This window comes from Stenotrophomonas sp. EMP41 (assembly GCF_047495535.1).
GTDB classification, from domain to species: Bacteria; Pseudomonadota; Gammaproteobacteria; order Xanthomonadales; family Xanthomonadaceae; genus Stenotrophomonas; species Stenotrophomonas sepilia.
Genome location: NZ_CP179923.1, coordinates 568968 through 680279, shown reverse-complemented (window position 1 = coordinate 680279; position 111312 = coordinate 568968). Strand labels below are relative to the sequence as shown.

Here is a 111312-nt window from a genome sequence, read left to right as displayed (position 1 = left end):
GCATCGACACCCAGATCGCCGTGGGCGACAAGCTGGCCAGCGTGCAGGCGCTGTGCGCACAGCATGGCATCGGCCTGGAGCAGGTGGCCTTCATGGGCGACGACCTGCCGGACCTGGCACCGCTGGGCGCGGTCGGCCTGGCGGTGGCGCCAGCCAACGCCCACCCGTGGATCGCCGAGCGCGTGCACTGGCAGACCCGCGCCGATGGCGGGCGTGGCGCCGCCCGTGAACTGTGCGACATCCTGCTGGCCGCCCAGGGCCATGTGGACGCGGTCCTGGCGAGGTTCGGCGCATGAACCTGCCCACCCTGAACTGGCGCACCGTGCTCGGCATCGGCCTGCTGCTGGCGGCCCTGCTCAGCAGCTGGGCGGCCCTGCGCAACCGCGACAAGGGCACGGCCACTGCCGGCCAGGACGCCGGCGTGGACTACATCCTGCACGACTTCCAGATCGTCGCGCTGGATGAGCAGGGCAAGGAATCGACCACCCTGCGCGCACCGCGGCTGGAACGCCAGCGCGGCGACCAGACCATCAACATCGCCACCCCGCTGTTCGAGATGCCGGACAAGGATGGCAAGCACTGGACCCTGCGCGCCGAGACCGGCTGGCTCAGTGCCAAGGGCGACGAGATGAAGCTGCGCGGCAATGTCGCCGGCGACAGTCCGGCCGATCCGGGCGTGGTGCCGACCACTTTCCGCACCGACCACCTGGACGTGTTCCCGAAGGAGAACCGCGCCCGCACCGATGCGCGGGTCACCATGACCCGCCCCGGCATGGAACAGTCCGGCGTCGGCTTCGAGGTGGATTCGAAGAACAACACGTATCATTTCCTCAGCCAGTCCAAGGGCCGTTACACGCCCCGACGCTGATTCCGCCACCCTCCTGCGACGTCCCCGGACCGGCGCAAGGAAGGCGGCCCACCCACCCGCCGCCGGTTTCCCGGACGGCCCCACCGGTAGAACGGACCCCGATGAAGATCCCCTTTGCAGCCGTACTCGCGCTCGGTCTCCTGGTTCCCAGCGCCGCCTTTGCCAAGTCCACCGATCGCAACGAGAACATGAACATCGAGTCCGGCGCCCAGTCGGGCGTGCTTACCGGCGATGGCAAGACCGTGCTCTCGCAGGGTGTGACCGTCACCCAGGGCACGCTGGACATCCGCGCGTCCGAAGCGGAGATCTACCTGAAGGACGGCGAGGCCGTGCGTGCGGTGTTCTCCGGCAAGCAGGCCACGATGAAGCAGCAGCTTGACGACGGCACCTGGATGGACGCGGTGGCTGATCGCATCGACTACGACATCAAGACCGAGATCATCACCCTGACCGGCAACTACAAGGTCACCAGCGCGCGCGGCACCAATGCCGGCCAGCGCATGGTCTACAACACCCGCAGTGGCGAGATGAATTCCGGTGGCGATGGCAGCCGCGTGCGCACCGTCATTCCGCCGAAGAACAAGAATGCGGCGGCGCAGCCGGCCGCCGCACCCAAGGCAGCGGCTCCGGCCAGCACGCCGGCCAAGCCGGCGGGGAGCAAGAAGTAATGCTCGTCGCCAAGGGCCTGCGCAAGCGCTACAAGCAGCGCGAAGTCGTCAAGGACTTCGGGCTGACCCTCGACGCCGGTGAAGTGGTCGGCCTGCTCGGCCCCAACGGTGCCGGCAAGACCACCTGCTTCTACATGATCGTCGGCCTGGTCGCCGCCGATGCAGGCAGCATCGTGCTCGACGGCAAGGACATCACCAGCGACCCGATGTACACCCGTGCCAAGCAGGGCGTGGGCTACCTGCCGCAGGAACCGTCGGTGTTCCGCAAGCTGACCGTGGCCGACAACCTCCGCCTGGTGCTTGAACTGCGCGAAGACCTGGATTCGGCCGGCCGCGAGCGCGAATTGAACAGCCTGCTCGACGAGCTGCAGCTGGGCCATGTCGCCGACCAGCTCGGTGCCAGCCTGTCCGGTGGCGAACGTCGTCGCTGCGAGATCGCCCGCGCACTGGCCGCGCAGCCGCGCCTGATCCTGCTCGACGAACCGTTTGCCGGTGTCGACCCGATCTCGGTGGGCGAAATCCAGCGCATCGTCACCCATCTCAAGCAGCGTGGCATCGGCGTGCTGATCACCGACCACAACGTGCGCGAGACCTTGGGAATCTGCGACCGCGCGTATATCCTCGCCGAGGGCACCGTGCTGGCCCAGGGCTCGCCGGAGGCGATCCTGGACAACGCTGACGTACGTCGCGTCTACCTTGGGGATTCCTTCAAGCTGTGACCGCAGGTGCTGGGTCCCTTTCCTTCCGTTCGGCACAGGCATGAAGACTCGGCTGCAGACATCGTTGGGACAGCAGCTGGTGCTCACCCCCCAGCTGCAGCAGGCGATCAAGCTGCTGCAGATGTCCACGACCGAGCTGGAGCTTGAAATCGCCCAGGCCGTGGAAAGCAATCCGCTGCTGGACTGGGCCGACGGCAACGACAGCAGTGTCGCCAATGAAGGCGGCGACAACACGGACGCCGAGACGCCGGCCGAACGCACCGACAATGGCGACGACTGGGCACCGGCCGAGCTCGACTGGAGCGCCGCCGGCAGTGGCGGCAGCTTCGACGATGATGATGACGCCGGCAGCGCCGCCGAGCGCGTGGCCGAAACCGAGACGCTGGCCGACCACCTGCTGTGGCAGCTGCACCTGTCGCATCTTTCCATGCATGACCGCAGCATCGGCGCTGCGTTGATCGATGCGTTGGACGACGACGGTTACCTGCGCGAACCGCTGGCCACCATCGCCGAAACCCTGCTGCCGTCGGTCCATGCCGATGAGGATGAAATCCTTGCGGTGCTGCATCGCATCCAGCGCTTCGACCCGGTCGGCGTTGCCGCGCGCACGCTCGGCGAATGCCTGCAGCTGCAGCTGGATGTGTTGCCTGGTGACACCGCGGGCCTGGCGCTGGCGCGGCAGATTGCCGCAGGCCCGCTGGAACGGCTGCCACGCAGTGGTGTCGCCGGTCTGGCCCATGAACTGAAACAGCCGCTGGACGAGGTCGAGACAGCGGTCGCCCTGCTGCGCTCGCTGGACCCGCGTCCAGGGACTCAGATCGCGCCGCTTTCGCAGGATACCTATGTGGTACCCGACGTGGTGGTGTGGCGGCAGAACGGCATCTGGCGCGCCGCGCTGGCCGCCCATGCCGGGCCGAAGGTGGTGATCCACCGTGGCTACGAACAGCTGATCCGCCGCTGTGGCGAGGCCGACGCCGGCTACCTGCGTGGCCAGCTGCAGGAGGCGCGCTGGCTGCTGAAGGGCCTGCAGCAGCGCGGTGAAACCCTGCTGCGGGTGGTGCGCAGCCTGATCCATCAGCAGGCCGGTTTCCTCGAGTTCGGCGAACAGGCGCTGCGTCCGCTGACCCTGCGCGAGATCGCCGCCGAACTGGGCCTGCACGAGTCGACGGTGTCGCGCGCGATCGCCCGCAAGCATGTGCGCACGCCGCGCGGCACGTTGCCGCTGCGTGCCTTCTTCGCCTCGGGCATCGATACCGAAGGCGGTGGCGAGGCGTCCAGCACCGCCATCCAGGCGATGATCCGGCGCCTGATCGACGACGAAAACCCGCGCAAGCCGCTTTCTGACGCCAAGCTGGCTGACCTGCTCAAATCGTCGGGAATTCCAGTAGCGAGACGCACCGTGGCGAAGTATCGTGAAGCCATGAACATCTCCGCCTCGCACGAAAGGGTCAGAATCGCTTGACGCGCCGCCGCGCCCGGCGGAGAGGTTCATTGGCACATCCGAACACAGGAGAAACCCGATGCGCATCGAAACGTTTGGCAAAGACGTCGAAGTCACCCCGGCCCTGCAGTCCTATGTGGAGGAGAAGCTGGCCCGGATCGGAAAGCACTTCGACCAGCACTGCGAAGCGCGGGTGACCCTCAAGCTGCAGAAGACCGAACACCACGTCGACGCCAGCCTCAACATCCCCGGGCAGACCCTGCACGCCGAGGCCGGCGGCCAGACCATGTATGCCGCGATCGACCTGCTTGCGGACAAGCTTGACCGCCTGGTCATCAAGCACAAGGAGAAAAAACAGCAGCACGCACCGCTGCCGGTGGGCGACAATGGTGGCTGATCGCCACCGTTCCCCGCAGACATGCCCCTGACTGACCTCCTGGCGGCCGTGCAGACCCAGCTCTGCACGGCCACCGACCGTGACAGCGTCCTGCAGGCCGCCGCCGGGTTGCTGGCCTGCCGCCAGGCCAATGCCGAACAGATCTATCTGAACCTGTGCCAGCGCGAAGCCCTGGGCAGCACCGCGATCGGCCACGGTATCGCCATCCCCCACGGCCGCGCGCCGACCCTGGACCGCCCCCGTGGCGCCCTGCTGCGTCTGGCGGCCCCGGTCGACTTCGGCGGCGAAGAGCCGGTGGACCTGGTGTTCGCGATGGCCGTCCCGGCCCACTACACCCACCAGCACCTGATGCTGCTGTCCGAGCTGGCCGAGCTGTTTTCCGCGCCGGATATCCGCCAGGCCCTGCGTGAGGCCGGCGATGCCCGGGCCCTGCGCGAGGCGCTGGACATGACCCCACCTGCGAGCGCCGCATGAATACCAGCATCACCGCCCGTGAACTGTTCGAACAGCAGCGCGAGCGGCTGGGGCTGCGCTGGGCCGCAGGCAAATCCGGTGAGAAGCGCGAGCTGGAGGCCGGCAATACCGTCTCGCGGCGCCCCTCGCTGGCCGGCTACCTCAACGCCATCTATCCCAACAAGGTGCAGATCCTGGGCACCGAGGAACTGTCCTGGCTGGATGCGCTGGAACCGCGCCAGCGTTGGGAGACCATCGAAAAGATCATGCAGTCGCACCCGCTTGCACTGGTGCTGACCCGCAACCAGGCCTGCCCGGAAGACCTGCGCGCCGCCGCCGATGAATCCGGCACGCCGCTGTGGCTGTCGCCCAAGCGCGGCCACGAACTGCTCAACCACCTGTCCTACCATCTGGCGCGCACGCTTGCGCCGAGGGTGATCCTGCACGGCGTGTTCATGGAGATCTATTCCATTGGCGTGCTGATCACCGGCGAGGCCGGGTCGGGCAAGAGCGAGCTGGCACTGGAACTGCTCAGCCGTGGTCACCGCCTGGTCGCCGACGACGCCCCCGAGTTCACCCAGATCGCCCCGGATGTGCTCGACGGCACCTGCCCCGAACTGCTGCAGGACCTGCTGGAAGTGCGCGGTCTGGGCGTGCTGAACGTGCGCGAGATGTTCGGCGACACGGCTGTAAAGAAGAACAAGTACCTTCGGCTGATCGTCCACCTGACCAAGCCGATGACCGAGCCCACGCCGCATGGCTACGAGCGCCTGACCGGCGACTCGGGCACCCGCCATGTGCTGGACCTGGACGTTCCGCTGATCACCCTGCCGGTGATGCCTGGCCGCAACCTGGCCGTGCTGACCGAAGCCGCCACCCGCCTGCACATCCTGCGCACCAAGGGCATTGACCCGGCGGCCATGTTCATTGCCCGCCACAGCAATCTGCTGGAACGGCGGACACCCTGATCCCACTGCCCCTCGAAGAGCCTGTCCATGAGCACCGCAATCCCCACCGCCCCGACCCTGATCATCGTCAGCGGCCTGTCCGGCTCGGGTAAATCCGTCGCCCTGAAGACCTTCGAGGACCAGGACTACTACTGCTCGGACAACCTGCCGATCAATCTGCTGCCCGACTTCGTGCGCAGCCTGCTGGCCAACCATGACGGCAGCGCGCCGCGCCGCCTGGCCGTGGGCATCGACGTTCGCGGACAGGCCGACCTGAGCCAGCTGGGCGACTGGCGGCAGCTGGCCACCGACGCCGGCGTGGAAGTGAAGGTACTGTTCTTCGAGGCCAGCGACGAAACGGTGCTCAAGCGCTACGCCGACACCCGTCGTCGCCATCCGCTGAGCCAGCTGGGCCTGTCGCTGCCCGAAGCGATCGCCCGCGAGCGCGAGCTGACCGCGCCGCTGCGGCGTGAGGCCGACGCGGTGATCGATACCAGCACCCTCAACGTGCACCAGCTGCGGCGGCGGATCATCACCGAGTTCGCGATGGACCATGCCACCGGCCTGTCGCTGCTGTTCGAATCATTCGCCTACAAGCGCGGCGTACCGGCCGAGGCGGACTTCGTGTTCGATGCGCGGGTGCTGCCCAATCCACACTGGGACCCGGACCTGCGCGCGCTGAGCGGCCGCGAGCCGGGCGTGCGCGACTATCTGGAAGCACAGCCGGACGTGCAGCGTTACCTGGCCCAGCTGATGGATTTCCTCGATACGTGGCTGCCGAAACTGGGGGATGGCACCCGCAGCTACGTGACCGTGGCGTTCGGCTGCACCGGCGGCAAGCACCGCTCGGTGTTCCTGGCCGAGCGCATGGCCCGGCACACCCGCGAGAGGGGCTGGCAGGACGTGGCCACCTACCACCGCGAACAGGATTGAGGGGGGTCGGCCGGGCTGCGCCCGGCACCCGCCGGTAGTGCCGGCCGCTGGCCGGCAACAGCAACAGCAAAAGCGGCAGTCCGTGGGATGGCGGGGCGGTGTGGGCAGGCAGGACACGCCGTGAACCCCTCCTTGGGGGCTCGATGGCGCCATCCATGGCGCCAACGGTCCTGCCTGCCCACACCGCCCCGCCTCTGACAGATTCCGTGTGCTGTTGGTGGGTGTCGACCTTGGTCGACACGGTAGATCCACGCCATGCGTGGATGAATCGCTTTCAGGCATCGAAAAACGGATGGCGTAGGATCTCTTTTTCAACGAAAAAGGGCTCGCCAGCGAGCAACACTGAATACGGGACACAGTACCCCTCGCCTGCTGCTATCGCCAATTCACCTTGACCTGTTAACGTGCGGTAATGACCTGTGGCATTCTCCTCGTAACACATCCCGGGGTCGGGACCGCCCTGCTAGACGTGGCGACCCGGCTGCTGCGGCAATTGCCGCTGAAAACCGAAGCTTTCGAAGTACCGTTCGACGCAGACCTGGACGCCCTGCTCCCGCTCGCCTCGGCCGCTTTGCGGCGGGTCGACGGAGGTCACGGCGTGCTGATCCTGACCGACCTGTACGGCGCCAGCCCCGCCAACCTTGCCGGGCAGCTGGCCCGGCTGGGGACCCCGGTTCGCCGGGTATCGGCGCTGAGCCTGCCGATGTTGCTGCGGGTGATGAATTATCCGGAACAGGGACTGGATCAACTGCCCGCCACAGCCGCGGCGGGTACCCGTAATGGAGCGATAGTCGACGATGCTTGAACGAGAACTCACCGTCAGCAACCGCCTGGGCCTGCATGCCCGGGCCACCGCCAAGCTGGTGCAGACCCTGGCGCCGTTCCGCTGCAACGTGACCATGGCCGCCAAGGGCCGTGAGATCAACGCCAAGAGCATCATGGGCGTGATGCTGCTGGCCGCCGGCCAGGGCACCCCGGTCACCGTGCGCATCAACGGCGAGGACGAAGCCGCCGCGATGGAAGCGGTGGTCGCACTGTTCGAACGCCGCTTCGACGAGGACAGCTGAGCGTGCCGCGCGCACGCGCCGGCCAGGTCCCTTCCGGCCAACGGCCGGTACAGCTGCTGGCCGGCCACGGCGCCGCGCGTGGAACGGCGATGGGCCGGGCACGCGTGCGACTGCCGCATGCGCTGGAGGTAGCCGAGCAGCGCGTGGCCGCCCACCAGGTCGAGGCCGAACTGGCGCGCCTGCACCGGGCGCTGGATGCCGCGCGTACGGAAATGCACGAGCTGCGCCAGCGCCTGCATGGCGCCCTGAACCAGGAAGTGGGCGAGTTCCTCGACCTGCACGCGCTGCTGCTGGACGACCCCGAGCTGCTGTACGGCCTGGACGAGCTGATCCGCAGCGGCCCGTACAGCGCCGGCTATGCCTTGCGCCTGCAGCGCGACCGCCTGGCCAAGGTCTTCGATGGCATGGACGATGCCTACCTGAAGAGCCGCATGGACGATCTCGACCATGTGATCGGGCGCATCCACGCCTTCCTGCAACCCGAACGGCCGTCGGCGGTGAAAGGCCTGGCCGGCGAGATCCTGGTCTGCGACAACATCGCGCCCTCCGAGTTGGCGCAGCTGCAGGCACAGGGCGTGGTCGGCATCGTCACGGCCGCCGGCAGCGCGCTGTCGCACAGCGCGATCCTGGCGCGCAGCCTGCACCTGCCCCTGATCGTCAACGTGCCGCAGCTGCTCAGCCGCATCGCCGATGGCGACGTGCTGATCATCGATGGCGCCGACGGCAGTATCACCGTCAACCCGCAGGCCGACAACCTGCGGGACTACCGCGTCCGGCTGAAGGAGCACGCGCGCGAGCAGCGCGAGCTCGGCCGCCTGCGCAGCAAGCCCAGCCGTACCCGCGACCAGGTCGACATTGCCCTGCTGGCCAATGCCGAATCGCTGGAAGACGTGACCCAGGCGCATGCACTGGGCGCGCAGGGGCTCGGCCTGTACCGCACCGAATTCCTGTTCCTGCAGCGCAATGAGCTGCCGGACGAAGAAGAGCAGTTCCAGACCTACCGCGATGCCGCGCTGGGCATGAGCGGGCGGCCGGTCACCATACGCACGCTGGACCTGGGCGCGGACAAGGCCGACCGTACCGGCCTGACCCTGAGCAACGAAGAGAACCCTGCACTCGGCCTGCGCGGAGTGCGCCTTTCGCTGGCACGGCCGAAGGTGGCCGACACCCAGCTGCGCGCGATCCTGCGCGCGTCTGCGTACGGCAAGCTGCGCGTACTGGTGCCGATGGTCAGCACCCGCGAGGAGCTGCTGGCCGTGCGCCGGCGCATGCTCAAACTGACCGAACAGCTGCGCGGCGAAGGCCACATGGTGTCCGACCACGTACCGCTGGGCGCGATGATCGAAGTCCCCGCCGCTGCGCTGGCGCTGGAGAGCTTCATCGACCTGGTCGATTTCCTGTCGATCGGCACCAACGATCTGGTGCAGTACCTGCTGGCTGCCGACCGCAACAACGAGGCGCTGGGCGAACTGTATTCGCCACTGCATCCCGCCGTGCTGCGGCTGCTGCAGATGGTGATCGAGACCGGCGCGCGCCACCGCGTCCCGGTGGCGGTCTGCGGCGAGATGGCCGGTGATGCCCGGATGACCCCGCTGCTGCTGGCGCTGGGCCTGAGCGAGTTCAGCCTGCATCCCGGTACGTTGCTGGAGGTACGCCGCGCCATACGCGACGCTGACCTGGGCGCACTGCGCGCCCGTGCACCGAAACTGCTGGCCGCGCGCGACCGCCGCGCCATCGAGCGCTGGCTGGCGCTGGTGGCCGAAACGGCCTGACAGCCGAGGGTAGTGCGGGTCGCTGGCCGGCAATCTCATGGACTTCGATGGGGACGATTGCCGGCCGGTGGCCGGCGCTACCACCGCCCCTCGGCTATGCGTTGAAACATCCCCTTGCGATAATGACGCGCTGAACACCCCTGTTGCCGCATCCTTGCCGGGATCGCGGCTTTTCTTATCCCGCGGGAGCTGCGATGGCTGAAGCTGTACGCCACGACAAGACTGCGCGCCAACTGCGGATGCTGTCCGATGCACTGGACAGCGGCCGGCTGGGCCCGGTACGTCGCCTGGTCAACACCCTGGCCCCGGCCGAGATCGGCAACCTGCTTGAATCGCTGCCGCCGGGCAAGCGCGAGGTGGTGTGGGGCCTGGTCGATCCTGAAGACGACGGCGAGGTGCTGGTCCACGTCGGCGAGGACGTGCGCGAGAGCCTGCTCGCGGACATGGACCCGGACGAGATCATCGCCGCGGTCGAAGACCTGGACATCGACGATCTGGCCGACCTGGTCGAAGACCTGCCGGATACGGTCATCGATGAAGTCCTCAAGTCGATGGACCGCGAGAACCGCGAGCGGCTGGAACAGGTGCTGTCCTATCCCGAGGACAGCGCCGGCCGCCTGATGAACCCGGACGTGGTGACCGTGCGCGCCGACGTCAACGTCGACGTGGTGCTGCGCTACCTGCGCCTGCGCGGCGAACTGCCGGACCACACCGACCACCTGTTCGTGGTCAGCCGGCGGCACCAGTATCTCGGCCGGGTGTCGCTGGCGGCACTGGTGACCCACGAGGACACCACCCCGATCAACCGCCTGATCGACGACGAGCAGCCGGCCATCGACGTCGGCGAGAGCGACCAGGAAGTGGCGCGGCAGTTCTCCGACCATGACTGGATCTCCGCACCGGTGGTGGACGAGAACAACATCCTCGTTGGCCGCATCACCATCGATGACGTGGTCGACATCATCCGCGGCCAGGCCGAGCACCAGGCGCTGGGCGCCGCCGGCCTGGACGAGGACGAGGACCTGTTCAGCCCGGTCTGGCGCGCCATGCGCCGCCGCCTGATGTGGCTGTCGATCAACCTGTGCACGGCCTTCCTGGCCTCCAGCGTGGTCGGCCACTTCGAGGGCACGATCGACAAGCTGGTGGCGCTGGCGGTGCTGATGCCGATCGTGGCCGGCCTGGGCGGCAATGCCGGTACCCAGGTGCTGGCGCTGATGGTGCGCGGCCTGGCGTTGGGCCAGGTGGGCGCCTCCAACGCGCGCACGCTGCTGTGGAAGGAAGTGCGGGTGGCCGCGCTCAACGGCCTGCTGCTCGGCTCGATACTGGGGCTGATCGTGCTGGCCTGGTTCCACTCGCCCGGGCTGTCGGCGGTGATCGCCATCGCGCTGACCTGCAACCTGCTGTTCGCTGCACTGGCCGGCGTACTGGTGCCGCTGACCCTGAAACGCTTCGGCTTCGACCCGGCGCTGGCCAGCGGCATCTTCCTGACTGCCGTGACCGACTCGATGGGCTTCTTCACCTTCCTCGGCCTGGCCACGCTGGTGCTGCTGCACTGATCCCTGCCGGGCCGGATCCCCGCAACGCGGAGCTCCGACCCACGCCAAAACCCAGGGTCGGATCCCCGTTGCGCGGGGCTCTGACCCGATTCCAACTGGATCCTCATGGCCACTACGATCGAAAACTATTTCCAGCCCGGCTGGCGCGACCAGCAGCACACCTGCCCGGCCTGCGAATGGAAGGGCAGTTCGCGCGCCATGGAGATGGAACTGGACGAGGACGCGACCGAGTACGCCTGCCCGGTCTGCGAAAACCCGTTGCTGGTGGTGCTGCACCCGGACATGGCGCAGGTGCAGGCTGCGGCGGCGGCAGGCAATGCCGAAGCGCAGGAACAACTGGACATCATTGCCAGCTTCCCGCGCCCGCAGTGATGCGGCGCAAGATGCCGCGTTGACCTGCGGCGGACTAGGATGCGGCTGAACCCACCGCTCCTGGAACGTCGATGGTCCGTACGATGATGCGCTGGCTGCCAATGCTGGCGATCCTGATGATGGCCGGCTGCGCCTCGCACCCGGACAGCGCACGTGGCCGCTTCGAATCGCGTGCGGTGAAAGTGGATGGCCGTACCGCCTATTACCAGGTGTTCATTCCGGCAACCGCGGCGCGCACGCCTGGCGCGCTGCCGGTGGTGCTGTTCCTGCATGGATCCGGCGAGCGTGGCGGCGACGGCGTCAAGCAGACCCATGCGGGGCTGGGGCCGCACCTGCGCAGGCACGCGGCCGACTTCCCCGCGTTGGCCGTATTCCCGCAGGTGCCGGGCCGCCAGGAATGGAGCGGGCGCAACAACCGCGTTGCGCTGGCCGCCCTGGACGCCACCATCGCCGAGTTCGGTGCCGATCCCTCGCGGCAGTACCTGACCGGGATGTCGATGGGCGGTTATGGCAGCTGGAACATCGCGCTGGATGACCCCGGGCGCTTCGCCGCGATCGTGCCGGTATGCGGCGCGGTGCTGGCGCCGCGCGCGGTGCGTCCGACGCTGTTCGTCGAACAGGTGGCCCAGGAATCCGATCCGTATGCCGCGATCGCCAAGCGGCTTCGGCACACACCGATCTGGATCTTCCATGGTGCGCTGGATGATGTGGTGCCGCCGGACGACGACCGCAGGCTGCACGCCGCATTCCAGAACGCCAACGCGCGTGACGTGCGCTACACCGAATACCCGGAAGGCAACCACAATGCCTGGGATGCCACCTACGCGGACCCTGCAATGTGGGCGTGGCTGTTCGCGCAGAAGCGATGAACCGCAGCTTCTGCTGGGAAGGATGCAGGATTGCCCGATCCGGGAATGGCGGCCAAGGCGTAGGCGTGCGCGGTTCATGGGCCCAAGCGTGCGCCTGCCGGTATCGCTCTTCTATCGGGCAACCACGTCAGTACAGGTAGGCCCGGAACCATTCAATGGCCAGGCCCCCACTTCACCGCACTGATGGTTCAGTGCCGACCAACGGTCGGCACCCACCAAAGTGGTCAGCCCAGCAAGGTTTCCAGCACGGCCATGCGCACGGCGACGCCGTTGGCGACCTGGCGCAGCACCCACGATTGCGGGCCATCGGCCACGTCGTCGGTCACTTCCACGCCGCGGTTGATCGGGCCCGGGTGCAGTACCGCAGCGTCCTTGCCGGCACGCGCCAGGCGCTCGCGGGTCAGGCCGTACTGCGCGTGGTACTGCTCCAGCGACGGCACCAGGCCTTCTTCCATGCGCTCGCGCTGCAGGCGCAGCATCATCAGCGCGTCGACACCTTCCAGCATCGCGTCGAAATCATCGCCGACCACGCAGCCCTTCAGGGTCTCGTCATCCGGCAGCAGCGACTGCGGGCCGCACACGCGGATCTCGCCCACGCCCAGCGTGCGCAGCGCATGCAGGTCGGTGCGGGCCACGCGCGAGTGCTTCACGTCGCCGACGATCACCACTTTGAGCTTCGAGAAATCCGGGCCCTTGGCCTGGCGCAGGGTCAGCATGTCGAGCAGGCCCTGGGTCGGGTGCGAGCTGCGGCCGTCGCCGGCATTGATCAGCGCGGTGCCCTCGCCCGCGGCGTCGGCCAGCGCGGCCACGGCGCCGTCATCGGGGTGGCGCACCACGAAGCCGCGCACGCCCATCGCTTCCAGGTTGCGCAGCGTGTCACAGGCGGTTTCGCCCTTGCGCGTGGACGAGGTCGAGGCATCGAAGTTCAGCACATCGGCCCCGAGGCGCTGCGCGGCCAGTTGGAACGAGCTGCGGGTGCGCGTGGACGGCTCGAAGAACAGCGTGCACACCGCCGAACCGGCCAGCACGTGGCGCTTGTTGCCGACTCGGCCGACCGCGGCATCGCGGATCTGCCCTGCGCGGTCGAGCAACTGCAGCAGGGTTTCGCGCGGCAGGCCCTCCAGGGTCAGCAGGTGGCGCAGGCGTCCGGAGGCATCGATTTGCTGGGCAGTCATGGCGGGAGTCGTGCAGTCAGGGAATGGGGGTGGCGTCGTCGGGGGACGACAGCCAGCGGTCGATGATCACCGCCGCGGCCACGGCGTCGAGGGCGGCTGCATCACGTCGGCGCTTGCGTCCTTCGGCGCGCTCGACGGCGAAACGGCGGGCCGCCTCGACCGAGCTGGAACGCTCGTCGATCATCACCACCGGCAGCTTGAAGCGTTCCCGCAGCTGGCGGGCAAAGCCCTGCGCACGCTTGCGGTTGGGCTGGTCCTGGCCATCCAGGGTCAGCGGGTCGCCGACCACCAGGCCGTCGGGCTTCCATTCCTTGAGCAGGCGTTCGATCGCGGTCCAGTCCGGGCCGTTGCCGTGCACATCGACCACGGCCACCGCGCGCGCGTGCGCGGCGAAGGCACTGCCGATGGCCACGCCGATCCGTCGCGAGCCGACATCAAAACCCAGCACCGTGCCGTCGCGACGGATGGCCGGGGCAGCAGGAACCGGGGTGGGCGTGATGGGCTCAGACATGGCCGCTGTAGTCGGTCAGCCGGAACAGGTCCACGCCGATGCGCGAAGCCGCCCCCTGCCAGCGCTGCTCCAGCGGCAGCTGGAACACCAGCTCGGCATCGGCCGGCACGGTCAGCCAGCTGTTCTCGGACAGCTCGCTTTCCAGCTGCCCTGCGCCCCAACCGGCACAGCCGAGGGTGACCACGGCATTGGCCGGGCCTTCGCCACGCGCCATCGCTTCGAGGATGTCGCGCGAGGTGGTCAGGTACAGGCCGTGGCCCACGGTCAGGCTGGAATCCCACGCGCGCGCGTCGTCATGGATGACGAAGCCGCGCTCGGGATGCACCGGGCCGCCATTGAGCACCATGCGCGCCTGCAGGTCGCCATCACCGGTGGTGATGTCCATCTGCGCGAGCACTTCACCCAGCGTGTATTCGGAGGGCTGGTTGACCAGCACGCCCATCGCCCCGTTCTCGTCGTGCTGGCAGATCAGCGCGACGCTGCGGGCAAAGGTCGCGTCGAGCAGCGACGGCAGCGCGACGAGCAGGTGATCGGCAAGGGAGGTCGGCATTACAGGCATGGGCCCATTCTACCTGCTGGGGGCGGGATGGTCGCGCGATGGCGCCGAACCGCGATGGGCTAGGATGGTGCTTTGCCACGGAAGGTCATTAGATGCAGTCTTCATCGCCCCTGACCCTGCCGGCACGCAGCGCCATCGTCCTGCTTGCCCTGCTGCAGGGCCTGATGCTGTATGCCGCGCAGGAGCTGTCCGACGCGTGGCCGTTCCGCGATATCGGCTGGCGCTATTGCTGGTACGCCTGGGTGCTGGCCGTTCCGAGCGCGGTGGCGCTGAGCCTGGTCGAGCTGGGCCAGCGCCGACTGTGGCTGCAGGCCGTGCTCGGCTCGGCGGTGGTGCTGGCGCTGGCCGCCTGGATCGGCTGGAACCTCAATGGCGAGACCGCACTGGAGTCGGGCACGCTGCAGTTTCCGTTGACCCTGGGCATGGCCGTGGCGGTGTTCGTGGCCCTGCCCTGGTGGCAGTTCCAGCTGCAGCATGGGCACTGGCGCGCCAGCTACCCCGAGTTGTTCGAGCGCGCCTGGCAGAACGGTTTGACCCTGGCCCTGGCGGCGCTGTTCACCGGGCTGACCTGGCTGCTGCTGTGGCTGTGGGCAGCGCTGTTCCAACTGCTGGACGTGAATGTCTTCCGCGACCTGTTCCGGCAGGACGCTTTCATCGCACTGGCCACTGGCAGCCTGGCCGGGTTCGGCGTGCTGATCGGGCGCACCCAGCACCGCGCGATCCAGATCACCCGCCAGGTGCTGTTCGCGATCTGCCGTGGGCTGCTGCCGCTGCTGTCGTTCATCGCCGTATTGTTCGTGCTGAGCCTGCCGCTTACCGGGCTGGAACCGCTGTGGAAGACCCGTTCCGCCGCCAGCCTGCTGGTGGTGGTGTCACTGCTGCTGGTGACGTTTACCAATGCGGTCTACCAGCAGGGGGAAGACAGTGTTCCCTACCCTCTGGTGCTGCGCAGGCTGGTCGAAGCCAGCCTGCTGACGCTGCCGGTTTACGCCGTGCTGGCACTGTATGCATTGGGCCTGCGCGTGGCGCAGTACGGCTGGACCCTGGATCGCTTCTGGGCGGTACTCGTCGCATTGGCCACGGTCGGCTATGCCGTGGGCTACGCGCTGGCCGTGCTGCGCCGGCAGCGCCGCTGGCTGCAGATGCTGGAGCCGGTCAACCGCTGGATGTGCTGGGTGGTGCTGGCACTGGCACTGCTGGGCAACTCGCCCCTGCTGGACCCGGTGCGGCTGACCCTGTCCAGCCAACTGGCGCGGCTGCGCGCGGACCCGCCGGCGATCACCAGCAGCGACGTCAACGTGCTGCGCTTCGATCTGGGGCGCCGTGGCGTGCAGGCGCTGCGCGAACTGCAGCGCGATCCGGCCATCACCGCCGATGCCAACGCGCCACAGGTGATCGCTGCAGCCCTGGCACGTACCTCACGCTGGGACGACGGCCACCGCCTCGACAAGGGGCCGCAGGACGTCGCCGCCCTGCAGCGCGCGCTGAAGCTGGCCAAGGGATCCAGTTCGCCACCGGACGACTGGTGGAAAGCTCTGGCCACCCGATCGATCAATGGCGAATCCTGCGCCCAGAGCGAGCGCGACTGCCTGATCGTGCATCGCGACCTGGACGGCGATGGTACCGGCGAGGTGCTGCTGTGCGAGCTGAACACCCACCGTGGACCGGACTGCGTGCTGTACGCACGTGGCAAGGATTCCCAGTGGCGCCGCGCCGGTGCGCTGTTCGGCACCGTCAGCGGCCAGGCCGAGACGATCAACCACGCCCTGCGTGACGGCAAACTCACTCTCGTGCCGCCCCGCTGGCCGATGCTGTCCATCGGCGGGCACCCTGCGGTGGCCATCGATCCCGAATCCGAATCCGAATCCAGCGAGCCTTCCCCATGAGCGGCTACTGCCTCATCGCCCCGGGCCATCCGGTGCACGACTACTACCACGCCAACGAGTACGGCTTCCCGCAGCGTGACGAGCGCGAGCTGTTCGAGCGGCTGGTACTGGAAATCAACCAGGCCGGGCTGAGCTGGGAAACGATCCTGAAGAAGCGCGACGGCTTCCGCGCAGCCTATGACGGCTTCGATGTGGACCGCGTGGCCGCGTATGCCGAGCAGGACATCGAGCGCCTGCTGTCGGACGCGGGCATCATCCGCAACCGGCTGAAGGTGCTGGCGGCGATCCACAACGCGCAGGTGATCCAGCAGCTGCGGGCCAGCCATGGCAGCTTCGCGGCGTGGCTGGATGCACACCACCCGCGCAGCAAGGCCGACTGGGTGAAGCTGTTCAAGAAGACGTTCCGCTTCACCGGCGGCGAGATCACCGGCGAATTCCTGATGAGCCTGGGCTACCTGCCGGGGGCGCACGCCGAGGATTGCCCGGTGCATGCGCGGCTGCTGACGCTGTCGCCGCCGTGGTTGCAGGCCGCCGCCCGCTGATGGATCTCCGCGCGTGGGTGCCGGTAGTGCCGGCCGCTGGCCGGCAACCCCGTTGAACGGTCACACGCCCATGTAGCGGCCAGGGCGGTGGTTGAACATCAGCACGAGGCTGAGCACCACCGCGCCGATGGCCGAGTACAGCACCTTCGACGGCGACAACACGAAGAACGCGGCCACCATCAGGCAGGCGTCGTAGGACATCTGCACCTTGCCCGCGCTCCAGCCACGGGTGCGCTGCAGGTACACCGCCAGGATGCCGATGCCGCCAAGGCTTGCACGGTGGCGGATGAAGAACAGGATGCCCAGGCCGGACAACGCGCCACCGACGATCGCCGAGTACAGCGGGTTGATGTGCGAGAAGTCGATCCAGCGCGGCAGCAGGTCGGTCAGCACGCCACAGGCGGTGACCGCGGCGAAGGTCTTCAGGGTGAATTCCCAGCCCATGCGCCGCAGCGCCACCCAGTAGAACGGCAGGTTGACCAGCACGAACACCAGGCCGAAGTTCCAGCCCATCGCGTAGTGCAGCAGGAAGGCCATGCCCGCCATGCCGCCGATCATCAGCCCGCCCTTGGCGAAGATGGCCAGGCCCAGCGAGGCCACCATCGTGGCCAGCACCATGCCCTGCACGTCCTCGGCGATCGAGTGACGCAGCGCTTTGTCGTCGGCGGTGGTGCCGGCGCTGTCGGGCGGCGGGGTCAGCGGACCGGCGGTGACCAGGTGGCCGTCAGCGTCGTCGCACGGCGCGGGGCCATGGGAGGGAAGGGACATACGGGTGGGGAACAGCAGGTGGGGAGCGGTATTAGACACGATCTGCATGACAGTTGCAGATGAAATCGTTCAGCTGAATTCGCCCGCCCCATGCCCCCTGCCCGCCGCTGCTCAGCCGTTGCCGGCCAGATGGTGCGCCACCAGCGCGTTGGCATGGCCATGGCCCAGCCCATGCTCACTTTTCAGGAAGCTGACCAGTTCCATGTGCTTGAGGCCCTTCTTTCCCGCCAGCAGCCCGAACCAGTGTGCCACCGGCTGCCCGTAGGTCTTCTCGATGGAGGGGAAATACGAGGCCGGGCCTTTCGGCTTGGTGTCAGTGCTCATGTGCAGCTCCCGTTGAAGTCATTCATTCGACGAACCACAGACGCAGAAATCGACATACCCACACGTCCGACCCAGTGCCGACCAACGGTCGGCACCCACCAGAGCAGAATGCCTTTCCAACAGCTCGCGGGAAACTGTCGAAGGCGGGGTGGGTCCGGTTGAGGGGGCGTGAGCGCCATGGGCCCAAGGCATGCCTCGGGCGGGTTGGGCAGGACGCCCAACCCCGGTCTTGCCGTGTGCCCAGGACAGCGCACACGAACAAGCGCGACCGAGCTTCATGGGTGAGGGCGCTTTGCTTGCGAAGCACTGCTTCGCAAGCGCCCGAACGCACAGCCGCCAGCGGCTGGACCGGGCCCCGGAGGGGGACTGGCGGCGTCCCCCTCAACCGGACCCACCCCGCCCTCCCACGGAATGCACGCATTTGACGTTGACGTTGCCTTGGCTTGAAGCAGGTGCCGGGCGCAGCCCGGCCGTATCATCCCCTCATGCCCCGCGAAAACCTCAACGACCTGCAGGCCTTCGTCCACGTTGCCCGCGAAGGCAGCTTCACCAAGGCTGCCGCCCAGCTGGGCGTTTCCCAGTCCGCGCTGAGCCATGCCATGCGCGGCCTGGAGCAGCGCCTGGGCGTGCGCCTGCTGACCCGCACCACCCGCAGCGTCTCGACCACCGAAGCCGGTGCCCGCCTGCTCGATACCCTGGGCCCGCGCCTGGCCGAGATCGAGGACGGGCTGGCCGCGCTGGCCGAGTACCGTGAACGCCCGGCCGGCACCATCCGCATCAATGCCACCGGCCACGCCGCCGAGTACATCGCCTGGCCCAGGCTGGCGCCGCTGCTGCAGCGGTACCCGGATTTGAAGGTGGAACTGGCGGCCGACTACGGGTTGGCCGACATCGTGGCCGAGCGCTACGACATCGGCATCCGCCTGGGCGAGCGGCTGGCGCGCGACATGATCGCCGTACCGATCAGCCCGCCGCTGCGCATGCGCGTGGTCGGGGCGCCCAGCTACTTCCGCCAGCACCTGGTGCCGCGGCACCCGGACGACCTGGCCGGGCACAACTGCGTGACCCTGCGCCTGCCCACGCATGGTGGGCTGATGCCGTGGGATTTCGGCCAGGACGGCAATGAACTGAGCGTGCGCGTGAGCGGCCAGTGGACGTTCAACACCATGGGCATGACCCGCGCCGCTGCGCTGGCAGGCAGCGGATTGGCCTGGCTGCCGGAAGACCAGGTACAGCCGATGCTGGACGATGGCCGGCTGCAATCAGTGCTGGACGACTGGTGCCCGCACTTCGATGGCTACTACGCGTACTACCCTTCGCGCCGCCACGTGACCGTGGCGATGCGAACGGTGCTTGATGCGCTGCGCGGGCCGATGGGGTGAGGGTCAAGGCGTGCGGACCAGCGGTCCGCACCCACCACCAGCGGTCCGCACTCACCGGCCGGTCAGCCCTTGGCCTGTGCCGCACGCTGCGGGTTGTAGCGCTCGCCAACGATCGACACTTCGTCCAGCGCCTGCGCGATGCGTTGCAGTTCTTCCGGCGCCAGCTGCAGGTCGGCCGCGCCCAGGTTTTCTTCCAGGCGATGAACCTTGGTGGTGCCCGGAATCGGCACGATCCACGGTGCCTGCGCGAGCAGCCAGGCCAGTGCGACCTGCGCAGGCGTCGCACCGCGCGCTGCCGCAATCGTGCTGATGCGATCCACCAGCGCCTGGTTGGCGCGGCGCGCCTCCACTTCGAAACGCGGCACGCTGTTGCGGAAGTCGTTGGCGTCGAAGGTGGTATCGGCGTTGATCGCACCGGTCAGGAAGCCGCGGCCCAGCGGGCTGAACGGCACGAAGCCGATGCCCAGCTCCTGCAGCGTCGGCAGCAGTTCACGCTCCGGTTCGCGCCACCACAGCGAGTACTCGCTCTGCACGGCGGTGACCGGCTGCACCGCATGCGCGCGACGCACGGTGGCAGCACTGGCCTCGGACAGGCCGAAGTGGCCGACCTTGCCCTCGGCGATCAGGTCGCTCACGGTGCCGGCCACATCCTCGATCGGCACGTTCGGGTCGACGCGGTGCTGGTAGAACAGATCGATATGGTCGGTACGCAGGCGCTTGAGGCTGGCTTCGGCCACGGCACGGATGTTCTCCGGGCGGCTGTCCAGGCCGGCATCGGTGCGCGCGTCCTTGAAACCAAACTTGGTGGCGATCACCAGCCTGTCGCGGTAGGGCGCCAAGGCCTGGCCGAGCAGGTCTTCGTTGGTGTACGGGCCGTACACCTCGGCGGTGTCGAAGAAGGTCACGCCGCGCTCGACGGCAGCGTGCAGCAGGGCGATGCCCTGGCTCGGTTCGACCGGCTGGCCGTAGGCATGGGTCAGGCCCATGCAACCCAGGCCCAGGGCGGAAACCTTCAGGCCGCTGCGGCCGAGTTCACGTGTCTGCATCGTCGTACTCCAGAGGGGGAGTGCTGACGATACGCCTGTCGTGGCGCTGGATTGAGCCAGCCCGGCCGCAGTCGGTCATGACCGGAATTCATCAATCGCCTGTGGTGCCCGTCACTCCATGCCCTGCAGGGTGTCAGTGCAACCCGCCAGTTCCACCATCATCCTGCCGGTGTTGCGGAACGCCGGATCCCGCGGCACCCATCGTGCGAACCAACGTTGCTCGCCGTCCACCACGGACTCGAACATCCACGATGAGCCGTCAAGCCCAGCGCTCGAATCTTCGCCCTGCAACAGCGCAAACGCGGCGGCGATGGCGTTCCATTCCTGCGCACTCAGCGCGCGCGGTGGAGCGCACGTGCCACCCTTGATGATGGTGGCTGGGCTTCCGGGTAACGATCCGGAAATCTCGAAATCGCGCGCACTGCGCCCGACGATCCACGCGTGGCCCGCTGCATTGCGCTGCGCGCGAATGAGCACGCCCGGGAAGAATGCAGGATCCCAGACGAAGCGATATGCCTGTGCCGGTACGCTGCCACAGCGGAACGACGGCTCCGGCAAGCCATCGAGATCCCGCAACCGGGCATCATAGATCGTCCTCGCTGACCCGGTGAAATCGATGAACGGCGGCAGGTCGCCGCCGTGCTTCGTCGCAGGCGGTGGCAGCAGATACCAGGCATGCGCCTGTGGATCGTCGCAGCCCGCGGCCGCGGCTGCCGGTTCGGGGGTACGGGCACAACCGGCCTGCAGCAGCACGGCGATGGCCAGTATCACGCTCGTAGTCACACGCATGCAGGCCTCCCTGGCAGGTTCACGCGGGCGTGCATCCGGCGCCGCGGCCATCCCGGAGCAGCGGGCGCCCGCAGGCGCCCGTCCGGTCAACGGATCTCCGAGATCTCCACGCCATCCAGTCCCTGCGACAGGGTGCGCGCGTCGCCGCCCTGGCTGAGCTTGATGCGCAGGCGCACCTCGTTCTGCGAATCGGCGTAGCGCAGCGCGTCCTCGTAGCTGATCTCGCCGGCCTGGTAGAGCTCGAACAGGCTCTGGTCGAAGGTCTTCATGCCCAGCTGGACCGAGTCCTTCATCACTTCCTTCAGCTTGTGGATCTCGCCGTCGCGGATGTAGTCCTGCACCAGCGGCGTGCCCAGCAGGATCTCCATCGCCACCTTGCGCGAGCGGCCATCGGGCGACGGCACCAGCTGCTGCGCGACCACCCCCTTGAGGTTCAGCGACAGGTCCATCAACAGCTGGTTGCGGCGGTCTTCCGGGAAGAAGTTGACGATGCGGTCCATCGCCTGGTTGGCATTGTTGGCATGCAGCGTGGCCAGCACCAGGTGGCCGGTTTCGGCGAACGCGATGGCGTGGTCCATGCCTTCGCGGGTACGCACCTCGCCGATCATGATCACGTCCGGCGCCTGGCGCAGGGTGTTCTTCAGCGCGGCTTCCCAGCTGTCGGTATCGATGCCGACCTCGCGCTGGGTGATGATGCAGCCCTCGTGCTTGTGCACGAATTCGATCGGGTCTTCGATGGTGATGATGTGCCCGGTCGAGTTTTGGTTGCGGTAACCGATCATCGCCGCCAGCGAAGTCGATTTACCGGTACCGGTGGCACCGACGAACAGGATGATGCCGCGCTTGGTCATCGCCAGCGTCTTGATGATCGGCGGCAGGCTCAGCTCTTCCACGGTCGGAATGCGCGTCTCGATGCGACGCAGCACCATGCCGACCTGGTTGCGCTGGTAGAAGCAGCTCACGCGGAAACGGCCGACACCGGACAGGCCGATGGCGAAGTTGCATTCGTGGGTCTTTTCGAATTCCTCGCGCTGTGCCGGGGTCATCACGTTGAGGACCAGGTCGCGGCTCTGCTGCGGCGTCAGTGGCGTCTGCGTGATCGGCGAGATCTTGCCGTTGACCTTCATCGCCGGTGGCATACCCGCAGTGATGAACAGGTCCGAGGCGCGCTGGTGCGCCATCAGCTTGAGGAACGAAGTGAAATCGATGGTGGTCGCGGTGGTGTTCACGGCGGGCTCCCGGAAAGCGGTTTACCAGGTAACGGTCGGTGGAGGAAACAACACGGAGCGGCCGCGCCATTGCGCGCGCCGCCCGTCGCTGTCCCGCCTTACTCGAACAGGCGCTTGTCCTTGGCGTACTCGCGGGCCTGGTTGCGGGTGATCAGGCTGCGCTTGACCAGGTCCTGCAGGTGCTGGTCCAGGGTCATCATGCCGTACTGCTGGCCGGTCTGGATGGCCGAGTACATCTGCGCCACCTTGTCCTCGCGGATCAGGTTGCGGATGGCCGGGGTGCCGACCATGATTTCCCACGCCGCGGTACGGCCGCCGCCGACCTTCTTCAGCAGTGCCTGCGAGATCACCGCACGCAGGGACTCGGACAGCATCGAACGCACCATCGGCTTTTCGCCCGCCGGGAACACGTCGATGATACGGTCGATGGTCTTGGCCGCCGAACTGGTGTGCAGGGTGCCGAACACCAGGTGGCCGGTTTCCGCGGCGGTCAGTGCCAGGCGGATGGTTTCCAGGTCGCGGAGTTCGCCGACCAGGATGATGTCCGGGTCCTCACGCAGTGCCGAGCGCAGTGCTTCGTTGAAGCCATGCGTGTCACGGTGCACTTCGCGCTGGTTGATCAGGCACTTCTGCGAGGTGTGCACGAATTCGATCGGATCCTCGACGGTGAGGATGTGGCCGTATTCGTTCTTGTTGATGTAGTCGATCATCGCCGCCAGCGTGGTCGACTTGCCCGAGCCGGTCGGGCCGGTCACCAGGATCAGGCCCTGCGGTTGCTGGATCACCTCGCGGAACAGCGGCGGGCAGGCCAGGTCTTCGAGGGTGAGCACCTCGGACGGAATGGTACGGAAAACCGCACCGGCGCCGCGGTTCTGGTTGAACGCGTTCACACGGAAGCGCGCCAGCGACGGGATCTCGAAGGAGAAGTCCACTTCGAGGAATTCCTCGTAATCGCGGCGCTGCTTGTCGGACATGATGTCGTACACCAGCGCGTGGACCTGCTTGTGGTCCAGGGCCGGGATGTTGATCCGGCGAACGTCGCCGTCCACCCGGATCATCGGCGGCAGGCCTGCAGACAGGTGCAGGTCGGACGCTTTGTTCTTTACGGAAAACGCCAGCAGTTCGGCGATATCCATGAGCGGCTACTCCCCAATAACGGCTTCGACTGGAAGGATCTTTCCCCGGGCGGCAGTATAGCCTCCTGATTCAACGGAACGCGTTACGTGGCCACTCCCCTGCCCCAGATCCTGAGTAACCTGCATGCCGCCGCCGAGGCGGCCGGCCGGCCCGATCCGCGCCTGCTGGCGGTTTCCAAGACCCAACCGGCCGAGGCCGTGGCCGCGCTGGCCGCACAGGGCCAGCAGGCCTTCGGCGAAAACTATGTGCAGGAAGCGCTGGCCAAGATGCAGGCGCTGCAGCACCTGGCGCTGGAGTGGCACCTGATCGGCCACCTGCAGTCGAACAAGGCCGATGCCGTGGCCACCCACTTCGACTGGGTGCAGAGCGTGGACCGGCCCAAGCTGGTAACGGCGCTGGCGCGCCATCGCCCGGCCGCGCGCGGCCCGCTGAATGTGCTGATCCAGGTCAACATCGACGATGAATCCAGCAAGCACGGCTGTGCACCGGAGGATGTCGAGGGGCTGGCCGCTGCGATTGCCGCCGAGCCCTCGCTGTGCCTGCGTGGCCTGATGGCGATTCCTGCGCCGTGGCCCGAGGTGGAGCGCCGTCGGGATGCGTTCGTGCGCATGCGCACACTTTTTCAGTCGCTGGCCGCCCAGCACGCGCAGGTCGACACGCTGTCGATGGGCATGAGCAGCGACTACGCCGACGCCATCGCCGAGGGCGCCACCCTGGTGCGCATCGGCACCGCCCTGTTCGGCGCGCGTGCGCGCCCAGCCTGATTTTCCAAGGAGACGTCCATGGCAGCTGATTCCATCACCTTCATCGGCGGCGGCAACATGGCGCGCAGCCTGATCGCCGGCCTGATCCGCCAGGGCGTGCCGGCCGCGCATATCCATGTGGCCGAACCGGTTGCAGCGCTGCGCGAGTCGCTGGCTGCCGACTTCGGCGTGCAGGTGCACGACAACGCCACCGATGCCGCCGCACAGGGCAGCACCTGGCTGTTGGCGGTGAAGCCGCAGGTGCTGCGTGAGGTCTGCCAGTCGCTGCAGGCACTGGCCCAGGCAAACCGGCCGCTGGTGGTGTCGATCGCTGCCGGCATCACCAGCGCACAGCTGGAGCGCTGGCTGGGTGGCAACCTGCCGGTGGTGCGTGCGATGCCCAATACCCCCGCTCTGCTCGGCGCCGGCGTGACCGGCCTGTATGCCACGCCCTCGGTGGATCCACAGCAGCACGTGCAGGCCGAACAGGTGCTGGCCAGTGCCGGGCGCACGGTGTGGATCGAACGCGAGGCACTGATGGATTCGGTCACCGCCGTGTCTGGCAGCGGGCCGGCCTACGTGTTCCTGCTGGCCGAAGCGATGGAAGCGGCGGGTATCGCCCAGGGCCTGCCGGCCGACGCCGCGCGCACGCTGGTGGTGCAGACCCTGCTGGGCGCCTCGCGCATGCTGGATGAGGCCGGTGAGAGCCCGACCGAGCTTCGCCGTCGCGTGACGTCACCCAATGGCACTACCCAGGCCGCGATCGAGAGCTTCCAGGCCGGAGGTTTCGAAGCGCTGGTGGACACCGCACTGCGCGCCGCGCAGGTGCGTGGACAGGAATTGTCTGCGGCGAATGATTGATCCCGATGTGTGCCGACCAACGGTCGGCACCTGCCGATCATCCACGCATGGCGCGGATGCTCATTGCCCCAACGTGGTCATGACGAAATCCACGAAGCACTGCAACCGCGGGCGCGGGCGGCGGTCGGGCAGGTAGATCAGGTGCATCGGCCGCGGTTCGGGCAGGTAGTCGCGCAGCAGCGGCTTCAACCGTCCCGCTGCGATCTCCGCCGCCAGCAGTGCGGTGGGCTGCAGTACCAGCCCGGCCCCGGCCACGGCGGCTTCACGCAATGCGAAGCCATCATTGCTGCTCAGCCGTGCCTCCCAGTCGACGTGTTCGCCGTTGGCCAACTGCCAGCCATGCCCGCCGCGCCAGGCCAGGTGGCTCAAGCAGTCGTGCCCTTGCAGGTCATCCGGTGTTCGCGGCGTGCCGCGCCTGCGCAGGTAAGACGGCGCCGCGCACAGGCTCATCGCATACGGCGGCAGCGGCCGCGCCACCACCTCCTGCGATGGCAACGGCCCGACCCGGATCGCCGCGTCGAAGCCATCTTCGATCAGGTCCACGCGGCGGTTGCTCAGGTCCAGCTCGATATTCAACTGCGGCTGCGCGCGCAGCAGGCCGGCCAGCTGCGGCGCCAGCACACAGCTGCCCCAGGTGGTGGGCGCGCTGACCCGCAACAGGCCACGCGGCTGTACCTGCAGGCCGGCCACATCGGCCTCGGCCTGCTGCACCTGCTCCAGCACCTGCCGGCACCCGGCCAGGTAGGCGCTGCCGGCTTCGGTCAAGCGCTGGCGGCGGGTGTTCCGTTGCAGCAAGGCGGTACCCAGATGTGCTTCCAACTGCTGGATGTACTTGCCCACCATCACCGCCGACACCTGCAGCTGTTCGGCGGCGCCGGCGAAGCTGCCGCGCTCGGCTACCGCCACGAAGGCCCGCATGCAGCGAAGGGTATCCATTACTAATCCAGGGTTAGGAATCTGCGAATCATACGCCGCTTACCTAACTCCACTGTGACGGCGCAGACTGCGCTCACTCCCACACGCAAGGAACGGCCATGAAGATCCTCCTCGTCGGTGCCAGCGGCACGCTCGGCCAGGCAGTCGCCCGCCAGCTCGGCCAACAGCATCGGATTCTCGCCGCCGGCCGCAGCAGCGGCGAACTGCGCGTGGACCTGACCGATGACGCCAGCGTCGCCGAACTGTTTGCGCGTACAGGCCCGGTAGATGCGGTGATCTCGACTGCAGGCAAACTGCATTTCGGCCCGCTGCAGGACATGACGCCCGAACAGTTCACTATCGGCCTGCAGGACAAACTGCTTGGCCAGGTGCGCTTGGCCTTGGCCGCGCAGCACCACCTCAGTGCGGGCGGCTCGATCACCCTGACCAGCGGCATCGTCAGCGCGCAGCCGATCCGCGGCGGCGTCAACGCCACCGCAGTGAATGCCGCACTGGAAGGCTTCGTGCGCGCAGCCGCCCTGGAGCTGCTCCCGCGCGGCCTGCGCATCAACGTGGTCAGCCCGAATGTACTGATCGAATCGATGGCGGCATACGGCCCCTACTTCCCGGGCTTCGAGGCGGTAAGCGCACAACGCGCCGCACTGGCCTTCCAGCGTGCAGTGGAAGGCATCCAGAGCGGCGAGACGATCACGGTCTGGTAAGAAAAAGGGGACGGAGGGGATTAAGTCGTTTGTGCACTTGCGACTTAATCCCCTCCGTCCCCTTTTTCATTCCCAGCGCATCGGACCGTCGCCGCGTTCGCCGAGAACGTCGCCAGGATTGGCCAGGCGGCAATGCTGCAGTGACAGGCAGCCACAGCCGATGCAGCCGGTCAGTTCATCGCGCAGCAGCTGCAACATGTGGATGCGCTCTTCCAGCTCGGTGCGCCAGCGCGCGGACAGCTTGGCCCAGTCAGCCTTGGTCGGTGCACGGCCTTCAGGCAGGCTCTCGAAGGCGCGGCCGACCGCTTCCAGTGGCATGCCCACCCGCTGCGCAACGCGGATCACTGCCAGCCGGCGCAGCACGTCGCGGCTGTAACGGCGTTGGTTGCCCGAGGTGCGCAGGCTGCTGATCAGGCCCTTGCGCTCGTAGAAATGCAGTGCGGAAACGGCCACGCCACTGCGCTGGGAGACCTCGCCAACGCTGAGTTCCTGGGATGCCATTGCTTGACCTCAACTACAGTTGAGGTGGCATGCTGCTATCTTCGCCGCCCGTTGACAAGCGCGGCCCGCCCCTGACCGGTATGACCCCGACCCTCTCTCCCGCCGACACCCGCCTGCCGGCTGACACATCGATCCTGTCCGCGCGCTACCGCGCCACCACCCTCGGCATGGTTGCGCTGGTCGCGCTGCACGCCTTCGAAGCATTGGCCGTCGCGGCCGCGATGCCCACGGTGGCCGAAGCACTCAGTGGCCTGCGCCTGTATGCGCTTGCCTTCGGCGGCACACTGGCCACCAGCGTGATCGGCATGACCCTGGCCGGACGCTGGGCCGACCGCCAGGGCCCGGCACGGCCGCTGTGGTACGGCCTGGCCTGCTTCGTGCTGGGCCTGCTGCTGGCCGGCTTCGCCGTGCGCATGGGCATGCTGGTGGCCGGGCGCCTGCTGCAGGGCCTGGGTGCGGGCGCGATTTCGGTCTCGCTGTACGTGATGGTCGGCCGCAGCTACCCCGAGCACCTGCGGCCGAAGGTGTTCGCGGCATTCTCGGCGGGCTGGGTGGTGCCCTCGATGGTCGGCCCGGCGCTGAGCGGCCTGATCGTCCAGCATCTCGGCTGGCGCTGGGTGTTCCTGGCGGTGCCGCTGCTGGCAGTCCCTGCTGCCCTGTTGCTGCGGCCTGCGCTGGCGCGCATGCAGCCCTCCGCCGACAGCAGCAACGACGAGGGGCGCGGCAACGTCGTGCGCTGGGCCAGTGGTGCATCGCTGGCGGCGCTGCTGCTGTACTTCGGCGGGCAGCAGCACGGTCCGACCGCCCTGCTCTGCATCGGCGTGGCGATGCTGGCGCTGCTGCTATGCGTGCATCGCCTGCTGCCGGCCGGAACGCTGATCCTGCGCAGGGGCCTGCCCAGCGTGATCGCACTGCGCGGCATCGCCGCTGCCGCATTCTTCGCCTGCGAAGCCTACCTGCCGCTGCTGCTGCAGCGCGAACGCGGGCTCCCGCCCAGCTGGGCCGGCGCGGTGCTCAGCCTCGGCGCACTCGGTTGGTTCGCCGGCTCCTGGCTGCAGGGTCACCAGCAGCGCGGCTGGTCACGCCAGCAGCTGCTGCGCGTCGGCACGGCGATGATGACGGTCGGCATCGCCGCAACGCTTGCGGTGTTGTTCAATGCAGTGCCATTGCCGGTAGCCCTGGTGGGCTGGACGGTCACCGGTTTCGGCATGGGCATGATCTACGCCAGCCTCTCGGTACTCACGCTTTCGCTGTCAGCAGCGCATGAGCAGGGTGCCAACACGTCGGCCCTGCAGCTGAGCGAGGCCCTGTCGGTGACCACCGCATTGGCGGTCTCCGGTGCGTTGTTCGCGCTGTTCGTGGAAAGCGCGCCGCACACCGGCTACCTGCTGTGCCTGGCGATCACCTTCGGCCTGGCGATGCTGGCCGCGGTGATCGCGCGACGGGTGTAGCGCCGCCGAATTTCGGTAGTGCCGGCCGCTGGCCGGCACCATCACGGGATTCCCGCGCGCGCGGAGAGTGCCGGCCAGCGACCAGGACTACCGGGTCCCCGTGCCCACGTCATCGATATCCCGGTGCAGGATGCGCCGCACTTCCAGCACCGCCTGCGGGGTCTCCTGCACGCTGTGGCCGGAAATGATGACCTTCTCCGACTGTGCACCCGGCAGGTGCGCACTCCAGTACGGCACCAGCCCGTCATCGGACTTCTCCACCGGCAGCTCCGGCTTGCGCTGGGCGATGATCGAGTGGTACTTCAGGCCCGCTTCGATCGGCAGCTGTGCGGCGGCCTTCACGAACGGATCGCTGGCCTTGAGGTTGTCGATGCTGTTGGGAATCTTCGGCTTGGCGGTGCCGTCGACCTGCTGCTCGGCCTGCGCCAGCGCCATGAACACGTCCTCGAACTTGCCGAGGATGGTCAGCGGCAGGCGCACCAGCCGGCCCAGCAGGCGCCCGACCTTGTTGCCGGCGATGTCCGTGCCCTGGTGGGGAGCAGCGATGAAGATCGCACGCTCCACGTTCGGCTGTGCCTTGAAATGCAGCAACGGCCCCAGCTTGTTCTGGACGCGCTTCAGACGCTCGCCCTTCAGGTCATAGTTGGCCAGCAGGTCGTTCCACAGCACGTCACCGGAATCGCTCACCAGCAGCCGCGCGAGCACGCCGCCCATGCTGTGGCCGATGTAGACCATGTCCTTCGATGCACGCGTGCTGCCATTGGGATCGAAGTGCTTGAGGGTGTCGTTGAACGCGTTGGCGATCTCGTAGCGGTTCAGCGCGATCGGTGCGTTGGTCGGGTAATAGACCTGCCACACCTGGAACTGCTGGCGCAGTTCGGGGTCGCCCATGATCTCGTTGGCCAGGTTCACCCAGGCTTCCGGGCTGCTGGCCAGGCCGTGCAGCATGAAGATGATGCGGCGGTTCGGGTCCCACGGCTGCATCAGGTAGATGTGTGGCTCGCCGATGCCCTCGCTCATGCCGAACAGGGTGCGCAGTGACTGCCGGGCGAAGCCGCTCTGGGCAAGCCACAGGCCGTAGGCCGCGGTGAAATTGCCGGCCAGCGGCACCTGCTCGCCGTGCAGGGTGATGCGCTCGGTGGCTTCCGGCGAATAGGCATCCAGTTCAACCCGGCGCGTCCGCATCACATCGTCCAGGCTGCTGCCTTCGAAACGCAGCAACGCGGTGACGTTGATCGAGGACATCTCGCTGAACTCGGGCACCGAATCGTCATGACGGTGGCGACGGCCACGGCGCTCGTCACCGCCATCATCCGCTGCCGTTTCGGCCTTCGGGCCATCCGCTGCGATCACCGGTGCGACCAGCTTCGGCGGGTCCATCACCATCACCAGCTCGGCACCGAAGCCATCGCGGCGATAGGTACTGCGCAGGCCGACGAAGCTGACCGTGCCGGCCGGCACCAGCTGCGCGGGAATGCTCTTCAGGTTCAGCTGCTGGTAGTTGGAAGCCAGCGACCAGCTGCCGACCGAGATCGGCTTCGTGTAGTCCTCGCCCGCCAACGCAGCGGCGCGCGCGCGGACGAACAGCACCACCGCCGCCTTCTCGGCCGCGTAGTTGTAGTAGTCACGCACCTGCGTCTGCCGGTCTTCGAAGGCGCGATCCGATGGTGAGCGGCCGCTGTAGAACAGGTAGGCATAGGCGTAGCGCGCAGCTTCCAGCCAGGCGTCCAGCGCTGCGTCGCTCATCGGCGGATCACCGGCTGCGGTCTTCTTCGGCGTCAGCGCCAGCGCGGCCTTCACCCACAGTTCGGACAGCGCCGACAGCCGCTGCTCGACATTGAGATCGTCGGTCATCAGCAGCGTGCTGCGGCAGACCAGGAAGTCCTTCTCGCACTGCGATTCGTCCAGGCCTGCCGCGCTGAGCGTCTCTCGCGCGGCGGGGCTGAGCTTGCCGGTATTGAGCACGTCGGCACGCTTGTTGACCAGCGAATCGCTGGACTTGACCTGCTTGACGGTGACCATCGCGCAGCCACTGCTGCCCAGCAGCAGGAAGGCGGCGAACAACACCGGCAGCGCACGCTGCCAGCGGATCAGGAGGAGTCGAGTCATTACTGCGGGTCCTGCTCGGTGCCAGGTACGCCCTGGCGGATCACGGTGGAGAAGTGTTCGCCGCTGCCCAGGTCCAACGCACGCTGGGTGATGCGGCCCTTGTCGTGCAGCTCGGCGTACGGCACACCCGGGGTCAACGCACCCACCTCCTGTGCGTACTCGGCCAGGTAGCCGGACAGCAGCAGGCGGTAGTCCAGCGGCAGGCGCGGCGCGATGTGGCGGGCCAGGTCGAAGACGATGGTGGTGCAGTTGCTGGTGAGCGTGTTGTAGAAGCCCGGCTTCGCATCCAGTTCGCGTGCCTGTGCGATGTACGCGGCAAACAGCTCCTTCAGCTGCGCACGGTCCATGCCATGCAGGCGGTACAGGTAGACGTCCTCACCGCGCGCATTGGTGCGGGTGCGGATGATGTCGGTCTCCTCCGCGGCCACCAGGGTCATCTCGAACTTGCGGAAGAAGCCGCCCAGTGCCGAGAACGATTCGCCGCGTTCCTTGCGGATCTCGAGCGAGAACACCACGTGGCGCCCATCCTCGAAGCCAAACGAGATGAGGGTGTGGGCGATCGCCGGGCCCATCCAGTACGACAGCACCAGGTCGGCCGAGCGCAACTGGTCCAGGTCGTACGCGCGGCGCACCCAGTGCGCGTCGTAGTCGGTTTCGCTGCGCCAGGTGAAATCACGCACGTTGTCGAGCACCACGTGGCGGCCGTCGAAGGACACCACATGCAGGCGCTGGGCCACGTCATCGGCCCATACGCGGTCCTGGCGCGGGGTCAGCAGCAGCCACCACAAGCCAGCCAGCGCCAGCGAAGCGCCGAACGCCAGGCCCAGGCGACGGCTGCTGCGGCCACGCGCGACCCGCCACGACGCCCACAGCGCACCCAGCAGCCACAGCACGGCAACGCCGTTCGCCAGCCAGCCCGGCCCGGGCATCTGGTAAGCCAGCAGCCCGGTCACCCACAACGCTGCCAGCGCCATGGCACTTCCTGTCATCCAACGTCCTGCGGCTCTCACTGGCATCCTGTCGCGGTCCCGAAGCCGCATAGTTAGCCACAAGCGGGTTCACCGTGGCATCTACGGCCCGTTCAGGCACGCCGGCGCACCGTCTCCGGCGGCCGCACGGCCAGATGAATCACACAGGAGCAATGATGGGCATCACTTCCGTGGCCGGCGTTCCGGTCCAACCCCGGCACCGCGCAACCTGCCACTGCGGCACGGTCGAGCTGCTGCTGGACCTGCCGGACGGCATCGTCGATCCCCGCCGCTGCGACTGCTCGATGTGCCGGCGCCGGGGTGCCATCGCCGCCAGCGTCCCCCGCCAGGGCCTGCAGGTGGTGCGCGGGCAGCATCACCTGCAGAAGTACCAGTTCAACACCCATGTGGCCGAGCACTACTTCTGCGGCGTGTGCGGCATCTACACCCATCACCGGCGCCGCTCCAACCCGGACCAGTACGGTTACAACGTGGCCTGCCTGGAGGGCATTGATCCGTTCGCGCTGGGGGTCATTCCGGTCAGCGACGGGGTCAACCACCCGTCAGACCGCACCGGCTAGTGGCGCGTGCGCCGCGGCGGCGTGGCGACCTTCTGCCAGGGCGCCATGCCGCTGCGCCCCGCCCGCGCAGGGCGTTTCAGCCAGGGCCGGCGCGGCGGTGCCTGCGGTGCATCCGCGGCCGGGGGAGGAAGCGGTCGACGGCCAGGCCAGAGATGATCGAGCAGCCACATGGCGGGTCTCCGTGGGGGGACGGGGACGATCAACATTAGACCCGGGTGGGCATGGGCGGCGTGAGCGGAAGACGACAACGGGATGACGGCGAAGGCGGGCGATGAGCCTGCTACGCAGTACGCCCGACCAACGCGTCTTTATGTTGCCGCAGCAACAGGCGCAACACGGCGGCACATGCGGCGGTCAGCAGCGCCAGTACCCGCAGCAGTGTTGCCAGCGCCTCACCACTGGCGTGCTGCAGCTGCATGCGGCTCATCGCCGGTAGCAGTGCCTGCGCCTGTTCCCGCGCCCCCGTGGCCAGATAGGCACCGGCACGCGCCAGCGATGCCGGCGACGCGCCCTGCAGCTGATGGCCGATCAGCAGCGCAAGCAAGGCAGTGACTGCGGCCAATGCGATGCCTTCACCGGCCACCCGCACGGTTCCGAAGATGCCAGCGGCCATGCCCGCACGCTGTACCGGCACCACGCTGACCGACAGCCCATCCATCAAGCCCCACGGCAAGGCCGTTCCTGCGCCGATCAGCATCAGCAACGGCACCCACTGCGACGGCGACGGATGCGATGCGTGGCGCGACAACAGGTACAGACCAGAGGCACAGACCAGCAGGCCCAGCGTGCACAGCCGCGCACTTCCAACGCGCTCCGCCCAGCGCGCGGCCAGCATCGGCAGCACCAGCATCGGCGCGGACAGGGCCAGCATCTGCAGCCCCACCAAGGTCGCGCTCTGTCCGTGCACACCCAGCAGCTGCAGAGGCAGCACCACCAGCAGCACCACATAGCCGAAGCAGGTTGCGACCGGCAGCAGCTGGACACCGAGGAACGCCGGTTGCGAGAACAGCGAGAGGTCCAGCAACGGTGAGCGGTGCCGCCGTTCGATGCAGACGAATACCCCGCCCAGCATCAGCGTCGCCAACAGCGCCAGTTGCACGCGCACGGTATGCAGGCCGAACTCGCCCAGCCACAGCAGGGCCAGGGTCAACGCTGCCAGCATCAGGCTGAAGCCCAGCATGCCGCCGACATCCAGCCGCCCGCGTTCACCATGGCTTTCGGGCAACACACGCGCGCTCAGTACGAAGGCGGCCAATGTCAGCACGCCGCCGACGGCGAACACACTGCGCCATCCCAATGCCTGCAGCAGCAGACCCGCAAGCAGCGGCCCCAGCGCCAACCCTGCACCGAATGTGGCGCCCAGCAGAGCGAAGACACGGCCACGCATCGGCCCCTGCCAGGCATGCGCGAGCGCAGCCGTGCCCGATGCCAACGCCGCTGCGGCGGCAACGCCCTGCAACCCACGCGCCAGATCCAGCGAGGGCAGCGTGGGAGCAAGGCAGACGGCGGTCGTGGCAATGGTGAAGCCTGCTGTGCCCAGCAGGAACAACCGCCGCCGGCCATAGCGGTCGGCCAGGCCACCGGCAGCGAGCAGCAGGCTGCCGAAGGTGAGCATGAAGGCGTTGGTCACCCAGGCCAGCACGCTCGGCGACGACGCTACGGAACTGGCCAGCGCGGGCACCGCGACCGCACCGGCCGAGAAGGACAACGGCAACGCCAGTGCGGCCAGGCAGACGGCAAGCAGGGTCCAGCGCTGCTGCGTCTTAACAGGTACAGGGAGCATCGAAACCGGGGCCATACGGGCCTCCATCCATCAGGGGCATTGATGATGGACACGCCGCTATTCCTGAAAAACAGGCTCGATGGACGTTGATTACGGCCAGATGTTCCGCAATCATCCCCACATGGACTCCATTTCTGCCCTGCTCGCCTTCGTCCGCACCGCGGAGGCCGGCAGCATCGTGGGTGCTGCGCGTGTACTTGGCCTGTCCGCGTCGGCGGTCGGCAAGCGCATCGCCCGTCTTGAACAGGACCTGGGCACCCGGTTGTTCCAACGCACCACCCGCCGCGTGCATCTCAGCGACGAAGGCGAACTACTGCTGCAGCGCTGCCGGCGTGCACTGGACGAGCTTTCCGAAGCACAGGCGGACCTGGCGCAGCGACAGCACGCCCCCAGCGGGCTGCTGCGCATCGGCCTGCCCACCATCGGCTACCGCTTCCTGTTGCCGGTGCTGCCCGGCTTCCAGCAACGCTATCCGCAGGTGCAGCTGGAACTGGACTTCAACGACCGCATCGTCGATGTGGTCAGCGAAGGCCTGGATGCAGTGATACGCAGTGGCGAACTGGCCGATTCCAGCCTGACCGCACGGCGGCTGGGTGGTTTTCGTTTCATTCTCTGTGCGGCGCCGGGCTATCTGCAGATGCATGGAACGCCCGGCGATGTGGGCGACCTGCGCATGCATACCGCGCTGCGCTTCCGTTACCCCACCACGGGAAAGCTGCATCCCTGGCAGCTGCCGGGCATCGAAGGCGATGCCGGAGCGCGCCTTCCCACGGCGATGACCTGCAACAACATGGAGGCCGTGCTGGCCGCTGCGATCGGTTGCATGGGCCTGGCCTGGATGCCTGACTTTCTCGCAGACGACGCGCTGGCCGATGGCCGCCTGCAACGGGTACTGCCCGCGCTGCCGGCGCACCAGGGGCAGTTCTCGCTGCTATGGCCCGGTGGGCGCCATCCCAGCGCACGCCTGCGGGTGTTCATCGACTATGCCGTTGCGCATCTTTTCCGCGGCTCCCCAGAAAAGGGGACGGAGGGGATTAAGTCGTAATCGGGTCTGCCATGCCTGAAACGACTTAATCCCCTCCGTCCCCTTTTTCCTAGCGGCTGAAGCGGCGCGCGCCGGCGACGCAGATCACCGCGACCAGAGTCACCAGCACCATGCTGAGGCTGACCGATTCGTGCAGCAGCAGCGCGGCCAGGGCCAGGCCGAAGAACGGCTGCAGCAGCTGCAGCTGGCCGACGGCAGCGATGCCGCCCTGCGCCAGCCCGCGGTACCAGAACAGGAAGCCGATCAGCATGCTGAACACCGCCACGTAGCCCAGCGCCCACCACGCCGAGGCACCGACCGCCGTGAACGAGGCCGGGCGCATCAGCACCGTCAGTGGCAGCATCACCGGCAACGCCAGCAGCAGTGCCCAGCTGATCACCTGCCAGCCGCCCAGATGACGGGCGAGCCGGCCGCCTTCGGCATAGCCCAGCCCACACACCACGATGGCCGCCAGCATCAGCAGGTCGGCCTGCAAGGACGCCTCGATGCCGTTGCGCACTGCATAGCCGACCACGCAGGCGCTGCCCAGCAACGAAAACAACCAGAACGCCGGGCGCGGCCGATCACCACCGCGCAGCACGCCGAACACGGCGGTGCTCAGCGGCAGCAAGCCGAGGAACACGATGGTGTGTGCCGATGACGCATGGCGCAGGGCGAGCGCGGTCAGCAACGGGAAGCCGACCACCACGCCAAGGCTGACCACCGCCAAGCCGGGCACGTCGCTGCGCCGCGGCCACGGTTGGCGCAACAGCAGCAACAGGCCGAGGCCGAGTACGGCGGCGATGGTGGCGCGCGCGGCGGTGACGAACCCGGCATCCAGCTGCAGCACCGCCAGGCGAGTAGCCGGCAACGAGCCCGCGAAAATCACCACGCCAATGAAGCCATTGATCCAACCACTCGCCGACCGTTCCACGCCTGTACTCCTGGGGTGCCGGACGGTGCCCGGCGGGATTTCCATGGAAGCACCTGCGCCCCCATCGCCCCAGCTACAATCCAGTACAGTCGCAAAGAACTGTACTGCCTACACTTCCAACACACTTTCACCGTGTCACGCCCGCTTACCCGCATCGAATCGGTGATCCAGGCCGTCCGCAACCGCATCACCGCGCGGGTGGATGGCCCCGGCTCCCGCCTGCCTTCGGTGCGCGCGCAGGCGGCCGCGATGGGCGTGTCGGTCTCCACCGTGGTCGAGGCCTACGAACGCCTCGCTGCCGAAGGGTTGATCAGCGCGCGGGCCGGTTCCGGCTTTTACGTCAATGGGCCGGCCGCACCGCTGGCACTGGCCGAGATGGAACCCCGGCTTGACCGCGCGGTGGACCCGCTGTGGGTGTCGCGGCAGTCGCTGGAAACCCCGCCGGGCCACCTCAAGCCGGGGTGCGGCTGGTTGCCCAGTGACTGGCTGTATCACGATGGCATGCGCCGCGGCCTGCGTCGGCTGGCGCGTGCCGATGCAGTGCACCTGGTCGACTACGCCGGCCCACTCGGGCTGCCCGCATTGCGCCAGCTGCTGCAACGGCGCAGCGCCACGCTGGGCATCGATGCACCGATGGAGCAGATCCTGCTAACCGAATCCGGGACACACGCGGTCGACCTGATCTGCCGTTTCCTGCTCAAGCCCGGTGACTGCGTGCTGGTCGATGACCCGAGCTACTTCAATTACCACGCGCTGCTCAAGGCACACCAGGTGCAGGCAGTGGGCGTGCCGTACACGCCCAACGGCCCGGACCTTGAGGCGTTCGAACGCGCATTGCAGGACCATTCGCCGCGGCTGTACATCACCAATTCCGGATTGCACAACCCGACCGGCGCGGTGCTTTCCGCGAGCACCGCACACCGCCTGCTGGGCCTGGCCGAACGCAGCGAGTTGATCATCGTCGAGGATGACATCTTCGCCGACTTCGAGCTGCACCCCGCGCCGCGGCTGGCCGCACTTGATGGGCTGTCACGGGTGATCCATGTCGGCAGTTTCTCCAAGACGCTGTCGGCAGCCTCGCGCTGCGGCTACATCGCTGCACGCCATGACTGGATCGAAGCGCTGACCGACCTGAAGTTGGCGACCAGCTTCGGCGGTGGCCATCTGGCCGCGCAGCTGATGCACGTCGCGCTGACCGACAGCGGCTACCGACGCCACATGCACTCGGTGCGTTCGCGTTTGGCCGATGCGCGCCGGCACACGCTGCGCAGGCTGCACACGCTGGGCATCACGCCGTGGCTGCAACCGGAAGCGGGCCTGTTCCTGTGGTGCCAGCTGCCCGATCGCCGCGACGCCGCCGCGCTGGCGCGGCAGTGCCTGCGCGAGGGCATCGTGCTGGCACCGGGCAACGCGTTCAGCCAGTCGCAGCGCGCGGTCGACTATCTGCGCTTCAACGTTTCGCAGTGCCAGGACCCGAGGATCTGGCAGGTGCTGGCACGCGCGCTGCGTTGAGCTGGTAATGCGCGACCAGCGCATCCACCACCACGCGCACGCCCGGCAACTGTCCACGACGATGCGGCAGCAGCACGCTGGTGGTCACTTCGCCGGCATGCCACGCCGGCAGGACCTGCTGCAGGCGGCCGGCCGCAATCGCTGCGGCACACAGGCTGTGCGGCAACACAGTGATGCCAAGGCCCGCTTCGGCCGCCGCGACCAGAAGCTGCGACTCATTGCCGACCAGCGCCACCTGCGGTTCCACCTGCACGATGCGCGCATCGGTGCCGTGCAGTGTCCAGCGCGTTGCGTGGCGCGCCGTCAGCAGGCCGGCATGCGCGCGTAGCTGCTCGGGCGTATCCACTGTTGGCGCGGCTGCCAGATAGCCAGGGGACGCCACCAGCACGATACGTTCGCTACCGAGCATGCGTTGCACCAAACCGGAATCCGGCAGCGGACCGAAGTGGCTGCGCAAGGCGATGTCGATGCCCTCCTGCGCCAGATCGATGAAACGATCACTCACTTCAACTTCGATGCGCAGCCGCGGATAGCGGCGGGCCAACGCGGGCAGGCACGCGGCGAGCTCGCCCTGCACCACCGGAATCGAAGCGCTGATGCGCACGGTGCCACTCGGTTCGGCCTGGCGGTCACGGACAATGGCCTCGGCGGACTCCACTTCGGACAACGCCGCGCGTGCGCGATCGAAGAACGCCTGGCCGACTTCGGTCAGCGCGAAGCGCCGCGAACTGCGTTGCAGCAGCCGTACCCCGAGGTGTTCTTCCAGCAGCGCCACGCGCTTGCTCAACGTCGAGCGGGGCAGGCCCAGATGGCGTCCGCCTGCTGCAAAACCGCCCTGCTCCACTGCGGCGACGAACAGGGCCAGATCGTTGAGGTTGAGCATGCACAACGTCCACAGGTGTGGACTTCAGGATGCCATTCGAACAGCTTCCGGGGCAATGTCCACGCAGGCACGCTTTCCTCACCCGCCGCACCGCGGCTTGAACCGGAAACCTGCCATGACCCCGATCCTCTTCTACGGCGTGCCCTCGGGCTGCTCGTTCGGCTCCATCGTCGCGCTGGAATGGCTGCGCCAGCCGTATCACCTGTGCCGTATCGACATGCCCGGCCAGGTGCAGGGCGAAGACTATCGCCGCCTCAATCCACTGGGCGAAACCCCCACGCTGCGCACCGCGCAGGGCGAACTGCTCAGCGAGAGCCTGGCCATCCTCAACCACCTTGCCGCCAAGGGCGTTGCGCAGGGGCTGGGCTTCGCACAGGGCACCTCCGGCTTCGACCGCCTCAACCACCGGCTGGCCTATCTCAACACCAGCTTCTTCGGTGCCTACGCCCCGCTCTGGCACGCGCTGGAACACGCCGAGGGCGATGACGGCAAGGCGCTGCGTGCCTATGGCACCACCAAGGTGCGCCAGGCCCATCAGGCGCTGGAGCAGATGCTCAGCACCGGCCCGTGGCTGCTGGGCGAGCAGCGCAGCTTCGCCGACGCCTACTTCGCCGGCATTGCGCGCTGGAACGATTACCACCAGGTGGTCGATCGCCGCGAGTTCCCCAGGGTGCAGCAGCTGTTCCAGCGCTTGCAGGACGACGCCGGCGTGCAGTTCGCCCACGCCATCGAAGCACAGCGGCCGGCTACCAGCAGCGGTGGCTTCCTCGGCGAGGTGCGGCTGGAAGACGTGCTTGAGGCCGCGGCGGCCTGAGTCCTGCCCTGCCTGTGCGGCAGCGGCGCGCAATGCCCCTTGCGCGCCGCGCTACAGTGGTATGTCCTCCGCCGCAGGAATCCGCGCATGTCCACGTTCTCCGACCCGCAGGCGGTGGCCCGCTATGCCGAAGCGCCACTGCGCCAGGTGCCCGGCTTCCTCGCGTTGCAGCAGATGAGCCGCCTGCTGCTGGCCGAGCATGTTCCCGCGCAGGGCCGCGTGCTGGTGCTCGGTGCCGGGGGCGGGCTGGAGCTGAAAGCGTTCGCCGAAGCGCAGCCGGGCTGGCACCTGCTGGGCGTGGATCCGGCCGCACCGATGCTCGCGCTGGCCGAGCAGACACTGGGCCCGTTGAACGCACGCGTCGAACTGCTGGAAGGCTACATCGACGACGCCCCGGACCGGCGCTTCGAGGGGGCCAGCTGCCTGCTGACCCTGCACTTCCTCGACGCCGCGCAGCGCCTGCACACGCTCCGCGAGCTGCACAGGCGCCTGCAGCCCGGCGCGCCGCTGGTGGTGGCGCACCACAGCGTGCCGCAGGATCCGGCCGGCAAGCTGCGCTGGTTGCAGCGCTACGCCGCGTTCGCCGAAGCCTCGGGGGTTGCCCACGCCGATGCACAGCGCGCGATCGACGCCATTGCCGAGCGGTTGCCGCTGCTCGCCCCCGAACAGGAGGTCGCGCTGATGCAGGAGGCGGGCTTCGATGGCGTGGAGCTGTTCTACGCAGGCTTCAGCTTCAGGGGCTGGGTGGCGTACGCCGGGTGATGCCTACGGCACCACCGTGATGCCGATGCGCTGCATCAACAGCGCCACCTGCTGCACGTCCAGCGTGGCGCCACGCAGGTTGGTGCTGCGCAGGTCCAGCTCGCCCAGCTCGGAGTTGGTCAGGTCGCAGTCGGTGAAGTTGGCGCTGTTCCAGTCGATGCCCTCGAACTGGCCACCGGACAGGTCCGAGCCGGCGAAGCTGGCGCCGCTCACGTTCGCACCGTCCCAGCGGTTCTCCCACAGTTCGCATTTCTCCAACGTGACCCGCGAGAAATTGGCATAGCGCAGGTTCGACTTCTTGATGAAGGCGCTGCAGAACCCGCTGCGCGGGGTGATCTGGTTCATGAAGCTGGCGCTGCTGAAATCCGCGCCCTGCGCGCGGCACTCGCTGATTTCCAGGCCCAGTGCCTTGATGAAATTGAAGTGGCACATGCTGATGTCGCAGCTGCGGAAGCTCGCTTCCTTCAGCGTGGCGCCGTTGAAGCGGCAGCCGGCGCGGCTGTCGGCATCGTAGAAGCTGCAGTTGATGAACTCGGTAGCGGTCAGGTCCGCGCCGGAAAAATCGCATTCGTGGAACTGCTGGTCGACCACTTTCTGGCCGGTGTACTGGTCCGCGCCGATGCGCAGCTTGCGGTGAACGGTGGGGGACATCAGGGATTCCATGCCAGGTGCCCCGCCATCTTGCCGGGTCGCGAGGACGATCCATAGACGTGGGCGCGGGAGGATTCACCGGCAGTCCAGCCGCCCTGTGCCCCCAACAGCTGATGCACGTTGTTGCATGTTAATGCACGAACGTGCAGACTTGCAGCATGAGCTCCGATCCCAGCCCCCTGCCCGCCCAGCGCACCCGACAGATCCTGGAGGAACTGCGCCAGCAGGGCCGCGTGGTCGCCGCCGAACTGGCGCGCCGCTATGCCGTCTCTGAAGATTCGATCCGCCGTGACCTGCGCGAGCTGGCTGCACAGGGCCTGTGCCAGCGTGTCTACGGCGGCGCCGTGCTGCCGCCGCCCAAGGAACGCCCGCTGCGCGAGCGCCTGACCCGCGACCGCGGCGACAAGGCCGAGCTGGCCGCCCGCGTCTGCGCATTGCTGCAACCCGGCCAGGTGGTGCTGCTTGATGCCGGTTCGACCAACCTGGCCATCGCCCAGCAATTGCCGCTCGAACTCGGGCTGACAGTGATCACCAATGCCCCGCAGATCGCCACCGCCGCCAGCATGCTTGAAGGCACCTCGGTGCAGCTGATCGGCGGCCGCCTGGCCAGCGGTGGCGGTGCGGTCGGTGCCGAAGCCTTGGCCCAGGTGCAGCGCCTGCGCGCCGACGTATACCTGCCCGGCCCCTGCGCGGTGGACGGCGACACCGGCGTGTGGGCAATGGATGCGGAAGAAGCCACGCTGAAGCGCGCGATGGTCGCGTGCAGCAGCCGCGTCATCGTCGCCGCCACCACTGAAAAGCTCGGTGCCCGCGGCCACTGGCAGATCGCCAGCCTCGACGAGATCGACGACCTGGTGCTGACCACCACCGCGCCCCCCGCATTGGCGGCACGCTTCCGCGCCGCCGGCATCGCGGTGCACCCCACTCCGCCCTGACCGTACCGCTCATGTCCCTTGCCAACCGCGCGCGTGCCGAACAGCACGCGACCCGCGCTGCGTTCTTCATTCCCGGCTTCGCCACCGCACTGTGGGCCACCCTGGTGCCATTCGCCAAGGCGCGCACCGGGATCAATGACGCCACGCTGGGGCTGGTGCTGCTCTGCCTCGGTGCCGGTTCGCTGATGGCGATGCCGTTGTCCGGCGTGCTCGCCGCGCGCCTCGGTTGCCGCCGGGTGATGGTGGCCAGCAGCCTGCTGATCTGCCTGACCGTGCCCGGCCTGGCGCTGGCCGGCTCAGCGTGGACGCTGGGCCTGGTGTTGTTCGTGTTCGGTGCTGCGGTGGGCGCGATGGACTGCACGATGAACGTGCAGGCCGTCCTCGTCGAGCGCGAAGCACGGCGGGTGATGATGTCCGGCTTCCATGCCTTCTTCAGCATCGGCGGCTTCCTCGGCGCGGCGATGATGACCTTGTTGCTCTCTGCGCAGCTGCCCCCGCTGGCATCGGTGCTGATCGGCGCGGGCGCCATGCTGCTGGCGATGCTGCTTTCGGCGGCTTACTGGCACAGCGAACGCATGCCGCATGGCACACCGATGCTGGCCCTGCCGCATGGCATCGTGCTGCTCATCGGCGTGCTGGCGTTCGTCGCCTTCCTCGGCGAAGGCGCAATGCTGGACTGGAGCGCAGTGTTCCTCAGTGACGTGCGTCGCGTCGATGCCAGCCTCGCCGGCGTCGGCTACGTGACCTTCACCCTGACCATGACCGTCGCGCGCCTGTTCGGCGATGCACTGGTGGCGCGCGTGGGCCGCCAACGCGCGATCGTGTTCGGGGCCCTGCTCGCCGCTGCGGGCGTGCTGGTGCTGACCCTGGTCACGCCGTGGCAGGCATCACTGCTCGGCTATGTGCTGGTCGGCCTCGGCTGCGCCAACATCGCACCCGCGCTGTTCTCGCTGGCCGGTCACCAGACCCGCATGCCCGGCGCGCTGGCGATCACTGCTGTGTCCACGCTCGGCTTTGCCGGCATTCTCGCCGGGCCGGCGCTGATCGGCTTCGCCGCAAACCATTTCGGCCTGATCGCCGCGTTCATCGGCGTGGCCACGGCCTTGTTGCTGGTGGCCGTGTCCACGCGCTGGCTGCGGGTGTAGCCAAAGGCATCAACGCCGCCTGCGGTGCAGCTTCATCCGCAAGCGCCGATAGCCGATCACCGTCGCCGTGGCACACAGCGCGGTGCCAGCAGCGCTCAGCAACAGCAACACCGCCAACCGGACACCTTCCTGGCGCAGCATCGCCGGCAGATCCCAGCTGTGCAGGAAGGAGAACAACCAGCGCCCCACCCGCTCGCGATGCCCCATCGTCAGCAACGGGTCGCCGGTCGCCAGATCGAGATAGACGCGCGTCGCCTCGGCATCACCGAAGTCCACCACAGCCACCGGGAAGCGGCGCACTGCTGCGCCGTTCATGGCCTCGGGCGCACGCGGATAGAAGTACGCATCCGCTGCGTGCAGCACCACGAAACCCTGCATGGGCGCATCTGACAGCGCGCGCGCCTTCTGCTGCAGCCATGCGGTCGGCAGCAAGCGCGCAACGTGTAGATCTCCATTGCTGCCGGACATGATGCGGGTCTCGCCTTGCCCGTCCAGCAGTACCGCGAACAGCTCACCACCGATGCGTCGCCACTGGATCTCCACCGGCTGGAAGCGCGCGGCTTCGGCCACTGCCAGAAGCTTGTCAGGATCACCCAGCGCACCGTCCACCGCCACCGTGCCGCCCCGATAGCGTCCGCTGTCGATCGCCTCGCGCGTGCTGCTGAAGACGCCCAATGGATTCATCGACATCAGGCCGCTGAAAATCCAGGTGAACACGAAGGCCGCAGCACACAATCCGATCAGATGGTGCCAGCGCATCCACGGCTCGACGTACGGCGTCTTCGCACCGGAACGATAGTGCCCACGGAAACGCCAGCGCCACACACCCACCACGATGCCGCTGATCGCCGCCAGCGTGCACAGTGCGGACAGCACGATCACCCCCCACGTCCACACCGGGTCCACCGACTGCATGCGCAGGACGTACAACCAGTGCAGCCAGGCGCCCACGTAGTTCCAGCGCTGCTGCACATGCGGCGCGTCCAGCACGACTTCACCGGTGCGCGAGGACACATACAGGTCGCCCGGTTGCTCACCGCCCACCTCCACCCGGTACATTGGCCGATGCGCATCCAGAGCGCGCGAATGCGTCCAGCGATCCTCGTCCACGCGCGTTGCGCCGACGAAGGCCTGGCCGCCCGCGAACTGTGCAGCGGATGCTTCGGCACGCTGTGCCGACACCGGCAGCAGGGCCTGGCCGGTCACGGCAGACCAGGCGCCCACGTTGCTGCCACTGCGCACCACATACGCTGGCTCGCCACGCAGCGTGGTCAGCGCCACGGCCTCCGGCTCGGCCTGCACGGCGGCTGGCAGTACCGACAGCCCCTGCAGGTCGCGGGCCTCACCGAGCACCGGCAACGCCGCCAGCCGCTCACCGGGTGTCAGCTTCGGGTAGCCGATGAACAGCATCACCATGCCGCTGACAAACCACAGCAGCATCAGCAGGCATCCGCCGATGCCCAGCCAGCGGTGCACCAGGTAGGTCCAGCGCTTGGCGGTGGATCGCAGCGTCATCGCCAGCGCCCTCAGAAGCGATGGTCGACGGTGAACTCGACGCGCCGGTCCGCACCCAGCAACCACTGCGTGCTGGTGTAGTACGCGGTGGCGTAGTACGCCTTGTCGAACACGTTGAACAATCGCGCCGACAGCCGCGTGCGCGGTGCCGCCTGCCAGGTCAGCGCCAGGTCGGTGGTGCTGTAGCCGGGCAGTTCCAGCGTATTGGCGTTGTCGGCGTAGCGCTTGCCGACGTAACGCATGCCACCCGCCGCACTCCAGCCCGGTGCGAACTGCCAGCTCAGCCACACATTGGCCAGGCGCTCTGCCACGTTCGGCGGCACGTTGCCATCGCGCGAGACCAGCACCGGCGGCGAACCCGTGGTTTCCAGGAAGTCCTCGAATTCGGCCTTCAGCACCGTCGCGTTGGCATCCAGCGTCCAGTGTGGCGCGACGTTCCAGTTCAACGACGCTTCAATACCGCGCGAGGTCTGCGCGCCCACCTGCACCCGGCGATCCGGCAGCAGCGGATCACGGCTGAGCAGCCCGGTCTTGCGGATGCGGTACGCCGCCAGCGTCCACTCGCCGCCGTCGAAGGCCTGCTTCAGGCCCACCTCGAGCTGCCGCCCCTTGGCCAGATCGAAGGCACCGTTGGCCGGGCTGATCATCAACAGGCCACTGACCGGGTCTGCCGCCTGCGAGTACTGCGCATACAGGCTCAGCGTCGGCTGCAGCGCAAATACCGTACCCGCACGCCAGCCGGTGCTGCTGTAGGTCTTTGAGAACGCATTCTGGCCGCTGATCAGATCGGTGCGATCGATGCGCGCGCGGTCGTGGCGCAGCCCACCCAGCACCGACCAGCGCTCGCTCAGCGCCAGCCGGTCCTCCATGAACAGCGCGTACTGCTCGGCACGGTTGCGGTAGCGCGGCAGGTTCGGCGCATCGCTGGCGAACTGGCCCGGGACAGGATCGAACGGATCGACCGGGCCCGAGCTGCCGGCATAGGTATTGTTGGTGTGCTTGAAGTGCGCGCGGTTGGCATCCAGGCCCACCGCGAAGGCGTTCGCCCAACTGCCCACATGGCCCTGCACGCGCAGCGTCGAGGTCAGACCGGCCTGGTCCTGGTTGTGGGTGATCTCGGTATTGCCCGAGCGATCGATCAAGCCGGTAGCGCGGTTGTAGACATAGGCCTCGGCATTGCGCCAATCACGCTGGCTGTCGATCTGGTAGACACGGGTTCGCCATTCCACGTTCGCGTTCGGTGTCCACAGCGCGTCGAGCTGGGTCCAGCGGTCGCGGAACCGGATCTCGCTGTCGTCCACGTTGTAGTTGCGGTGGCGCAGCGCCTCCAGCTGGCGGCCCTCGACCAGCGGCGTGCCGAAGTAGCGCATCGGTTGCTGGTAGCCCTGCGCATGGGTGAGCGTCAGCTGCAGGTCCGGGCGGGCCTGCCACAGCAATGCGCCGGAGAAGGTGGCGTCATTGTTGCGGCCACGGTCAACCCAGCCACCGCTGTAGTTGCCGCTCACATCAACCCGGTAGGCCAGCTCGGGCGTCAGCGCGCCACCACTGCCGAAGCCCAGCCGCGCGGTGTCCTCGCTGCCCACGGTCATGCTGATCTCGTTCTCGATGGCGCCGCGCGTGGGCTTCTTCGGCACGATGTTGATCACGCCGCCGATCGCCCCGTCGCCATGGATGACCGAGGCCGGGCCGCGCAGCACTTCGATGCGCTCGATCGACCAGGTATCGAACGGGAAGGTGATGCCGACGCCGCCGTACTGGCGCAGCCCGTCGTACAGGCGCATCACCGAAGCACCGTCGGTGAAGCCGCGGCTGGACAGCGCACTCAGGCCATTGCCCGGGTGCGGCATCGCACTGATCGCACCCGCCCGGCTGATCGCATCGTTGAGGTTGCTGTCGCCGCGCTGCTCCAGTTGCTCGCGCGAAATCACCGTCAGGTTGGCAGGTGTCTGCAGCACGCTCAGGTCCAATGCAGAGCCGGCGCTGGCGGTGGAGGACAGCTCGCCGCTGCGGGTATCGACCACCCGCAAGGTCTCCAGCGTGGTCGGGGGTGCCGCGTCGGCAGCAACGGCAGAAGTGGAGTGCAGGACCAGCGCGCACACGACAGGCAGCGTCGCCCGGCGCAAGCGTGCGGGGTTGGGGTTCGTTTTCATTTTTTCACGGCATGCAAGGCCACCCCGCAATGGCAGGGCAGCAATCAGAAACGGACAGACACGCGCGTGCGGGCACCGGCCGTGGCCGGCAACCTCATGGAAGAACGTTCAGTGCAACGCGCGTGCGGCTCAGACGGCCATCAAGGCCGGCGGCCCACGCGCTCCCAATGTGCCGCTGATCCGTTGCGGCAACGTCTGCACCGCACCGCGCAACGCGCGGCACACCGGTGCCATCGGCGCCAACAGCAGCACGGCCGCCACCAGCAGGGTGATCAGCCGTGCAGCGATCAGGCAGTAATCGCAGTCCACGCCCATTTCATGATCGGCGTGTGGATCGGCGGGCGGCTTCTTTGCGGCCTCGCCGTGCGGCATCGCCATCGCGTGATGGTCGTGGTGCCCTTCCATCGCGTGCAGCGCATGCTCTGCGTGCATTGCGTGGTCCATGGCTGCCACCGGCGCAGCGGCAGCCACGTGACCATGCGCCAGCCAGCGGCTCACCAGCGGGGCGAGCAGCACCAGCAGCATGGCAAGCCATGCCAGGGCCTGGAACCGGCGGTGGAGGGCAGAACGGCGCACGCCGCCATTCTACGGGGCCATGGCCAACCTTGGACCCCGTTCAGGGTTTGCCCCCTGCGACACGGTGACGCAGGACTGTCCTCCCCCGCGCACGCCCTCCATTCAGTAGATCCACGCCATGCGTGGATGCTTTTCGCCCATCAACTCACGTACTGGGCCACACCATTACCAAACGACCAATTTTCCCGCTTCACTTCCACCAGATTGATGAACACGTCTTCGCGGCGGATGCCCACCGCCGCATGCAGGCCATCGGCGATGCCCAGGTACAACGCCTTCTTCTGCTCCAGCGTGCGCCCTTCGTTCCAGGTGATCTGGATGCAGATGAAGTCGTCGGTACGGTCCACGCCCAGGTAGCCCGGGTCGTAGATCAGCGTGCCGGGCGCGTGTTCCTGGAAGATCTGGAAGCGATCGTTTTCCGGCACACCCACCGCGCGCATGGCCTGGTAGATGGTTTCGCCGACGCGTTGCAGGTAGTCGGCGGATTTGCCTTTGCGAAGATCGATGCGGGCGAGCGGCATGGCGGCACTCCTGAGCCAGAGGGGACAACCCTGGGCCGAGACTACGCCCGCTGCGGGCGGCGGCACAGCGCATGGATGGAACGTCTGCTTTCATCCATGGCACGCTCGCGCGGGCTGCGCGTGGGTTGGACACCACAGTTCGTGTAGAAGGTGAACCCATAACTTGTGCAAATCGAGGTGTTTGATTTACCAACCATGGCGTACATGGACCCCATAGTTAATGTGGCCCCGTTAGTGCATAGTTTGTGCACTTAGTCGATTCGGTCGGTCACGAGTAAAAGCAACATCCGCCTGTGACTACGGCGCTGGCGGCTAATCAACAAAACCAAGGGCGCAACTGACAGCGTCCTTCCGTGTGGAGGGGCTGCATGGCGAGCATTCGTTCCGAGTACCACCGCTTCCTGGCACACTTGGCGCAGCGACAAGTGCACGACGATGTGCGCCGGCTTGCGCACCTGATTTTGGATCACTTGCAGCCGCTGGCTGAGGTTGGCGCGGCGGGCCGCAGGCGATCGGTCCGCCTAGCGCCGCTGGCCATAGCCAACTTGGCGCAGACTCCGGTGGCGTACCAAGGAGACGGCCACGGTCCCGACGCTGGGCCGGCGCTTGGGCGCCTGCTTCAGCTCGAGGTGGGCCCGTTCCGCGGGTTTATGAGGCAAGAAACGTTCGACCTCAGCCATGACATCACGTTGGTCTATGGCGCCAATGGCACGGGCAAAAGCAGCTTCTGCGAGGCGCTGGAAGTTGCGATGCTCGGGTCTATCAGCGAAGCCCAGGCCAAGCGAGTCGACCAGCGTACTTACTGTAACAACGCCCGGCTGCGCCGCCATGTCGCGCCCGTTCTCTCTTCCGGGGCGGCAGAGCGGGCCCAAGCCGTGCAGCCCGACGAGGCGGAGTACCGCTTCTGCTTCATCGAGAAAAATCGCCTCGATGATTTCGCGCGCATCGCGGCCCGTACACCGGGCGACCAGCGACAGCTAATTGCCACCTTGTTTGGCGTGGATCAATTCAGTGACTTCGTGCGCGGATTCAACCCCACGCTCGACCAAGACCTGATGCTTGTCGGAATCCAGGCCGCCCAACTCGCCCAGCGGCGCTTGCAGTTGGCAAATTCCGAACAGACGATTGCCGGCCATCCACAAAAGATCGCAGCGATTGAGGGCATGGAACAGGCGCTGGCGCGACGCATGTTGCCCGACGCGACGTACCAGGGCTGCGTCGACTGGCTACTTGGCACGCCGCAGCTACAAGGGCGGTTTCCGTACGTGCAGGCGCAACTCGTCGCCCTCCCTCCAGCGATTCATGAAGTGACACGTGCACGTCTGCAGGGTTTGCTAGACGAGGTGTACCGCCTTCAAGGCCAGTGGCAGGCCGCCACCGGGCAGTTGGCCGCGCGTGCCGGTGACGTGTCATATGCCAAGCTGTACGAGGCGGTACTGGCCCTGGCCGATGACGCAACCGCCTGTCCCGCATGCGGAACCGGGTTAGCTGCGGTGGCCCAGGACCCCTTCGCCAAGGCACGAGCGGGCCTGGAGCAGCTCGCACAGTTGGCCGCCCTCCAACAGCAAGAGGCGGGCTTGCGCACGCAACTGAGCGAGGCGGTGCGGGCGTTGTGGGAAGAGATGCGTCGCGTAGCCGTGGCGGCGGCGGCCGTGTGTCCTGCCCAACTGCAGGCGGCGGCGTTGCCTCTATTGCCTCCAGCCGCCACAGGTGCCTGGCTAGGAGCATGGGTCGATGGCGACCGCCGCGGGTGGACTGCGCTGCTGCGGGTCGCCGAGTTCATCGAACATGCCGACGCGCAGTCTCGCGAGGCACATGCCTTGCGTGGAGCACTGGCTCAGGAACGAGATGTCTTGGACCAGCACCGGCTGGAAATCGAGCGGCTGAAGACTCTGCGCACGACCGCAGACCAAGAGCTGGCTACCGCCCGGCAGACTGTGGCCCAGTTCGATGAGGCCAACCGTGGCCTGATCGACGCTACCGCGGCCGAAGTGCCGGTCATCGCGCACCACCAGCGCATCCAGGCCGCCTACAACGGCTACCTGCCCGAGATCCAGGCCTACCTGGCGGCCTTGCCGGGCCGACTGCTCCAGGGCCTTGGAGAGCAGGCTTGCAATCTCTACAACGCCTTCAACCGCGCCGATCCACCTGGCGACCTGCTGCACGCGTTGTGGCTGCCGGTCGCCGAGAACGGAAAGATCGAAGTCGAGTTCGCCGGCGAACCTGGCGTGCGCTATGACGCCTTGGTCGTCTTCAGTGAAGGGCACATTAAGTGCCTTGGACTGGCGATTCTACTGGCCAAGAATATCGCGCAAGAATGCCCAGTGGTCATCTTCGACGACGTGGTCAACGCGATCGATGATGACCACCGTGATGGCATCTGGCGCACCTTCTTCGAGGATGGGTTGCTGAACGACAAGCAGGTCATCCTCACCTCGCATGCGGAGGAGTTTCTTCACCGGATTCAGCAGGAACTTGGTGCACGCCGCGCCGGAGCGATCAAGCGCTACAAGTTCCTCCCGCACCATGGCGAACACGAGCTGCGCGTCGACAGCGACCCGCCGACGAAGAACTATGTGCTGTTAGCCCAGCAGGCGCTGGCGAACGATGAGAAGCGCGAGGCCTTGCGACAGGCACGGCCCGCGCTAGAAAGCTTGACTGACCGCCTCTGGACATGGCTTAGCCGGCGGGGAGATGGGCGCATTGAGATCAAGCTCGGCGGACCTCGCTCGCCTTGGGAGTTGAACAACAAATGCAGCAAGCTGAAATCAGCGGTAGCTCGCGTTGCGGCGCAGTATCCCGCTGCACAGCAATCGGTCGACGCACTCACTACTTTGCTTAGCCTCAACGGGGCAAGCATTGAATGGGGATACCTGAACAGCGGTGTGCACGACTCGCAGCGCGATCACGAATTCGACCGAGCTACTGTGCGAACAGTAGTGGATGCAGTCACTGCCTTGGATGACGCGCTGGAAGCACTGCAGAATCCCTGAACGGCAGTACGCCCATAGCAAGACACAATAATTTATCCAAAGCTACACAAACTACGAGGTAAGACCCACGCTGGGTGACGTGATTGCCACCTACTGGTGTTTTGTAGCGGCACTCCTCGGTTCAAATAAGGCGGTGGATCGGGCTATGGGCGGTGGAGCAGCGTCATGGCTGGCGTTGTTGCAACTTTCCTCACTGACTTCCGTGTTTGCGCGGATCGATGATCGCCGCGCCGAGGCAAGACGCCTTGGCCGGGATTGGCGTCTCGAATAAACGAACAGGCTCACAGGATGTTGCGATATCGATCGCAGCAAAGAGAATGCACCGATTGCCTTCAATGGCGGGCGGTGTGTGGGGATCGCATGATCCGCCGGGCCTTTTCTCCCTGTGAGCCTTTCAGCCTTGGTACGCCAACCCGCACCGTCCGCCACCTTCACTCCGGAAGGTGGCCCTACGCCAGTGAGGGTTCCGCCATGACCAACCGCACCACCGTCCATCCCCGCCTGCACGCTCTGATAGGCGACATCGCCGCCAACATGCCCGACGATCTCGCACGCGAGATCGAGTGCGCCCTGAACGAGCAGAGCCTGCCTGCGCAGTCGCCCACGTTCTTCACCTGCCTCAATGCCATCAACCATGCCGACGGCGATGACGGACAGCCGTGCGGCAGCCTCACCCTGTGTGCCAGCGATCACGCCTCGCTCCGCCGCTCGATGTCCGGGCTCGGCGCATTGCTCGATCTGTTGCAGGCCGCCGACCGTGCGCGCAACGAAGGCGGCCCGGACCAGCAGTTGGGCGCTTTCCATACCGACGGGCTGATCGTGGCCGCGCGACAGCTGGTGCGCCAGGCACATCACTGCCTCTCCGGCGGCGACGCCTGACCGGCCCGGATATGCTCCCGCTACAATCGCGCAGGGAGCGCAGGAGACCGCAATGGACGCCGAACACCTGGAGTACTTCAAGGCCGCGCTGGAAGGCCGCGCAACCGTGGGCTGGAACGTCTGGTTCGCCGCCAACCAGCAGGCGCTGGCACAACAGCTGAGCCGCCCTGCACTGCTGCGCTTGAAGTTCAGCACACTGGATGAAGCCGAACGCCTGCTCGCCGAAGCCGGCATCGTGCCCAGCAGCACAGCAGGCAAGCGCTACGAAATGTACTGCGCGCAGTTCTCGCCGGACGTGGTGGACGCGAACGGTCGCCCGCTACCGGCCCTCTGGCGCGCGGCGCACGGCGGTGCCATCGGCCTGCTGGCCGATGGCGAGCAGGAGGCCGGCCAAGCGAAGCTGCTCGCGGAGTTCCGCCGCGTCCGCAAGCGCGGGCTGCAGCAGGCCCATGAATGGTTGGCCGATCTGTGCTTTGAAGGCGAGATGGAACTGACCAGCGGCAATGCCGAGGTGGGCCGTAGCCTGCTGGCGGTTGTGGCGCAGGCCGGCAGCGGTCACGACCTGCTGGATGCAACGGCGATGATCGCGCGCGAGCTGCTGGAGCGGCACGGCTGAAAGGGTGCGCGCTTCCAGCTGATCCTGCTGGATCGCAGGTAACAAAAAAGCCCCCATTGCTGGAGGCTTTTTTCGTTCTGCAACATGGTGGGCGGTACAGGGATCGAACCTGTGACCCTTGCCGTGTGAAGGCAATGCTCTACCGCTGAGCTAACCGCCCGGTGTGTTGCTGAGCCGCTCATTATAGGGGCTTTTCAGAGGCCGTCAACAGTTTTTCACAGTCGTGTTCACGGCGTTTCGGGGCACGCAGCCGGGCATGGCCCGGCGCTACCGGAATCACATCGTATGGGTCGGCTTGTCCGAGCCGGTCAGCCCGGCCAGCAGGGTCTCGATCTTGTGGCGCACGCCCTCGCCTTCGGCACCGTCGGCCAGCTGCACGCCGATGCCGGCGGTGCGGTTGCCCTGCGCGCCGGCCGGGGTCACCCAGATCACCTTGCCGGCCACCGGCAGGCGCTCGCTGGAATCGGGCAGGGTCAGCAGCAGGAACACCTCGTCGCCCAGGAAGTAGCGCTTGGGCGTGGGCACGAAGATGCCGCCATTCTTCACGAACGGCATGTACGCGCTGTACAGCGCGGCTTTGTCCTTCACGGCCAGGGACAGGATGCCCTGGCGGGCGTTGCTGGCACTCATCGATTTCCCCTTGCGGCAGGCCGCTCGTTCACCTTGTTCCAGGCCAGCAGCAACTCGACCACCGCAAGGTCTGCACGCACCGTGGTGCGCAGCAGGTCGCGGGTGCGGTTGGCCGCATCGAACCAGGCTGCAAGCTTGTGCAATCGCTCCGGCGTGGTCAAGGCATCGGTGCTGGCCTGGGCCAGCGCCAGGTCGGCGGCAAAGCGTAGGCGCAATGCCGCGTTTTCATCGCCGCACCACTTTTGCGCCAGTTCCACCGCACCGGTCTTGCCGGCAGCCAGCTGTTCCAGCTCACGGCCTACTTCTCGGCGCAGGCTCAGGCCATCTTCGCGCAGCCAGTTGTCGGCCTGGCCGGGATGGCCGCGGGCGGCCTCCAGCGCTTCGCGCGCCAACGCCTCGCTATGGCCCTGCTGCTGCAGCCAGGCCAGCGCTTCGTGCTGCGGCGGCAGCTTGAACTCCAGGCGCTGGCAGCGGCTGCGGATGGTCTGCGGCAGGCGTGCCGGGTCGCTGCTGATCAGCCACAGGTAGCGGCCGGGCTGCGGCTCTTCCAGCGTCTTCAGCAGCGCATTGGCCGCCGAGCGGTTGATCGCATCGGCCGGGTCGACGATTACCACCTGCGCCACGCCGTACTGCGGGGTCAGCGCCAGCTTGTCGGTGATCTCGCGCACCTGCTCGATGACGATCTCGGTACGCAGCTTGTCGCCGCTCTTGTTCGGAATGAAGCTGACCAGCTGCAGGTCCGGGTGTGTGCCCGCTGCGATCAGCTGGCGCGTACGCGTTGCGTGGGCTGCATCGCCCTGCGCCAGCACATGGTCGGCCAGCGCCAGCGCGACCTCGTGCTTGCCCAGCCCGGCCGGGCCGCAGATCAGCAGGCCATGACCGAGGCGACCGGCGTCGAGCGCGGCAACCGTCTGATCGAACGCGCGCTGCTGCCACGGTGAAAAGGTACTCATGCGCCCTCCCCGTCCTGCAGCCAGCGCTCGACACGCGCGACCACGTCGGCGGCCACGCGCGCCTGCTCCTGGCCCGCATCAATCAACGCAAAGCGCTGCGGGTCCTGCTGCGCACGGCCGCGGAACACTTCGCGCACGCGCTGGAAGAAATCGTCCTGCTCGCTCTCGATGCGGTCCGGCCACAGGTCACGGCCGTTGGCGCGCGCGCGGCCGACGGCCACGTCCACGTCCAGCAGCAGGGTCAGGCCCGGCAGCAGGCCGACCGCGCGGCGCTCCAGGTCGGCGATCCACTGCGGGTCGAGGCCACGGCCACCGCCCTGGTAGGCATAGCTGGAATCGGTGAAACGATCGCTCAGCACATAGGCGCCGCGCTGCAGTGCTGGCTGGATCACCTGGCGCACGTGCTGCGCGCGCGCGGCGAATACCAGCAGCAGCTCGGCTTCGGCGCTGAGCGGTTCGGCGGCGATTTCGGCATCGGGTTTCAGCACCAGGCCGCGGATGCGCTCGGCCAGTGGCGTGCCGCCCGGTTCACGGGTCAGCACCACCTCGTGGCCGTGGCTGCGCAGGCACTCACGGATGGCATTGATGGCGGTGGTCTTGCCCGCGCCCTCGCCGCCTTCCAGGCTGACGAAACGCGGGTGGCGAAGCAGCGCGGGACTCATTGCGCCTGGGTCTCCTGGGTACGTTGCTGTCGCAGCTGCTGCAGGTAGCGGGCTACGGCGGCGTTGTGCTGGTCCAGGCTGGGCGAGAACACGTGCGCGCCGCTGCCATCGCCGACGGCGACGAAGTACAGCGCGTCGCCCGGCGCCGGCTGTGCGGCGGCCATCAGCGCGTCACGGCTGGGCATGGCGATCGGGGTCGGGGTCAGGCCAGCGCGGGTATAGGTGTTGTACGGCGTATCGGTAGTCAGGTCGCGACGGCGGATGTTGCCGTCGTACGCAGCACCGAGGCCGTAGATCACGGTCGGGTCGGTCTGCAGGCGCATGCCGATCTTCAGGCGGCGCATGAACACGCCGGCGATCTGCGGTCGTTCGCTGGCCAGCGCGGTTTCCTTCTCGATGATCGAGGCCAGCGTCAGCAGTTCGTAGGGCGTGTTGATCGGCAGGTCCGGCGCGCGGCTTTCCCAGGCTTCGTCCAGCGCCTTTTCCATTGCGGCATGGGCGCGCTTGAGCACGTCGAGGTCACTGTCGCCGCGCTGGTAGACGTAGGTCTCCGGCAGGAAGCGGCCTTCCGGATGCTGGCCACCGAAGCCGAGGCGCTGCATCAGCGCGGCGTCATCCAGGCTGTCGGTGGTGTGCAGCAGCGGCTCGGCGCGCTTGAGCGCGGCACGCAGCTGGCGGATGTTCCAGCCCTCGACAATGGTGACCCGGTGCTGCAGCACCTTGCCGGCGCGCATGCGCAGCAGCAGCTCGCGCGGGGTCAGCTCGCCACTGAGCGCGTACTCGCCCACTTTCAACTTGCCGGCCGCATCGAGCTGGCGCGCCAGCAGCTGCCACTGGGTGTCCTGGCCCTCGTCCACGCCGGCCTCGCGCAGCTTGCGCAGCACGCTGTTCATGCCATCGCCGCTGGCGATGACCACGCTCTCGGCGGTCGGGGTGATCGGGGCATCGGCGAAGCGGGTCTGCTGGTAGAAGAACCACGCGCCCGCGCCGGCCACGACGGCGCCCAGCACCACCACCAGCGTTACCACGAACAGACACCCGCGCTTGGCTCCCGCCATGGACTACCTCTGAACTCGATTCCGTCGTGCAGGATACCGTGCCGGTGGATCGGGGTCATGACCGGGGCCACACACCCAGTGCCGACCAACGGTCGGCACCCGCCGGTACCGGTAGTGCCGGCCGCTGGCCGGCAATCGCGCGGATCGTGGATGAATGAGGTTGCCGGCCAGCGGCCGGCACTACCGGTGCACGCCTAGCCCTGCTGGCCCAGCGCGCGCAGCAGGCCGCGGGCCTTGGCGCGGGTCTCGTCCAGTTCCTTGTCCGGGTCCGAATCGACCACGATGCCGGCGCCTGTGCGGAAGCTCACCTCGTGGCCGTCCACTTCGGCGGTGCGGATCAGGATGTTCAGGTCCAGGTCGCCATCGCGGTTCAGCCAGCCGAACGCGCCGGTGTAGGCACCCCGCGGCACCTGCTCCAGTTCGCTGATGATCTGCATGCAGCGCACCTTGGGGCAGCCGGTGATGGTGCCACCAGGGAACGTGGCGGCAATCACCTCGCCGGGCGTGACCTCCGGGCGCAGGTGGCCGCTGACGTTGCTGACGATGTGGTGCACATGCGCGTAGCTCTCCACGGTCATCAGCTCATCCACCACCACGGTGCCGGGCAGGCAGATACGGCCCAGATCGTTGCGCTCCAGGTCGATCAGCATCACGTGCTCGGCACGCTCCTTCGGGTGGCCGACCAGCTCCTGGATGCGCGCGGCATCATCGTCGCCTTCAAAACGCGGACGCGTGCCGGCAATCGGCCGGGTCTGCGCGTGGCCGGCATGCACCGACACCAGCCGTTCCGGCGAGGAACTGACCACGTGGCGGCCGTGCGCGCTGAACAGGCCGGCAAACGGCGCCGGGTTGGCACGGCGCAGCTGCGCGTACAGCGCCTGCGGGCTGACCGGCGCAGCGAACTGCGCGCTCCAGCGCCGCGACAGGTTCACCTGGAACACATCGCCGGCGCGCAGGTACTCGATCACCCGGCGCACGCCGTCGGTGAAGCGCTGCGGCGCATCCTCGCCCACCGACTGCGGCGGCTGCCAGCCGTGCCCGGCCTCCGGCAGTGCCTGCGACGCCAAGGTCACCAGCGCCTCCAGCAGGGCCTGCTCACCGGCTTCGGCGATGACGAAGCTGGCGTCGTTCTGGTGGTCGTGCAACAGCGCGGCCGGGCAGCGCAGCGCCAGCGCGGTCGGGCGGCCGTCCTCGCGCGCACGCGCCGGCAGCACCGGTTCGATCTGGCTGGCCACTTCGTAGTCCAGCATCAACGCCCAGCCGCCACGGAACGGCAGGCTGTGGCTGCCGTCGTGCGGCAGGCGTTCGTGCTGCCAGGCGCGATCCAGCGCCTGCAGGAACGTGCCGGGCTGCACGGCACCCTGCAGGTCGCGCACCTGGCCATCGGCGTCCAGACGCAGGCCCTCGCCCTGCGCGGCCAGCAGCAGGCTCCAGCGGCCCTGGGCGGTGCCCGAGGCGGTGGATTCCATCAGCAGCGGGAAGCGCGCCGGGTCGTGCTGCTGCAGGGCCAGCAGATCGATCGGGTGCGGCAGCGGGTGGATCAGCGGTGCGTGGGTCATGGCGGCCAGTTCAGGAGTTCAGATGCACGGAAGCCGCCTTGCGGCGGCCTCCTCGTGCGTGACGCACGTTCAGTCGAGCATGGTTCGACTCTACACAACGGCGGAGTCAAGCATGGCCCGACGCTACAACTCGGTCAGACGCGCTTGAAGATCAGCGTGCCGTTGGTGCCGCCGAAGCCGAAGCCATTGGACATCACCACGTCGACCTTGGCCTGGCGTGCTTCGTTGGGCACGTAGTCCAGGTCGCAGCCTTCGCCCGGCTGCTGCAGGTTGATGGTCGGCGGAATGACGTTGTCCTGCAGCGCCATCACCGAGAAGATCGCTTCCACGCCGCCGGCCGCGCCCAGCAGGTGGCCGGTCATCGACTTGGTGGAGCTGACCATCATCTTGTAGGCGTGGTCGCCGAAGGCGGTCTTCATCGCCATGGTCTCGCCCAGGTCGCCCAGCGGCGTGGAGGTGCCGTGCGCGTTGAGGTAACCGACCTGCTCCGGGCTCACGCCGGCGTCCTTCATGGCCATCACCATGCAGCGTGCGGCGCCTTCGCCGTTCTCGCTCGGGGCGGTCATGTGATACGCGTCGGAGCTGGCGCCGAAGCCGGCCAGTTCGCAGTAGATCTTCGCACCACGGGCCTTGGCGTGCTCGTACTCTTCCAGGATCAGGATGCCGGCGCCGTCACCCAGCACGAAGCCGTCACGGTCCTTGTCCCACGGGCGCGAGGCCTGTTCCGGTGCGTCGTTGCGGGTGCTCATCGCCTTCATCGCGCAGAAACCGCCCAGTGCGGTCGGCGACGAGCCGCGCTCGGCACCACCGACCACCATCACGTCGGCATCGCCGTACTGGATCATGCGCATCGCGGTACCGATCGAATGGTTCGAGGTCGCGCACGCCGACACCGCCGAGAACGACGGGCCCTTCAGGCCGGTGATGATGCTCAGCTGGCCCGGCAGCATGTTGATGATGGTCTTGGGCACGTAGAAGGGCGAGATCTTCTTGCCCTCGTGGAACTCGATGGTCTGCTCTTCGATACCAAGCAGGCCGCCGATGCCGGCGCCGACAATGGCGCCGATGCGCTCGGCATTGGCGTCGGTGATCTCCAGGCCCGAGTCGTGCAGGGCCATGAACGAGGCACCGAGGCCGTAATGGATGAACGGGTCCATCTTCTTGGCATCCTTGCCGCTGACCCGGAATTTGCCGAACAGTTCGTTGTCGGCGGTGATGTCAAAGCCCTTGACCTCACCTGCAATCTTGGTGGTGAACCGGTCCAGGTAGGCATCGGCAACGTTGGTCAGCGGACCGATGCCCGAACGACCGTGGGTGATGCCTTCCCAGCTGCTGGCCAGATCATTGCCCAACGGCGAGACGATACCCAGGCCGGTTACGACGACGCGACGCTTCATTGCTGATTCTCCTGACCCGAAGGTTCAATCGGGTAACACGGTTTGCTTCGGTGTGATGCTCAAACACACGGGGCCGCAACTGCGGCCCCATGGGGTGCGGTGCGCGGCGAGCGTGAGCCCGCGCGCGCACTGCCGTCTGACATCAGGCCTTGACGTGGGCCTTGATGTAGTCGATGGCGGCCTGCACGGTGCTGATCTTCTCGGCTTCTTCGTCCGGGATCTCGCACTCGAATTCTTCTTCCAGGGCCATCACCAGCTCGACGGTGTCCAGCGAGTCAGCGCCCAGGTCATCGACGAACGATGCGCTGTTGGTGACTTCTTCTTCCTTGACGCCAAGCTGTTCGACGACGATTTTCTTGACGCGTTCTTCGATGGTGCTCATGGGATCTCGCTCCAGATGGAGTTGTGGTTCAAAAGTGGTCGCCATCAAGGGCGATGGCCGTGGGATAGTGTAGTGGAAACCGGCGCGGCCTTGCATTGCAGCAAAAACCTCCGCAGATCAACCACTTGCGGCGCAATCCCTGCGCCCCTTGCTTACGGCATGTACATGCCGCCGTTCACATGGAGGGTTTCGCCGGTGATGTAGCCGGCAGCCGGGCTGGCCAGGAACGCCACCGCATGGGCGATGTCCTCCGGCGAACCCAGGCGTTCGAGGGCGATGTCGTTGATCAGCGCGGTACGCGCTTCTTCCGGCAACGCCTTGGTCATGTCGGTGTCGATGAAGCCGGGTGCGACAACATTGACGGTGACACCGCGCGAACCGATTTCCTTGGCCAGCGACTTGCTGAAGCCGATGATGCCGGCCTTGGCCGCGGCGTAGTTGGCCTGGCCGGCATTGCCGGTCACGCCCACCACCGATGCGATGTTGATGATGCGGCCCTTGCGCGCCTTCATCATGCCGCGCATCACCGCCTTGCTGGTACGGAACACGCTGGTCAGGTTGGTGTCGATGATCGACGCCCAGTCCTCCTCCTTCATGCGCATCAGCAGGTTGTCGCGGGTGATGCCGGCATTGTTGACCAGGATCGAGATCGGGCCGAATTCCTTGGCGATGCCATCGAGCACGCTGTCCAGCGCAGCGGCGTCAGTGACGTTCAGCGCGCGGCCGTGACCGCCGTGGGCGGCCAGGCGCTCACCGATCGCGGCGGCGCCGGATTCGGTGGTGGCGGTGCCGATGACGGTGGCGCCCTGGGCGGCCAGCAGATCGGCGATGGCGGCGCCAATGCCACGGCTGGCACCGGTGACCAGTGCGATTTCACCCTGCAGGGGCTTGCTCATGATGTTTTCCTCAGACGGGAGCGGACGCCGCACCGTGCCGCTTGCAGCGGCCACCGGTACGGCCGGCAGGAACAGGGAAGGTCAGGCCGACCATGCCTCGCGGGCGGCTTCGAAGTCGCCCGGCGTGGCCAGCGGACGGCCGTCGATGGCCTTGTCGATGCGCTTGACCAGGCCGGTCAGCACCTTGCCCGGGCCGCACTCGGCGATCTGGGTGATGCCGCGGGCGGCCAGCGCCTGCACGCACCCGGTCCACTGCACCGGCTGGTACAGCTGCTGGACCAGCGCGGTGCGGATGGCGTCCACGCCGTCGTGCACCTGGGCATCGACGTTCTGCACCACCGGCAGCTGCGGCGCCTGCCAGGACAGGCCGGCCATCACTTCGGCCAGGCGGTTGGCGGCTTCGCGCATCAACGGGGTGTGCGAGGGCACGCTGACGGCCAGCTTGACCGCCTTGCGCACGCCCTTCTCGGCCAGCAGCGCCAGCGCACGGTCGACCGCATCGGCGTCGCCACCGATCACGATCTGGCCCGGCGAATTGAAGTTGGCCGGCACCACTATCTGGCTGCCTGCGGCTTCGGCACAGACATCCAGCACCAGCTGGTCTTCGGCACCGAGCACGGCGGCCATGGCACCGACACCGGCCGGCGCCGCTTCCTGCATCAGCTGGCCACGCAGGCGCACCAGGTGCGCACCGTCATGCAGGCTCAGCGCGCCGGCGGCAACCAGGGCGGTGTACTCGCCCAGGCTGTGGCCGGACAGCACCGACGGGCGCGGACCGCCCACGGCGTTCCAGGCGCGCCACACACCGATGCTCGCGGCCAGCAGGGCCGGCTGGGTGTATTCGGTACGGTTGAGCATTTCCTCCGGGCCACCCTGGGACAGCGCCCACAGGTCGACGCCGGCACCATCGGATGCCTCGGTGAAGGCTTCACGCACCTGCGGGTGCAGTTCGGCCAGCTCGGCCACCATGCCCACAGACTGCGAGCCCTGGCCGGGGAAGACAAAAGCGAGGGTGGATACGGTCACGCGGTCATCCGCTTGTTGCGATCGAAGCGGGCCATGATAAGGGGGAATCCGCTGTGTCGTCTGTACGTGCGCGTATGCAGGCGTATGGAGCAATGACAGGGTCAGATCCCTTTCCCACGGGAAATGGGATCTGACCCCGGCCGACGATCAGCAGAACAGCTGCAGGACGTCCAGATCGCCGTCGGCGAGGAAATCCACGCACAGGCCCACCAGCATCAGCACGCCAGCAGTGCTGGCACCGTGGGTGATGAAGATCGAATGGGCCAGCGCGCGCGCTGAGCGGCCCAGCTTCATGCAGACCCTGGCCAGGCTGCGCAGGCGGCCACTGACCGCATGCACGTGCTCGCGCACCGGCGCCTGGACCCCGCCCATCGCCTCGGCCATCATCGCCTGCAGATGTTCGGGGCGGTCAGCGTAGTACTTGGCCACGCCATAGCCGAACATCAGCCAGTCGCGGGCCTGCGCTTCGGACAGGTCCATCACTTCCAGCGGATCTTCCTCGAAATCGATGAAGCCGACCTGCTGCCCATCCCAGGTGAGATTGCGCGGCAACGGCTGGCCGAAATAGGCGCCGCGCGCATGCGCTTGGGCAATGGCCTGCATCGCCGCCATCACCAGCCGATCACGACCGGCTTCGTCGGCTTCGCGCAGGCAGGTATTGAACGAACTTCCGTTGTCGCCGATCACCAGCGCGGCATGGCCGGTGCCCAGCACGTCCGGTACGTTCACGCCTTGCGCCTGCAGCTCTGCAAGGCGGCGGGCCTCGGTTTCGCGCGCGGCGTCGCCACCACGGTGCGGCGGCGGGCGCAGGGCATCGAGATGGAAACGGCGCGCAACAAAATTGAGCAGGCCCAGGGCCAGTGCTCGGCTTCCCTTGCCGTACTGCTTCAGCCAGGCACGTTGCCCTTCGATGACGATGGGCTCAACCATGACAGGTCCTCCTTAAACGCGTTACGGCCCCGGAGGGCCGCAACGACAAGACTTCACGTTGTCGTAACTTGCACTATCAATAGCGCAGCAGGGCCGAACCCCACGTGAAGCCGCCGCCGAAGGCCTCCAGCAGCAGCAGTTGGCCGCGCTCGACCCTGCCCGACCGCACGGCGGCATCCAGCGCCAGCGGCACTGAACCGGACGAGGTGTTGCCGTGCTTGTCGACGGTCACCACGACCTGGTCCATCGACATGTCCAGGCGCTTGGCGGTGGCTTCGATGATGCGCAGGTTGGCCTGGTGCGGGATCAGCCAATCCAGGTCGGACTTGTCCAGGCCGTTGGCGGCCAGGGTCTCGTCCACGACCGAGTCCAGCGCCTTGACGGCGTACTTGAACACGTCGTTGCCCTTCATGTTGATGGTGCCGCCACCATTGGCGCCATCCTTGAAGCCGGTCGAAACGCCGACCGGGTTCCACAACAGCTCCTTCTTGCTGCCATCGGCATGCAGGTGAGTGCTGAGGATGCCGGTTTCTTCGTCGGCCTTGAGCACGACGGCGCCGGCGCCATCACCGAACAGCACGCAGGTGGTGCGATCGTTCCAGTCGACCATGCGGGTCAACGTTTCGGTGCCGATCACCAGCACGTGCTTGCAGTCGCCGGAGCGGATGAACTTGTCGGCCACGCCCAGCGCGAACACGAAGCCGGAACAGGCTGCGTTGACGTCGAAGGCGGGGCACCCGGCCACACCGAGCTTGGCCTGGATCAGGCACGCGGTGGACGGGAAAATAAGGTCAGGAGTGGTCGTGCCGACCACGATCATGTCGAGCTGCGAGGCGTCGATGCCTGCGGCTTCAAGCGCGCGCAGGGCGGCCTTGTAGCCAAGGTCGCTGGTGGTTTCGCCTTCGGCCGCGATGTGCCGTTCACGAATTCCGGTGCGCGACTGGATCCACTCATCCGAGGTTTCGACCATTTTTTCCAGGTCGGCGTTGGTCAGGACTTTCTCCGGCAAATAGCTACCGGTGCCCGCGATCCTCGAATAGATCCGCTTGCTCATCATGTTTCCTGTTGCGCGGGCCGCCGATCACCGGCACGCCCGGGAAAGAAGGCAAAGGCCGCTGCCCGGAAGCAGCGGCCTTCCCGGCACATCAATCTTCTTCGACGGCCGAGGTCTTGGTCTGGATGACCTTCTTGCCGCGGTAGAAACCATCGGCAGTGATGTGGTGACGCAGGTGCACTTCGCCGGTGGTCGGGTCGGTCGACAGCTGCTTGGCGCTCAGGGCGTCATGCGAACGGCGCTGGCCGCGGCGGGACGGGGTAACACGGGATTTCTGCACAGCCATGGGATTGCTCCAAACTCGGTTCGTTTTGCTTCGTCGTATCGTCGCGCAGGACGCCAGCGCCCAGCACACTTTCGCTTTCGCCGCAGCCGCCGACGACAATCCGGCTGCTATTGTTTCTTCAGAGCTGCCAACGCCGCAAACGGGTTGGCCTTCTTCGTTTCTTCTTCGCTCGGTGCCCAGTCCTTGTCGACTGCCTCACCGTCGGGTGACAGCGGCACCACAGGCACCGCCAGCACCAACTCGTCCTCGACCAGGTCCAGCGGACGCAGCTGGCCGTCTTCCGGCACCAGCAACGCCTCGTATTCCTCCGGCAGGGACGATTCCTCGTCCTCGTCGCGGATCAGGCCAAGCCTCTGGGTCACCTTCACCGGCAACAGGAATCGCTGCATGCTGCGCTGACAGGTCAGCGGCAACGCGGTGTCGATGGTCAGTTCCACATAGGATACCCGCAAGACATCGTCGCGACCGAATTCAAGCGAGTAGACACACTCGCCGTCGGTATCTGCGACCAACCCCTGCAGGCGGGTCAATTCAGCCAGGGAGACCTGACCGTCGAAGCGCCTTCGCGCTACAACCATCCGCCAGGCATCCAGCGTTTCGGGCACGTTCGCGGACATAAGCCGCTGAATACTAAGGATCGCACCGCCCGCTGTCAAATGCCCGCCATACAGGACTTGCTGCTGGCGTTGCCGGCGGGCCAGACTGCCGCACCCTGCCCCGGTATTCTCGCATGTCACTGGTCCTGGCCTCCACCTCCCGCTACCGTCGCGAACTGCTGCAACGGCTGGGCCTGCCCTTCGACTGCGCACGCCCGGAGGTGGATGAAACGCCGTTGAACGGCGAGGGTCCGCTGGCCCTGGCCACGCGCCTGGCCGCCGCCAAGGCGGCCGATGTCGCCGCGCGGCATCCGGGTGCCTGGGTGATCGGCTCGGACCAGGTCGCCGACCTGAACGGCCAGCCGCTGGGCAAGCCGGGCACGGTCGAGGCGGCCTGTGCGCAGCTGGTGGCGATGTCCGGGCAGACGGTACGCTTTCACACGGCAATCAGTCTCAGGCGGGCTGGAGAATCCCTGGCCGCCCTGGATCTGACCGAAGTGCACTTCCGCGCGCTGGACTCGCAGGAGATCGCCCGCTACGTCGCCGTCGAGCAGCCACTGGACTGCGCCGGCAGCTTCAAGTGCGAGGGCCTGGGCATCAGCCTGTTCGAGGCGATCGACAACCGCGACCCGACCGCGCTGGTCGGCCTGCCACTGATCGCGCTGTGCGGCCTGCTGCGCAGGGCTGGATTCGCGGTGCCGTGAACGGTAGAGCCGAGCCCTTGCTCGGCCGTTTTTTTCGAGGCTGCCCGCCATCTGTAGCAGAAGCAGCCGAGCATCGGCTCGGCTCTACAGGACCAGGGACCTCAACGAACCTCGAACGGCTGCTCCTGCCACGCCTCCACGCTGCCATCGCGCCCGTGCAGGCGCAGGCCGAGCCAGTGCCGGCCCGGCGCCAGCGTGGTGGTGTCCAACGACGCGTCGAAGCCCACCGCCGGATGCTGCGGATCGGTACTGCCCGGCCAGGCGGGGCGAACGTCGAACACGCGCCCATAACGCGCGTCACCGATCGAGCGGCCATCAACCAGCACTTCAACCCGCGCCAGCCCGACCCCATCCTTGAATGCCCACCCCTTGATGGCGAGCGTTCCGGAGACCTTTTCACCGTTGGACGGCGCATCCAGCCAAGCCATCGCGGGCGTTACGCAGGGCCCCTGTGCACGCTTGGCCGGCAGCCGGAACAGCAGGAACCGCTGGAAGCCATGATCGCTGCTGACCACGCGCGGCGCCGGCAGCGGCCCCACCTGCTCGCAGATGGCGTGATAGCGCGCCAGCAGATCGCGGTAGCGCTGGTCACTGGGTGACAACACCAGCAGCATCGGCATACTGCGCGGGCCTTCGTGCAGCAGGTCCCACTGCGCCAGCTGTGCGGTGCGCCCATGCTTGTCGTTGAGCGGATGTGGCAACACCTCGATATCACCGTTGCCCAGCTGGAAGCCCAGTTCGGCACCAACCTTGAAGTTGCCCGCCAGCACACGCGTACCCGGTGGCATCTGCCGCAGTTCGTCACGCACCGCCACGGCCAGTGGCTGCCAGCCGGCAAAGTTGCGCGGGTAGTACTTGCTGCCGGCCATCTGCTCGCGCAGTGCCGGCGTGGACGCCATCAGGTAGTAGCCGAACGCCAGCACCGTACCTGCAGCAGCCAGCCACCAGCCGGTACGGCGCAGCCAGCGCGGCCAACCGTTGAGGACCACCGGCACGGCCACCAGCAACGCCAGGTAGCCTGGCAGCGGCCAGTGGAAACTGATCCGCTCGACATCGGTGAAGAAGCCCAGCAGGAAGATGCCCAGCGTCGACACCCCGCCCACCAGGCCGAAATAGCGCCACTGCACCCGCGCCCCACCGCCACTGCGGGTACCCGCGAGGGCGACCTTCCACATCGCGATGCACAGGATCGGCGTCACCAGCATCGGCTGGATCACCAGGAACCACAGCCCCTCCCACTCGAACGCCCACGGGTGGCGCTCGACCACCTGGAACTTCAGGCCGGCATCGTGGTTGTCGGCATTCCACGCCAGCAACGGCAGCCAGGCCAGCACACCCACCGCCAGCGCCACCCATACGCGCGGGTCGGCCAGCATGCGACGGCCCTGCGGCAACGCCAGCAGCGCAATGAAGCCGACACCGATGACACCAATGAAACGGTAGTGGCTGAGCGCACCGATCAGCAGGCCCAGCGCCAGCTTCATCGCCGAGGACGCATCCACGCTGTGCAGCAGGCGTGCACCTGCGTGCAGGCAGATCACCGCCGCCAGCGCCATCGGCACGTCCGGCACGGCCAGCAGGCCCAGCGTGGCCGACAACGGCATCAGCAGGGTCAGGCTGCCCGCCTGCCAACCGGCCACGTTGCCGAACCAGCGCGTGGCGATGCGCACCACCAGCATCGGCAGCAGCGCGCCGATGGCCAGGAACGGCAGGCGCAATGCGAGTACGTGATGGCCACCGATCTCCACGCCCAGGCGTGCCAGCCAGGCGGTCAGCCCAGGCAGGTCGGAATAGGCAGCGGCCAGATGCTGGCCTTCCTGCCAATAGAACGCCTCATCGACGAACAGCGGCAGGCGCGCAGCCACCACCAGCTTGGCCGCTGTGACCAGCGTCCACAACCAGAGAAATATCGTCCGCGCGCGCTGTTCGCCTTGCATTGCTCTATGGATAATCGAATGGATTCCAGACCTGAGACGATCATGCCAGCCTCGTCCCCCAATCCCAGCATGCTAACCGATCAACTGCGCCAGGCCCTGCGGGAGGCACAGGATCAGGTGAACGCACTGGTGCTGGGCAAGGTGCCGGAAGTCAGGCTGGCCTTTGTCGCCCTGCTTTCCGGCGGCCACCTGCTCATCGAGGATCTGCCCGGGCTGGGCAAGACCACGTTGGCGCACGCATTGGCCAGCAGCCTCGGCCTCAGCTTCCAGCGCGTGCAGTTCACCTCCGACCTGTTGCCGGCGGATGTACTTGGCGTTTCGGTGTACGAGGCCGGCAGCCGCCAGTTCCAGTTCCATCCCGGCCCGGTGTTCACCCACGTGCTGCTGGCCGATGAGATCAACCGCGCACCGCCGCGCACGCAGAGCGCGTTGCTGGAGGCGATGGCCGAGCAGCAGGTCACGCTGGATGGACAGACACATCCACTGCCCGACCCGTTCTTCGTCATCGCCACGCAGAACCCGGTCGACCTGTCCGGCACCTTCCCGTTGCCGGATTCGCAGCTGGATCGTTTCCTGCTGCGGCTGGCGATGGGCTACCCCAGCGCGCAGGCCGAGCGCGAGCTGCTGCGCGGCAGTGATCGCCGCGACCTGATCGCACGCGCGGTGCCAAAGCTGGACGACACCCAGGTGCGTGCCTTGCGTGAAGCGGTTGGCCAGGTGCATGCCAGCGACGCGTTGATCGACTACGTGCAGGCGCTGCTGACCCGCAGCCGACACCATGCCGGCGTGCGCGTAGGCCTGTCACCGCGCGCGGGACTGGCCCTGCTGCGTGCCGCCAGGGCACACGCGCTGCTGCTCGGCCGCGGACATGTGGTGCCCGAAGACGTGCAGACGCTGTTCGTGGCGGTGGCCGGCCACCGCCTGGTGGCCGAAGCCGAATCCAGCTCCGGGCCGGCGCTGGCGCGGGCGATCCTGCAGACCGTCGCGGTGGACTGAAGGTGGCCACACGCTGGGCACGCATGCAGCTGCTGGCACGCCCCCGCAGGCCCGAAGCCCTGCCGCAGCGACTGGACCGCCATCGCATCTACGTACTACCGACCCGCTTCGGCCTGTTCGTCGCCACCCTGCTGTCGGCGATGCTGCTGGGTGCATTGAACTACAACAACAACCCAGCCCTGCTGCTGGCGCTGCTGCTGGCCGCGGCAGCGATCGCCAGCGCCATCGCCGCGCACCTGCAACTGTCCGGCATACAGATCGACGCGGTCTCCGCCGAACCGGTACCGGCCGGGCATCCCCTGCGCCTGCGCGTGGACCTTTCGTTGCGCGACCCGCGCGCGCGCCTTGGGCTGCACCTGCAGCTGGGCGCAAGCGAGGCCTGGGTTGCACTGCCTGCACACGGTCGCGGCGAAGTGGAGCTGGATGTTCCCAGCGAGCGCCGCGGCTGGCTGGAACTGCCCCGCATCCGCCTGTCGAGCACGCAGCCGCTGGGACTGGTGCGGGCATGGTCGTGGGTGTGGCCGGAGCAGCCGCTGCTGGTCTACCCGCTGGCCGAGGCACTGGCACCGCCGCTTCCGGAACGTGGCAACGACCCACTGCACACCCGCGCCCATGCCAGTGGCGATGAGCTGCACCAGTTGCGCCCCTATCGTGCCGGCGATGCCCCGCGCAGCATTGCCTGGAAACACTCGGCGCGCCGCGACAGCCTGCTGGTACGCGAGTACGAGAAGCCGATCGGCATCGAAGTGGTGCTGGACTGGCGCACGCTGGCACCGCTGGGCCATGAAGCGCGCATCGCGCGCCTGGCACGCTGGGTCGACATGGCCGAGCGCGAAGGCCGTCGCTATACGCTGCTGCTTCCGGCCCATCCGCCGTTGGGGCCCGGCCAGGGCGCCAGCCACCACCACCTGTGCCTGCGCGCACTGGCATTGATGCCCCATGACTGAGCCTGCCGTCCTGCTCGACCGCAACGCCCGCAGCTGGACCCTGGCCAGCGCAGCGCTGGCGCTGCTGCCACTGCTGCTGCAGCTGCCGCCGGTGCTTGCCATCGTGATCGCGATCGCCGCGGTGCTGACCGCTGCGCTTTCGTGGCGGCGGGTGCTGCCGATGCCGGTTCGCCTGTTGCTGGTGCTGGCCATGCTTGCCACCATCGTCTGGCAGATGGGCATGGTGCGGCCGGGCCGCGATACCGGCTGCGCATTGCTGGCGGCGATGCTGGCGATCAAGTCCAGCGAACTGCGCAACCTGCGCGATGCGCGCAGCCTGCTGGGCTTCGCGTTGTTCTCGCCGTTCGCGGCCTTCCTGCTCGACCAGGGGCCGCTGACCACCGGGCTGGCAGCGCTGGCCGCAGTTGCCGCACTGCTGGCCCTGCAACGCCTGGCCCTGGACGAGGGCCACAACCCTCGCCTGCCGCTGCGCGGACAACTGCGTGGTGTCGGCCGCCTGCTGGGGATCGGCCTGCCACTCGCGCTGGCCTGCTTCTGGCTGTTCCCGCGCTTGTCCACGCCGCTGTGGGGCGTACCCGAGCGAGCGGTGGGCACACCGGGCCTGGCTGACAGCATGGCGCCGGACCAGTGGCTGGACCTGATGGCCGACGACACCCCCGCGTTGCGCGTGCAGTTTTTCGGCGCGGTGCCCGAACCTGCGCAGCGCTATTGGCGCGGCCCGGTGCTGACGTCGTTCGACGGCCACCGCTGGAGCCGCGATCGCGCGACGGCCGGGCGCCCCGCACCGGTGGTCGAAACCACCGCACAGGGCTGGGACTACCAGATCGACTACGAGCCCACCGACCGTCGCCTGCTGGTGGCACTGGACCTGCCCAGCCGCGCACCGGAGGGCAGCAGCTTCGATGCCGACATGAGCCTGCGCAGCGACCGCACGCTGTCCGCGCTCAGCCGCTGGCGGTTGCATTCGGCGCCGCCGCAACGGTTCGACACCGATCTGTCGCCGTACCTGCGCCGCGCCGCGCTGCAGCTTCCGCCCGGCTTCAATCCGCGCACCGCCCAGCTCGCGCGGCAATGGCGGCAGGAGGCCGGCAGCGATGACGAGGCCATCGTCCGCCGTGCGCTGCAATGGATCACCCGCGACTTCTCCTACACGCTGGATACACCGGTGGCGGGGCGCGATCCGGTCGACGATTTCCTGTTCAACTACAAGGCCGGCTTCTGCCAGCACTTCAGCTCGGCCTTCGTGGTGCTGATGCGCAACGCCGGCATTCCGGCCCGGGTGGTGACCGGCTTCGCAGGCGGTACCCGTAACCGCATCGGCGACTACTGGGTGGTGCGTCGCATGGATGCCCACGCCTGGGCCGAAGTCTGGCTGCCGCAACGCGGCTGGGTGCGGGTCGACCCGACTGCCGCCGTGGCACCCGAACGCATCCTGGACACCCTGGACGACCGCCTGCAGGCCGGCACCGATACCCCGCTGCAACAGCGCTGGCTGCAGCTGGGGCAGATGGGTGACTGGCTGCGCCGCGGCTGGAACGACCTGGTGCTGTCCTTCGATGCACGCCGCCAGCAGCAACTGCTCAAGCCGTTCGGGCTGGATGACCTCGGGCCGGCGCAGCTGGTGACCGGATTCGTGGTCGCCGCCCTGCTGGCACTGGCGTGGATGGCCTGGCTGCTGGCCCGCGGCGAGCGCGAGCGCGACCCGCTGCTGCGCGCCTGGCACCGGCTCGGGCGGCGGTATGCGCGCCTCGGCCTGGCCCGCGAACCGCACGAAACCGCACAGGACTGGGCACAGCGGGTTCACCGGCAGCGCCCCGACCCGACCCTGCTCGCGCTCAGCCAGCGTTTCGCCGACGCGCGCTACGCTGGAACTTGCACCGACCTCGCTTCATTATTGCGGGACCTGCGCAGGCATCGCCCGACTTCCGGAGCCTCCCCATGAACACCAAGTTCCTCCTCACCGCTGTGGCCACGCTGGCCCTGTCGGCCTGCGCCACGGCCCCCAAGCCGCTGCAGGGACAGTTCAGCCTGGTTTCCCCGCGCGACTCGGTCGCCACCCAGCAGGTCGGCACGCCGGTCCGATGGGGCGGCCGCATCATCGAGACCAAGCCCGGCCAGGGCGAGACCTGCTTCCAGATGATCTCGCGCCCGCTCAACGCCAGTGGCCGCCCGAACACCACCTCGTCCGACGCCAGCGACGGCCGCTTCATTGCCTGCCGCGCCGGTTTCTACGACCCGGCCGTGTTTGAACCCGGCCGTGACGTGACCTTCATCGGCAAGATCGACGGCTACCAGAACACGCGCATCGGGGACTACGACTACCGCCTGCCGAAGCTGTCGGCCGATGTGATCTACCTGTGGCCGGAACAGCGCCAGGTCGATGTGGTGCCCTACCCCTATGGCCCGTGGGGCCCGGGTCCGTGGGGCCCGTACTGGGGTGGCTACGGCCGTTGGGGCTGGTGGTGATCGCCACCCACCCTGCATGATCGGAAAAGGCCGCCTTCGGGCGGCCTTTTTCATCCACGCATGCGTGGACAGGGCCTCAACGCCCCGGCGTACCGAAATGCCCCAGCGGCGCGCCGGCCAGCAGGTGCATGTGGATGTGGAACACGGTCTGCCCAGCGTGCTCGCGGCAGTTCATCACGATGCGGTAGCCGTCCTGCGCGAAACCCTCGCGGCGCGCGTATTCGGCAGCGGCCAGGGCCAGCTTGCCGATCAGGTGCGCCTGCGACGGCTGCAGGTCGTCCAGGGTCGGGATGATCTCGTTCTTCGGAATGAACAGTACGTGCACCGGCGCCTGCGGTGCGATGTCCTTGAAGCCCAGCACCTCGTCGTCCTCATAGACGATGGTGGCCGGGATCTCGCGACGGATGATCTTGCTGAAGAGGGTTTCGTTGCTCATGGTCGGCCTCGGCGGGAGTGTCTTCCGCATTGTAGGCCGGCCGCGCCGGGCGATGCCCGGGTGGTGCTCAATCGCGGAATTCGCTGCGCGTCCCGAACGCGTGCGACAGCGTGCCGCGGTCAACGTATTCAAGCTCGCCGCCAAGCGGCAGGCCCTGTGCCAGCCGGCTGGGCTGCACCTTGCGCGCGCGCGCCAGCTGCGCAAGGTAATGCGCGGTGGCTTCGCCTTCGACGGTGGCACTGGTGGCGATGATCAGCTCCTGTACCTCACCTTCGGCCAGCCGCTGCTCCAGCTGCTCCAGGCCCAGCTCGCGCGGACCGACGCCATCGAGCGGCGACAGCCTGCCCTGCAGCACGAAGTAGACACCGCGAAAACCCGTCGCGTTCTCGATCGCGAGACGATCGGCCGGCGATTCGACCACGCACAGCTGGCTGCGCTCGCGGCTGCTGTTGGCGCAGGTCGGGCACAGCTCGGTCTCGCTGAAGTCGCGGCACTGCGCGCAGTGGCCGATACGCTCCACCGCCAAGGCCAGCGTTTCGGCCAGGCGCTGGCCGCCTTCGCGCTCGCGCTCGAGCAGGTGGTAGGCCATGCGCTGCGCCGTCTTCTGGCCTACACCAGGCAGCACCCGCAGCGCGTCGATCAGTTGTTCAAGCAGGGGTGCGGACACGGCGGCATGCTTTCATTGTGTCGAGCAAGCTCGACAGCTACGTGTAGAGTCGAGCCCTGCTCGACTGAGGGTTGCAGCGGGCGCCTGCAGCGACAGGCGCCCCGCCAAAAATCAGAACGGCAGCTTCATGCCCGGCGGCAGCTGCATGCCGGCGGTGGCCGAACCCATCTTCGACTTCGACTCGGCATCGATCTTGTTCGAGGCATCGTTGAAGGCGGCGGCGATCAGGTCTTCCAGCATCTCCGGGTCGCTGGTCAGCGACGGGTCGATGCGCACCTTGCGGCATTCCTTGGCGCCGGTCAGGGTCACGCTGACCATGCCGCCGCCGGCACTGCCGGTCACTTCGATCCTGGCGATTTCTTCCTGGGCCTTCTGCAGGTTCTCCTGCATCTTCTGGGCCTGCTGCATCAGTTGGGCGATATTGCCGCGCATAGTGTCTTACTCGTCAAAAGAACGGATGGAATCGGAAACAACCCGGGCACCGTGCTGTTGGATCAGCACCTGCACTTCCGGGTCATCCATGAAAACGGCCTCTGCCACCTGCTGCCGCTCGCCACGCTGGCGGTCGGCACGCTGATGCAGGGTCTCGGCCGGAACGTGTTCGGTTTCCACGGTCTCGACCACGATCTTCGGCGCCTGGCCAAGGGCCTTCTGCAGCATCTCGCCCAGGGCAGCCAGCGCGCGCTCCGAGCGCAGGTACTCAAATCCGGGCGAAAGGCCCAGTTTCAAGGTCCCGTGCTGGCAGCTGATGAAGGCGGCGTTGGCAGCCAGCTGCCGCGAGGGGCCGCTGAGGCCGCTGTTGGCGACCAGGTCCAGCCAGTCTTCGGCAGTGGCCAGCTCGCTGACACCTTCCTGCGGCGCGGCGTCACGCGTCGGAGCCGGTTCGGCCGGCGCAATGGCAATACCTTCGGCGCGGAACGAACGCTCCGGCGGCGCAGGCTCGCCTGGATCCGCGGCAGGAGCCGGCGGTTCATGCCAGGGCGCGACCATGGCGGCATCCGGGCCGGCCATCTCGGCCGCCAGGGCCCCATCCCGCGCCTCGGCTTCGTCGGTGGCCCACGGCGGCAGGTCATCGCTTGCCTCTGCAGCGATGGCAGACGCCGGCGCCTCGGCCTTCACCGGCGGCGGTGACACGGGCTCTTCCACCGGAACCGGCTCGGGTTCAGGCGTCGGCTCCGGCTCCGGTTGCGGTGCCGGCTCGGGTTCGGGTTCAGGTTCGCGCGGTGCAGCCGCCGGAGCGGCCGCCTGCGCCGCCGCAGCCGGACTGGCCGAAGCGACGGCAGCAGCCGGCGTCGCTTCATGGCTTCCGGCATCGGCGCCACCACCGGCAGCGTTGCCACCCGGCGTGCCACCCACCGCACCGTCGACGGCCTTCGGCACCGGCGGTACCGCTGCGGCCGGACGGAACGCCAGCATGCGCAGCACCGCCATCTCAAAGCCCGCGCGCGGGCTCGGTGCCAGCGGCAGATCGCGACGGCCGTTCAGGGCCATCTGGTACCAGAGCTGCACCACTTCCGGGCGCAGGCGCTCGGCGAATGCCGCCACATCCAGGCCTTCCGCAACAGCGGCGCCCGGCACCAGCTGCTGCACCTGGATGCGATGCAGGCCTTCAGCCAGCGCTTCCAGCACGCCACTCCAGTCCGGCGAGAATTCGGCCAGCGCGGCCACCACCTGCAGCAGGCGCGGGCCATCGCCCTCGGCCAGCGCGTCGAGCATCGCCGCCACCTGGGTGCGATCCACAGTGCCCAGCATGGTGCGCACCACATCCTCGCGCAGCGCGCCGCCGGCATAGGCGATCGCCTGGTCCAGCAGTGACAGGCCGTCACGCAGGCTGCCGTCAGCGGCCTTGGCCAGCTGCACGATGGCGCTGCCGTCGGCCTCGATCTCTTCCGCCGCCAGGATGCGGGTCATCTGGCCCTGGATCTGGTCTTCGTCCAGGCGCTTGAGATTGAACTGCAGGCAGCGGCTGAGCACGGTGACCGGCAGCTTCTGCGGATCGGTGGTGGCCAGCAGGAACTTCACGTGCTCCGGCGGCTCTTCCAGCGTCTTCAGCAGTGCGTTGAACGCCGCCTTGGACAGCATGTGCACTTCGTCGATCAGGTAGACCTTGTACTTGCCGCGCGAGGGCATGTACTGCGCGTTCTCGATCACCTCGCGCACGTCGTCCACGCCGGTGTTGGACGCGGCATCGATTTCCAGCAGGTCGATGTAGCGGCCGGCGTCGATGTCCAGGCAGGCGGCACACTGGCCGCACGGGTCGGCGCTGGTGCCCTGCTCGCAGTTGAGCGACTTGGCGAAGATGCGCGCGATGGTGGTCTTGCCCACGCCACGGGTACCGGTGAACAGGAACGCATGGTGGACCCGGCCGCTGTCCAGCGCATTGCTGAGCGCACGGACCACATGCTCCTGGCCCACCAGCTCGGCAAAACGCTTCGGACGCCACTTGCGGGCAAGGACGAGATAGGACATCAGGCCACCGTTTTCCATCGGATGTTCCATTGTGCCATGCCTGTCCAGCCCCTTCGCCAACAATGCCCCCGGACGCGTCCCTGATCTGGGCGCTTGTGTCCGCCCGCGCCGCCCGCTAGAATCTGCGCCCCTGCTGAGGCGTTTGCCGATGGCAGGGATCCGGAGAGGTGTCCGAGTGGTTGAAGGAGCACGCCTGGAAAGTGTGTAAGCGTCTAAACCGCGCTTCGGGGGTTCGAATCCCCCTCTCTCCGCCAGACAAACGCAAAGGGCCGCCCACAGGGTGGCCCTTTTGCGTTTGCCTGGCGGATGGGATGGGTGGTGAGAAGCCCCGCCGGGGTTCGACGGTTCTGCAGGAGCTGAACCGGACAGCCGCAGGCTGGTCCCGGGGCGCAACGCGCATCGGGATCGGGTGCAGGGGATGCACCCGACAATCCCCCTCTCTCCGCCAGATAGATGAAGAAGCCGCCCAGTGGGCGGCTTTTTCATTTGGCTGTCGGGAATCGCCGCAGGTACTACCGGACTGAACGGGCCTGCCGTCGTGGCCGGTCCAACGGCCCGCCCGCCGACGGCGCGCGATCCGCCGCGGGTCATCTGCGCCGGAGCAGTCCCCGCACGCAGGCGCCGACGAACACCAGCCCCAGCAGCACCCACACGACCGTCATTCCCCACAGCGCACCGAACGTATCCAGGACCGGCTCCAGCCGCGGTTGCGCCGGGTCGTACAGCACGCGTACCGGTTGCCCCGGCTCATAGCCGAAAATCATGCCGCCCTGCGGGTACGAGACGCGTTGGCCGGTCGCGGTGGTGAACGCGACCTGCGGATGCGATCCGCCGGCGTTCAGGCGCTCGACCTGGCCATCAACGGCCTGCGCGACCTCCAGGAACTCGAAGCGATGCGTCACCTCGAAGGCGGCCATGGCAAGGATCAACAGACCCACCGCGCCAAACAGCAGACCGCGCATGAGCTGGGCAGGCCGGAGAAAAGAAGGGTCGGGCATCGCTGGGCAGCTCCGTTGCAGGCGGGAAGACGAATGGGGCCGGCGGATCCTGCCGCGCGGTCAGTCCCACATGTGGAAAGCATAGCCCAGAAGCCACCGCGCCCCACTGCACGCCATCGCGACCGGATGCGCCTCGCCATTACCCGCCACCGACGCACCCGCCTGGTACAGGCGCCTGCATTCCGCACGGTCATTCGAGTGGGGAAGAAGTCACCTGTAAAGGATCGGCATCGCTCCATGTACCCTTGAACGCTTCGCCCCCTCCCAACGTCTGGACGGTTGAAATGCAGCCGGGCAACTCCATGGCGTTTCCCATGAATCTCCGCCTCTACCGCCCCGCCGATGCCAGCGCCTGCCTGTCGATTTTCGACAGCAACGTACCCACCTACTTCGCGCCCGAAGAGCGCAGCGACTTCGAACGCTTCCTGCACGAGCAGGCCACGGACTGTGCATTCCAGGTGATCGAGCGCGATGGCAGCGTCGTGGCCTGTGGCGGCCTCTCGCGCCGTGGCGACGGCAGCGCCGGCTTCTGCTGGGGCATGGTGCAGCGCGCGCTGCACCGGCACGGCCTGGGCCGCGAACTGGCACTCGCACGCCTGCGCCAGGCCGAAGCGGATTCCTCGATCAAGCGCATCACGCTCAGCACCAGCCAGCACACCCAGGGCTTCTATGCTGGCCTGGGCTTCCAGGTGACGCGGATCGTGTCCAATGGCCACGGCGCCGGGATCGACGCCGTGGAGATGGAGCGGAGGGTCTAGCCCTCCGCCCGCCCTGGATCCACGCGAGCCTGGATCCAACGTCGCCGCGCTTTCCTCAGAAGCCCACGCGCAGGTTGATCTGCCCGCCCACATCGCGGCGGCCGTCGCCATGCTGGCCCTGTACGAACATCGACAGCTGGCTGTTGCGGCCAAGGCCGACCGCTACACCGAGCTGGCTGACCAGCGCATTGCGTGCCATCACCGCACTGTAGACATCGAAGGCATTGCCGCCCACCGCGAAGCGGTTGCGGCTGGCCACATCGGTGTCACCCGAGGCGTGCTGCCAGCCGAGGCCGACGGTCAGCTGCGCCGGGAAGCGCTCGCCGCTGCCCACGTCCCAACGGCCGCGCACGCCCACGGTGCTGACATTAAGCGTGTCCTTGCCGCCTTCCAGCACCAGTGCCGCGCTGCCGCCCTGCTCCACCGCACGATCGCTGTCGACCCAGTGCTTGGTGAACTGCACATAGGGCTGCAGCTGGGTCCTGCCGTGGGTCCATGTCCAGCTGCCTTCCATCTGGGCGATGGTCACATCGGAATCCTGGCGGCTGTACAGGGTCTGGCCCAACAACGGCACTTCACGCGTGGTGCGCGTGCGGTAGTCACCGCGCGACACGCTGCCACCCACCGCGAAGCCGTTGTTCCACTGTCCCTGTGCATACAGGCCGAACGTGTTGCCACGCAGGCGGGCCCGCGAGCTGCGATCATACAGCCGCGTATCCAGCCGTTCGTTGCCGGCCGCTGCACCCAGCACCACATGCTCGCCCAGCTGCCAGTCGACACCGGCCATCAGCGCATTGCGATTGGCGCGGATCTCATCGCCATTGCCGTCGCCATCCTGCCTGAACACCTTGCCGCTGCCGGCCAGCCAGGCCGAAGCGCGCTCGCCCCGCACGGTCGGCAGTTCGCTGCCCAAGCGCTGGCGGATGCCCTCCTCCAGGTAGTTGTCATACAGCAGCACTGCGCGGCTGGCCGCATGCACTTCACCGGAGAGCTGGTCGAACGCGCTGCGCGCAGTGCCGGCGTCATACATCAGCACCGTGTTGTACAGGCCCAGGGCCGCGCCACTCTGCGGCAGGCTGTCCAGCGCCGCGGCGGTGTTGTACTGGTTGCGCGTGTTGGCCACGGTGGTGAACGCTGCAGTCTGCGCCACGTCGATCTGCAGGTTCGCCGTGTTCGCGGTATACACCGGAGTGATGGTCAGGAAGGCCGACGGCGAGGTTGCCGCAGCGAACTGCCCACTCACGCCACCGCCCGCATTGACCACCGTGTACTGCTGGCCCTGCTGGTAGCTGGTGCTCGGCGAAATGGTATTCACCCGCACGGTGCTGCCGCCCACATTCGCGCTGCCGCCGACCTGCACCGTGTCGCTGCCGGTGGCGCCCAGGTCGATGCCCAGCGTGCTGCCCGGCGACAGCGTCAGGTTGCCGCCGACGGTGATCGTTCCGGTGCCATTGCCGGCACCGCCGCCATTGCCCGGGCCATTGCCCGGCGACAGCACGCCACCGCTGGATACGGTCACGCCACCGCCGGTACCGCCGATGGTGCCGGTGCCGGAGAGCGTGGTGCCACTGCCGATGGTCCACTGGCCGCCGATGTTGCCGGTGACGTTCAGGCCACCGCCGGTGACCTGGCCCGTGCCGCTGAAGCCAGCACTGTTGCCGCCCAGATTCAGGCTGCCCGGGCCGGCCTGCACGATGCTGCCGCCACCACTGATACTGCCGCCGAGCGTGGTGGTGCCACCGGTGTTGATGACCAGGCCACCGTTGTTGGTGATGTTGCCGGTGATCGCACCGCTGGCCCCACCGTTGCCGACCTGCACGGTGCCGCCGGCATTGATGGTGGTACCACCGGTGTAGGTGTTGTTGCCGGTCAGGACCACGGTGCCGGCACCTGCCTGGGTCAGGCCGCCACTGCCGCTGATGGTGCCGCCCACCGTGGTGTTGCCGCCGACGTTGAACACCAGGCTGCCGTTGTTGCTGACATTACCGGTGATCGCACCGCTGGCGCCCCCATTGCCGACCTGCAGCGTGCCGCCGGTGTTGATGGCGGTGCCGCCGGTATAGGTGTTGTTGCCGGCCAGGATCACGGTACCGGTGCCGGCCTGGGTCAGGGCGCCGCTACCGCTGATGGCGCCGCCGACGGTGGTGGTGCCGCCCACGTTGAACACCAGGCTGCCGTTGTTGACGACGCTGCCGCCGATGGCGCCGGTCGCACCGCCATTGCCTACCTGCAGCGTGCCACCGGTGTTGATGGTGGTCGGGCCGGTATAGGTGTTGTTGCCGGTCAGGGTCAGCGTGCCGCTGCCGGCCTGGGTGAGGCCGCCACTGCCGCTGATGGTGCCGCCCAGCGTGGTATTGCCCGCCACGCTGGACACCAGCGTGCCGTTGTTGGTGACATCACCGACGATTGAGCCCGTTGCCCCGCCATTGCCCAGCTGCAGCGTACTGCCGGCGTTGATGGTCGTGCCGCCGGTATAGGTGTTGGTCCCGGTCAGCAGCAGCGTACCGCTGCCGGCTTGGGTGAGGCTGCCGCTGCCACTGATGGTGCCGCCCAGCGCGGTGTTGCCGGCCACGTTGGAAATCAACGCGCCATTGTTGGTGATGTCGCCAGCGATGGCGCCGGTCGCGCCGCCGTTGCCCATCTGCAGCGTGCCGCCGGTATTGATGGTGGTCCCACCGGTGTAGGTGTTGTTGCCCACCAGGGTCAGCACACCGCTGCCCGCCTGGGTCAGGCCACCACTGCCGCTGATCGCACCGCCGACCGTGGTGTTGCCCGCAACGTCGAACACCAGGCTGCCGTTGTTGGCAACGTTGCCGGTGATCGCGCCGGTCGCACCGCCATTGCCCACCTGCAGCGTGCCGCCGGCATTGATGGTGGTGCCGCCGGTATAGGTGTTGTTGCCGGTCAGGGTCAGCGTGCCGCTGCCGGCCTGGGTCAGGCCGCCGCTGCCGCTGATGGTGCCACCGAGCGTGGTGTTGCCGGCCACGTTGGATACCAGCGCACCGTTGTTGGTGATGTCGCCGATGATCGCGCCGGTCGCACCGCCGTTGCCGATCTGCAATGTGCCACCGGCATTGATCGTGGTTCCACCGGTGTAGCTGTTGTTGCCGGTCAGCACCAGCGTGCCACTGCCGGCCTGGGTCAAGCCGCCGCTGCCGCTGACCGCCGCGCCCACGGTGGCCGTCGTACCCAGGTTGTAGACCAGGCTGCCGTTGTTGGTGATGTCGCCCAGCACCGAGCCGGTGCTGCCGCCGTTGCCGATCTGCAGCGTACTGCCACCGTTGATGGTGGTGCCTCCGGTATAGGTGTTGTCGCCACTGAGGATCAGCGTGCCGGTACCACTCTGCACCAGGCCGCCGGTACCACTGAGCACGCCGGCGAAGGTCGTGCTGCCGTTGTTGCCGCCGGTGGTCAGGGTTGCACCGCCCAGCACCACGCTGGAACCGGTCACGCCAGCGAGGCCTCCGATGCTCTGGCTGCCACCGGCGCTGATATCCAGCGTACTGGCACCGGCCAGGTTGACCGTGCTGGCACCGGACAGGCTGCCGCCGGCTGCCACCGCCAGCGTCCCACTGTTGATGGTGGTGGTGCCGGTATAGCTGCTGGCACCGCCCAGGGTGACCGTCGCCGCGCCATCCTTCAGCAGGCCACCGGCACCGCTGATCGGGCCGTTCAAGGTCAGTGCGTTGCTGCCGCCCAGAGTCAGCGTGCCGCTGGCCAGCTGCACGGTGTTGGCCAGCGTCAGCGCGCTGGTGCCATCCAGGCTGGCGTTGCCGCCTACGGTCAGCGCACCGGTTCCCAGCGAACCGTCGTTGCCCAGTAGCAGGCCACCGGCATTGAGGGTCACGCCGCCCGTGAAGACGTTGACGCCAGTCAAGCCCTGGATGCCTGCGCCGTTCTTTACCAGCCCCCCTGCCCCTCCGATGGTGCCGGCGAACGTGGTATTGCCCACGCCATTGAGGGTCAGCGTGCTGCCACCCAACGCCACTGAAGAGCCTGCCACGCCTGCCAGCGAACCGATCGCCTGCGCGCCCCCCGCACTGATGTCGAAGGTGGTACCGGCGTTGGCCAGGTTCACCGCACCCGTCGCAGCGAGGCTGCCACCGGCGCCGATCGCCAGCGTCCCGGCGTTGATGGTGGTGCCACCGGTGAAGGTGTTGGTGCCGGTCAACGTCTGGGTACCGGAGCCTTCCTTGATCAGCCCACCGGAGCCGGCCACCGAGCCACTGAACGTGCCATTGGTGGCGTCTCCGATCGTCAGCGTGTTGGCGCCCAGGTTCACCGTGCCGTTGCCGATCAGGGTACCGAACTGCTGCGTGCCGCTGCCTGCCGACAGATCGAAGGTCGCCCCCGAGGCCAGGTTGACGATGCCACTGGCGTGCAGGCTCGCGCCCGCGCCCAGTGCCAGCGTACCGGCGTTGATGTTGGTGCCACCGGTGTAGCTGTTGGTGCCGTTCAAGGTCAGCGTCGCGGCACCCTCCTTGGTCAGGCTGCCGGTACCACTCAGGTTGCCGTTGAGGGTGAGGTTGTTGCTGCCCAGGACGGTCAACGCGTTGTTGAGGATGAAGTTGTTGCCGAGGATGACCGCAGTGTTCGAATCGAGCGTCGCAGCGCCTCCGACCGTCACCGTACCGGTGCCCAGCGCAGCATTGTTGCCGACCACCAGGCCACCGGCGTTGAGCGCCACGCCACCGCTGAAGGTGTTGGCACCATTGAGCGTCTGCACGCCCGCACCGTTCTTGATCAGGCCGCCACTGCCGCCGATCACACCGCTGAAGGTGCTGTCCACGGTGCCGCCCAGGGTCAGCGTGCTGCCGCCCAGCGCCACCGTGCTGCCTGCAACGCCGGCCAGCGAACCGATGGCCTGGTTACCCGCGGAGATGTCGAGCGTGCCCGCACCGGCCAGGTTCACCGCGCCGGTTGCGGCGAGGCTGCCACCGGCACCGATCGCCAGTGTGCCGCTGTTGATGGTGGTACCCCCGGTGTAGGTGTTGGCACCGCTCAGGGTTACGGTGGCCGCACCGTCCTTGATCAGCCCGCCCGTGCCGGAAATCACGCCCCCCAGCGTCAGCGCCTGGCTGCCGAGCAGATCGAGGTTGGCACCCGCTGCCAGCCCGATGTTGTTGGCAAGGCTGACGCCGGTCGTTGCATCCAGCGTTGCGTTGCTTCCGACCGTCAACGCGCCGCTGCCGAGCGCAGCGTTGTTGCCGACCACCAGGCCACCGCCGTTCAGTGCAACGCCACCACTGAACAGATTGGTGCCACCCAGCGTGAGGATGCCGGCGCCATTCTTGACCAGGCCACCGGTGCCGGAAATCGTGCCATCGAAGAGGCTGTTGCCCACACCACCGAGTGTCAGCGTCTGTGCCCCCAGGCTCACCGTCGAGCCGGCCACACCGTTCAACGAACCGATGGTCTGGTTGGCACCTGCGGTGGAGATGTCGAAGCCGGTGCCCGCGGCGCTCAGCGTCACCGCGCCGGTCGCGGCCAGGCTGCCGCCCGGACCGATCGCCAGCGTGCCAGCGTTGATGAAGGTGCCGCCGGTGTAGGTGTTGGCACCGGTCAGCGTTTCGATGCCCGCGCCCACCTTGGTCAGGCCACCGGTGCCTGTGATCGAGCCACTGAAGGTGCCATCGGTGGCGCCGCCGACCTCGATCGAGTTGGCGCCGAGGTTCACCGTACCATTGCCGACCAGCGTGCCGAACTGCTGCGTGCCGCTGCCGGCAGACAGATCCAGCGTGGCACCCGTGGCGAGGTTCACGGTACCGCTCGCCGCCAGGCTGGCACCGGCCCCCAGCGCCAGCGTGCCGGCGTTGATGTTGGTGCCACCGGTATAGGTGTTGGCGCCGTTCAAGGTCAGCGTCGCGCTGCCGTTCTTGGTCAGGCTGCCGGCCCCGGACAGGACGCCGTTGAGCGTCAGTGCATTGGTCCCGAGCACGGTCAGCCCGGCGTTGAGCGCGATGTTGTTGGCCAGCGTTGCCAGGCCGGTGGTATCCAGCGTGGCGGCACCACCAACGGTCAATGCGCCGGTGCCCAACGCCGCATCATTGCCAAGCACCAGTCCGCCCGCGTTGAGCGTTACGCCGCCGCCAAACGTGTTGGCACCGGACAGCGTCTGTACGCCCGCGCCTGCTTTGATCAGACTGCCGCCGCCACTGATCACGCCATCGAACGCGGCGTTGCCGGCCGTACCGAAGGTGAGCGAATTGCCGCCCAGCGCCAGGGTGCTGCCACCCGCACCGTTGAGCGCGCCGATGGTCTGGCTGCTGCCGGCACCGGAAATATCAAAGCCAGCGCCTGCACCCAACGTGACATCACCCGCTGCAGCAAGGCTGCCGCCCGTGCCCAGCGCCAGCGTGCCGGCGTTGATCGTGGTCCCGCCGGTGTAGGTGTTGGCACCGGACAGCGTCAGCGTGGTGGCACCATTCTTGACCAGGCTGCCATTGCCGCCGACCACGCCCGACAGCGTCAGCGCATTGCTGCCGGGCAACGTCAGTACGACGCCCGAGCCCAGCGTGACCGCATTGCCCAGTGCCACCGCGGCGCTCGCATCAAGCGTGGTACTGGCATTCACCGCCAGCGCGCCGGTACCGAGCGCATCATTCGCGCCGACCACCAGGCCTCCCCCGTTCAAGGTCAGGCCGCCACTGAAGGTATTGGTGTTGTCGAGGGTCAGCAGGCCCGCACCATTCTTGATCAGGCTGCCATTGCCTGCCACCACGCCACCGAGGGTGAGGTCGTTGCTGCCACCCAGCGTCAGCTGCGTACCGGCACCGAAGTTCACTGCATTGGCCAGGTTCAGCGCCACGGTGCTGTCCAGCGTGGTCGTGCCACCAATGCCCAGTGCACCGGTACCGAGTGCACTGGCGTTGCCGAGAATCAGGCCACCGTCGTTGAGTGCAAGGCCACCACTGAAAGTATTGGCACCGGACAGCGTCTGCACGCCGGCACCGGTCTTGATCAGGCCGCCGGTACCATCGATCACGCCGGCAAAGCTGCCATTGCTGGCGCCGCCAAAGGTCAGCGACTGCGCGCCCAGCACCAGCTGGCTGCCTGCCACGCCATTCAGCGCGCCGATGGTCTGCGCCGCACCGGCTGCGGAGATGTCCAGCGTCGCACCGGCACCGGCAAGATCCACCGCACCGGCCGCGGCAAGACTGCCGCCCGCCCCCAGCGCCAGCGTGCCGGCGTTGATGGTGGTGCCACCGGTGTAGACGTTGGCGCCGGACAGGGTGAGGCGGGCCGCGCCGTCCTTGATCAGCCCACCGGCACCGAATACCGGACCGGTGAGGGTCAGGTCATTGCTGCCCAGCACGGAGAGATTCGCACCGGCGGCCAGGCCGATGAGGTTGCCTACGGTGAGTGCAGACGTTGCATCCAGCGACGCGTTACCGCCCACGTCCAGCTGGCCGGTACCCAGTGCCTGCGCATTGCCCAGCTGCAGCAGGCCCGCGTTGAGGCCGACGCCCCCGCTGAAGGTGTTGGGTCCATTCAACGCCAGCGTGGCCGTACCATTCTTGACCAGGCTGCCAGTGCCACTGATGAGACCGCCCAGTGACACGTCCTGGCTGCCCAGCAGATCCAGCGCCGCGCCTGCCCCGAGGTTGACGTTGTTGGCGAGGTTCAGCGCGACCGAACTGTCCAGCGTGGCAGTGGCGCCCACCGACAGTGCACCGGTGCCCAGTGCGCCGGCGTTCCCCAGGAACACGCCGCCGCCGTTGACGGTGAGCCCACCACCGAAGCTGTTGGCGCCGTTGAGGGTCAACGTGCTGGCACCGTTCTTCACCAGCCTGCCGGTACCGGACACCACGCCACCCAGCGTGATCGCCTGCGAGCCCGGCAACGACAGCGCCGCACCGGCGCCCAGGTCAACGTTGTTGGTCAGGCTCAACGGGGCGCTGCCATCGAGCGTGACGTTGCCGCCGATGCCCAGTACTCCGGTACCGAGCGCGCCGCTGTTGCCCAGCAGCAGGCTGCCGGCGTTTGCGTTCAGTCCACCGCTGAAGGTGTTGGCGCCGTTCAAGGTCAGTGTCGACGCGCCATTCTTGACCAGGCTGCCGGTGCCAGTGATGTTGCCGCCCAGGGTCAGGTTCTGGCTGCCCGGCAGGGTCAGTGCCGCGCTGAGGTTGATCGCATTGCCCAGGTTCAGCGCCGCAGTGGCGTCCAGCGAGCCGTTGCCACTGACCGTCAGCGCACCGCTTCCCAGCGCACCGGCGTTGCCCAGCACCAGGCCACCGGCCGCAAGATTCACCCCACCGCTGAAGGTACTGGCACCGGTCAGCGTCTGCACGCCGGTACCCTGCTTGATCAGCCCACCGGTGCCGCCGATCACGCCGGCGAAGGTCTGGTTGGTGGCATCACCGAAGGTGAGCGTGCTGCTGCCCAGCGCCAGGGTGCTGCCCGCCACACCGGACAATGCACCGATGGTCTGGTTGCCACCCAGCGAGATATCCAGTGCGCTGCCAGCGCCGGCCAGGCTGACCGCGCCGGTCGCCGCCAGGCTGCCACCACTGGCCAATGCCACCGTTCCGGCATTTACTGCCAGCCCACCCGTGAACGTGTTCGCGCCGCCCAACGTCAGCGTGGCAGCGCCGTTCTTGACCAGGCTGCCGCTCCCACCAATGACACCCCCCAGCGTCAGCGCATTCGAGCCCAGCACATTGAGCGAACCACCGGCGCCAAGCGTGATGCCATTGCCCACGGTGAGCGCGGCGCTGGCGTCGAGCGATACCGCACCGCCGACGTTCAGTGCCCCGGTTCCCAGTGCACCGCCGTTGCCCAGCACCAGGCTGCCCGCGTTGAGTGCCAGACCACCGTCGAACGTATTGGCGCCGTTGAGGGTCAGTGACGATGCACCATCCTTGATCAAGCCGCCAGCGCCACTGATCACCCCGTTGAAGGTGAGCGCCTGCCCGCCAAGCAGATTCAGGCTGGCACCCGATCCGAGGCTGACCGCATTGGTCAGCGCCAGCGCCGTGGTGCCGTCGAAGGTGGTGTTGCCGCCGACAGAGAGCGTACCGCTGCCCAGCGCGGCGGCATTGCCCAGCAACAAACCACCGGCGTTGAGCGCAAGACCGCCCGTGAGGCTGTTGACGCCCGACAGGGTCTGCACACCGGTGCCGAGCTTGATCAGGCCGCCGGTGCCTGCTGCGAACGTGCCGCTGTAGCTGGTATCGCCCAGCCCGCCCAGGGTCAGGGTGTGGCTGCCGAGGTTGACCGAACCGCCAAGCCCGGCCAGCGAGCCGATGGTCTGGTCGGCCGCCGCCGAAAGATCCAGGCTGGTGCCGACGCCCAGCGTGATCGCGCCGGTGGGCGACAGGCTGCCGCCCGCGCCCAAGGCCAACGCGCCCCCGGCCAGGTTGAAGCTGCCGCTCAGCAAATTGGCACCGTTCAGGGTCAGCGTGCCCGCACCGTTCTTGGTCACGTTGCCGGCACCGGAAATCGAACCACTCAATGTCAGCGCATTGCTGCCCAGCAGGTTCAGCGAGCCCCCGCCATTGACCACCAGGTTGTTGCCCAGGTTGAAGCCCGCCGTCGTATCCAGCGAGGCGCTGCCACCGACGGTCAGGTTGCCGCTGCCGAGTGCACCGGCATTGCCCAGCAGCAGGCCGCCGGCATTGAGGTTGACGCCACCGGAGAACAGGTTTGCGCCGCCGAGAGTAACGATGCCGGTGTTGTTGACCGTCAGCCCGCCTGCGCCTGAAAGCACGCCATTCAGGCCGAACGCATTGGTCCCGGCCAGGGACAGATTGCCGCCGAGGTTGAACGCATTGGCCAGATTCAGACCGGCCGTGGAGGAGGCGATGGCACCGCCGTTGGCCGTGAACAGCCCTGTGCCGAATGAACCGGCGTTGTTGAAATTGACCAGGCCATCATTGAGCGTCGTCGGGCCGGATCCGCCCCATGCGCCCTGCAGGTTCCAGGTACCGCTGTTGACGGTGAGCCTCTGGAAGTTGAGGTACTGGTTCCAGCCCAGTGTGGTCACCGCTCCACCGGTGCCGGCCCCCGGACCGCTGACGACGTTCTGCAACACCAGCGTGTTGTTGGCCGCACCACTGCCGGTACCGGCGTCGACCGATCCCGCAGCCGCAACCTTCACCCCGGTAACACCGGTAATCACGCCGGCAAGAGCGCCGCCGCCACCGGTCACAACGCTGGAACCCGACACTGCGGTGAAGGTGTTGCCGCCGGTTGAATCACCCAGGTGAACGCTGCCACTGACCGCCCCCGCATTGAGGAACGTATTACCGCCAGAAGCGCCCAGGCCGACACGCCCGTCGATGGTGCCGGTGTTGGTCACATTGGCTGCCGCACCACCGTAGGTCACCACCGTAGTCGCGTCGGAAACGCTGCCTGCGCCGATCAACGACGTGCTGATCAGGCCGGCGTTGTTGATGGTGGTGGTGCCGTTGACATTCTGTGCCACCAGCGCCTGTCCACCGAAGCCCAGCAGCGTTGCGATGTTGACGACACCCTTGATCTGTCCGCTGGCGTTGTTGTTGACGACGATCGCGCTGTTGTTGGCAGAAGCATTGCCGATGACCAAGCCGGGCGAGGCGAGGACGATCGAGCTCGGATCGATCGTGCCATTGTTGTTGACCGTCACGTTGTCGCCGGTCAGCGTTGCTGCGTTGCCTCCACCTACGATCGGCGGCGTACGCAGCAATGCACCCGCAGCGATGTTCAGCGTGAGGCCGTTGGTCGCGTTGGAGTAGTTGTTGATGTTGGTGGTGCTGTCGCAGTTCACGGTCGTGGTGCCCGTGCACGCTGCGAATGCCGATCCGCTGGCCAGCGTGGCGGCCAATGCCGCCGCCAGCTGGTGCGCCCGCAATCGCGGCACCCGCCCTGCGCTGACCGCGCTTCCGCCGGGATTCCGGGTGACCTCCGAAGCAACCTGCATTACCCCAAGGGCGCGATTGAAAACCAGACGGTAAATGCGGTTCATCGGCAAATCTCCATGAAAAGACCGGATGGCACAGCTGGCAGGTTTTTTGGAGACAATGCGGGCCGCCCCTGCTCCCGATACGGGAACAAGGCCTGAAGGCATTAACTCCTGAAAATCTTCACATCTTCACGTGATCGCACCCCGGGACAGGTACGTCAGCATTTCCATCAAGACGAAAACTCCCCGATTTCGCCCGACGAATGGCGGCACTGTGCGACCCGCCGTGCCAGCGGCATGTGAATCGCGCGCGTTATTTTCATGACGCACGTCAAATAAAAGGGGTCGGCAGAATGGTTTTGCCGAAAATGCATATCGCTATATGTGGCGGGGAATCCATCCCCGCCATGAGTAAATAAATTCAGCTACTGGAGAGTTTCATCAGCACCAGACCGGAAACAATCAGCACCGCTGCACCGATCCGCATCGGGCTGACCTGCTCACCCAGGAACACGATGCCGACCGCGAACGCGCCGACTGCGCCGATGCCGGTCCAGATCGTATAGGCGGTGCCCAGCGGCAGGCTGCGCATGGCCACCGCCAGCAGCCAGAAGCTGGCGATCATGCCGATGATCGTGACCACGGTGGGGGTAAGCCGGGTGAAGCCTTCGGACTGCTTCATGGACACGGCCCAGACGATTTCCAGCAGGCCGGCAAACAACAGATAGATCCAGGCCATGACGGCCCTCCTCTTGGTAGGGCCAGGCCGTCCTGGTCATTGGTTCCCGATGTGGGGGAGGTCGTTCCTCCTGGCCGGCATTCTAGCAACGGGGGTGGGTGCCGGCCGCTGCCGGCGGCGACGGGTTACAGCCGATTCAGTGCGTGAAGCTGGCATCGACGCACCCGCCTGCGCTAGAATGAGCGCCTGCCATCGGCCAGCCGATGTGCAGTCCGGCTGTGGTCTCCGGCGCATCGCGCGCTGCTTCCCCTGATCCGTGAACTGGCCGCCCACCGGGCGGCCAACGTCTCTATGGTGGCCCCGTCGGCCCCTCGCGACGCTAGGTCGAAAACCCCGCCAGGGCCGGAAGGCAGCAACGGTATCGATCGACGCGGGCGCCGAGGTCAGCCGGCGGGGCCACCGCCTTTTCCGGCGACGCCCGCGCCTCTGGTAGATGCCAACCTTGGTTGGCGCCCTTTGCCGGGCATGGCCCCGCGCTACTGCAGCGCGCTCCAGCGCCTCCAGTCCAGCGGCCAGCGCCGTATCGGCGGGCTGGCCGGTTCCGCTCACGGCGGATCCTGCGCCAGTACGTGCGGCGCGGTCGGGTCAGCCAGCGGCACGCACTGCCCCGGCTGCGCCACGCGGTGCCCGCGCGCGGCCAGCGCCTGGCCATCGGCCACGCTGGCGTAGTGGTAGAGCATCATCCGCGCCTGCAGTTCGATGCTGTACTCACGCTCCAGGTCGTCCACACCCGTGTGTGACGGGTTGCCGTGCAGGCCGCAGTCGTGGGCGATCAGTTCGTTGTCGTTGGCGTAGCGCGCCAGCATCTCCGGAATCGGCCGGGTATCGCCGCTCCAGGTCAGCGCGCCCTGCAGGCGCAGGCCATACGCCGTCTCCGGCCAGTGATGGCGCACCGGAAACACCTCCAGGCGCACCCCCTCATGCCAGAACGCCTCGCCCACCACGATCAGGTGGAAGGCATCCCAGAAATTCGCACCGCCCTCGGCCAGCACGTTCGGATAGTCAGCAATGCGCTTGTGCAGCAGCGGCACCACCGTGGCAGGCACGTACAGGCGCACCTTGCCGCGTCGGTGCGCATTGAAGAAAGTGTCCACGAACAGGCGCTCGAAGCCGGCCACATGGTCCAGGTGCACATGGGTGACAAACAGCGCCTGCGGCATGTGCCCGTAGTGAGCCTTGAACGCGGTGAGGCCTTCACCGCCGCAATCGATGGTCAGCCACGGGCGACCACCGCGCTCGATCACCGACATCGGCGATCCCAGCTCGACCGCCGACGCATTGCCGACGCCGAGGAAACGCAACGACCAGTCCATCAGGTGCCCCGGTTCCAGGCCATGTCATAGGCGCGGCGCAGCCGCGCGTAGTCCTTCTGCACGTCTTCCACGCTGCGCTCGCCGCGCAGCTTGACCAGCGAGCGCAGCAACCGCTTGAGGTTGCGTTCGCGCCAGGCGGTGGCCGGGATGCGGATCACCCCACGGTCGAAATCGATCAGCCAGCCATGGCCACTGCCATCGAACAGGATGTTGTGCGCGTTGAGGTCGGCATGGTCCAGGCCGGCACGGTGGAAACGGGCGATCAGGCGCCCGGTCTCCTCCCAGGGCGCGCCCCGACCCGCAACCAGTGCGCGGTCGGCCAGCGAGCGCACGCCCTCGATCCGTTCCATCAGGATCGCCGCCCGGTAGCGCAGGCCCTCGCGCATGTAGAACGCCGCGATCGGCCGTGGCACCGGCAGCTTCTTCTCGCGCAGCGCGCGCATCAGCCGGAATTCGGCGAAGCTGCGGGTCCGGTCCGAGCCGCGCCAGAGGTACTGGTCGTGGCTGATCCGGGCCGCCAGGCCGCCGCGCAGGTAGTGGCGCAGCACGCTGGCACCGAACGGCGCATCGACGAACCAGGCGCTGCCGCGGCCGCCCTCGCCCACCGGGCGGGCCTTGCTGCCCCAGTGCTGGGGCGAGAACAGGCCAATATCGGCTTGCCGCAGCCGCTCGCGGTCGAACAGAATGGCCCCGATGCCGCGACCCTCGCGGCATGGCGTCAGCGCTTCATTGGCGTCGAATGCGACCATTTCATTGAGTCTAACAACACATGGCATCAGCGTCCTCCTCCTTGTGCCTCCTGCGCCTGTCCGCACTGGGCGACGTCACCCACGTGGTGCCCCTGGTGCGCACCCTGCAGGCCGCACGCCCGGACACGCCGATCCACTGGATCATCGACAAAGCCGGCCACAAGCTGCTCGACGGGCTGCCCGGCGTCACCTTCCATGCCTACGACAAGAAGAGCGGCATGGCCGGGGTCAAGGAACTGCGCAGGCAACTGCCACCGGGGCGCTTTGAAGCGCTGTTGCAGATGCAGGTCGCGTTCCGCGCCAACCTGCTGTCGGCCTTCATTCCGGCCGAGCGCCGCATCGGATACGACCGCAGCCGCTCCAAGGACCTGCACGGGCTCTTCATCAACGAGCGCATTCCCGATCGCCCCGGCATCCACGTGCTGGATGCCATCGGCAGCTTCTGCGAACCGCTGGGCCTGCGCCAGACCGAGGTCAGCTGGGATCTGGCGGTGCCGCCGTCCGCCCATGAGTGGGCAGCGGCGCAGTGGCAGGACGATGGCCGCCCGGTGCTGATGATCTCGCCCTGCTCCAGCCACGTGCGGCGCAACTGGTATGCGGACCGCTATGCAGCGGTGGCCAACCATGCCGCACAGCGCGGTTGGCGGGTGGTGCTGTGCGGTGGCCGCAGCGAGCTGGAGCGCAGCATGGCCGACGCCATCCAGGCGCAGCTGCAGACGCCGGCACTGGACCTGGTCGGCAAGGACACGCTCAAGCAGCTGCCCGCCCTGCTGGCCCGCGCCAACCTGGTGATGACCCCGGACTCGGGCCCGATGCACATCGCCAACGCAATGGGCACCAAGGTGCTGGGGCTGCATGCGGCCAGCAACCCGGACCGCAGTGGCCCGTACTCGGACCGCCGCTACTGCGTGGACCGCTACGACGATGCGGCACGCAAGTACCTGGCCAAGCAGGCCACCGATCTGAAGTGGGGCACCAAGATCGAGTTCGACGATGTAATGGAACTGATCACCGTAGAAGACGGTATCGCCGCCTTCGAACGCTACGTCGCCGACCACCTGGGGTGAGCGGCGGCCTGCCCGGGATCACGTGCGCTGCGCGTAATCCTGATAGGACTTCTCTTCCACGTACGCCGAACCCAGCGCCAGGTTGATCGCCTTCTTGATGCGCGCGCGCTCGTCGTTGCGCAGGTAGACACTGCGCGCCAGGTCGATGAAGCCCTGGTCGAACGCCCGCGCCTTCTCCTTCAGGCGGATGTCGTCCTCGATGTCCCACAGTTGCTCGTTGACCGCCTTCAGTTCGGCACGCAGCCTGGCGACATCCTTCACCGCCGCCGGGTGCGCCATCCAGGTCTGCTCCAGCGCCGACAGCTCCCTGCGCACATTGGCCAGCTTGCCCTCGTCGCTGATGCGCTCGGACTTGATCTGCAGGATCGAGATCTTGTCCAGCAGCTCGCCGAACGAGACGGGGACGAGGATTTCAGCGGTCATCGGGGAAAGCTCCAGCAAGTGATGCGTGCAGTTTAACCCGCGACTGGCGATGGGACAGGTAGAGCCGCCACGCGTGGATGGTCCAGCCCGGCAGCAAGTGCATCCACGCATGGCGTGGATCCGCGGAGGCATCTGGTGGAACAAGCCCCTCTGTTGAGGGGCTACCCCGACCGGGGCGGGGAGAGGCCGGCGAAGGGGCGACGCGCGCAAAGCGCGTCGTGTCCCGCGCCAGATAAAGAAAAAGGGCTGCCGAACGGCAGCCCTTTTTCTTTATCTGGCGGAGAGGGGGGGATTCGAACCCCCGAGGCGCTATAAACGCCTGCCTGATTTCGAGTCAGGTACATTCAACCACTCTGCCACCTCTCCGGGTGGTCCCCGGCGGACCGGGGACGCGCATCATACGAGGAAGTGAGGCCGGCGACAAGTCATTCCGGTCAATGAAGTGAAGATTTCCTGAGCGCATGCCTTGCCGGATGCCTGCGGCCCCCCGATGATGCCTGTCTCCCCAGCAATACCCTGCCCCCGCACCCCATGATCGAATTCGGACACCTCACCCACCCCGGCATGCGCCGCGAGCTCAACGAGGACACCTACTACGGTGACAGCGAGCTGGCCCTGTGGCTGGTGGCCGATGGCATGGGCGGCCACGCCTGCGGCGAAGTGGCCAGCGCGCTGGCGCGCGAGACGATCGTGCGCGAGATCCGCCGCGGCGCGCCGCTGGCGCAGGCCATCCGCACCGCCGATGAAGAAATCATCCGCGCCTCGCGCCGGCGCAACGACACCCTGCCGATGGGCACCACCGTGGTTGCAGCACGCGTGCAGGGCAATCGCTATGAAGTGGCATGGGTCGGCGACAGCCGTGCGTATCTGTGGCGCGATGGTCAGCTGGCGCAGCTCAGCCAGGACCACAGCGTGGTGCAGGAGCTGGTCGCGCAGGGCAACCTGACTGCCGAGCAGGCACGCGCGCATCCGCATCGCAACGTGGTCACCCAGGCGCTGGGCGTGACCGACCCTGCGCATCTGAACGTAGCCACCACCAGCGGTGAGTTGCGCCCAGGCATGCAACTGCTGCTGTGCAGTGACGGCCTGACCGAGGAAGTGGACGACCGCAGCATCGCCCGCACCCTCGCCTTCGACGATGCCAGCGCGCAGGAATGCGTGGACACACTGGTCGCGGCCGCGCTCGACGGCGGAGGCCGCGACAACATCAGCGTGATCCTGGTGCGCTGCCATTAAGCGGTAGATCCACGCCATGCGTGGATACGGTACTGCCGGCCAGCGGCCGGCAGTACCCCATGCCAGGCATTACGCGCTGGCGGGCTCTTCCACCTTCGGGCCATCCCACAAGGCGTAGCCGGCCTTCTTGCGCAGTCGTTCCAGACGCGCGCTGTGCGCTTCCAGCTCAGACGGGGTGGCCACCACGCGTGGGCGCGGCAGCAGTTTGCTGGTATCGAAGGCCTGCAGCGCGGCACCGGCGCCACCGCCGCCATCGTCGCCCAGGCCGAAGCCGATCTCTTCCTGGCCCGAGGTCAGCGCGATGTAGACGTCGCCCAGGATCTGCGCATCGAGCAGGCCGCCGTGCAGCGCACGGTGCGAGTTGTCCACGCCCAGGCGCTTGCACAGCGCATCCAGCGAATTGCGCTGGCCCGGGAAGCGCTCGCGCGCCATCACCAGGGTATCGATCACCGTGCAGCGATCGGTGATCTTCCCGTACTGCGGGCCCAGCAACGACAGTTCGTTGTCGAGGAAGCCCAGGTCGAACGCCGCGTTGTGGATGATCAGCTCGGCGCCATCGATGAAAGCCAGGAATTCATCGGCGATCTGCGCGAAGTCCGGCTTGTCAGCCAGGAACTCCAGGGTCAGGCCGGTGACTTCCTGCGCGCCCTGTTCGAACTCGCAGTCCGGCTTGATGTACTGGTGGTAGTTGTTGCCGGTCGGGCGGCGCTTGAACAGCTCCACGCAGCCGATTTCGACGATGCGGTTGCCCTTCTTCCACTCCAGGCCGGTGGTTTCGGTATCGAGGATGATCTGACGCATGGGCTCAGTTTACCGGGCTGGCGTCGCGGATCTGGATGGCCGCGTTGCGGGCCAGGGTATCCACCCGCTCATTGTCCGGATCGCCGGAGTGGCCCTTCACCCAGCGCCAGTCGATCTGGTGCCGCAGCGTGGCCGCATGCAGGCGCTCCCACAGCTCGCGGTTCTTCACCGGGTCACCGCCGGCGGTCTTCCAGTTCTTGCGGATCCAGCCGGGCATCCATTGGGTCAGGCCCTGCCGCACATACTGCGAATCGGTGTAGAGCACGATGTTGCACGGCTCGGTCAGCGTTTCCAGACCGGAAATGGCCGCCATCAGCTCCATCCGGTTGTTGGTGGTGTGCGCTTCGCCGCCGCTCAGTTCACGCTCGTGGCCCTTGTAGCGCAGCAGTGCAGCCCAGCCGCCGGGGCCGGGATTGCCGAGGCAGGAACCGTCGGTGTGGATTTCAATGGTTTTCAATACAACTCCAGATCAGGTAGCAACGGTGCCGTGCCAACGCACCGGCAACGGTTTCGGCCCGGGCAGGGCCAGCGTTCGCTTTTCAGCATGGAACAGGCAGGCCGCGCGCAGTGGCGACCAACCGCCCGCGCGACGGCTGCCGGCGCCGCGCCAGAGCGGGCCGAGGAAACGCATATCGTCGCACTCCAGCCCGTGGCGGCCGAGCAGCAGGCGGATCCGCTGCGGCGTGCGCACCACCAGCCCGTGCTGGCGCCAGTGCGTGCGGTAAGGGCTGAACGGGTTGAGGCTGCTCAGCCACAGGTGGCCGCCCGGCATCAGTACGCGCTCGCACTCATCGAGCAACCGATCAGCGTCGGCTGCGGTGACATGCTGCAGCACGACCGCATTGACGCTTTCATTGGCCAGCGGCAGCGGCAGCGCACAGCGGGTGTCGCCGGCATAGCCCTGTCCCTGCCGGAACAGGCGCAGGCCGCGCCCGCCCAGCTGCGCATCGCCCAGCCAAGCCGCACTCGGCGCGATCCACAGCCAGGGCTGCACCGGCAGCAACGACAGCTGCGGCAGCAGCAGTTGCCGCTCCAGAACGCGCAGGGCTTCCGCCGGTTCGCTGTCGAACCACGGGGTCTGGCTCGCTTGACGGGTGCTCTGCAGCGCGGGCATGGTCCAATTCTATGCGACTGACTGCCCTGCCCGCATTTGCGGACAACTACATCTGGACGTTGATCGACGACGACGACGGCGCCGCCGTGGTCGTCGATCCCGGCGATGCCGCGCCGGTGCTTGCGCTCGCCGATCAGGGCCTGCGCGTGGACACGATCCTGCTCACCCATCATCACGATGACCACATCGGTGGCGTGCCCGCGCTGCAGACACGTTTTCCCGGAGTCCGGGTGATCGCGCCCGTCGAGGAGCGCATCCCCACGGCAACCGAACGGGTCGGCGAAGGTGAACGCGTTCAGGCACTGGGCCGGACGTTCCACGTACTATCCGTGCCCGGGCATACCCGCAGCCACATCGCGTTTCACACTGCTGAACATCTTTTCAGCGGAGATTCGTTGTTCAGCCTGGGCTGTGGACGCCTGTTCGAAGGTACGCCGTCCCAGCTGCTGGCATCGATGCGCAAGCTGGGTACCTTGCCCGCGCAACTGCTGCTTTGTTGCGCTCATGAGTACACCGTGTCAAATGCCGTCTTCGCGCGGCATGTCGACCCCGCCAACGCTGCCTTGTGGCAGCGCCAAGAGGAGGCTTTGGCCATGCGCCGCGATGACCGTTCCACCCTGCCGGTAACCCTGGCCAACGAATTCGACTGCAATCCGTTCCTGCGTGTGCACACTGCGCCGATCCGCGCGTCGGTGTCGGCACACCTGGGCCGTGACGTCGTTGACGACGTCGACGTGATGGCCGGTCTCCGGCACTGGAAAGACGGCTTCCGCGCATGATGCGCCGAAGTCTGCCGCTGGCCCTGGGCCTGGTCCTGGGGCTGGCCGGAACCGCCGGCGCCCAGTCGCTGGGCGCTGGCATCGGCCAGAACCTGACCGCCGCCGCGGCCCTGCCACTGGATCCGGCCGCGTTGCCGGCCGCGTCGGTCCGCAACGGCCAGGAGATCTTCTCCAGCTTCCGCGACGGCCTGGCCGAGCCCACCTGCAATGCCGAGGCCACCAGCCCGCGCTGGCAGAAGCAGTTCGCCCACGCCCCGTCGCGCCTGGCCAACCAGGATGACGATGCGCTGGTGCTGTTCGGCTATGTGGTCGAAGAGCTGCGCAAGGCCAACCTGCCCACCGAGTTCGCGCTGATTCCTTTCGTGGAAAGCGGCTACCGGCCCAATGCCCGCAACGGCAGCGGCCCGACCGGCCTGTGGCAGTTCATCGCCACCACCGCGCGCAATCACCGCGTGCCCATGGCCAACGGCTACGACGGCCGCCTGTCGGCGGTCGATTCCACCCAGGCCGCAGTGCGCTACCTGAAGACCCTGCACGGCATGTTCGGCGGTGACTGGCGCCTGGCCACCATGGCCTACAACGCCGGCGAGTACCGCGTGCTGCAATCCATGCGCAAGGCCGGCATGAACGCGCAGAACGCCAAGCCCTCGGCGCTGCCCGGCCTGTCGCCGGTCACCCATGCCTACGTCGAGAAGCTGCATGCCCTGGCCTGCGTGCTGGAAGACGTGGAAGACCAGCCAGGTGTCATGGCCTCGCTGGACCGCACCGTGCCGGTGCTGAAGGACCACACCCTGCCCGCCGGCACCAGCGTCCAGCAGTGGGCCGCACAGCGCGCCCTGGACCCGGCCCGGATCGCCCGCCTCAACCCCGCCCTGGCGGGCGGTGGCCGCGTCTCGTCCGGCACCACCCGCGTGCTGGCGCCGGTCTCGGCCGCCAACGCGACCGTGGCGGACACCGCCACCGCGCTGGTGGCCAGTAGCGTACCTGTCGCCGCCGCCTCGCCAACGCCGCAGGCCGCCAAGACCGTGGCCGCGATCGCCGATCGTCCGCGCAGCCGTCGCCACACCGTGCGTGATGGTGAATCGGCCTGGACCATCGCCCGCCGCTATGGCATGCCGGTCAAGGCGCTTCTGTCGCTGAACGGCCTGAGCGGCAGCAGCGTGCTGAAGCCGGGTGCGGTGCTGCGCGTCGAAGACTGACGCACAGGCCAGGCCCTCCTGTAGAGCCGAGCCCATGCTCGGCTTTTTTCTTGCCTGCGACTTGTCGGGGTTCATGACCAGCCGAGCACGGGCTCGGCTCTACAATTCGATTTCCAGCAGCGCCCGCACAAAAAAAGGCCCGGCAATGCCGGGCCTTCTTCGATCTGCTCGCCGCAAGGCTTACAGGTTCGCTTCGGTGGTCTGGATCATGAACTTCTTGCGCATCGCCTCGATGTAGGCCTTGGCCGCGGCCATGCCGTCGATCTGGCTCAGCTGTTCCTTCAGCTGCTTCTGCTGCTCTGCAGTCACTTCCTTGATGTCGCCCGGATTGACCTTGTTCACCGCGAACAGCAGCGCGTGGCCGTTGACGTCGACCTTGCCATAGCTCGGCTTGCCTTCGGACGGCACCGGCGCGCTGAAGATCGCGCGGTTGATTTCCGGGGTCGGCACCGGCTGGCTGCGCGGCAGGCCCGGCATCGGGCTCAGCTGCAGCTTCTCGCTGGCGGCCAGCGACTGCAGGGTGGCGCCCGCCTTCAGCTTGGCCAGGATGGCCTCGGCCGCCTTGTCGCTGGCCTGGCGCTGGCGATCAGCACGGATCGCAGCGATCACCTGTTCGCGGGCCTTGTCCAGCGGCAGGGCCTGTTCCGGCGTGTGTGCAGCCACACGGATGACCACGCTGTGGTTGGTCGCGCCGCCCAGCGCGATCGGGTCACTGGCGGTACCGTCCTGCACCAGCACGTCGGAGAAGGCGGCACGCAGCACGGCCGGGTCAGCGGCGATGCCGCTGGCGGTCGCGCGGGTGATCGGGCCCAGCGTCTGCAGCGGCAGGTTCACTTCCTTGGCCGCAGCGGCCAGGTCGCTCGGGCTCTTGTTGATGGCATCGACCAGGCGACCGGCCAGTTCGTTGAAGCCGCGCTCGCCGTCGGCCTTCAGCTGCTCGGCAGCCAGCGTGTCACGCACTTCCTCGAACGACTTGCCCTGGCCACCGCGCACAGCGGCCACCTTGATGATGTGGTAACCGAACTCGGTCTTCACCGGGCCGATCACGTCACCAGCCTTGGCCGCAAACAGCGCGTCCTCGAACGGCTTCACCATCGCACCGCGCTCGACCCAGCCCAGGTCACCGCCCTGGTCCTTGGAGCCCGGATCTTCCGAATTGGCCTTGGCCAGCGCAGCGAAGTCGGCACCGGCCGCCTTGGCATCGGCAGCGATCTTGTTCGCCTTGGCTTCGGCGCCGTCACCGGTGATCAGGATGTGCGAGGCCTGGCGCTGCTCCGGCGAGGTGAACTTTGCCTTTTCCTCTTCATAGCGCTTGCGCAGGGTCGCTTCGTCGGCCGGGGTCGGAGCCGGCAGGTTCGCACCGTTGATCTCGACGTACTCCAGCGACACGCTCTCGGCCTGGCGGAAATCCTTGCCGTGGCTGTCGTACCACTTCTTGATCTGATCATCGGTGACCGGCGCGGTATCGGCCGGTACGGGCGGCAACGCGGCCAGCTCGACGTCGCGGGTTTCGCCCAGCAGCTTCAACAGGCGCTCGGTCTCGGCCTGGGTGACGAAGCCGGAGCTCTGCAGGCCCGATGGGATCACCGACTGCTGCAGGCTCTCACGCACCAGTTCCTGGAACTGGGTCGGGGTACGCGGCGGATTGCCACCGGCCAATGCCAGGCGGTAGTTGTTCTCGTTGAACTTGCCGTTCGAATCGAGGAACGCCGGCATGGTCGCGATGTACTCGCGCACCGCGCCGTCGCCGATCACCACGCCCGCCTGTTCACCAACCAGGCGCACGACCTGTTCGTCGATCAGCTGATCGAGCACGGCCATCTTGTTCTCGGTGCTCTCGAACGCGCGCGGGTCGAAATTGTCGCCCTGCTGCTGGCGCTCACGCATGCGCTCCTGCTCGAAACGCGTGCGGAAATCCTGCGAGCTGATCTCATGGTGCTGCCACAGCATGCGCACCGGCCACCACGACGGCGCCGAACGCCACCAGGTGGGCGGCGCGGAAACCTTGGCCACGTTCTGTGCGCCAACGCCACCGAGGTAGCTGTTGTCGATCACGAACAGGAACGGAATCATCAGCAGCCCCAGGATCACGGTGACGATCCAGCCTGAGGTCTTGTCGCGGAGTTTCTGCAGCATGGTGAGGAATCACAAGGCCTGATTGGCGAGCCCGGCAGTGTAACCCGCTTCGCCGCAGGGACCAAAAGCAGCACCGACGCGGCCTGCGCCCACTTGCGCAGGCACGCACCATCAGTGCATCGGCCAACTCCATCCTGGCGCAAAGAAAAAGCCCCCGGCTTGCGCCGAGGGCTTTTAGAGTTGGCGGAGCGGACGGGACTCGAACCCGCGACCTCCGGCGTGACAGGCCAGCATTCTAACCAGCTGAACTACCGCTCCGCGCTTGAACTTTGCAGGCGCCCAGTATATCCGAAGACTCTCTGGAAACCCAGCCCGATGAACACTTTTTTCAAAGTTTTTTCACAGGGACTTAAGAATTCTGCAATGGCGGAGCGGACGGGACTCGAACCCGCGACCTCCGGCGTGACAGGCCAGCATTCTAACCAGCTGAACTACCGCTCCGTTCTTGCAAAAACCTTTTCGCCTTCCTTCCGAACCTCTCGGTAAGAAGACAAGGCCCCCAGCCTTGAACCGGGGGCCTGGATGTAATGGCGGAGCGGACGGGACTCGAACCCGCGACCTCCGGCGTGACAGGCCAGCATTCTAACCAGCTGAACTACCGCTCCGCGTTGTTACCTTTTTTGCTTTCAGCCGGCCTGGACCGGGGAGAAAACAAAGCCTCCAGCTTTTGGCCGGAGGCCTCGTTGAATGGCGGAGCGGACGGGACTCGAACCCGCGACCTCCGGCGTGACAGGCCAGCATTCTAACCAGCTGAACTACCGCTCCACACTCAAACTTTTACCGCGGTGCTGTGGTGGGTGCTGAGGGTTTCGAACCCCCGACCCTCTCCGTGTAAAGGAGACGCTCTACCGCTGAGCTAAGCACCCCAGCGAGCCGCTTAGTTTACAGCATCCTTCAGGGCCTTGCCAGCCTTGAACGACGGATTCTTCGAAGCAGCGATCTTGATGGTGTCGCCGGTCTTCGGGTTGCGGCCGGTGCGGGCAGCACGGTCGCGGACCTGGAAGGTACCGAAGCCAACCAGGGTGACCGCATCGCCGTCCTTCAGCGCCTTGGTGATGGCAGCAACGACGGCATCGACAGCGCGGCTGGACTCTGCCTTGGTCAGGTCGGCAGCTTCAGCAACGGCATCGATCAATTCGGTCTTGTTCATTCTCTACAACTCCTTTGGCGGTGGGTTCCGCTTATTCGACAGGGAAGCAACCGCACGCCATCTGCATGCGGCCGCCATGTGGAAACGGTTCGCCGAATCCAGCGATCACCAGACTGCGATCACTCATTCGCGAGTGCTGCTTTTATACCAGTGGCCCTACCCCCACGCAAGCTGGAAAGCCAGCAACGACGCGGGTTTCGGGCCATTGGACAGCGCGCGTCAATGCTTGACGCGCGCGTTTCCACTCGGTTTGGCCTTGCTGCGCACCGTGACGCGCTGCGCACTCTTGCGCGCCTTCTTCGGTGCCAACGGACGCTCCAGCGCCAGGTCCAGGACTTCTTCGATGTACTTCACCGGCACGATCTTCAGATCGCGGGTGACGTTGGCCGGGATGTCGGCCAGGTCCTTGCGGTTCTCTTCCGGGATGATGACCGTGCGGATGCCGCCACGCAGTGCGGCCAGCAGCTTCTCCTTCAGTCCACCGATGGCCGTGACGCGGCCACGCAGGGTGATCTCGCCGGTCATCGCCACGTCGGCGCGCACCGGCACCCTGGTCAGCATCGACACCAGCGAGGTGACCATCGCTGCGCCGGCACTCGGGCCATCCTTCGGCGTGGCGCCATCGGGCACGTGCAGGTGCACATCGTGCTTCTGCAGGAAGTCGCTGTCGATGCCAAAGCCCACGGCGCGCGAACGCACCACCGACAGCGCGGCCGAGGCCGATTCCTTCATCACGTTGCCGAGCTGGCCGGTCAGGATCAGCTGGCCCTTGCCCGGCACGAGCGTCGATTCGATCTGCAGCAGGTCGCCACCGACTTCGGTCCAGGCCAGGCCGGTGACCAGGCCGATTTCATTCTCTTCCTCGGCACGGCCGAAGTCGAAGCGACGCACGCCCAGGTACTTGTCCAGGTTCTTGCTGGACACGCTCACCAGCGCCTTCTTCTTCGCGCCCTTCTTTGCCTTCACCGGCTGCGGGCCGGCCAGCGCGATCTCCTTCACCACCTTGCGGCAGATCTTGGCGATCTCGCGTTCCAGGTTGCGCACGCCCGATTCGCGCGTGTAGTAGCGCACGATGTCCTGGATGGCGTCACTGCCGATTTCCAGCTCTTCCGGCTGCAGGCCGTTGGCCTTGACCTGCTTCGGCACCAGGTAGCGGGTCGCGATGTTGAGCTTCTCGTCCTCGGTGTAGCCGGGGATGCGGATCACTTCCATGCGGTCCAGCAGCGGGCCGGGAATGTTGAGCGAGTTCGAGGTGGCCACGAACATCACTTCGGACAGGTCCAGGTCCACTTCCAGATAGTGGTCGTTGAATGCGTTGTTCTGCTCCGGATCGAGCACTTCCAGCAGCGCCGAAGACGGATCGCCACGGAAGTCCATCGACATCTTGTCGATCTCGTCGAGCACGAACAGCGGGTTCTTGCTGCCGACCTTGTTGAGGTTCTGCACGATGCGGCCCGGCATCGAACCGACGTAGGTACGGCGGTGGCCACGGATCTCGGCCTCGTCGCGCACGCCGCCCAGCGACATGCGCACGAACTTGCGGTTGGTGGCCTTGGCAATCGACTGGCCCAGCGAGGTCTTGCCCACGCCCGGCGGCCCGACCAGGCACAGGATCGGGCCCTTCATCTGCTTCACGCGCGACTGCACCGCCAGGTATTCAAGGATGCGCTCCTTGACCTTCTCCAGGCCGTAGTGGTCGGCATCAAGCGTATCCTGCGCGACCTTCAGGTCCTTGCGCACCTTGCTGCGCTTCTTCCACGGCACGCCCAGCAGCCACTCCAGGTAGTTGCGCACGACGGCGGCTTCGGCCGACATCGGCGACATCTGCTTGAGCTTGTTCAGTTCGTTGCGCGCCTTGGCTTCAACCGCCTTCGGCATGCCGGCCTCGGCAATCTTGCGGGCCAGTTCTTCCAGCTCGCCCGGCGCGTCGTCCAGGTCACCCAGTTCCTTCTGGATGGCCTTCATCTGTTCGTTGAGGTAGTACTCGCGCTGGCTCTTCTCCATCTGCGACTTCACGCGGCCGCGGATGCGCTTCTCCATCTGCTGCACGTCGATCTCGCCGTCGACCAGGCCGACCAGCATCTCCAGGCGGTCACCGACGGCCAGCGTTTCCAGCAGGCGCTGCTTGTCGGCCAGGCGCACGCTGATGTGCGCAGCGATGGTGTCGGCCAGGCGCGCCGGCTCATCGATGCCCGACAGCGTCTGCAGCAGCTCCGGCGGCAGCTTGCGGTTGGTCTTGACGTACTGCTCGAACAGCGACATCAGCGAGCGGGCGATCGCCTCGACCTCGCGCGCCTCGCGCTCGTCGGTGGCCTCGATCTCCACGGCCTGGCCATGCAGCGAGCCGTCGCGCTCGTCGACGTGGGTGACCTGCACGCGCGACAGGCCTTCAACCAGCACCTTGATGGTGCCGTCGGGCAGCTTCAGCAGCTGCAGCACCTGCGCCAGCGTACCAACCTGGTAGAGGTCGGCCGCATGCGGGTCGTCGGTCTCAGCCGACTTCTGCGCCAGCAGCAGGATGCGCTTGTCCGCCTCCATTGCCTGTTCGAGCGCGTGCATGGACTTGTCACGGCCGACGAACAGCGGGATGACCATGTGCGGGAACACCACTACGTCGCGCAGCGGCAGGACCGGCAGGTCGAGGGTTTCACTTGGGGAACGGGCCATGGGGGCTCCAGGGAAGGGGGAAAACCGCCTCCGGGAGGGCATCTTCCGGAGACAAAAAAAGCCGATGGCCCCGTTATGGGGCCATCGGCTTTCAGATGCAAGGCATTCCTTTAAAATCCTTTCCAATCAACAACCTGGAAGGATCACTCGGCGCCTGCGGCCTTCTGTTCAGGGGCCGCCGGGGTCTGGTAGATCAGGTACGGCTCGGACTTGTGCTCGATCACCGATTCGTCCACGACCACCTTGCTGACGTTCTCCTGCGACGGCAGGTCATACATGGTGTCCAGCAGGACCGATTCGACGATGGTGCGCAGGCCACGGGCGCCGGTCTTGCGCTTGAGCGCCTTCCTGGCGATGGCCGACAACGCGTCCGGACGGAACTCCAGCTCGACGTTCTCCATCTCGAACAGCTTCTTGAACTGCTTGGTGATGGCGTTCTTCGGCTCGGTCAGGATCTTGATCAGGGCCGGCTCGTCCAGCTCCTCGAGGGTCGCGACCACCGGCAGGCGGCCGACGAACTCGGGAATCAGGCCGAACTTGATCAGGTCTTCCGGCTCGACTTCGGCCAGCACCTTGCCCACTTCCTGCTTGCGCTCGCTGCTCTTCACCTTGGCGCCGAAGCCGATGCTGCCGACGTCGGTGGAGCGGGCCTGGATCACCTTGTCCAGCCCGGCGAACGCGCCGCCGCAGATGAACAGGATGTTCTTGGTGTCCACCTGCAGGAATTCCTGCTGCGGGTGCTTGCGGCCGCCCTGCGGCGGAACGCTGGCCACGGTACCTTCGATCAGCTTCAGCAGGGCCTGCTGCACGCCTTCGCCGGACACATCGCGGGTGATCGACGGGTTCTCGCTCTTGCGCGAGATCTTGTCGATTTCATCGATGTAGACGATGCCCTGCTGCGCCTTCTCGACGTCGTAGTCGCACTTCTGCAGCAGCTTCTGGATGATGTTCTCCACGTCCTCGCCCACGTAACCGGCTTCGGTCAGCGTGGTGGCGTCGGCCATGGTGAACGGCACGTTGAGCAGGCGGGCCAGGGTCTCGGCCAGCAGCGTCTTGCCCGAACCGGTCGGGCCGACCAGCAGGATGTTCGACTTCGCCAGTTCGACGTCGTCGTTCTTCTGCCGGCTCTCGATGCGCTTGTAGTGGTTGTACACGGCCACGGCCAGCGTGCGCTTGGCACGGTTCTGGCCGATCACGTACTGATCGAGGACCTCGAGGATCTCGCGCGGCTTGGGCAGCGAACTGCGCGCCGACTGCGCCTTTTCCTCAAGTTCCTCACGGATGATGTCGTTGCACAGCTCCACGCACTCATCGCAGATGAACACGCTCGGACCCGCAATCAGCTTGCGCACTTCATGCTGGCTCTTGCCGCAGAAAGAGCAGTAGAGGATCTTGCCGGTGTCCGTGGAACGACCTTGGCGGTCTTCGCTCATGCTTCGCTTACCCAGTTACCCCACCCGCTGAACGGGGGTTCGATTCGAGAATAGCACAGGGCCGAGGGGACACCAGTCCCACCCGACCCTGCAGGAACGAGGCCTCCCTGGCCCCGTGAAGGCCGGTCAGCCGGCCTGGATCGACTCATCCGGACGACGCTCCAGGACCTGGTCGACCAGACCGTAGGCCTGCGCCTCGAAGGCGCTCTTGAAGTTGTCGCGCTCGGTATCACGGGCGATCGTCTCCAGCGACTGGCCGGTGTGCTTGGCCAGCACCTCGTTCAGGCGCGAACGCAGGGTCAGGATCTCGCGCGCGTGGATGTCGATGTCGGTGGCCTGGCCCTGGTAGCCACCCAGCGGCTGATGGATCATCACGCGCGAGTTCGGCAGCGCATAGCGCTTGCCAGCTTCGCCCGCGGCCAGCAGCAGGGCGCCCATCGAGGCGGCCTGGCCGATGCAGGTGGTGCTCACATTCGGCTTGATGTACTGCATGGTGTCGTAGATCGCCATGCCGGCGGTGACCACGCCACCCGGCGAGTTGATGTAGATGTTGATGTCCTTTTCCGGGTTTTCCGATTCCAGGAACAGCAACTGCGCCACCACCACGTTGGCCATGTGATCGTCGATCGGGCCCACGAGGAAGATCAGGCGCTCCTTCAACAGGCGCGAATAGATGTCGTAGGCACGCTCGCCGCGGCTGGTCTGCTCGACCACCATCGGAACCAGGTTCAGGGCTTTGGTTCGGTTGTCCATTACGTGAGGTACCTATCTTGGGGGGCAACAACCCCGCGCCGGCAAAGGCGCGGGGCATCCGGTGATCCGCCCGGGCTTACTGGCGGATCGCGTCCTGGAACGACAGCTTCTCTTCGGTGTGCTGGGCACGCTCTGCGATCCAGTCGATCACCTGCTCTTCCATCACACGGTTCTGCAGGCCAGACATCAACTGGGGGTCGTTGCGGTACATCTCAATGACCTGCTCCGGCTCTTCGTAGGTCGAAGCGATCAGACGCATCGTTTCATTCAGGCGCTTGGCTTCCAGGCGCAGGTCGTTGATGCGGGCCACTTCACCGACCAGCAGGCCGACCAGCACGCGCTTGGCGGCAGCGTCCTTGAAGCCTTCGTGGGCATCGGCCGGGATCTCGCCGACGTTCTGGCCGTTGCGGCGCAGCTGCTCGACCTGCTGGGCCAGCATGGCGCGGGCTTCGTTCTCGACCAGGCGCGGCGGCATTTCCACCGACGAGTAGGCGGCGATCAGCTGCTCGCCCACTTCGCGGCGCAGGCGGTTCATCAGGGCGCCCTTCAGCTCGCGCTCCAGGTTGGCGCGGATGTCGCTGCGGAACTGCTCCACGTCGCCGCCCTTCACGCCGAAGCTCTTGATGAAGGCTTCGTCGACCGCCGGCACGACCGGCTCGGAGACCTCGGTGACCTTGACGGTGACCTGCACGGTCTTGCCGGCCAGTACCGGCACGCGCCAGTCAGCCGGGAACTCGACGTCCAGGGTCTTCTCTTCGCCCTTGGCCAGGCCGACCAGGCCCTTCTCGATGGTGTCGAACATCATGCCCTGGCCGAGCACGATCGAACCCTTCTCGGTACCTTCGGCCGGCAGGCGCTCTTCACCGGCCTGCGACCAGGTTTCCACCGCGACCAGGTCACCTTCCTGCGCGCCACGGCTGACCGGGGCCCAGGTACGACGCTGGTTCTGCAGGTTCTCGATCATCTGGTCGATGTCGGCGTCGGTGATCTCGGCGGTATGGCGCACGACGGTCAGCTTGCTGACGTCGATGTCGCCGAAGTCCGGCACCACTTCCACGGTGGCCACGAAGGAGAACTCACCCTCGTCGCCCTTGTCGATGCGCGGGCTGCCGACGACGCGCAGGTCGTGCTCGCGCACGGCCGCGTCGAAGGTCTCGCGCAGCAGGCCGTCCAGTGCCTCGCCACGGACCTGCGCGCCGAAGCGCTGCTCGATCACCTTGGCCGGCACCTTGCCCGGGCGGAAACCCTTGATGCGGGTGGTACGGGCGATTTCGCCGAGGCGGCCGGCAATGTGGCTCTGCAGACGCTCTTCCGGCAGCGAGAAGCTCAGGCGGCGTTCCAGGTTGCCGGTGGATTCGATCGAAGCTTGCATGTTGACTCCTGCCACCGGTGGCCCAGGCCCCCGGCTCGATGATTGGGATGAAACGGTTGTAAGGACGCGACGTCTGGGACGCGCCTGCTTGCCGCAGCCCTTTAGTTTCGCCCAATTCGGCTTGCACTGCCAGCGCGTGCCGGTCAAGGGGGCGCAGATGGCCCGATCAGGGCGGGGACAGGCCGGCACTGGTGCGAAAGGGGGGACTCGAACCCCCACGCCTTGCGGCACTGGAACCTAAATCCAGGGCGTCTACCAATTCCGCCACTTTCGCGTGGCCGGCGCAGGGGTTCATTGTCGCAGGCGATGACGGGAAGCGGAAGGCCTGCACAAAACTGAACATGGCAATTGTGCGCAGCCCGCGCGTTGACCCACCCCTGCGAGCGCAAGCTCATCCGGGGTGGCGGGGTTCACTGCTGCGGCATGGCCTTGGCCGACGCCGTACCGGCGCCCTGCCCGGCTGCAGGATCCACCTTGCGGATCTCCACGCCCCCGTCGCCGGTGCGCCGCAGGGCCGCCGGCTCCGGCGTGGCCTTGCGCACATCGACCGAACCATCCGCATTGCGCTGCACGTCCACCGCATCGGGCAGGGTCTCCCGCTCAGCCGGCTGAGCCGGCTGCATCTGCATGGCCTTACCGACCGGGCGCGCAGGAGCGCTCTCCGTGCCAGCGTCGCGTTCGACGGTCTGCGCGGGATCGTCGGTGGGCGCGCAGGCCGCCAGTGCCAGCAATGCAAAGGAAACCCACAGCGTGCGGTGCAATCGATTGATATCAACCATCAACATCGTCCTTCATGCATGCGCCATCGGCGCGGAAGATCCATTGGGTGCGATGCAGGACGCGATGCGGTGAGAAGCAGTGCACAGCATTGATAACACTGATGACGCGTATGACCCTGATTTCAGCATTGCTTCAGTCGATCCACGCCATGCGTGGATGAAATGCCCCCCAGCGAACAGGCAAGAAAAAAGCCACTTGGCGAACCAAGTGGGAAGCTGCCGCGCATTCGCGCCGCAGCCCCACGCTTTGCGCGGCAAAGCGCGGGCCCCACTTCATCAGCCGCCACATCCCCGCGGCTTCGCCGCGCCCCCTTGACTCAAGGGGGCTCCGCTCCAGCCAGCACCGCTGGCATCTGCAGATGCCCCTCAGCGAACAGGCAAGAAAAAAGCCACTTGGCGAACCAAGTGGCTTTCGTCTGGTGGGCTGTCAAGGATTCGAACCTTGGACCTATTGATTAAGAGTCAACTGCTCTACCAACTGAGCTAACAGCCCGAAATCGGGGCGCGAATTATGACCCGATCCGCTCGGTGGGTGCAAGCACTTTTTTCAACGTGGTTGAAACCAGCACTGCGCGGCCCGCTCCTGCTGCAGATCCACGCCGGGCGGGTTCTGCAACGCGTGATCCATCGGAACGATGGCAGTCACACCTATAAGAAAAAAGCCACCTGGCGTACCAGGTGGCTTCTGTCTTGGTGGGCCGTCAAGGATTCGAACCTTGGACCTATTGATTAAGAGTCAACTGCTCTACCAACTGAGCTAACGGCCCGTGAAACTCAGACGCACATTGTAGCGTGCTTTCTGTTTATTGCAATACCGTTTCGGCTGCGCCGATGCGGTTGAATCAGTGGGGTGGCTGAGGGGATTCGAACCCCCGACCACCGGAATCACAATCCGGTACTCTAACCAACTGAGCTACAGCCACCACTGAAACTTTCGCTCCATCGCCGATACCACTGACGCCGGAACCTTGAACATTGCCTGGGGACTGTCACCGAAGTTGCGGTCCGCCGAAGCGAGTCCGATATTCTGGTGGAGTCCTTGCGCTTTTGCAAGCACTTCTTCACATCCGTCGATGCGATCCCGGTGCCCGCCAATGGCGCGCCCGACAGGAATCGAACCTGTAACCGCCGGCTTAGAAGGCCGGTGCTCTATCCAGTTGAGCTACGGGCGCCCGAACCGGAACGGTGTCCAATCCGACGTGGCGTGGGATTGGTCGGGGTAGAGGGATTCGAACCCCCGACATCCTGCTCCCAAAGCAGGCGCGCTACCAGACTGCGCTATACCCCGGTCTTGCAATCCCCTCGGGTTGGGCCCGGGGAGTTGGTCATTGTCGCCAAGCGCGTTGGGAACTGTCAACGAAGGATGCACAGATCCGGGCCTGCCACAACGCCGAAAGCAGTCATCGGCTATGCTCACGCCCATCGGCCGGATGGCCGTCCCGACCTTCATTCGCACGGAGAACACGCATGCGCAGCGGCAACCCGGCTCTTTCCGAGTCGACCTTCCTCGACCTCGCCAGTGGCTCGGTAGTGACCAGCCCCGACCAGGCCATGACCCTCAACGGCACCGCCAACAAGACCGGCATCCTGCTGCTGCTGACCGTGCTGACCGCGGCGTTCGCCTGGAGCCAGGCGGTCGACGAGTACGGCCAGATTTCCGGCAGCGCGAGCCTGTACGCCATCGGTGGCGCGATTGGCGGCCTGGTGCTGGCATTGATCACCATCTTCAAGAAGGAATGGTCGCCGGTCACCGCGCCGATGTACGCGCTGGTCGAAGGCCTGTTCCTGGGCGCCGTGTCGGCCCTGTTCAACATGAAGTACCCGGGCATCGTGTTCCAGGCGGTGCTGCTGACCTTCGGCACCCTGGCCGCCCTGCTGTTCGCATACCGCAGCGGCCTGATCAAGGCCACCGAGAACTTCAAGATGGGCGTGGTCGCCGCCACCGGCGGCATCGCCCTGCTCTACCTCGCCTCGTTCGTGCTGGGCTTCTTCAACATCAACGTGCCGGTGATCCACGACTCCAGCTGGCTGGGCATTGCCTTCAGCCTGTTCGTGGTGGTCGTGGCCGCGCTGAACCTGGTGCTGGACTTCGATTTCATCGAGACCGGCGTGGCCCAGCGCGCGCCGAAGTACATGGAGTGGTATGGCGCATTCGGCCTGATGGTGACCCTGGTCTGGCTGTATGTGGAGTTCCTGCGCCTGCTGTCGAAGATCCAGCAGCGCTGAACCGGGCAAAGCCATAAACGACAAAGGGCGCCTTCGGGCGCCCTTTTCTCTTTGTAACGCGTGGCTGCATTTCCCCGCTAGCCAGTCACGCCGGCCTGTGCAGCGTAGTGTGCCGCAAGGTGCTCGACCAGCGCTCGCACCTTGGGCGCGAGCGCACGTGCATGCGGGTACAGCGCGAAGTAGCGCCGCTGGCCGGCATGCCAGGCCGGCAGCACGCGGATCAGGCGACCGGCGCGCAGGTCCTCCTGCACGGTCAGCGCGGTGAACAGGCTGATGCCCATTCCGGCCAGCGCGGCAGCGTACAGCGCGGGCGTGGCATCCACGCGCAGGCGCTGCCCGGCTTCAACGCTCACGCTGGCGCCGCGCGGTCCCTGCAACCGCCAGGGCGGCATTGACGGCGTGGGACTGAAACCCAGCAGCGTGTGCTGCTCCAGATCCACTGCGTGCCGTGGCAGGCCATGGCGCGCCAGGTAGGCCGGTGCGGCGACCAGGATGCGCGGGCAGCTGGCCAGCTCGCGCGCGACCAGTTGGCTGTCCGGCAATGAAGCTGCAATGCGCAGCGCCAGGTCGAAACCACCCCCCACCACATCGACCCGCTGGTCATCCGCCGACAGATCCAGCGTGACCTGCGGGTAACGCTGCAGGAACGAGGGCAGCCAGTGGGGCAGCTCCTGGCTGGCCACCACCTGCGGCACGCTGATCCGCACGCTGCCGCTGGGCTGCGCCTGCCCGGCGCGAGCACGATCATCCGCCTCCTGCAGGCGGTCCAGCAGCGTTGCCGCCTCGCGGTGGTAATCGCGCCCGGCCTCGGTCAATGACAGCCGACGGCTGTTGCGATCGAGCAGGCGTACCTGCAGGTGCTCTTCGAGCTGCCGAAGTTGCCGCGACATCGCCGAGTGGGTGGTCCCCAGGCGCTCGGCGGCCGCAGTGAAACTGCCCGCGTCAACGATGGCGCGCAGCGCACGCAGGGCGGCGAAGTGATCCATCGGCGGGCAGCTCCACGTGGCGGAGCCCGCGGCATGCGGGCCCCGCCAGCTTATCAAGCACCGTCGCCGGCCTTGCGTACCGGCAGCGCCAGGATCGCGTCGGTGCTCATGACATCGCCGAAAGCGTCTTCGATCTGCGCCAGCGAGGCCTCATGCAGCGCGCGATGGCCGATGCGCTGGCCACCGGCCAGGTCCAGGTCGCGGCTGGCGCTGGCGTCGGACGAGACGATCACCCGGTAGCCACGTGGTGCGGCCGCTGCGTCGCGCGCGGCACCGGCCACACAGGCATGGGTCTGCAGGCCGGTGACGATAAGGGTGTCGATGCCCGCGTTCCTCAGCATCTGGTCGAGCACGGCGGCGGACGCGCCGGCGAACACACTGACGTTGTCCTTCTGCACCACGGTCTCGCCCTGGCGCGGCTGCAGGTCGCGATGGAAGGCGGCATTGACGCTGCCCTGCGCGAACAGGGGTGCGCCGGCCGGCAGCACGTGCTGGACATGGATCACGCGGATGCCGTGGGCATCGGCGAATTCGACTACCCGCCTGGCCTGGCGCAGTGCGGCCACGCCATCGGGAATGACCATGCGGCCACCCGCAAAGCCCGGTACGGCCTTGGCATCGAAGTACTCGTTCTGGAAGTCGATCACCAGCACGGCAGTCTTCGCCGCCTCCAGCGAGGTCGCGACCGGCGCACCCGCCATATGGCGGATGGTGGGATGGGCCGGCTCGGCAGCAGCAACCGGGATGGTGGCGGTCATGCCGAACAGGCTGGCCAGGCCGAAGGCGGCGAGATTCATGGGGCGACTCCTGTGCAATGGAAAGTGGGCACAGGATGCGGAGCGGATGGCGCACGAACCAGCCGTGCAACAGCACATGATCTGTGCGATATCAGCACAGACCGCTTCTGTGGAGTCGAGCCATGCTCGACTCCACAGAAGCGGAAAACGCAACGGGGCGCCCGAAGGCGCCCCGCTGTGGATCCAACCGAGGTCGGCCGGCCGCTTACAGGCGGCTGGCAATGGCCTTGGCAAAGCTCATGGTGGTGCCGGTGCCACCCAGGTCGCCGGTCAGCGAATCCTTGGCTTCCATGGTCGCCACGATGGCCTTGCGCAGGCGCTCGGCGTTTTCCGGCTGACCGATGTGGTCCAGCATCTGCGCGGCCGCCAGCAGCAGCGCGCACGGATTGGCCTTGCCCTGGCCGGCGATGTCCGGCGCGGTGCCGTGCACGGCTTCGAAGATCGCCGCGTCCTTGCCGATGTTGGCGCCCGGGGCCAGACCGAGGCCGCCGACCAGGCCGGCGCACAGGTCGGAGATGATGTCGCCGAACAGGTTGGTGGTGACGATCACATCGAACTGTTCCGGACGCATCACCAACTGCATGCAGCAGTTGTCGACGATCATTTCCTGGAACTCGATGTCCGGGTACTGCGCGGCCACTTCACGGGCGACATTCAGGAACAGGCCCGAGGTCGACTTGATGATGTTGGCCTTGTGCACGGCGGTGACCTTCTTGCGGCCGGTGCTCTTGGCCAGCTCGAAGGCGTAGCGCACGATGCGCTCGGAGCCCTTGCGGGTGATGCGGGTGCCGGAGAAGGCGGTCTCGCCATCGGCCGACACTTCCTGACCTTCGGCCAGGTAGGCACCTTCGGTGTTCTCACGGACGGTGATCAGGTCGACGTTGTCGAAACGCGACTTGGTGTTCGGGAAGGTGTGGGCCGGACGCACGTTGGCGTACAGGTCGAAGTGA

General features: G+C 67.0%; 101 protein-coding genes, 14 tRNA genes and 1 other RNA gene (2 of these 116 running past the window's edge). 45 read left to right on the top strand and 71 right to left on the bottom strand.

The annotated features are described in order from the left end of the window. From ACMGRF_RS03120 to ACMGRF_RS03050, 15 genes are all read left to right on the top strand, one after another. Window positions 1-296 carry the 3' portion of a KdsC family phosphatase gene (locus ACMGRF_RS03120; protein ID WP_049415164.1) on the top strand. Its footprint begins 253 nt before the window's first position, so only the last 296 of its 549 coding nucleotides appear in the window; its start codon lies off the left edge, out of view; the stop codon is at window positions 294-296. Next, window positions 293-868, top strand: coding sequence for an LPS export ABC transporter periplasmic protein LptC (gene lptC / locus ACMGRF_RS03115; protein ID WP_049440430.1), 576 nt, complete (start codon window positions 293-295; stop codon window positions 866-868). Before ACMGRF_RS03120 ends, lptC begins: the two co-directional genes overlap by 4 nt. A gap of 101 nt (window positions 869-969) precedes the next feature. Then, a complete protein-coding gene (lptA, locus tag ACMGRF_RS03110) occupies window positions 970-1536 on the top strand; it encodes a lipopolysaccharide transport periplasmic protein LptA (protein ID WP_049415168.1) in 567 nt (188 codons plus the stop codon). Then, window positions 1536-2255 (top strand): LPS export ABC transporter ATP-binding protein, encoded by a 720-nt coding sequence (lptB, locus tag ACMGRF_RS03105; protein WP_005415558.1) that lies wholly within the window; start codon window positions 1536-1538, stop codon window positions 2253-2255. The genes lptA and lptB overlap by 1 nt, the downstream gene beginning before the upstream one ends. Before the next feature lie 40 nt (window positions 2256-2295). Beyond that, a complete protein-coding gene (locus ACMGRF_RS03100; protein ID WP_049415172.1) occupies window positions 2296-3717 on the top strand; it encodes an RNA polymerase factor sigma-54 in 1422 nt (473 codons plus the stop codon). Between the two features lie 58 nt (window positions 3718-3775). Beyond that, a complete protein-coding gene (hpf, locus tag ACMGRF_RS03095) occupies window positions 3776-4093 on the top strand; it encodes a ribosome hibernation-promoting factor, HPF/YfiA family (protein WP_005415556.1) in 318 nt (105 codons plus the stop codon). A gap of 21 nt (window positions 4094-4114) precedes the next feature. After that, on the top strand, window positions 4115-4567 hold the full coding sequence (locus ACMGRF_RS03090; protein WP_049415175.1) for a PTS sugar transporter subunit IIA: 453 nt from the start codon (window positions 4115-4117) through the stop codon (window positions 4565-4567). Continuing rightward, window positions 4564-5514 (top strand): HPr(Ser) kinase/phosphatase, encoded by a 951-nt coding sequence (gene hprK, locus ACMGRF_RS03085; protein ID WP_005408388.1) that lies wholly within the window; start codon window positions 4564-4566, stop codon window positions 5512-5514. Before ACMGRF_RS03090 ends, hprK begins: the two co-directional genes overlap by 4 nt. 27 nt (window positions 5515-5541) lie before the next feature. Beyond that, complete coding sequence (gene rapZ, locus ACMGRF_RS03080) at window positions 5542-6426, top strand: RNase adapter RapZ (RefSeq protein ID WP_180879908.1); 885 nt, start codon at window positions 5542-5544, stop codon at window positions 6424-6426. A 412-nt stretch (window positions 6427-6838) separates the two neighbouring features. Then, window positions 6839-7231, top strand: a complete 393-nt coding sequence (locus ACMGRF_RS03075) for a PTS sugar transporter subunit IIA (protein ID WP_049410624.1) — start codon at window positions 6839-6841, stop codon at window positions 7229-7231. Next, a complete protein-coding gene (locus ACMGRF_RS03070) occupies window positions 7224-7493 on the top strand; it encodes an HPr family phosphocarrier protein (RefSeq protein ID WP_111096556.1) in 270 nt (89 codons plus the stop codon). Before ACMGRF_RS03075 ends, ACMGRF_RS03070 begins: the two co-directional genes overlap by 8 nt. A gap of 2 nt (window positions 7494-7495) precedes the next feature. Then, window positions 7496-9265 (top strand): phosphoenolpyruvate--protein phosphotransferase, encoded by a 1770-nt coding sequence (gene ptsP / locus ACMGRF_RS03065; RefSeq protein ID WP_049410628.1) that lies wholly within the window; start codon window positions 7496-7498, stop codon window positions 9263-9265. Window positions 9266-9459: 194 nt separating this feature from the next. After that, window positions 9460-10821 carry a magnesium transporter gene (mgtE, locus tag ACMGRF_RS03060; RefSeq protein ID WP_005415552.1) on the top strand — a complete coding sequence of 454 codons (1362 nt, stop codon included), beginning with the start codon at window positions 9460-9462 and terminating at the stop codon, window positions 10819-10821. A 105-nt stretch (window positions 10822-10926) separates the two neighbouring features. Next, window positions 10927-11193, top strand: coding sequence for a hypothetical protein (locus ACMGRF_RS03055; RefSeq protein ID WP_049410634.1), 267 nt, complete (start codon window positions 10927-10929; stop codon window positions 11191-11193). A 71-nt stretch (window positions 11194-11264) separates the two neighbouring features. Next, window positions 11265-12062, top strand: a complete 798-nt coding sequence (locus tag ACMGRF_RS03050; RefSeq protein WP_099494704.1) for a prolyl oligopeptidase family serine peptidase — start codon at window positions 11265-11267, stop codon at window positions 12060-12062. A gap of 224 nt (window positions 12063-12286) precedes the next feature. Here ACMGRF_RS03050 and ACMGRF_RS03045 read toward each other — a convergent pair whose 3' ends face one another. From ACMGRF_RS03045 to ACMGRF_RS03035, 3 genes are read right to left on the bottom strand one after another with little or no spacing between them, the layout of a single operon-like run. Then, a complete protein-coding gene (locus tag ACMGRF_RS03045) occupies window positions 12287-13237 on the bottom strand; it encodes an aspartate carbamoyltransferase catalytic subunit (protein ID WP_049410639.1) in 951 nt (316 codons plus the stop codon). Between the two features lie 16 nt (window positions 13238-13253). Beyond that, window positions 13254-13748: a Holliday junction resolvase RuvX gene (gene ruvX / locus ACMGRF_RS03040; RefSeq protein ID WP_262223333.1), complete on the bottom strand. Its 495-nt coding sequence runs from the start codon at window positions 13746-13748 to the stop codon at window positions 13254-13256. After that, entirely contained in the window at window positions 13741-14307 is a 567-nt protein-coding gene (locus tag ACMGRF_RS03035; RefSeq protein WP_049410646.1) for a YqgE/AlgH family protein, read from the bottom strand. The genes ruvX and ACMGRF_RS03035 overlap by 8 nt, the downstream gene beginning before the upstream one ends. A 92-nt stretch (window positions 14308-14399) precedes the next feature. Here ACMGRF_RS03035 and ACMGRF_RS03030 point away from each other — a divergent pair, with 92 nt between their 5' ends. Both ACMGRF_RS03030 and ACMGRF_RS03025 read left to right on the top strand, forming a co-directional pair. Then, window positions 14400-16193 carry a DUF4153 domain-containing protein gene (locus ACMGRF_RS03030; protein ID WP_414485619.1) on the top strand — a complete coding sequence of 598 codons (1794 nt, stop codon included), beginning with the start codon at window positions 14400-14402 and terminating at the stop codon, window positions 16191-16193. After that, on the top strand, window positions 16190-16735 hold the full coding sequence (locus ACMGRF_RS03025) for a DNA-3-methyladenine glycosylase I (protein ID WP_049410652.1): 546 nt from the start codon (window positions 16190-16192) through the stop codon (window positions 16733-16735). The genes ACMGRF_RS03030 and ACMGRF_RS03025 overlap by 4 nt, the downstream gene beginning before the upstream one ends. A 60-nt stretch (window positions 16736-16795) precedes the next feature. On the opposite strand, the gene ACMGRF_RS03020 is transcribed toward ACMGRF_RS03025, so the two are convergent. Together ACMGRF_RS03020 and ACMGRF_RS03015 are read right to left on the bottom strand one after the other, a co-directional pair. Beyond that, on the bottom strand, window positions 16796-17503 hold the full coding sequence (locus ACMGRF_RS03020; RefSeq protein WP_005415543.1) for a YitT family protein: 708 nt from the start codon (window positions 17501-17503) through the stop codon (window positions 16796-16798). A gap of 111 nt (window positions 17504-17614) precedes the next feature. Further along, window positions 17615-17827, bottom strand: coding sequence for a DUF4287 domain-containing protein (locus ACMGRF_RS03015; RefSeq protein ID WP_049410655.1), 213 nt, complete (start codon window positions 17825-17827; stop codon window positions 17615-17617). A 485-nt stretch (window positions 17828-18312) separates the two neighbouring features. On the opposite strand from ACMGRF_RS03015, the gene ACMGRF_RS03010 reads away from it, so the two are divergent. Continuing rightward, window positions 18313-19209, top strand: coding sequence for a LysR family transcriptional regulator (locus ACMGRF_RS03010; RefSeq protein WP_049411042.1), 897 nt, complete (start codon window positions 18313-18315; stop codon window positions 19207-19209). Between the two features lie 62 nt (window positions 19210-19271). On the opposite strand, the gene ACMGRF_RS03005 is transcribed toward ACMGRF_RS03010, so the two are convergent. The 4 genes from ACMGRF_RS03005 to ACMGRF_RS02990 all read right to left on the bottom strand — a co-directional run bounded on the left by ACMGRF_RS03005 (window position 19272) and on the right by ACMGRF_RS02990 (window position 23409). Beyond that, window positions 19272-20255, bottom strand: a complete 984-nt coding sequence (locus ACMGRF_RS03005; RefSeq protein ID WP_099494701.1) for an aldo/keto reductase — start codon at window positions 20253-20255, stop codon at window positions 19272-19274. Window positions 20256-20366: 111 nt separating this feature from the next. Further along, a complete protein-coding gene (locus tag ACMGRF_RS03000; protein WP_049411036.1) occupies window positions 20367-21095 on the bottom strand; it encodes a hypothetical protein in 729 nt (242 codons plus the stop codon). Window positions 21096-21130: 35 nt separating this feature from the next. Beyond that, the gene (locus tag ACMGRF_RS02995; RefSeq protein ID WP_049411044.1) at window positions 21131-22225 is read right to left on the bottom strand and encodes a PilT/PilU family type 4a pilus ATPase; all 1095 of its coding nucleotides are present in this window, start codon (window positions 22223-22225) and stop codon (window positions 21131-21133) included. 146 nt (window positions 22226-22371) lie between these two features. Then, window positions 22372-23409, bottom strand: a complete 1038-nt coding sequence (locus ACMGRF_RS02990) for a type IV pilus twitching motility protein PilT (RefSeq protein ID WP_004147099.1) — start codon at window positions 23407-23409, stop codon at window positions 22372-22374. 87 nt (window positions 23410-23496) lie between these two features. On the opposite strand from ACMGRF_RS02990, the gene ACMGRF_RS02985 reads away from it, so the two are divergent. Both ACMGRF_RS02985 and proC read left to right on the top strand, forming a co-directional pair. Next, the gene (locus tag ACMGRF_RS02985; protein WP_049411034.1) at window positions 23497-24174 is read left to right on the top strand and encodes a YggS family pyridoxal phosphate-dependent enzyme; all 678 of its coding nucleotides are present in this window, start codon (window positions 23497-23499) and stop codon (window positions 24172-24174) included. 18 nt (window positions 24175-24192) lie between these two features. Then, the gene (proC, locus tag ACMGRF_RS02980; RefSeq protein WP_049411030.1) at window positions 24193-25014 is read left to right on the top strand and encodes a pyrroline-5-carboxylate reductase; all 822 of its coding nucleotides are present in this window, start codon (window positions 24193-24195) and stop codon (window positions 25012-25014) included. A 60-nt stretch (window positions 25015-25074) separates the two neighbouring features. On the opposite strand, the gene ACMGRF_RS02975 is transcribed toward proC, so the two are convergent. Continuing rightward, window positions 25075-25950 carry a LysR family transcriptional regulator gene (locus ACMGRF_RS02975; protein ID WP_111190667.1) on the bottom strand — a complete coding sequence of 292 codons (876 nt, stop codon included), beginning with the start codon at window positions 25948-25950 and terminating at the stop codon, window positions 25075-25077. A gap of 98 nt (window positions 25951-26048) precedes the next feature. On the opposite strand from ACMGRF_RS02975, the gene ACMGRF_RS02970 reads away from it, so the two are divergent. Beyond that, on the top strand, window positions 26049-26651 hold the full coding sequence (locus tag ACMGRF_RS02970; RefSeq protein ID WP_180879914.1) for a short chain dehydrogenase: 603 nt from the start codon (window positions 26049-26051) through the stop codon (window positions 26649-26651). A 66-nt stretch (window positions 26652-26717) separates the two neighbouring features. Here the strand turns inward: ACMGRF_RS02970 and soxR are convergent, their stop codons facing one another. Continuing rightward, window positions 26718-27152: a redox-sensitive transcriptional activator SoxR gene (soxR, locus tag ACMGRF_RS02965; protein ID WP_005415534.1), complete on the bottom strand. Its 435-nt coding sequence runs from the start codon at window positions 27150-27152 to the stop codon at window positions 26718-26720. Window positions 27153-27181: 29 nt separating this feature from the next. On the opposite strand from soxR, the gene ACMGRF_RS02960 reads away from it, so the two are divergent. After that, window positions 27182-28603, top strand: a complete 1422-nt coding sequence (locus ACMGRF_RS02960) for an MFS transporter (RefSeq protein WP_049417093.1) — start codon at window positions 27182-27184, stop codon at window positions 28601-28603. Window positions 28604-28690: 87 nt separating this feature from the next. On the opposite strand, the gene ACMGRF_RS02955 is transcribed toward ACMGRF_RS02960, so the two are convergent. Further along, entirely contained in the window at window positions 28691-30712 is a 2022-nt protein-coding gene (locus ACMGRF_RS02955) for an esterase/lipase family protein (protein ID WP_049417092.1), read from the bottom strand. Then, the gene (locus ACMGRF_RS02950; protein WP_180879942.1) at window positions 30712-31686 is read right to left on the bottom strand and encodes a DUF4105 domain-containing protein; all 975 of its coding nucleotides are present in this window, start codon (window positions 31684-31686) and stop codon (window positions 30712-30714) included. Before ACMGRF_RS02950 ends, ACMGRF_RS02955 begins: the two co-directional genes overlap by 1 nt. Before the next feature lie 170 nt (window positions 31687-31856). On the opposite strand from ACMGRF_RS02950, the gene ACMGRF_RS02945 reads away from it, so the two are divergent. Further along, window positions 31857-32261, top strand: a complete 405-nt coding sequence (locus ACMGRF_RS02945) for a GFA family protein (RefSeq protein WP_005415530.1) — start codon at window positions 31857-31859, stop codon at window positions 32259-32261. 280 nt (window positions 32262-32541) lie between these two features. On the opposite strand, the gene ACMGRF_RS02940 is transcribed toward ACMGRF_RS02945, so the two are convergent. Continuing rightward, a complete protein-coding gene (locus ACMGRF_RS02940) occupies window positions 32542-34059 on the bottom strand; it encodes an MFS transporter (RefSeq protein ID WP_049440503.1) in 1518 nt (505 codons plus the stop codon). Between the two features lie 106 nt (window positions 34060-34165). On the opposite strand from ACMGRF_RS02940, the gene ACMGRF_RS02935 reads away from it, so the two are divergent. Then, window positions 34166-35089, top strand: coding sequence for a LysR substrate-binding domain-containing protein (locus tag ACMGRF_RS02935; protein WP_134708981.1), 924 nt, complete (start codon window positions 34166-34168; stop codon window positions 35087-35089). Window positions 35090-35138: 49 nt separating this feature from the next. On the opposite strand, the gene ACMGRF_RS02930 is transcribed toward ACMGRF_RS02935, so the two are convergent. Then, window positions 35139-36002, bottom strand: coding sequence for a DMT family transporter (locus ACMGRF_RS02930; protein WP_099494694.1), 864 nt, complete (start codon window positions 36000-36002; stop codon window positions 35139-35141). Window positions 36003-36134: 132 nt separating this feature from the next. On the opposite strand from ACMGRF_RS02930, the gene ACMGRF_RS02925 reads away from it, so the two are divergent. Next, a complete protein-coding gene (locus ACMGRF_RS02925; RefSeq protein ID WP_180879922.1) occupies window positions 36135-37514 on the top strand; it encodes a PLP-dependent aminotransferase family protein in 1380 nt (459 codons plus the stop codon). On the opposite strand, the gene ACMGRF_RS02920 is transcribed toward ACMGRF_RS02925, so the two are convergent. Further along, the gene (locus ACMGRF_RS02920; protein WP_180879924.1) at window positions 37453-38397 is read right to left on the bottom strand and encodes a LysR substrate-binding domain-containing protein; all 945 of its coding nucleotides are present in this window, start codon (window positions 38395-38397) and stop codon (window positions 37453-37455) included. The genes ACMGRF_RS02925 and ACMGRF_RS02920 overlap by 62 nt on opposite strands. A 115-nt stretch (window positions 38398-38512) precedes the next feature. Here ACMGRF_RS02920 and ACMGRF_RS02915 point away from each other — a divergent pair, with 115 nt between their 5' ends. Together ACMGRF_RS02915 and ACMGRF_RS02910 are read left to right on the top strand one after the other, a co-directional pair. Further along, complete coding sequence (locus tag ACMGRF_RS02915; RefSeq protein ID WP_049417087.1) at window positions 38513-39211, top strand: glutathione S-transferase family protein; 699 nt, start codon at window positions 38513-38515, stop codon at window positions 39209-39211. An 87-nt stretch (window positions 39212-39298) separates the two neighbouring features. Further along, a complete protein-coding gene (locus tag ACMGRF_RS02910) occupies window positions 39299-39973 on the top strand; it encodes a methyltransferase domain-containing protein (protein ID WP_414485618.1) in 675 nt (224 codons plus the stop codon). A gap of 3 nt (window positions 39974-39976) precedes the next feature. Here the strand turns inward: ACMGRF_RS02910 and smqnr are convergent, their stop codons facing one another. Continuing rightward, entirely contained in the window at window positions 39977-40624 is a 648-nt protein-coding gene (gene smqnr, locus ACMGRF_RS02905) for a SmQnr family pentapeptide repeat protein (RefSeq protein WP_414485617.1), read from the bottom strand. A gap of 158 nt (window positions 40625-40782) precedes the next feature. Between smqnr and ACMGRF_RS02900 the strand changes: the two genes are divergently transcribed. Both ACMGRF_RS02900 and ACMGRF_RS02895 read left to right on the top strand, forming a co-directional pair. Then, the gene (locus ACMGRF_RS02900) at window positions 40783-41559 is read left to right on the top strand and encodes a DeoR/GlpR family DNA-binding transcription regulator (protein WP_049417084.1); all 777 of its coding nucleotides are present in this window, start codon (window positions 40783-40785) and stop codon (window positions 41557-41559) included. Window positions 41560-41570: 11 nt separating this feature from the next. Then, entirely contained in the window at window positions 41571-42704 is a 1134-nt protein-coding gene (locus tag ACMGRF_RS02895) for an MFS transporter (protein WP_049417083.1), read from the top strand. A gap of 9 nt (window positions 42705-42713) precedes the next feature. On the opposite strand, the gene ACMGRF_RS02890 is transcribed toward ACMGRF_RS02895, so the two are convergent. The 4 genes from ACMGRF_RS02890 to ACMGRF_RS02875 form a co-directional block, all read right to left on the bottom strand. Next, on the bottom strand, window positions 42714-44219 hold the full coding sequence (locus ACMGRF_RS02890; protein WP_099486432.1) for a PepSY domain-containing protein: 1506 nt from the start codon (window positions 44217-44219) through the stop codon (window positions 42714-42716). Window positions 44220-44230: 11 nt separating this feature from the next. Then, complete coding sequence (locus ACMGRF_RS02885) at window positions 44231-46369, bottom strand: TonB-dependent receptor (protein WP_099486434.1); 2139 nt, start codon at window positions 46367-46369, stop codon at window positions 44231-44233. A 129-nt stretch (window positions 46370-46498) separates the two neighbouring features. After that, the gene (locus ACMGRF_RS02880) at window positions 46499-46894 is read right to left on the bottom strand and encodes a DUF2946 family protein (RefSeq protein WP_049440520.1); all 396 of its coding nucleotides are present in this window, start codon (window positions 46892-46894) and stop codon (window positions 46499-46501) included. 191 nt (window positions 46895-47085) lie between these two features. Further along, entirely contained in the window at window positions 47086-47466 is a 381-nt protein-coding gene (locus tag ACMGRF_RS02875) for a tautomerase family protein (protein ID WP_019659488.1), read from the bottom strand. 368 nt (window positions 47467-47834) lie between these two features. Here ACMGRF_RS02875 and ACMGRF_RS02870 point away from each other — a divergent pair, with 368 nt between their 5' ends. The 3 genes from ACMGRF_RS02870 (at window position 47835) to ACMGRF_RS02860 (ending at window position 51954) form a co-directional block, all read left to right on the top strand. After that, window positions 47835-50459: an AAA family ATPase gene (locus ACMGRF_RS02870; protein ID WP_049440522.1), complete on the top strand. Its 2625-nt coding sequence runs from the start codon at window positions 47835-47837 to the stop codon at window positions 50457-50459. A gap of 471 nt (window positions 50460-50930) precedes the next feature. After that, window positions 50931-51338 carry a hypothetical protein gene (locus ACMGRF_RS02865; RefSeq protein ID WP_099486438.1) on the top strand — a complete coding sequence of 136 codons (408 nt, stop codon included), beginning with the start codon at window positions 50931-50933 and terminating at the stop codon, window positions 51336-51338. 52 nt (window positions 51339-51390) lie between these two features. Then, entirely contained in the window at window positions 51391-51954 is a 564-nt protein-coding gene (locus ACMGRF_RS02860; protein ID WP_099486440.1) for a hypothetical protein, read from the top strand. A gap of 85 nt (window positions 51955-52039) precedes the next feature. Here ACMGRF_RS02860 and ACMGRF_RS02855 read toward each other — a convergent pair. From ACMGRF_RS02855 to ACMGRF_RS02790, 14 genes are all read right to left on the bottom strand, one after another. Further along, window positions 52040-52114, bottom strand: a tRNA-Val gene (locus ACMGRF_RS02855). Window positions 52115-52230: 116 nt separating this feature from the next. Then, window positions 52231-52584, bottom strand: a complete 354-nt coding sequence (locus ACMGRF_RS02850; RefSeq protein WP_005412452.1) for a PilZ domain-containing protein — start codon at window positions 52582-52584, stop codon at window positions 52231-52233. Continuing rightward, the gene (locus tag ACMGRF_RS02845) at window positions 52581-53537 is read right to left on the bottom strand and encodes a DNA polymerase III subunit delta' (protein WP_099486442.1); all 957 of its coding nucleotides are present in this window, start codon (window positions 53535-53537) and stop codon (window positions 52581-52583) included. Before ACMGRF_RS02845 ends, ACMGRF_RS02850 begins: the two co-directional genes overlap by 4 nt. Then, window positions 53534-54199, bottom strand: a complete 666-nt coding sequence (gene tmk, locus ACMGRF_RS02840; protein ID WP_049417074.1) for a dTMP kinase — start codon at window positions 54197-54199, stop codon at window positions 53534-53536. Before tmk ends, ACMGRF_RS02845 begins: the two co-directional genes overlap by 4 nt. Beyond that, on the bottom strand, window positions 54196-55257 hold the full coding sequence (mltG, locus tag ACMGRF_RS02835; RefSeq protein WP_414485616.1) for an endolytic transglycosylase MltG: 1062 nt from the start codon (window positions 55255-55257) through the stop codon (window positions 54196-54198). The genes tmk and mltG overlap by 4 nt, the downstream gene beginning before the upstream one ends. Before the next feature lie 194 nt (window positions 55258-55451). Next, complete coding sequence (locus tag ACMGRF_RS02830; RefSeq protein ID WP_099486445.1) at window positions 55452-56816, bottom strand: aminodeoxychorismate synthase component I; 1365 nt, start codon at window positions 56814-56816, stop codon at window positions 55452-55454. Window positions 56817-56950: 134 nt separating this feature from the next. Then, window positions 56951-58213, bottom strand: a complete 1263-nt coding sequence (gene fabF, locus ACMGRF_RS02825) for a beta-ketoacyl-ACP synthase II (protein ID WP_049417071.1) — start codon at window positions 58211-58213, stop codon at window positions 56951-56953. Window positions 58214-58355: 142 nt separating this feature from the next. Next, window positions 58356-58595 (bottom strand): acyl carrier protein, encoded by a 240-nt coding sequence (acpP, locus tag ACMGRF_RS02820; protein ID WP_005415509.1) that lies wholly within the window; start codon window positions 58593-58595, stop codon window positions 58356-58358. Between the two features lie 152 nt (window positions 58596-58747). After that, window positions 58748-59491, bottom strand: a complete 744-nt coding sequence (fabG, locus tag ACMGRF_RS02815; RefSeq protein WP_049440536.1) for a 3-oxoacyl-ACP reductase FabG — start codon at window positions 59489-59491, stop codon at window positions 58748-58750. Window positions 59492-59572: 81 nt separating this feature from the next. Continuing rightward, window positions 59573-60517, bottom strand: coding sequence for an ACP S-malonyltransferase (fabD, locus tag ACMGRF_RS02810; protein WP_099486449.1), 945 nt, complete (start codon window positions 60515-60517; stop codon window positions 59573-59575). A gap of 147 nt (window positions 60518-60664) precedes the next feature. After that, a complete protein-coding gene (locus tag ACMGRF_RS02805; protein WP_049417070.1) occupies window positions 60665-61447 on the bottom strand; it encodes a hypothetical protein in 783 nt (260 codons plus the stop codon). 76 nt (window positions 61448-61523) lie between these two features. Further along, complete coding sequence (locus tag ACMGRF_RS02800) at window positions 61524-62501, bottom strand: beta-ketoacyl-ACP synthase III (RefSeq protein WP_414485615.1); 978 nt, start codon at window positions 62499-62501, stop codon at window positions 61524-61526. Window positions 62502-62592: 91 nt separating this feature from the next. Continuing rightward, window positions 62593-62787, bottom strand: a complete 195-nt coding sequence (gene rpmF, locus ACMGRF_RS02795; RefSeq protein WP_005408308.1) for a 50S ribosomal protein L32 — start codon at window positions 62785-62787, stop codon at window positions 62593-62595. Window positions 62788-62894: 107 nt separating this feature from the next. Then, the gene (locus ACMGRF_RS02790) at window positions 62895-63404 is read right to left on the bottom strand and encodes a YceD family protein (protein WP_049404889.1); all 510 of its coding nucleotides are present in this window, start codon (window positions 63402-63404) and stop codon (window positions 62895-62897) included. 113 nt (window positions 63405-63517) lie between these two features. Between ACMGRF_RS02790 and ACMGRF_RS02785 the strand changes: the two genes are divergently transcribed. After that, window positions 63518-64087: a Maf family protein gene (locus ACMGRF_RS02785; RefSeq protein WP_049417068.1), complete on the top strand. Its 570-nt coding sequence runs from the start codon at window positions 63518-63520 to the stop codon at window positions 64085-64087. Between the two features lie 101 nt (window positions 64088-64188). Here ACMGRF_RS02785 and ACMGRF_RS02780 read toward each other — a convergent pair whose 3' ends face one another. Then, a complete protein-coding gene (locus ACMGRF_RS02780; RefSeq protein WP_049417067.1) occupies window positions 64189-66024 on the bottom strand; it encodes a glycosyltransferase family 39 protein in 1836 nt (611 codons plus the stop codon). A 42-nt stretch (window positions 66025-66066) separates the two neighbouring features. Here ACMGRF_RS02780 and ACMGRF_RS02775 point away from each other — a divergent pair, with 42 nt between their 5' ends. Genes ACMGRF_RS02775 through ACMGRF_RS02760 form a run of 4 tightly spaced genes read left to right on the top strand, consistent with a single transcriptional unit; the run spans window position 66067 to window position 70433 of the window. Next, a complete protein-coding gene (locus ACMGRF_RS02775) occupies window positions 66067-67020 on the top strand; it encodes an AAA family ATPase (RefSeq protein ID WP_049417066.1) in 954 nt (317 codons plus the stop codon). A 23-nt stretch (window positions 67021-67043) separates the two neighbouring features. After that, window positions 67044-67967, top strand: coding sequence for a DUF58 domain-containing protein (locus ACMGRF_RS02770; protein WP_049417065.1), 924 nt, complete (start codon window positions 67044-67046; stop codon window positions 67965-67967). Continuing rightward, window positions 67960-69909: a DUF3488 and DUF4129 domain-containing transglutaminase family protein gene (locus tag ACMGRF_RS02765; RefSeq protein WP_111191833.1), complete on the top strand. Its 1950-nt coding sequence runs from the start codon at window positions 67960-67962 to the stop codon at window positions 69907-69909. The genes ACMGRF_RS02770 and ACMGRF_RS02765 overlap by 8 nt, the downstream gene beginning before the upstream one ends. After that, entirely contained in the window at window positions 69906-70433 is a 528-nt protein-coding gene (locus ACMGRF_RS02760; protein WP_049417063.1) for a Slp family lipoprotein, read from the top strand. Before ACMGRF_RS02765 ends, ACMGRF_RS02760 begins: the two co-directional genes overlap by 4 nt. 76 nt (window positions 70434-70509) lie before the next feature. Here ACMGRF_RS02760 and ACMGRF_RS02755 read toward each other — a convergent pair whose 3' ends face one another. From ACMGRF_RS02755 to dnaX, 4 genes are all read right to left on the bottom strand, one after another. Continuing rightward, window positions 70510-70869 carry a histidine triad nucleotide-binding protein gene (locus ACMGRF_RS02755; protein WP_014036181.1) on the bottom strand — a complete coding sequence of 120 codons (360 nt, stop codon included), beginning with the start codon at window positions 70867-70869 and terminating at the stop codon, window positions 70510-70512. Window positions 70870-70936: 67 nt separating this feature from the next. Then, complete coding sequence (recR, locus tag ACMGRF_RS02750; RefSeq protein ID WP_005415496.1) at window positions 70937-71536, bottom strand: recombination mediator RecR; 600 nt, start codon at window positions 71534-71536, stop codon at window positions 70937-70939. 111 nt (window positions 71537-71647) lie between these two features. Beyond that, on the bottom strand, window positions 71648-71968 hold the full coding sequence (locus ACMGRF_RS02745) for a YbaB/EbfC family nucleoid-associated protein (RefSeq protein ID WP_019659509.1): 321 nt from the start codon (window positions 71966-71968) through the stop codon (window positions 71648-71650). Between the two features lie 6 nt (window positions 71969-71974). Continuing rightward, entirely contained in the window at window positions 71975-74023 is a 2049-nt protein-coding gene (dnaX, locus tag ACMGRF_RS02740; protein WP_262257196.1) for a DNA polymerase III subunit gamma/tau, read from the bottom strand. Between the two features lie 143 nt (window positions 74024-74166). On the opposite strand from dnaX, the gene ACMGRF_RS02735 reads away from it, so the two are divergent. Further along, window positions 74167-74259 (top strand) — tRNA-Ser (locus tag ACMGRF_RS02735). A 333-nt stretch (window positions 74260-74592) separates the two neighbouring features. On the opposite strand, the gene ACMGRF_RS02730 is transcribed toward ACMGRF_RS02735, so the two are convergent. Further along, entirely contained in the window at window positions 74593-75003 is a 411-nt protein-coding gene (locus tag ACMGRF_RS02730; RefSeq protein WP_275043300.1) for a DUF3592 domain-containing protein, read from the bottom strand. A gap of 314 nt (window positions 75004-75317) precedes the next feature. Here ACMGRF_RS02730 and ACMGRF_RS02725 point away from each other — a divergent pair, with 314 nt between their 5' ends. After that, window positions 75318-75761: a GNAT family N-acetyltransferase gene (locus ACMGRF_RS02725; protein ID WP_414485614.1), complete on the top strand. Its 444-nt coding sequence runs from the start codon at window positions 75318-75320 to the stop codon at window positions 75759-75761. Between the two features lie 55 nt (window positions 75762-75816). Here ACMGRF_RS02725 and ACMGRF_RS02720 read toward each other — a convergent pair whose 3' ends face one another. Both ACMGRF_RS02720 and ACMGRF_RS02715 read right to left on the bottom strand, forming a co-directional pair. Continuing rightward, window positions 75817-86706 carry an autotransporter-associated beta strand repeat-containing protein gene (locus tag ACMGRF_RS02720; RefSeq protein ID WP_414485613.1) on the bottom strand — a complete coding sequence of 3630 codons (10890 nt, stop codon included), beginning with the start codon at window positions 86704-86706 and terminating at the stop codon, window positions 75817-75819. Between the two features lie 358 nt (window positions 86707-87064). Further along, complete coding sequence (locus ACMGRF_RS02715) at window positions 87065-87382, bottom strand: DMT family transporter (protein WP_049415223.1); 318 nt, start codon at window positions 87380-87382, stop codon at window positions 87065-87067. A 300-nt stretch (window positions 87383-87682) separates the two neighbouring features. Here ACMGRF_RS02715 and ffs point away from each other — a divergent pair. Continuing rightward, window positions 87683-87779: signal recognition particle sRNA small type (gene ffs / locus ACMGRF_RS02710), an RNA gene on the top strand. 148 nt (window positions 87780-87927) lie between these two features. Here ffs and ACMGRF_RS02705 read toward each other — a convergent pair. Next, window positions 87928-88695 (bottom strand): MBL fold metallo-hydrolase, encoded by a 768-nt coding sequence (locus ACMGRF_RS02705; protein WP_099494661.1) that lies wholly within the window; start codon window positions 88693-88695, stop codon window positions 87928-87930. Beyond that, entirely contained in the window at window positions 88695-89444 is a 750-nt protein-coding gene (locus tag ACMGRF_RS02700) for a 3-deoxy-D-manno-octulosonic acid kinase (RefSeq protein ID WP_049441261.1), read from the bottom strand. The genes ACMGRF_RS02705 and ACMGRF_RS02700 overlap by 1 nt, the downstream gene beginning before the upstream one ends. 20 nt (window positions 89445-89464) lie before the next feature. Between ACMGRF_RS02700 and ACMGRF_RS02695 the strand changes: the two genes are divergently transcribed. Continuing rightward, window positions 89465-90511: a glycosyltransferase family 9 protein gene (locus tag ACMGRF_RS02695; protein ID WP_049415216.1), complete on the top strand. Its 1047-nt coding sequence runs from the start codon at window positions 89465-89467 to the stop codon at window positions 90509-90511. Between the two features lie 18 nt (window positions 90512-90529). On the opposite strand, the gene ACMGRF_RS02690 is transcribed toward ACMGRF_RS02695, so the two are convergent. Together ACMGRF_RS02690 and ACMGRF_RS02685 are read right to left on the bottom strand one after the other, a co-directional pair. Beyond that, window positions 90530-90934 carry a DUF6165 family protein gene (locus ACMGRF_RS02690; protein ID WP_414485612.1) on the bottom strand — a complete coding sequence of 135 codons (405 nt, stop codon included), beginning with the start codon at window positions 90932-90934 and terminating at the stop codon, window positions 90530-90532. Between the two features lie 275 nt (window positions 90935-91209). Then, window positions 91210-91300: transfer RNA gene (locus ACMGRF_RS02685), tRNA-Ser, on the bottom strand. Window positions 91301-91465: 165 nt separating this feature from the next. Here ACMGRF_RS02685 and ACMGRF_RS02680 point away from each other — a divergent pair. Continuing rightward, on the top strand, window positions 91466-92170 hold the full coding sequence (locus tag ACMGRF_RS02680) for a PP2C family protein-serine/threonine phosphatase (protein ID WP_049439538.1): 705 nt from the start codon (window positions 91466-91468) through the stop codon (window positions 92168-92170). A gap of 69 nt (window positions 92171-92239) precedes the next feature. On the opposite strand, the gene dnaQ is transcribed toward ACMGRF_RS02680, so the two are convergent. Genes dnaQ through ACMGRF_RS02665 form a run of 3 tightly spaced genes read right to left on the bottom strand, consistent with a single transcriptional unit; the run spans window position 92240 to window position 94085 of the window. Then, window positions 92240-92971, bottom strand: coding sequence for a DNA polymerase III subunit epsilon (gene dnaQ / locus ACMGRF_RS02675; protein ID WP_180881039.1), 732 nt, complete (start codon window positions 92969-92971; stop codon window positions 92240-92242). A 4-nt stretch (window positions 92972-92975) separates the two neighbouring features. Continuing rightward, the gene (gene rnhA, locus ACMGRF_RS02670; protein WP_005408275.1) at window positions 92976-93428 is read right to left on the bottom strand and encodes a ribonuclease HI; all 453 of its coding nucleotides are present in this window, start codon (window positions 93426-93428) and stop codon (window positions 92976-92978) included. A 12-nt stretch (window positions 93429-93440) separates the two neighbouring features. Continuing rightward, window positions 93441-94085, bottom strand: a complete 645-nt coding sequence (locus tag ACMGRF_RS02665) for a methyltransferase domain-containing protein (RefSeq protein ID WP_111191730.1) — start codon at window positions 94083-94085, stop codon at window positions 93441-93443. 11 nt (window positions 94086-94096) lie between these two features. Here ACMGRF_RS02665 and gloB point away from each other — a divergent pair, with 11 nt between their 5' ends. Together gloB and ACMGRF_RS02655 are read left to right on the top strand one after the other, a co-directional pair. Continuing rightward, a complete protein-coding gene (gloB, locus tag ACMGRF_RS02660; protein ID WP_099494659.1) occupies window positions 94097-94864 on the top strand; it encodes a hydroxyacylglutathione hydrolase in 768 nt (255 codons plus the stop codon). Continuing rightward, entirely contained in the window at window positions 94861-96063 is a 1203-nt protein-coding gene (locus tag ACMGRF_RS02655) for a lytic transglycosylase domain-containing protein (RefSeq protein WP_180881041.1), read from the top strand. The genes gloB and ACMGRF_RS02655 overlap by 4 nt, the downstream gene beginning before the upstream one ends. A gap of 180 nt (window positions 96064-96243) precedes the next feature. Here ACMGRF_RS02655 and ACMGRF_RS02650 read toward each other — a convergent pair whose 3' ends face one another. The 18 genes from ACMGRF_RS02650 to ACMGRF_RS02565 form a co-directional block, all read right to left on the bottom strand. Next, on the bottom strand, window positions 96244-98199 hold the full coding sequence (locus ACMGRF_RS02650) for a peptidyl-prolyl cis-trans isomerase (RefSeq protein ID WP_049439530.1): 1956 nt from the start codon (window positions 98197-98199) through the stop codon (window positions 96244-96246). A gap of 181 nt (window positions 98200-98380) precedes the next feature. After that, a tRNA-Asp gene (locus ACMGRF_RS02645) sits at window positions 98381-98457 on the bottom strand. A 106-nt stretch (window positions 98458-98563) separates the two neighbouring features. After that, window positions 98564-98640 (bottom strand) — tRNA-Asp (locus ACMGRF_RS02640). A gap of 87 nt (window positions 98641-98727) precedes the next feature. Next, a tRNA-Asp gene (locus ACMGRF_RS02635) sits at window positions 98728-98804 on the bottom strand. Between the two features lie 83 nt (window positions 98805-98887). Beyond that, a tRNA-Asp gene (locus ACMGRF_RS02630) sits at window positions 98888-98964 on the bottom strand. Between the two features lie 26 nt (window positions 98965-98990). Beyond that, window positions 98991-99065 (bottom strand) — tRNA-Val (locus tag ACMGRF_RS02625). Window positions 99066-99076: 11 nt separating this feature from the next. After that, window positions 99077-99349, bottom strand: coding sequence for an HU family DNA-binding protein (locus tag ACMGRF_RS02620; RefSeq protein ID WP_005408270.1), 273 nt, complete (start codon window positions 99347-99349; stop codon window positions 99077-99079). 219 nt (window positions 99350-99568) lie between these two features. Continuing rightward, window positions 99569-102016: an endopeptidase La gene (gene lon, locus ACMGRF_RS02615; RefSeq protein WP_049411245.1), complete on the bottom strand. Its 2448-nt coding sequence runs from the start codon at window positions 102014-102016 to the stop codon at window positions 99569-99571. Window positions 102017-102159: 143 nt separating this feature from the next. After that, window positions 102160-103449, bottom strand: coding sequence for an ATP-dependent Clp protease ATP-binding subunit ClpX (gene clpX / locus ACMGRF_RS02610; RefSeq protein ID WP_004154600.1), 1290 nt, complete (start codon window positions 103447-103449; stop codon window positions 102160-102162). A gap of 126 nt (window positions 103450-103575) precedes the next feature. After that, window positions 103576-104202: an ATP-dependent Clp endopeptidase proteolytic subunit ClpP gene (gene clpP / locus ACMGRF_RS02605; protein WP_004146318.1), complete on the bottom strand. Its 627-nt coding sequence runs from the start codon at window positions 104200-104202 to the stop codon at window positions 103576-103578. A 76-nt stretch (window positions 104203-104278) separates the two neighbouring features. Next, on the bottom strand, window positions 104279-105574 hold the full coding sequence (tig, locus tag ACMGRF_RS02600; RefSeq protein ID WP_049441316.1) for a trigger factor: 1296 nt from the start codon (window positions 105572-105574) through the stop codon (window positions 104279-104281). Between the two features lie 189 nt (window positions 105575-105763). Continuing rightward, a tRNA-Leu gene (locus ACMGRF_RS02595) sits at window positions 105764-105848 on the bottom strand. Between the two features lie 136 nt (window positions 105849-105984). Then, window positions 105985-106353: a hypothetical protein gene (locus ACMGRF_RS02590; protein WP_049411248.1), complete on the bottom strand. Its 369-nt coding sequence runs from the start codon at window positions 106351-106353 to the stop codon at window positions 105985-105987. Between the two features lie 417 nt (window positions 106354-106770). Beyond that, a tRNA-Lys gene (locus tag ACMGRF_RS02585) sits at window positions 106771-106846 on the bottom strand. A 198-nt stretch (window positions 106847-107044) separates the two neighbouring features. Continuing rightward, a tRNA-Lys gene (locus tag ACMGRF_RS02580) sits at window positions 107045-107120 on the bottom strand. A 79-nt stretch (window positions 107121-107199) separates the two neighbouring features. Then, a tRNA-His gene (locus tag ACMGRF_RS02575) sits at window positions 107200-107276 on the bottom strand. 172 nt (window positions 107277-107448) lie between these two features. Next, a tRNA-Arg gene (locus ACMGRF_RS02570) sits at window positions 107449-107525 on the bottom strand. Between the two features lie 39 nt (window positions 107526-107564). Next, window positions 107565-107641: transfer RNA gene (locus ACMGRF_RS02565), tRNA-Pro, on the bottom strand. A gap of 179 nt (window positions 107642-107820) precedes the next feature. Between ACMGRF_RS02565 and ACMGRF_RS02560 the strand changes: the two genes are divergently transcribed. Then, complete coding sequence (locus ACMGRF_RS02560) at window positions 107821-108579, top strand: Bax inhibitor-1/YccA family membrane protein (RefSeq protein WP_005415466.1); 759 nt, start codon at window positions 107821-107823, stop codon at window positions 108577-108579. 77 nt (window positions 108580-108656) lie between these two features. Here the strand turns inward: ACMGRF_RS02560 and ACMGRF_RS02555 are convergent, their stop codons facing one another. From ACMGRF_RS02555 to ACMGRF_RS02545, 3 genes are all read right to left on the bottom strand, one after another. Then, window positions 108657-109565, bottom strand: coding sequence for a LysR family transcriptional regulator (locus tag ACMGRF_RS02555; RefSeq protein ID WP_099542705.1), 909 nt, complete (start codon window positions 109563-109565; stop codon window positions 108657-108659). A 53-nt stretch (window positions 109566-109618) separates the two neighbouring features. Continuing rightward, window positions 109619-110362, bottom strand: a complete 744-nt coding sequence (locus tag ACMGRF_RS02550) for a cysteine hydrolase family protein (RefSeq protein ID WP_414485611.1) — start codon at window positions 110360-110362, stop codon at window positions 109619-109621. Window positions 110363-110567: 205 nt separating this feature from the next. Next, window positions 110568-111312 carry the 3' portion of an isocitrate dehydrogenase gene (locus tag ACMGRF_RS02545; protein ID WP_012479261.1) on the bottom strand. Its footprint extends 260 nt past the window's final position, so only the last 745 of its 1005 coding nucleotides appear in the window; the start codon falls outside the window, past its right edge — the gene reads right to left on this strand; it ends in the stop codon at window positions 110568-110570.

Bases quoted from the DNA above. Each gene is read 5' to 3' on its own strand.
- lptC (WP_049440430.1), top strand. From the start codon at position 293: ATGAACCTGCCCACCCTGAACTGGCGCACCGTGCTCGGCATCGGCCTG.
- lptA (WP_049415168.1), top strand. From the start codon at position 970: ATGAAGATCCCCTTTGCAGCCGTACTCGCGCTCGGTCTCCTGGTTCCC.
- lptB (WP_005415558.1), top strand. From the start codon at position 1,536: ATGCTCGTCGCCAAGGGCCTGCGCAAGCGCTACAAGCAGCGCGAAGTC.
- ACMGRF_RS03100 (WP_049415172.1), top strand. From the start codon at position 2,296: ATGAAGACTCGGCTGCAGACATCGTTGGGACAGCAGCTGGTGCTCACC.
- hpf (WP_005415556.1), top strand. From the start codon at position 3,776: ATGCGCATCGAAACGTTTGGCAAAGACGTCGAAGTCACCCCGGCCCTG.
- ACMGRF_RS03090 (WP_049415175.1), top strand. From the start codon at position 4,115: ATGCCCCTGACTGACCTCCTGGCGGCCGTGCAGACCCAGCTCTGCACG.
- hprK (WP_005408388.1), top strand. From the start codon at position 4,564: ATGAATACCAGCATCACCGCCCGTGAACTGTTCGAACAGCAGCGCGAG.
- rapZ (WP_180879908.1), top strand. From the start codon at position 5,542: ATGAGCACCGCAATCCCCACCGCCCCGACCCTGATCATCGTCAGCGGC.
- ACMGRF_RS03075 (WP_049410624.1), top strand. From the start codon at position 6,839: ATGACCTGTGGCATTCTCCTCGTAACACATCCCGGGGTCGGGACCGCC.
- ACMGRF_RS03070 (WP_111096556.1), top strand. From the start codon at position 7,224: ATGCTTGAACGAGAACTCACCGTCAGCAACCGCCTGGGCCTGCATGCC.
- mgtE (WP_005415552.1), top strand. From the start codon at position 9,460: ATGGCTGAAGCTGTACGCCACGACAAGACTGCGCGCCAACTGCGGATG.
- ACMGRF_RS03055 (WP_049410634.1), top strand. From the start codon at position 10,927: ATGGCCACTACGATCGAAAACTATTTCCAGCCCGGCTGGCGCGACCAG.
- ACMGRF_RS03050 (WP_099494704.1), top strand. From the start codon at position 11,265: ATGGTCCGTACGATGATGCGCTGGCTGCCAATGCTGGCGATCCTGATG.
- ACMGRF_RS03045 (WP_049410639.1), bottom strand. From the start codon at position 13,237: ATGACTGCCCAGCAAATCGATGCCTCCGGACGCCTGCGCCACCTGCTG.
- ruvX (WP_262223333.1), bottom strand. From the start codon at position 13,748: ATGTCTGAGCCCATCACGCCCACCCCGGTTCCTGCTGCCCCGGCCATC.
- ACMGRF_RS03035 (WP_049410646.1), bottom strand. From the start codon at position 14,307: ATGCCTGTAATGCCGACCTCCCTTGCCGATCACCTGCTCGTCGCGCTG.
- ACMGRF_RS03030 (WP_414485619.1), top strand. From the start codon at position 14,400: ATGCAGTCTTCATCGCCCCTGACCCTGCCGGCACGCAGCGCCATCGTC.
- ACMGRF_RS03025 (WP_049410652.1), top strand. From the start codon at position 16,190: ATGAGCGGCTACTGCCTCATCGCCCCGGGCCATCCGGTGCACGACTAC.
- ACMGRF_RS03020 (WP_005415543.1), bottom strand. From the start codon at position 17,503: ATGTCCCTTCCCTCCCATGGCCCCGCGCCGTGCGACGACGCTGACGGC.
- ACMGRF_RS03015 (WP_049410655.1), bottom strand. From the start codon at position 17,827: ATGAGCACTGACACCAAGCCGAAAGGCCCGGCCTCGTATTTCCCCTCC.
- ACMGRF_RS03010 (WP_049411042.1), top strand. From the start codon at position 18,313: ATGCCCCGCGAAAACCTCAACGACCTGCAGGCCTTCGTCCACGTTGCC.
- ACMGRF_RS03005 (WP_099494701.1), bottom strand. From the start codon at position 20,255: ATGCAGACACGTGAACTCGGCCGCAGCGGCCTGAAGGTTTCCGCCCTG.
- ACMGRF_RS03000 (WP_049411036.1), bottom strand. From the start codon at position 21,095: ATGGCCGCGGCGCCGGATGCACGCCCGCGTGAACCTGCCAGGGAGGCC.
- ACMGRF_RS02995 (WP_049411044.1), bottom strand. From the start codon at position 22,225: ATGGCGCACCAGCGCGCCTCGGACCTGTTCATCACTGCGGGTATGCCA.
- ACMGRF_RS02990 (WP_004147099.1), bottom strand. From the start codon at position 23,409: ATGGATATCGCCGAACTGCTGGCGTTTTCCGTAAAGAACAAAGCGTCC.
- proC (WP_049411030.1), top strand. From the start codon at position 24,193: ATGGCAGCTGATTCCATCACCTTCATCGGCGGCGGCAACATGGCGCGC.
- ACMGRF_RS02975 (WP_111190667.1), bottom strand. From the start codon at position 25,950: ATGGATACCCTTCGCTGCATGCGGGCCTTCGTGGCGGTAGCCGAGCGC.
- ACMGRF_RS02970 (WP_180879914.1), top strand. From the start codon at position 26,049: ATGAAGATCCTCCTCGTCGGTGCCAGCGGCACGCTCGGCCAGGCAGTC.
- soxR (WP_005415534.1), bottom strand. From the start codon at position 27,152: ATGGCATCCCAGGAACTCAGCGTTGGCGAGGTCTCCCAGCGCAGTGGC.
- ACMGRF_RS02960 (WP_049417093.1), top strand. From the start codon at position 27,182: ATGCTGCTATCTTCGCCGCCCGTTGACAAGCGCGGCCCGCCCCTGACC.
- ACMGRF_RS02955 (WP_049417092.1), bottom strand. From the start codon at position 30,712: ATGACTCGACTCCTCCTGATCCGCTGGCAGCGTGCGCTGCCGGTGTTG.
- ACMGRF_RS02950 (WP_180879942.1), bottom strand. From the start codon at position 31,686: ATGGCGCTGGCAGCGTTGTGGGTGACCGGGCTGCTGGCTTACCAGATG.
- ACMGRF_RS02945 (WP_005415530.1), top strand. From the start codon at position 31,857: ATGGGCATCACTTCCGTGGCCGGCGTTCCGGTCCAACCCCGGCACCGC.
- ACMGRF_RS02940 (WP_049440503.1), bottom strand. From the start codon at position 34,059: ATGGCCCCGGTTTCGATGCTCCCTGTACCTGTTAAGACGCAGCAGCGC.
- ACMGRF_RS02935 (WP_134708981.1), top strand. From the start codon at position 34,166: ATGGACTCCATTTCTGCCCTGCTCGCCTTCGTCCGCACCGCGGAGGCC.
- ACMGRF_RS02920 (WP_180879924.1), bottom strand. From the start codon at position 38,397: ATGCTCAACCTCAACGATCTGGCCCTGTTCGTCGCCGCAGTGGAGCAG.
- ACMGRF_RS02915 (WP_049417087.1), top strand. From the start codon at position 38,513: ATGACCCCGATCCTCTTCTACGGCGTGCCCTCGGGCTGCTCGTTCGGC.
- ACMGRF_RS02910 (WP_414485618.1), top strand. From the start codon at position 39,299: ATGTCCACGTTCTCCGACCCGCAGGCGGTGGCCCGCTATGCCGAAGCG.
- smqnr (WP_414485617.1), bottom strand. From the start codon at position 40,624: ATGTCCCCCACCGTTCACCGCAAGCTGCGCATCGGCGCGGACCAGTAC.
- ACMGRF_RS02900 (WP_049417084.1), top strand. From the start codon at position 40,783: ATGAGCTCCGATCCCAGCCCCCTGCCCGCCCAGCGCACCCGACAGATC.
- ACMGRF_RS02895 (WP_049417083.1), top strand. From the start codon at position 41,571: ATGTCCCTTGCCAACCGCGCGCGTGCCGAACAGCACGCGACCCGCGCT.
- ACMGRF_RS02890 (WP_099486432.1), bottom strand. From the start codon at position 44,219: ATGACGCTGCGATCCACCGCCAAGCGCTGGACCTACCTGGTGCACCGC.
- ACMGRF_RS02885 (WP_099486434.1), bottom strand. From the start codon at position 46,369: ATGAAAACGAACCCCAACCCCGCACGCTTGCGCCGGGCGACGCTGCCT.
- ACMGRF_RS02880 (WP_049440520.1), bottom strand. From the start codon at position 46,894: ATGCTGCTGGTGCTGCTCGCCCCGCTGGTGAGCCGCTGGCTGGCGCAT.
- ACMGRF_RS02875 (WP_019659488.1), bottom strand. From the start codon at position 47,466: ATGCCGCTCGCCCGCATCGATCTTCGCAAAGGCAAATCCGCCGACTAC.
- ACMGRF_RS02870 (WP_049440522.1), top strand. From the start codon at position 47,835: ATGGCGAGCATTCGTTCCGAGTACCACCGCTTCCTGGCACACTTGGCG.
- ACMGRF_RS02865 (WP_099486438.1), top strand. From the start codon at position 50,931: ATGACCAACCGCACCACCGTCCATCCCCGCCTGCACGCTCTGATAGGC.
- ACMGRF_RS02860 (WP_099486440.1), top strand. From the start codon at position 51,391: ATGGACGCCGAACACCTGGAGTACTTCAAGGCCGCGCTGGAAGGCCGC.
- ACMGRF_RS02850 (WP_005412452.1), bottom strand. From the start codon at position 52,584: ATGAGTGCCAGCAACGCCCGCCAGGGCATCCTGTCCCTGGCCGTGAAG.
- ACMGRF_RS02845 (WP_099486442.1), bottom strand. From the start codon at position 53,537: ATGAGTACCTTTTCACCGTGGCAGCAGCGCGCGTTCGATCAGACGGTT.
- tmk (WP_049417074.1), bottom strand. From the start codon at position 54,199: ATGAGTCCCGCGCTGCTTCGCCACCCGCGTTTCGTCAGCCTGGAAGGC.
- mltG (WP_414485616.1), bottom strand. From the start codon at position 55,257: ATGGCGGGAGCCAAGCGCGGGTGTCTGTTCGTGGTAACGCTGGTGGTG.
- ACMGRF_RS02830 (WP_099486445.1), bottom strand. From the start codon at position 56,816: ATGACCCACGCACCGCTGATCCACCCGCTGCCGCACCCGATCGATCTG.
- fabF (WP_049417071.1), bottom strand. From the start codon at position 58,213: ATGAAGCGTCGCGTCGTCGTAACCGGCCTGGGTATCGTCTCGCCGTTG.
- acpP (WP_005415509.1), bottom strand. From the start codon at position 58,595: ATGAGCACCATCGAAGAACGCGTCAAGAAAATCGTCGTCGAACAGCTT.
- fabG (WP_049440536.1), bottom strand. From the start codon at position 59,491: ATGAGCAAGCCCCTGCAGGGTGAAATCGCACTGGTCACCGGTGCCAGC.
- ACMGRF_RS02805 (WP_049417070.1), bottom strand. From the start codon at position 61,447: ATGGTTGAGCCCATCGTCATCGAAGGGCAACGTGCCTGGCTGAAGCAG.
- ACMGRF_RS02800 (WP_414485615.1), bottom strand. From the start codon at position 62,501: ATGAGCAAGCGGATCTATTCGAGGATCGCGGGCACCGGTAGCTATTTG.
- rpmF (WP_005408308.1), bottom strand. From the start codon at position 62,787: ATGGCTGTGCAGAAATCCCGTGTTACCCCGTCCCGCCGCGGCCAGCGC.
- ACMGRF_RS02790 (WP_049404889.1), bottom strand. From the start codon at position 63,404: ATGTCCGCGAACGTGCCCGAAACGCTGGATGCCTGGCGGATGGTTGTA.
- ACMGRF_RS02785 (WP_049417068.1), top strand. From the start codon at position 63,518: ATGTCACTGGTCCTGGCCTCCACCTCCCGCTACCGTCGCGAACTGCTG.
- ACMGRF_RS02780 (WP_049417067.1), bottom strand. From the start codon at position 66,024: ATGCAAGGCGAACAGCGCGCGCGGACGATATTTCTCTGGTTGTGGACG.
- ACMGRF_RS02775 (WP_049417066.1), top strand. From the start codon at position 66,067: ATGCCAGCCTCGTCCCCCAATCCCAGCATGCTAACCGATCAACTGCGC.
- ACMGRF_RS02770 (WP_049417065.1), top strand. From the start codon at position 67,044: ATGCAGCTGCTGGCACGCCCCCGCAGGCCCGAAGCCCTGCCGCAGCGA.
- ACMGRF_RS02765 (WP_111191833.1), top strand. From the start codon at position 67,960: ATGACTGAGCCTGCCGTCCTGCTCGACCGCAACGCCCGCAGCTGGACC.
- ACMGRF_RS02760 (WP_049417063.1), top strand. From the start codon at position 69,906: ATGAACACCAAGTTCCTCCTCACCGCTGTGGCCACGCTGGCCCTGTCG.
- ACMGRF_RS02755 (WP_014036181.1), bottom strand. From the start codon at position 70,869: ATGAGCAACGAAACCCTCTTCAGCAAGATCATCCGTCGCGAGATCCCG.
- ACMGRF_RS02745 (WP_019659509.1), bottom strand. From the start codon at position 71,968: ATGCGCGGCAATATCGCCCAACTGATGCAGCAGGCCCAGAAGATGCAG.
- dnaX (WP_262257196.1), bottom strand. From the start codon at position 74,023: ATGGAAAACGGTGGCCTGATGTCCTATCTCGTCCTTGCCCGCAAGTGG.
- ACMGRF_RS02730 (WP_275043300.1), bottom strand. From the start codon at position 75,003: ATGCCCGACCCTTCTTTTCTCCGGCCTGCCCAGCTCATGCGCGGTCTG.
- ACMGRF_RS02725 (WP_414485614.1), top strand. From the start codon at position 75,318: ATGAATCTCCGCCTCTACCGCCCCGCCGATGCCAGCGCCTGCCTGTCG.
- ACMGRF_RS02720 (WP_414485613.1), bottom strand. From the start codon at position 86,706: ATGAACCGCATTTACCGTCTGGTTTTCAATCGCGCCCTTGGGGTAATG.
- ACMGRF_RS02715 (WP_049415223.1), bottom strand. From the start codon at position 87,382: ATGGCCTGGATCTATCTGTTGTTTGCCGGCCTGCTGGAAATCGTCTGG.
- ACMGRF_RS02705 (WP_099494661.1), bottom strand. From the start codon at position 88,695: ATGGACTGGTCGTTGCGTTTCCTCGGCGTCGGCAATGCGTCGGCGGTC.
- ACMGRF_RS02700 (WP_049441261.1), bottom strand. From the start codon at position 89,444: ATGGTCGCATTCGACGCCAATGAAGCGCTGACGCCATGCCGCGAGGGT.
- ACMGRF_RS02695 (WP_049415216.1), top strand. From the start codon at position 89,465: ATGGCATCAGCGTCCTCCTCCTTGTGCCTCCTGCGCCTGTCCGCACTG.
- ACMGRF_RS02690 (WP_414485612.1), bottom strand. From the start codon at position 90,934: ATGACCGCTGAAATCCTCGTCCCCGTCTCGTTCGGCGAGCTGCTGGAC.
- ACMGRF_RS02680 (WP_049439538.1), top strand. From the start codon at position 91,466: ATGATCGAATTCGGACACCTCACCCACCCCGGCATGCGCCGCGAGCTC.
- dnaQ (WP_180881039.1), bottom strand. From the start codon at position 92,971: ATGCGTCAGATCATCCTCGATACCGAAACCACCGGCCTGGAGTGGAAG.
- ACMGRF_RS02665 (WP_111191730.1), bottom strand. From the start codon at position 94,085: ATGCCCGCGCTGCAGAGCACCCGTCAAGCGAGCCAGACCCCGTGGTTC.
- gloB (WP_099494659.1), top strand. From the start codon at position 94,097: ATGCGACTGACTGCCCTGCCCGCATTTGCGGACAACTACATCTGGACG.
- ACMGRF_RS02655 (WP_180881041.1), top strand. From the start codon at position 94,861: ATGATGCGCCGAAGTCTGCCGCTGGCCCTGGGCCTGGTCCTGGGGCTG.
- ACMGRF_RS02650 (WP_049439530.1), bottom strand. From the start codon at position 98,199: ATGCTGCAGAAACTCCGCGACAAGACCTCAGGCTGGATCGTCACCGTG.
- ACMGRF_RS02620 (WP_005408270.1), bottom strand. From the start codon at position 99,349: ATGAACAAGACCGAATTGATCGATGCCGTTGCTGAAGCTGCCGACCTG.
- lon (WP_049411245.1), bottom strand. From the start codon at position 102,016: ATGGCCCGTTCCCCAAGTGAAACCCTCGACCTGCCGGTCCTGCCGCTG.
- clpX (WP_004154600.1), bottom strand. From the start codon at position 103,449: ATGAGCGAAGACCGCCAAGGTCGTTCCACGGACACCGGCAAGATCCTC.
- clpP (WP_004146318.1), bottom strand. From the start codon at position 104,202: ATGGACAACCGAACCAAAGCCCTGAACCTGGTTCCGATGGTGGTCGAG.
- tig (WP_049441316.1), bottom strand. From the start codon at position 105,574: ATGCAAGCTTCGATCGAATCCACCGGCAACCTGGAACGCCGCCTGAGC.
- ACMGRF_RS02590 (WP_049411248.1), bottom strand. From the start codon at position 106,353: ATGGTTGATATCAATCGATTGCACCGCACGCTGTGGGTTTCCTTTGCA.
- ACMGRF_RS02560 (WP_005415466.1), top strand. From the start codon at position 107,821: ATGCGCAGCGGCAACCCGGCTCTTTCCGAGTCGACCTTCCTCGACCTC.
- ACMGRF_RS02555 (WP_099542705.1), bottom strand. From the start codon at position 109,565: ATGGATCACTTCGCCGCCCTGCGTGCGCTGCGCGCCATCGTTGACGCG.
- ACMGRF_RS02550 (WP_414485611.1), bottom strand. From the start codon at position 110,362: ATGAATCTCGCCGCCTTCGGCCTGGCCAGCCTGTTCGGCATGACCGCC.